This window comes from Mesorhizobium sp. WSM4308 (assembly GCF_002294905.1).
Taxonomy (GTDB): Bacteria; Pseudomonadota; Alphaproteobacteria; order Rhizobiales; family Rhizobiaceae; genus Mesorhizobium.
Genome location: NZ_NSFW01000009.1, coordinates 167238 through 279556 on the forward strand (window position 1 = coordinate 167238; position 112319 = coordinate 279556).

A 112319-nucleotide genomic window follows, 5' to 3' on the forward strand; every position below is an offset into this window, starting at 1 on the left:
AGGCGGCACTAACCCAGGCTGAGTGTCAGCTTCCGCACTGCCGCAACTGCGCTTCATAGTCCCGCGCCATCTTGTCGGTGGCCCGGGCGTAACCCTGTACGCCGGCGTCACCGCGGTTGCCGCGGCCGTAGGCGGTCCAGCCGAGATAATAGGCGAGGTAGAGATTGTAGGTATCGTTGCGGGCGACGCCGTAGCTGTCTGCCGTCTTGGAATGATACCAGCCGACGAAGTCGACGGCATCGGCGAATCTGCTGCGCCGCGCCGCCCAGTTGCCGGTTTCGCGCTGATATTGCGACCATGTGCCGTCGAGCGCCTGCGAGAAGCCGGTGGCCGACGAGACGTGCTTCCAGGGAATGAAGCCGAGAAGCTTGGTGCGCGGCGGCCGGGCATTGCTCTTGAAGCCGGATTCCTTGCGCACCGTCGCCATCAGCACGGGGACCGGCACGCCATATTTCTGCGCGGTGCGTTCGGCCGCGGACTGCCAGTTGTCGAACCAGCCGTCATTCTGGTCGAAGACGGCACAGACATTGTTGATGTGACTGGGCGCGGTCGCGCAGGCCGAAAGTGCCAGCAACACGCCAACCGCTACGATTTTACTAAAACTCGACCTACGCATCGGATGAGCAATAGGCCGAAATCATAAAAGGAATCTTGCTGCCGCCGTTAACGCCTCGCGGTCACGAGCGCTCGCGAAAAAGCCCTGTAGATATCCCGACTCTTTCTGCCGCTTTTTATAAAATGGCACTGCGTAAATGCCGCCTTGGCTAAAATCACGCCCGTAAACGGCGCATTTCTGACAGCCTGCCTGGTTTGCCAAGGCTTTGATGCCGGCATGAGCGAACCAAGACGCAAGCGCGGCGCCGAGCGCACCAGCAACCGGGGGCCGGCGCCCGTCCCGCAACTGCCGCAAAGGCGGGTAACCAATCCCTATCCGCCGATGGCGTTGCTGTCTCCAGACCAGGTCGAGGCGATCCACCAGGCCTCAATGCATATATTGGAGAATTTCGGCATCGAGGTGATGAGCCGGCGGGCGCTGTCGCTGTTCGAGCAGGCGGGCGCCAGGGTCGATCACGCCTCGGCCAATGTCCGCATCGATCGCGGCATGGTCGACGAGGCGCTCAAGACGACGCGCTCCAATTATACGCTGACGCCGCGCAACCCGGCCAACACAATTCATCTCGGCGGCAACACCATCAATTTCACGCTGGTTGCCGGCCCGCCCAACGTGCACGACATGGAGCGTGGCCGCCGCGCCGGCAATCTGCGCGACTATGCCGATCTCACCCGGCTGGCGCAGCATTTCAACTGCGTTCACATGCTCGGCAACCAGGTCTGCGCGCCGGTCGAGCTGCCGGCCAATTCGCGCCATCTCGATACCTACTTCACCAATCTGACGCTGACCGACAAGAGCTTTCATGTCTCGGCGATCGGCCGGGGCAGGGCGCTGGACGGCATCGAGATGATGGCGATCGCGCGCGGGCTGACATTGGACCAGCTGCGCGACGATCCGGGCATCGCCACCATCATCTCGGTCAATTCGCCGCGCCGCTTCGACGAGATGATGGCCGAAGGGCTGATGACCATGGCCGAGTTCGGCCAGTCGGTGGCGGTGACGCCGTTCACGCTGATGGGGGCGATGAGCCCGGTGACGCTGGCGGGTGCCTTGGCGCAGCAGAATGCCGAGGCACTGTTCGGCGTCGTGCTGACGCAATTGGTGCGGCCGGGCGCGCCTGTCATGTATGGCGCCTTCACCTCCAATGTCGACATGAAGTCCGGCGCACCGGCCTTCGGCACGCCGGAGAACACCAAGGCCAACATCGCCTCCGGGCAATTGGCGCGGCGCTACCGGCTGCCCTACCGGACGACGCCCGGCTCGGCCTCCAATGCGGCCGACGCGCAAGGCGCCTATGAGACGCTGATGGCGCTGTGGGGCGCGGTGCTCGGTCATGGCAATCTCGTCTATCACGCCGCCGGCTGGCAGGAGGGCGGGCTGACGGCGTCGTTCGAAAAGTTCATCATCGATGTCGAGATGATCCAGCACATGATGGAGTTCCTGCGGCCGATCGTGGTCGACGAGGCCGAGCTTGCCGTCGAGGCGCTGGGGGCGGTGCCGACCGGCGGCCATTTCTTCGGCGAGCCGCACACGCTGGAGCGCTACGCCACCGCCTTCTACCAGCCGATGCTGTCCAACTGGCAGAATTTTGAAGCCTGGCAGGAGGCCGGCAGCCTCGATGCAACAGCGCGCGCGACGCGGCTGTGGAAGAAGGCGCTGGAAGACTATGTCGAGCCGGCGATGGATGTCGCCGTGCGCGAGGCGCTCGAAGCCTACGTGGCCAGGCGCAAGGAAGCGATCGGGCAGGGCGAGCCGTGATGCCTCCCATCCTGAATCCATTTACCCATCCAACTCACTGATATCAGAGAAAAACCTCATGAAATCGCATGCAAAGGTCGTGGTCATTGGCGGCGGTGTCGTCGGGTGTTCCGTGCTGTTCCATCTGGCCCGCCATGGCTGGACCGACGTGGTGCTTCTGGAGCGCGACGAGCTGACATCCGGCTCGACCTGGCACGCGGCGGGCGGCATGCACACGATCAATGGCGACCCCAACGTCGCCAAGCTGCAGAAATACACGATCAGCCTCTACAAGGAGATCGAGGAGCTGTCGGGTCAGGCGACCGGCGTGCACCTGACCGGCGGCGTGCTGCTCGCCGCGACCGAAGCGCGGCTGGACTGGCTGCGCGGTGTCGTCGCCAAGGGCCGCTATCTCGGCATCGATCTGGAAGTGATCTCGGCGACAGAAGCGGCCGAGCTGATGCCGCTGCTCGACCCCAAGCAGTTCGTCGGCGCCGTCCGCAACAAGGAGGACGGCCATCTCGATCCCTCCGGCGTCACCCACGCCTATGCCAAGGCCGCGCGGAAGCTTGGGGCGGAAATAGAGCGCTTCACCAAGGTCGAGGACATTGTGCGGCGGCCCGACGGCCTATGGCGCGTCATCACCAACAAGGGCGAGGTGGTGGCCGAGCATGTCGTCAATGCCGGCGGCCTGTGGGCGCGCGAGGTCGGCCGCATGGTCGGGCTCGAATTGCCAGTGCTGGCCATGGAGCACATGTACCTGATCACCGAGGACATGCCGGAAGTCGCCGCCTGGAACGCCAAGACCGGCACCGAGATCATCCATGCGGTCGATTTCGACGGCGAGCTCTATCTGCGCCAGGAGCGCGGCGGCATGCTGATGGGCACCTATGAGAAAGCCAACAAGCCGTGGTCCGAATACCAGACCCCTTGGAATTTCGGCCATGAATTGCTGGCGCCCGACATCGACCGCATCGCACCGTCGCTGGAGGTCGGGTTCCGGCATTTCCCGGCCTTCCAGAACACGGGCATCAAGCAAATCATCAATGGGCCTTTCACCTTCGCGCCCGACGGCAACCCGCTGGTCGGGCCGGTGCGCGGCCTGCCGGGCTTCTGGGTCGCCTGCGGTGTCATGGCCGGTTTTTCGCAGGGCGGCGGCGTCGGTCTCGCGCTGTCCAACTGGATGATCGAGGGCGACCCCGGCGCCGACATCTGGGCCATGGACGTGGCGCGCTATGGCGACTGGGCGACGATGGCCTACACCAACGCCAAGGTGCGCGAGAACTATTCCAGGCGCTTTTCGATCCGCTTCCCCAATGAGGAACTGCCGGCCGGACGGCCGCTCAAGACGACGCCGGTCTACGATCTGTTGTCGGCCAAGGGCGCGCAGTTTGGCGTCGCCTATGGGCTGGAAGTGCCGCTCTGGTACGCGCCGGAAGGCGTCAAGGACGAGTTCTCCTGGCGGCGTTCCAGTGATTTCTCACATGTCGCCAGAGAGGTCGCGACGGTGCGCGACGGCGTCGGCCTGGCGGAGATCTCGAGCTTCGCCAAATACAAGGTGACGGGCGAGGGGGCGGCTGCCTGGCTCGACCGCATGCTCGCCTGTAAACTGCCCAAGCCTGGCCGCATGACGCTGGCGCCGATGCTGAAGGACGACGGCAGGCTGATCGGCGATTTCACGCTGGCCAACCTGGACCCTCCAGATCGAGATGGGGATGGCTGGTTCCTCGCCGGCTCCGGCATCGCCGAGCAATATCATATGCGCTGGTTCGAGGCGCATCTGCCTGGCGACGGCTCGGTTCATATCGAGGCGCTGGGGGCGAAACTCACCGGCCTTGCCATTGCCGGCCCGAAGGCGCGAGAGGTGCTGGCCAAGGTCAGCCGCGCCGATGTTTCGAACGTGGCCGTCCCGTTCATGGCGGTGGCCAGGATGGATATCGGCATGGCGCCGTGCCTGGTCGGCCGCGTCAGCTACACCGGCGATCTCGGCTTTGAGATCTGGGTGGCGCCGGAATATCAGCGCGCGGCTTATCATGCGCTGATGGCGGCAGGCGCGGAGTTCGGCATCGGCCTGTTCGGCTCGCGCGCGCTCAATGCGCTCAGGCTCGAGAAGAACTACGGCTCATGGGGGCGCGAATACCGGCCGATCTACGGGCCGCTCGAAGCCGGTCTCGACCGCTTCGTCGCCTATGGCAAGGAAGCCGATTTCATCGGCAAGGCGGCGGCGCTGGCCGAGCGCAAGCAAGGCGGAAAATTGCGGCTGCGTGCCTTCATTGTCGAGGCCGACGATGCCGATGTCATCGGCGACGAACCGATCTGGTTCGGCGGCGCGGTGCGCGGCTGGGTGACGTCGGGCGGCTACGCCCATCATTCGAATAAGTCCGTCGCCGTCGGCTATGTGCCGAAGGAGATCGCCGAGGAGAGCGACGGCTTCGAAATCGAGTTGCTGGGCAAGCGCCATGCGGCGCGCATCCAGGCGACACCGCTGTTCGACGCGAATTTTGAGCGCATGCGGGGGTGAAGGTTCACCCCGCATGGCGAGCGTCAAGCTTTGCGATTGTCCAGCGCGAAGGCGCCGGCACCGGCGAAGACCAGATAGAGGAAGATGAAGCAGAAGGAGATCGCCGCGTCGCCGCCATTGTTGGCCGGGAAGAAGCCGCGCGGGTAGTGCGCCATGAAATAGGCGATCGCCATTTCGCCGGCCAGCAGAAACGCGACCGGGCGAGTGAACAGGCCAAGCGCCAGCAGGATGCCGCCGGCGAATTCGAGGATGCCGGCGGCCGTCGTTAGCCCGGTGAGGACGTGAGGCTCGGCGCTGGCGGGGAAGTTGAACAGTTTCTGGCTGCCATGCTCGATGAACTGCAGCGCGGTCATGATGCGCAGCACGCCGAGCGCCTGCGGCTGGTATCTGGAGAGGCCTTCGAAAAGCTTCATCTGAAACTCCATTTTCACCCTCCCGGTCCGGCCATAGATTATGGTCCGGCGATGGACCATTCACTTCCCATGGCGCGCCATCAACAATCGGTGATTGGAAATGTTCTCCGGCATGCCCTTTCATATTGCTCTCGTCAGGGTTGCATTTATATCGCAATGGTTGTATTTGAGATGGACACTCTAAACCTGTGGGTTCCCTTGCCATGAAAAAAGTCGTCATCAGTCTATTCGCACTCCTTGCAGGCACTAGCTTCGCCATGGCCGAGGACGCCGGTTGCGAGGCCTTCAAGTGGCCTGTGACGCGGGAACAGGCGCTGTTTGCCGCGGCACCCGCAACGCCGGCTGGAGCGGAGCTGGCCGTGGGTGCTGCCGCGGACCTGGCGCTGGTTCCGGCGGAGAAAGCCGGTTTTACGTTGCCGCCCGAGCGCGCGCCGGCGGAGGGCACGTTCGGTGCCGTCGCCAGCGTGGACGTGCCGGCCGGAGGAGCCATTCAGATCAGCCTGTCGGGCGAGGCCTGGATCGATGTCATCCAGGACGGCAAGGCCATCAAGTCGGCGAGCTATAGCGGTGTGAAAACCTGCCCCGGCATCCGCAAGAGCGTACGCTTCAAGCTCACTGCCGGCCCGGCCACCGTCCAGTTCAGCGGCGCGAAAAAGGCCGAGCTGAAGGTCGCGGTGCTGACGCCGGAATAGGGCGGCACGCAGAGCAATGCGGCCTTTCATCGGTGGTGAGATGAAAGGCCGTCGCTTCGTGGTGGCGTTGTCTGTTTCCGTCAGCGCACCGGCGCCATCAGCGCGAAATGCGCGTCTTGCGGGTCCTGGCACTGCACGACGCAGCTGCCGCCGGGGACCTCCATCGGTCCCATCAGGATCTTGCCGCCATTGTCGGTGACGCGCTTTGCGGCCGCGTCAATGGCCGGAACGTTGAAATAGAACTGCCAGACCGGGACGGGGATCTGTTCAGGCTTGTTCATGATACCGCCACCGGATTCGGGGCCGGCGGTAAAGGTCTGGTAGGTGCCCATCGGGCCCATGTCGAAATCGCCGGCATCGACCCAGCCGAACTGGTCGGAATAGAAATCGAACGCCGCCTTCCAATCCGATGTGTACAGCTCGTGCCAGCCGATATGGCCGGGCGTGCTGGCCGGTACGACAGGCTGGTCGGGGCCGTTGGGCTGCAGGAACATGAAGGTCGCGCCTTGCGGGTCGGCGACGACGGCGAAGCGGCCGACGCCCGGGATGTCGTCGGGCTCGCGGTGGACGGCTCCGCCAGCCGCCTTCAAGGCTTTGGTCGACGCGTCCACATCCTTGGTGTGGATATAGCCGAGCCAGGCGGGCGGCATACCCATCTTGGCTGCGTCCTCTGGCATCGTCATCAGCCCGCCGACGCCACGCTCGCCGACATTCATGACGATGTAGCGCGGCATGCCGGGCGCTTTGTCGAAGGGCTGCGCCGTCCAGCCGACAACCTTGGTGTAGAAGGCTTCGGCGGCGTCGAGGTCTGAAGTCATCAGTTCGTACCAGAAGAAGGGCATTGGGGATTTCGGCATGGTCGGTCTCCTCACCGTTCGGCATCGATCGTTGTCCGATCCACCGCAGGACGATCCTGGCCACGCAAATCCGACAACCGCCCCGGACAATAATGCCTGCCCATGACATGCGTTCCCGGTTGCGTGCCCCTCGATTTTCGATTTCTCTACGGCAAGGGGGTTGTTCATGCGCCAGATGTCGCTCACGCCGGAGCTTGTCGCACTGTGCCACAGGGAAGAGGCCGATCCCGGCCCGGATCCGAGCTGGACGGAGCTGAAGGACGGGGATTTCCAGACGCTTGCATTGCGGCTGTCCGGCGAAGCGGACGAGGGGCCGCTGTGGGTGTTCGCCTACGGCTCGCTGATCTGGAAGCCGGAATTCGAATCGGTCGAGCAACGGCTCGCCACGGCCTTCGGCTGGCACCGCTCTTTCTGCCTCGACATGGTGCGCTGGCGCGGCAGCGCCGCGCAGCCGGGGCTGATGATGGCGCTCGAACGCGGCGGTCGCTGCAACGGCGTGATCTACCGTTTGCCGGAGGGTGAAAAGCCGGCGCAGATCGAAAGGCTGCTGCGCCGCGAGATCAGCGACCATGAGAGCGTCAGCTCGGTCAGGTGGCTGCCTGTGCATACGGCGCAAGGCGCGCTCCGCGCACTCGGTTTCTGGGTTGGCGTGAAGGGCAGGGGTACGTCGCTGGGCCAGCCGCTGGACAGAGTGGCGAGCATATTGGCCAGGGCCTGCGGCCATATCGGTTCCGGCGCCGAATATCTCTACAACACGGTCAGCCATCTCGAAGCGTTCGGCATCCATGATCGCAATCTGTGGCGGCTGCAGGAACTGGTGGCGGACGAGGTCCGGGCCCTCCACGGCCGGCCGGTCGACCAGGGCAGCGCACCCAGGCAAGAACAGCCGTCCACGGCATAACATGAGTGAAAAAATCATGTTTTTATCTAGCCTTTTCAGCAGCTTGTGCCAAAAATTGACCAATTGATAAAAAAATAAAACGTGCTAGCCTTCCCCAAAACGAAAACATGGGGAACTGACAATGCCAGAAGGCCAGTTCAAGGAAGGTATCGTCGGCGGCCGGCTTCCAGCCGAGCAGTATGCGGACAATTTTTCCGACCTGCATCCGCCGCTCGATCACCACGAGGCGCTGGTCGAATCCGACCGCTGCTATTTCTGCTACGACGCGCCGTGCATGAACGCGTGTCCGACCTCGATCGACATTCCGCTGTTCATCCGCCAGATCTCGACCGGCAATCCGATCGGCTCGGCCAAGACCATCTTCGATCAGAACATTTTGGGCGGCATGTGCGCCCGCGTCTGCCCGACCGAGACGCTGTGCGAAGAGGTCTGCGTGCGTGAGGTGGCGGAAGGCAAGCCGGTGCAGATCGGCCGCCTGCAGCGCTACGCCACCGATGTCGCGATGGCCGAGAACAAGCAGTTCTACGCGCGCCCGGAGCCGACCGGAAAGACCATTGCCGTGGTCGGCGCCGGCCCGGCCGGCCTTGCCGCTGCGCACCGGCTAGCCCGCCATGGCCATGACGTGACCATACTGGAGGCGCGGCCGAAGGCCGGCGGCCTCAACGAATACGGCATCGCCGCCTATAAGAGCGTCGACAATTTCGCCCAGGCCGAGGTCGACTATGTCACCGCGATCGGCGGCATCGACATCCAGAACGGCAAGGCGCTCGGCCGCGACTACCAGCTCTCCGACCTGATCCGCAACTACGATGCGGTGTTCCTCGGCATGGGGCTTGGCGGCGTCAACGCGCTGCGCGCCGATGGCGAGGATGCCGCCGGCATCACCAATGCGGTGGAGTTCATCGCCGAGCTGCGCCAGGCCAGCGATCTCGCCAGCCTGCCTGTCGGCCGCCGCGTCGTCGTCATCGGCGGCGGCATGACGGCGATCGACGCCGCCGTGCAGTCGAAGCTGCTCGGCGCCGAGGAGGTGACGATCTGCTACCGGCGCGGCCAGGAGCACATGAACGCCTCGGAGTTCGAGCAGGACCTGGCCGCCGCCAATGGCGTCACCATCCGCCATTGGCTGCAGCCGAAGCGGGTGATCACCGACGCCGGCCAGGTGTCGGGCATCGAACTCGAATACACGGCATTGAAGGGCGACAAGCTTGCCGGTACCGGCGAGACGCTGACGCTTGTCGCCGACCAGGTGTTCAAGGCGATCGGCCAGAGCTTTGTCCCGGCCGCGCTCAACGGCAGCGAGGCCTCGATCGAGCTCGAAGCCGGGCGTATAAAGGTCGATGGGGAAGGGCGCACCTCGCTGGCGAAAGTCTGGGCCGGCGGCGACTGCATCTTTGGCGGCGACGACCTGACCGTTTCGGCGGTCGCGCAGGGCCGTGACGCTGCCGAGTGCATGCACAGGAGTCTGACGCAGGGATAAGGATCATGGCCACGGTGGAACCGGGCATCGCCCGTCACTACGACATAGCGGGTCTCGAGCAGCGCATCCTTGCCGCGCTCGCCGATATCGGCGTGGACGTTGCCCATCTGCGCGCCGGCGATCTTGAGGCGGTCGACGAATTCCACATTGGCGGTATCGCCGCCACAAGGGAACTCATCGGGCAGATGGGTTTGAAGCCGGGAGCCGGGCTGCTCGATATCGGATCGGGGGTGGGCGGTCCCGCCCGTTTTGCCGCCAACGAAGCCGGCGCCGATGTCACCGGCATCGATCTCACGCAAAGCTATGTCGACATCGCGACCAGCCTGTCGAAGCGCGCGGGCATGGTCGACAGGACGCACTTCGTGCAAGGCAGTGCGCTGGACATGCCATTCGCCGATGCCAGCTTCGACGCGGCCATGATCCTGCATGTCGGCATGAACCTTCCCGACAAGAAAAAGCTGATGAGCGAGGCCGCGCGTGTGCTCAAGCCGGGCGGCGTCTTTGCCGTCTACGACGTGATGCGGCTCAAGGATGGCGCGCTGACCTATCCGCTGCCATGGGCATCGGATGAGAGCATGTCCTTCGTTGCCACGCCCGACGACTATCGCTCGGCTGCCACGGCTTCCGGCTTCTCCGTCGTCGCCGAGCGGCGGCGCGGTGCTTTCGCCGTCGAATTCTTCGCCGCGATACGTGCCCGGATGGCCGCCGCGCAAGCGGAAGGCAAGAAGCCGCCGCCCGGCGTCGGCCTCGTCATGGGCGAAGACGCCGGCACCAAGATCGCCAATGTCACCGCCGCGCTTGAAGGCGGCATTCTCGCACCCGTTGAACTGCTTCTTCGTCTCGGCTGAAAGGGACCTGTCATGGCAGACCTCCGCAACAATTTCGTCGGCATCAAATCGCCAAATCCGTTCTGGCTGGCCTCGGCACCGCCCACCGACAAGGCCTACAACGTCATCCGCGCCTTCAAGGCAGGCTGGGGTGGCGTGGTGTGGAAGACGCTGGGCGAGGAAGGCCCGCCGGTCGTCAACGTCAACGGCCCGCGCTATGGCGCGATCTGGGGCGCCGACCGGCGCCTGCTCGGCCTCAACAACATCGAGCTGATCACCGACCGCGACCTGCAGACCAACCTGCGCGAGATGAAGCAGGTCAAGATGGACTGGCCCGACCGCGCACTCGTCGCCTCGATCATGGTGCCTTGCGAAGAGGCAAGCTGGAAAGCCATCCTGCCGCTGGTCGAGGAGACCGGGGCCGACGGCATCGAGCTCAATTTCGGCTGCCCGCACGGCATGTCGGAACGCGGCATGGGCGCGGCCGTCGGCCAGGTGCCGGAATATATCGAAATGGTGGTGCGCTGGTGCAAGCAGTATACGCGCATGCCCGTCATCACCAAGCTGACGCCCAACATCACCGATATCCGCAAGCCCGCGCGGGCGGCACATGCCGGCGGCACCGACGCGGTGTCGCTGATCAACACCATCAATTCGATCACCGGTGTCGACCTCGACAGTTTCGCGCCGATGCCGACCATCGACGGCAAAGGCTCGCATGGCGGCTATTGCGGCCCGGCGGTGAAGCCCATCGCCATGAACATGGTGGCCGAAATCGCGCGCGATCCGGAGACACACGGCCTGCCGATCTCCGGCATTGGCGGCATCACCACCTGGCGCGACGCCGCTGAATTCATGGCGCTCGGCGCCGGCAACGTGCAGGTGTGCACAGCGGCGATGACCTACGGCTTCAAGATCGTGCAGGAGATGATCGCCGGTCTGGAAAACTGGATGGACGAGAAGGGCCACCGCTCGCTCGACGACATTATCGGCCGCGCCACGCCCAACGTCACCGATTGGCAGTATCTCAACCTCAACTATGTCGCCAAGGCGCATATCGACCAGGACGCCTGCATCAAGTGTGGCCGCTGCCACATCGCCTGCGAGGACACTTCGCACCAGGCCATCACCAGCGTGGTCAATGGCGTGAGACACTTCGAGGTGATCGAGGCCGAATGCGTCGGCTGCAATCTGTGCGTCAATGTCTGCCCGGTCGAGAACTGCATCTCCATGGAGCCGCTGGCTGCCGGCGTCATGGACCAGCGCACCGGCAAGCCGGTGTCGCCGATCTACGCCAACTGGACGACGCATCCGAACAATCCGATGGCCAAGGTGGCCGCGGAGTAGCCACAGACACGCAAAAACGGCGCCTTCGGGTGCCGTTTTTCTTTTTCCTATTGCGGATAACAATTATCCACGATAAATAGTATCCATGAATAGGAAATCGGCATCATGAAGCTGGGCGAGGGCGTTGAGGCGGCCATCCATTGCGCGGCCACGCTTGCGAGCGTCGAGGGCAACAGCACCATGCCGGGTGCTGCTCTCGCCGAGTGTTTCGGACTGTCGCCCAGCTATCTGCTGAAGCATCTCAACATGCTGGCCGCCGCCAGCATTCTTGAATCGGTGCCGGGGCCGGCTGGCGGCTACCGGCTGGCGCGGGCGGCCGAACGCATCACCCTGCTCGATATCGTGCTGGCCATAGAAGGGCGCGAACCCGCATTTCGCTGCGGCGAAATCCGCCGCAACGGGCCGGTCAAGATCGATGTCTCGGCCTATGTCAAACCCTGCGGCATCAATGCCGCGATGCTCAAGGCCGAGCGCGCCTATCGGGCCGCGCTTGCTGAAGTGAAGCTGTCCGACATCGTGGCGGACTACGCGGCGGAAGGCGATCCCAGATCCTTTGCCGCGAGCTGCGCCTTCGTGGCGCGCCACCAGCGGCCGCAGAAATCCAGTTCAACCCCGCCAAAGCAGATGTGAAAGGATATCAGATGAAACAGAGGATGCAGTTTTTCGCCAAGGCGCCGGAGATCATGAAGGCGGTATCGGCGCTCAACAAGGCGGTCGACGAATGCGGGCTGGAGGCCAGCCTGCTGCATCTGATCAAGCTCAGGGCCTCGCAGATCAATGGCTGTTCCTTCTGCGTCGAGATGCACAGCCGCGAGGCGCGGCGCGACGGCGAAACCGAGCAGCGGCTCTATCTCGTCGCGGCCTGGAAGGAATCGCCGCTGTTTTCCGAACGCGAGCGCGCCGCTTTCGCCTGGACCGAGGCGGTGACCCTGATCGCCAACAATGGTGTGTCGGATGAGCTCTATGCCCGCACGCTTGAGCATTTCTCGGAAGAGGAACTGGTCAAGCTGTCCGTCGCGCTCGGCATGATCAACACCTGGAACCGGCTGTGCATCCCGTTCCAGGCCATTCATCCGATGCCGGCCGCCAAGGCCGCCTGATCTTATCGCCATTGGAGCGCCGTCGATGAGGCGGCGCTCCGATTGTTTTCAAAGGGGGTGTTTTATGCCTGCCGATTTGCCATCGATCTTGTTGTTTCTAGGCCGCCTGTTGCTTGGCGGCGCCTTCGTCTTCGCCGGCCTGCGCAACATCCTGAACGCCGCTTTCCTGACCGGGCTGATGGCCGCGCGGGGCGTGCCGCAAGCGCGGCTGGCGCTGTGGGCCGGCATTGTGCTCCAGATCATCGCCGGTGTCCTGGTGATGGCCGGCCTGTGGACGGCACTCGCCTGCGCGGTGCTGGTGCTGTTCCTGATCGTCGCCACGCCGATGTTCCACAATTTCTGGGACCACCAGGGCCCGGATCGCGCGGCGCGCATCAACGGCTTCGTCGGCAATGTCGCGCTGGGCGGCGGTTTCCTGACGTTGATCGCGCAGACGCTCTGAGGGTCTAACTCAGGCCGCGAACCGCAACCCGCCATCGCAGGTCAGCACCTGCCCGGTCATGAAGCCGTTGGACACGAGGAAGGCAATCGCCGAGGCGACGTCCTCGGCGCGGCCGATGCGGCCCACAGGCGTCTTGCCGGCATATTCGGCAAAGACCGCCTGCCGCTGGTCGTCGGGCAAAAAGTCCCACCACGGCGTGTCGATGACGCCGGGCGCCACGACGTTGACGCGCAAGGGCTTCAGTTCGACCGCGAGGATCGGCGCCACGGTCAAGAGCATGCCGTTGATGGCGCCGATGCCGGCGACGCCAGGCATTGTGGCCTGAGCCGACACCGCGGATATGAAGGTGACCGAGCCCGATTTGTTCAGCGTCGGCAAGGCGGCCTGCAGGCAGGACAGTTGCGGCCGCACCTTCTCTTCGACGCCGCTGCCGAGATCGGCAAGGTCAAGCGTCTCGAACGGGCCAAGGCCCTTGCCGCCGCTGGCCGCCAAGACGAGGTGGTCGAACGGGCCGAGGCGCTCGAAGAACTGGCGGACCTCGTCCGGCTTCGACGCATCGAACGCGGCCTTGTCGGCGGCGCCGCCGAGGCTCTTCCAGGCGCCGATGAGCTTGTCCTGGTTGCGCCCGGTGATCGTCACCTTCATGCCTGGGCCGAGCAGTTTTCGCGCGGTCGCCAGGCCGATGCCGGATGAGCCGCCGATGATGACTGTGTGTTCGGTTCTGTTGGTCATGAGTGCTGTTCCCTGGATTTTGAGGAGGCCGGGCCGACAAGGTCGAGGCTCAGCTTTCGCAATTGTTGCCGTGCCCTGGCGTCATAGGCCTGGGCATCTGCGCGGGCTTCGCGCAGTCCGTCGAAATAGAGGCCGCTGCGGCCTTCGAGCGCGGGAGCGGCGGCGAGGTTGACGATGGCTTCGGCGCCGGTCTCTACCGAACTCCATGGCGTCACGCCGGCCTGCCGGACCATGGTGGTGTTCATGTAGCTTGCTGGGTGCAGCGCGTTGACGGTGACGCCGGTGCCTTTCAGCTCTTCCGCCAGATCGACGGTGAACAGGATTTGCGCCAGCTTGCTCTGGCAATAGGCGCGCACGCCGCTATAGCCGTGGGTGAGCATCACGTCGCCGAAATCGATCGCTTGCTGGCCGGCCGAGGCGACGTTGACGATGCGCGCCGGAGCGCTGGCCTTCAGCAGCGGCAGAAGCTCCGAGGTCAGCAGGAAACCGGCGAGATAGTTGACGGCGAAGCGCAGTTCGTAGCCATCGGCACTGACCTGCCGTTTGGCGCCTGCCGTGCCGATGCCGGCATTGTTGATGAGGATATCGAGCCGGTTCGTCCGGGCACGTACCGCCTCGGCGAGGTGGCGAATTTCGGCCAGCGAAGCAAGGTCGGCCGCGAGGAATTCGGCCTTGCCGCCGGCGACTTCGATCTCGGCGACCGCTGCCTTGCCGCGCGCCGCGTCGCGGCCATGCGCCAGCACCCGGGCGCCGGCGGCACCCAGCCGTTGCGCGACGACGCGGCCGACGCCGTCGGTCGAGCCGGTGATGAGGATTGTCTTGTCTTTCAGGTCCATGTCCAGAGCCTCCTGTCTGCTGCTCTGAACGCAAGATGGGACGTCTGGCCGATCTCAAACAGTTCAAACTTTATCCTGGTATCAATACTGCTATAATAAGAAGCATGGATGCTCCCTCCCATTCCGCTGAAGACAGCCGCCGGCGCGAGCTTGGGGCTTTCCTGCGCTCGCGGCGCGAAAGGCTGACACCCTCGGCGACCGGCATCTCGACCGGCCTCAGGCGTCGCACGCCGGGCCTGCGCCGCGAAGAGGTGGCGATGATCGCCGGCGTCGGCACCACCTGGTACACCTGGCTGGAACAGGGCAGGGACGTGCGCCCGTCCGTGGAGGTGCTGACGGCGTTAAGCGAGGCGCTGCGCCTCGACGCCGTCGAGAGGCGGCACCTGTTCATCCTTGCCGGGCGTCAGCAGCCGGAGCGCCGCATCGCCGCGCCGGAAAAGGCCGATGGTCCCTTGCTGCACATGTTGCAAAGCCTCGTCCTGCAACCCGCCTACGTCGTTGGCCGACGCTGGGACGTGCTGGCCTGGAATGACGCGGCCGTGGCGGTGTTCGGCGACTATGGCCTTCTCGAGGGTGACGCCCGCAACATCGTCCACATGGTGTTCACCAGCCCGCACCACCGCCGTTTGCTGGTCGACTGGGAAGAACTCGCCCGCGTGGTGCTCGCGTCGTTTCGCGCGGAGAGCGCCAAATATGTCGGTGATCCCGATTTCGACCGGCTGATCGCGCTTATGATGCGCTCGAGCCCCGAGTTCCGTGACTGGTGGCCCCTGAGGGACGTGGCACGAAGACTGACCGGGCTGAAGCACCTGCGGCACCCCGTTGCGGGTGCGATGACATTCGAGCATATGAGCCTGTCGATCGACGATGGTTCTGACATGAGGCTGGTCGTCTACACGCCGCTCGCCGAGCAGAACTCGATTGCCAAGCTGCAATCCTTGCTGGACGCGCTTCCGGCCGAGCGGCGTAGCGCCTGAGCCGGCGGGGGTCAGCCCTTCGGCTTCAGCCCATCCAGGAACAACTGCTCCAGGAATCTTGCCGCGTCCTCGAAGCGCCCGTCGCCGCCACGGTTCGGTCCCAGCACGGCGCGCACCTGGACGTCGAAATCGGCGTAGTGCTGCGTCGTCGCCCAGATCGAGAAGATCAGGTGCCAGGGGTCGGTGCGGGCGATCTTGCCGGCGCGCATCCAGCCCTTGATGACGGTGGCCTTCTCGTCGACCAGCGTCTTCAGATCGCCAGCCAGCAGCGGCATGATGCGCGGCGCGCCTTGCAGGATTTCGTTGGCGAACAGCCGGCTCTCGCGCGGGAAATCGCGCGCCATTTCGAGCTTTCGCCTGATGTAGCTCCTGAGCTCGGTCAGGGGATCGCCGATGTCGTCGAGTTCGCGCAGCGGCGCAAGCCAGGTGTCGAGCAGGCGCAGCATCAAGGTCTCGTGAATGTCCTCCTTGCGGCGGAAGTAATAGAGCAGGTTCGGTTTCGACATGCCGGCGGCTTCGGCGATCTGGTCGATGGTCGAGCCGCGGAAGCCATGGGTGGAGAACACTTCGAGCGCGGCCTCGAGGATGAGTTCGCGCTTTTCCTGCTGGATGCGGGTGCGGCGAGGGACTTCCGTGCCGGTGTTCACCGTTGCGAACCCTCATGTTGGCGGTCATCTGGACCAATTCTCTGGACCAGTTTTTCCCTAGGCTGTGGAACGCACTTCAGGAGCCGCATTTCCGCTAGTAATCCCTTGACCGCCGACAGGGCGGTGCTAACGTTTGTCCAATCGGTCAAAAATTTGCGTAGCATGAAAACGGCGCAAAGACCAAGCGTTGGACGCACCGAAACAGGTTACAAGGGGAAGTCTTGGTCATGTCCAACCGGCTGAAAGTCACGCCGAACGATCTCAGTGCATTCTGGATGCCGTTCACGGCAAACCGGCAGTTCAAGCAGGCGCCACGCATGTTCGTGTCCGCCAAGGACATGCACTACACGACCAGCGATGGCCGCAAGGTGCTCGACGGCACCGCCGGTCTGTGGTGCGTCAACGCCGGCCACTGCCGGCCGAAGATCACCGAAGCGATCCAGCACCAGGCCGCCGAACTCGACTACGCGCCGGCCTTCCAGATGGGCCATCCCATCGTGTTCGAGCTGGCCAACCGCCTGGTCGACATCGCGCCCAAGGGCATGGACCATGTCTTCTTCACCAATTCGGGTTCGGAATCGGTCGAGACGGCGCTGAAGATGGCGATCGCCTATCATCGCATGAAGGGCGAGGGTGCCCGTACCCGTCTGATCGGCCGCGAACGCGGCTATCACGGCGTCAATTTCGGCGGCATCTCGGTCGGCGGCATCGTCTCCAACCGCAAGATGTTCGGCACGCTGCTCGGCGGCGTCGACCATATGCCGCATACGCATCTGCCGGAAAAGAACGCCTTCTCGAAGGGTGTGCCGGAATATGGCGCGGAGCTTGCCAACGAACTGGAGCGCATCGTTACCCTGCATGACGCCTCGACCATCGCGGCGGTCATCGTCGAGCCGGTCGCCGGCTCCACCGGCGTCATCCTGCCGCCCAAGGGCTATCTGCAGAAGCTGCGTGAAATCTGCACCAAGCACGGCATCCTTTTGATCTTCGACGAGGTCATCACCGGCTTCGGCCGTCTCGGCGCGCCGTTCGCGGCCGACTATTTCGGCGTCACGCCCGACATCATGACCACGGCCAAGGGCGTCTCCAACGGCGTCATCCCGATGGGCGCGGTGTTCGTGAAGAAGGAAATCCACGACGCCTTCATGACTGGTCCCGAGCATATGATTGAGTTCTTCCACGGCTACACCTATTCGGGCAATCCGATCGCCTGCGCCGCGGCCTTGGGCACCCTCGACACCTACAAGGAAGAGGGCCTGCTCACCCGTGGCGAGGAACTGGCGCCCTATTGGGAGGACGCGCTGCACTCGCTGAAAGGCGAGCCGCATGTCATCGACATCCGCAACATCGGCCTGATCGGCGCGATCGAACTGGCGCCGATCGCCGGCAGCCCGACCAAGCGGGCCTTCTCGGCCTTCGTCAAGGCGTTCGAGCGCGGCGCGCTGATCCGCACCACCGGCGACATCATCGCGCTGTCGCCGCCGCTGATCATCACCAAGGGCCAGATCAACGAACTGATCGACCATGTGCGTGAAGTGCTAAGGTCGATCGACTAGCCTAGTCTATAGTCGGACGGCGTTGGGAACCGCCGTCCGATTTTTGAATGAAATGGAAGGACCTTGAATGGCCGCACCCGGCGAGAATCTGCGAATCAATTCAGACCGTTTGTGGGATTCGATAATGGAAATGGCGAAGATCGGCCCTGGCATTGCCGGCGGCAACAATCGCCAGACCGTGACCGACGAAGACGGCGAGGGCCGGCATCTGTTCAAGCGCTGGTGCGATGACGCCGGGCTCGAAATGGGTGTCGACGAGATGGGCACGATGTTTGCCCGCCGCGAAGGCAGCGACCCCAGCCTGCCGCCGGTCTATGTCGGCAGCCATCTCGATACGCAGCCGACCGGCGGCAAATATGATGGCGTGCTGGGCGTCCTCGGCGGCCTGGAGATCGTGCGCTCGCTCAACGATCTCGGCATCAAGACGAAACACCCGATCGTCGTCACCAACTGGACCAACGAGGAAGGCGCGCGCTTTGCCCCGGCGATGATGGCGTCGGGCGTATTCGCCGGCGTGCTCGACCAGGCAGACGTCTATGAGCACACGGACAAGAACGGCAAGAAATTCGGCGAGGAACTGGAGCGCATCGGCTGGAAGGGCACCGAGAAGGTCGGCGATCGCAAGATCCACGCCTTCTTCGAACTGCATATCGAACAGGGGCCGATCCTCGAGGACGAAGACATCGACATTGGCGTCGTCACCCATGGCCAGGGCCTGAAATGGCTGCAGGTGACGCTGACCGGCAAGGAAGCCCATACCGGCTCGACGCCGATGCCGAAGCGCCGCAATGCCGGTCTCGGCATGGCGCGCGTGATCGAACTGGTGCATGAGATCGCCATGGACTACCAGCCGGATGCCGTCGGCGCGGTCGGCCACATGGAAGCCTATCCCAATTCGCGCAACATCATCGCCGGCCGCACCGTCTTCACCATCGACATCCGCTCGCCCGAGAAGGAAGTGCTCGACGCCATGGATGCGCGCGTCCGCGAAGGCATCGACACGATCTGCGAGGCGCTCGACATCCAGTACAAGGTCGAGCAGGTCGGCCATTTCGATCCGGTCACCTTCGATGCCGGCTGCGTGAAGGCCATCCGCGATGCCGCCGATCGGCTCGGCTATACGCACCGCAACATCGTCTCCGGTGCAGGCCACGACGCCTGCTGGATCAACCGCGTCGCGCCGACCGCCATGGTGATGTGCCCGTGCGTCGACGGGTTGTCGCACAACGAGGCCGAGGAAATCACCAAGGAATGGGCCGGCGCCGGCGCCGACGTCCTGTTCCACGCGGTGGTGGAGACCGCCGTCATCGTGGAGTGAGCCTAGAGATTCCAAACGCCGCTCGCAAAGAAGCGCGAAGAGAACAAGGGAACAAGAAAATGACCAAAGTCATCAAGAACGGCACCGTCGTCACCGCCGACCGAACGTGGAAGGCGGATGTGCTAGTCAAGCACGGCAAGATCGTCGCCATAGGCTCCGACCTGCATGGCGACCATGAGTACGACGCCACCGGCTGCTATGTCATGCCGGGCGGCATCGACCCGCACACCCATCTCGAAATGCCGTTCATGGGCACCTATTCGGCCGACGATTTCGAATCCGGCACGCGGGCAGCCCTTGCCGGCGGCACCACCATGGTGGTCGATTTCTGCCTGCCGGCGCCGCAGCAGTCACTGCTCGAAGCCTTGCAGATGTGGGACAACAAGACGTCGAAAGCTGCCTGCGACTATTCCTTCCACATGGCGGTCACCTGGTGGGGCAAGCAGGTGTTCGACGAGATGGCCACCGTCGTCGACAAGGGCATCACCTCGTTCAAGCACTTCATGGCCTACAAGGGCGCGCTGATGGTGGACGACGACGAGATGTATGCGTCGTTCCAGCGCTGCGCCGACCTTGGCGCGCTGCCGCTGGTGCATGCCGAGAATGGCGACGTGGTTGCCGCACTTTCGCAGAAACTGCTCGCCGCCGGCAACAATGGCCCGGAGGGCCATGCCTATTCGCGGCCGCCGGAAGTGGAAGGCGAGGCGACAAATCGCGCCATCATGATCGCCGACATGGCCGGCGTGCCGCTCTATGTCGTGCATGTCTCCTGCGAGCAGGCGCATGAGGCCATTCGGCGGGCGCGCCAGAAAGGCATGCGCGTGTTCGGCGAGCCGCTGATCCAGCATCTGACGCTGGACGAGAGCGAGTATTTCGACAAGGACTGGGACCATGCGGCGCGCCGCGTGATGAGCCCGCCCTTCCGCAACAGACTTCACCAGGATTCGCTGTGGGCAGGCCTGCAGGCCGGGTCGCTGCAGGTGGTGGCGACCGACCATTGCGCCTTCACCACCAAGCAGAAGCGCTTCGGCGTCGGCGATTTCACCAAGATCCCCAACGGCACAGGCGGCCTCGAAGACCGTTTGCCGGTGCTGTGGACCAAGGGCGTCAACACCGGGCGGCTGACGATGAACGAGTTCGTCGCTGTGACCTCGACCAACATCGCCAAGATCCTCAACATGTATCCGAAGAAGGGCGCCATCGTCGAAGGGGCTGATGCCGACATCATCGTCTGGGATCCGAAGCGCAAGAAGACGATTTCGGCCAAGAAGCAGCAGTCGGTGATCGACTACAATGTGTTTGAGGGCGTCGAGGTGACCGGCCTGCCGCGCTTCGTCTTCTCGCGCGGCGAATTGTCGATCGAGGAGGCCGAGGTGAAGGCAAAGCCCGGCCACGGCCAGTTCGTCGGCCGCGAGCCGAACGCCGCGGTCAACCGGGCCCTGTCGACGTGGAAAGAGATCACAGCGCCGCGCAAGGTGGAACGCACGGGCATCCCGGCGACGGGGGTTTAGGCTTGGCGCGTTCGGCCGCGCTCATCGCGATGGTCTTGGCGGCGCTTGCCGGTGGCCCGGCGACCGCGGCTGGCGTGCTGGCTGGCTCCTGGGGCAATGATGTCGGCTGTGCCGGCATCAAGGCCGGTTACCAGAACAGTGATGCCTATATCCTGTTGACCGCGGAAGGCATCGAGACCTATGGCAGCGGTTGCCGGTTCGAGCAGCAATTGACCCCGGTGCCGGGTCCGCAATCGCTGCGTTCGACCTGTTCCGCCGAAGGCGAGGCGGGAACGGCGATCGAAACAATCGTGGTCACCAACGAGGGTGCGGATGGCTTCTTCGTCACCATTCCCGGTCTTGAGGAACTGGGGCCGCTGCGGTCATGTTCGTGATGTTATGAGCACTGGGATCTGGGGGATGAGCATGCGCGGTTTCGGTTTGTCTGTTGCGATGACGCTCGTGCTGGCGGCGGGACAAGCTTCCGCGGCAAGCATTGATCTGTCGGAACCCTATGGCGACAAATATGGCTGCATCAACCGCAATGGCCAGGAAGTCGCCGCCGACAAGATGCTGCTTTTGACCGACAAGGAATTGATTACCGCCGCCAGCGCCTGCACATTCACGAAGACGCAAGCGCAGGCTGACGGATCGCTGGTGGTGACGGCGACATGCGAGGCGGAAGGCGAAGAGGGACAGGAGCCGACCAATTTCACCATCAAGCGCAGCGCCAAGAACACCAGGAAGCTGACGATCACGGATGCGGACGGCAATGTGATGGGGGAAGTCTCGCGGTGCAAATGACGGCGATCCCGTCGAGCTCAGGCGACCAGCGCATCCAGTTCCGGCAGCAGGACGACACTCTCCTGTTCGTTTGGGTCGGTGCGCGCAATGACGGCCGAGGACGGGGCGTTACTCAGATTGGCCGGCAGGTGCGGCACGCCGGCCGGAATGTAGAAGAGGTCGCCGGCCTTGACGACGATGTGGTGTTCGAGCCGGTCGCCATACCAGGTATGGACCTCGCCGGAGAGCACGTAGATCGCCGTTTCATGGTTCTCGTGCAGATGCGCCTTGGCACGGGCGCCGGGCGGCATGGTGAGCACGTGCATGCAGATGCCGGAGGAGCCGACCGACTCCGTGGCGATGCCGGAGAAATAGGTCAGTCCCTGCTTGCCTTCATAAGTGCTTTCAGGGCGGATAAGATGACAAGTGGGTTTGGGCGACATCGGGGAAACTCCGGGCGTCGATTTGCGTGGAACAGGGCCAATGGGACAGGGCGAGTGGAAAACAACATCGCGATAAAAGCAATCGGATTCCGGCCGACGCCCCTTTGGCGGGAACAGGCAGGCAGCGGCCGATGACAGGGATTTCGCCAGCCGTTGTCGCGGCAAGCAAACTTGGCCTCACCTTCCAGACCAATGACGGCCCCGTCCAGGCACTGTCCAATGTCGACCTGACGATCGGCAAGGGGGAGTTCGTCTCCTTCATCGGACCGTCGGGCTGCGGCAAGACCACGCTGCTGCGCGTCATCGCCGATCTGGAGAAACCGACATCAGGCACGATCTCGGTCAACGGCATGACGGCGGAGCAGGCGCGCGGGAAACGCGCCTATGGCTATGTCTTCCAGGCAGCCGCCCTGTTTCCGTGGCGCACCATCGAGCGCAATGTCGCGCTGCCGCTGGAGATCATGGGCCTGTCGAAGGCGGAGCAGGCGGAACGCATCAAGCGCACGCTCGATCTCGTCAACCTCTCGGGCTTCGAGAAGAAATACCCCTGGCAGCTTTCCGGCGGCATGCAGCAGCGCGCCTCGATCGCCCGAGCGCTGGCCTTCGACGCCGACCTGCTGCTAATGGACGAACCGTTCGGCGCGCTGGACGAGATCGTGCGCGACCACCTCAACGAGCAATTGCTGGAGTTGTGGGGGCGGACCAACAAGACCATCTGCTTCGTCACCCACTCCATTCCGGAAGCGGTCTATCTGTCGACGCGCATCGTCGTCATGTCGCCGCGCCCGGGCCGCGTCAGCGATGTCATCGAATCGACGCTGCCCAAGGAGCGGCCGCTCGACATCCGCGAGACGCCGGAGTTTTTGGCGATAGCTGCCCGCGTGCGCGATGGGTTGAGGGCAGGGCACAGCTATGATGATTGAGCGGCCTGGCAAGCAAGCGGCCCCCTACGCTTTCGTCATCCTAGGGCGGAGCAGGCGCGAAGCAGCCTGCGTAGACCCTAGGATCCATGCCGTGACGTCGGTCGGAGAGCGCAAACGGCTGAGAATACCCGCCAAGCAGCGCGAGACGCAGGCAGCCATGTTCCGCACCGCTGCGGAGCGTCGAGGTAACGGCATGGATCCTAGGGTCTGCGCCGCGTCGCTTCGCTCCTTGCTCCGCCCTAGGATGACGAAGAGAACGAACGTCGCGGCAGCGAAAACGAAGGCACCCGGCCTTCGCTTCGCTCCGGCCACCCTCTCCCCGGCGGGGAGAGGAGAAGGGCAGTTCTAGATGGATAGCTTCCGCGACAAGCTCGTCCCCGTGACCTCCATCCTCGCCGGCGTCGTCGTGCTCTGGTATGTCTTCGCCGTCATCCTCAATGCGCCGTTCCAGCGCGATCTCGACACCCGGGCCAACGAAACGCCCGGCGCCGTCGAGTTCATCGGCAAGACGCTGGCGCAGCCGAAGCCGACGCTGCCGGCGCCGCATCAGGTGGCGGTGAACTTCTTCGAGAACACGTTTCTGCGGCCCATCACCTCGAGCCGCAGCCTCGTCTACAATGCCTGGGTGACGCTGTCGTCGACGCTGCTCGGCTTTGCCTTCGGCACCGCGCTCGGCATCATCATCGCCGTCGGCATCGTGCATGTGGCGACGCTCGACCGCAGCCTGATGCCGTGGATCATCGCCTCGCAGACCATTCCGATCCTGGCGGTGGCGCCGATGATCATTGTTGTGTTGGCGGCGATCGGCATCACCGGGCTGATCCCGAAGGCGATGATCTCGACCTATCTGTCGTTCTTCCCGGTGACGGTCGGCATGGTGAAGGGGCTGCGCTCGCCCGAGATCATGCATCTCGACCTGATGCACACCTACAATGCCAGTGCCTCGCAGACCTTCTGGAAGCTGCGCGTGCCGGCCTCGGTGCCGTTCCTGTTCACCTCGATGAAGGTGGCGGTGGCGGCAAGCCTGGTCGGTGCCATCGTCGGCGAACTGCCAACCGGTGCTGTCGCCGGCATCGGCGCCAAGCTGCTTGCCGGCGCCTATTACAGCCAGTCCATCGACATCTGGTCGGCGCTGGTCGCCGGTTCGATCGTGGCGGCACTGCTGGTCATGGTGGTCGGCATTGCCGGGCGCATCGTCGATCGCGCCATGGGCGGGAGGCCGGCATGAACTGGCTGAAACCTTCGTGGCAAGCCGTGCTGGCGATCGTGTTGTGCGTGATCGCAATCGCGCTCGGCGCGATGTCGAAGCCGGAAGCGGCAGCGCTCGCGGACCCGACCGCCAGCATCAGCTATCCCTATCTCGGAACCAAGGGCCTGATGCTCGGCCTGGTGATCGTGGCGGCGCTGGTTTCGATGCTCAGGATTCCTTCGCTTGTGGAGGCCGTCGTGTTGTTTGTCGGCGCCCATCTCGTTGCCTGGCTGCTGATCTCGGGCATTGCGGGGTTCGAGGGCACGGCATTGGCGCCGTACTTCCTGCTGCTTACCGCCGCTTGGCTCCTTGGCTGGCGCTGCGTGGCGGTGCTGTCGGGGCTTCGCCCGATGGCGAACTCGGCCCGCAACGCGCTGCGCCTGGTCATCCCCGCCATCTTCGGCGCCTGGATCCTGATCATCTGGGAAGCGGTGACGCGCGGCGCCGGCATCCCCTTCATCCTGTTGCCGCCGCCAAGCGCCATCGGCGCGCGCATCGCCGGTTCGCTTCCGGTGCTCGGCGCCGATGTGCGCCAGACCATCTTCAAGGCGGTGATCTTCGGCTATGTCGTCGGCAGCGGCGCCGGCTTCATCACCGCCATCCTCGCCGACCGCGTGCCGTTCCTGCGGCGTGGGCTTTTGCCGATCGGCAACATGGTCTCGGCGCTGCCGATCATCGGCGTGGCGCCCATCATGGTCATGTGGTTCGGCTTCGACTGGCAGTCCAAGGCGGCGGTCGTCATCATCATGACGTTCTTCCCGATGCTGGTGAACACGGTCGCCGGGCTCGCCGCATCAGGCCATATGGAGCGCGACCTGATGCGCACCTACGCGTCGGGCTATTGGCCGACACTGATCAAGCTCAGGCTGCCGGCCGCCGCTCCCTTCATCTTCAACGCGCTGAAGATCAACTCGACGCTGGCGCTGATCGGCGCCATCGTCGCCGAGTTCTTTGGCACGCCCGTCGTCGGCATGGGCTTCCGCATCTCGACCGAGGTCGGGCGGATGAACATCGACATGGTCTGGGCCGAAATCGCAGTTGCAGCACTTGCGGGTTCGGTCTTTTATGGCGTGGTCGCTCTTGTCGAAAGAGCCGTCACGTTTTGGCATCCCTCTGTCCGTGGTGGATAGGGGCGGTGGGTTTAAGGGTGCTAACTTCAGAGGGTAAAAACATGAAAAGACTTGTCATTCCAGTTCTGGCCGGCGCGATGTCGCTCGCCGCCTTCCAGGCAATGGCCGCCGACAAGGTGACGTTGCAGCTGAAATGGGTCACGCAGGCCCAGTTTGCGGGCTACTATGTCGCCAAGGCCAAGGGTTTCTATGAAGCAGAAGGCCTCGACGTCGACATCAAGCCGGGTGGCCCCGATATCGCGCCCGAGCAGGTGATCGCCGGCGGCGGCGCCGATGTCATCGTCGACTGGATGGGCGGTGCGCTCGCCGCGCGCGAAAAGGGCGTGCCGCTGGTCAACATCGCCCAGCCCTTCAAGAAGGCCGGCATGGAGCTGGTCTGCCCGAAGGACGGGCCGATCAAGACCGAGGCCGACTTCAAGGGCCATACGCTGGGCGTCTGGTTCTTCGGCAATGAATATCCGTTCTATGCCTGGATGAACAAGCTCGGCCTCAAGACCGATGGCGGCAAGGACGGCGTCACCGTCCTCAAGCAGAGCTTTGACGTGCAGCCGCTGATCCAGAAGCAGGCGGATTGCATCTCGGTCATGACCTACAACGAGTACTGGCAGCTGATCGACGCCGGCTACAAGCCGGAACAGCTGACCGTTTTCAACTATTCGGCGATGGGCAACGACCTGCTCGAGGACGGGCTCTATGCGTCGGAAGACAAGCTCAAGGATCCGGCTTTCGCAGACAAGATGGTGCGTTTCGTGCGCGCCTCGATGAAGGGCTGGAAATACGCCGTCGACAACAATGATGAGGCGGCAGGCATCGTCATGGATGGCGGCGGCCAGGACGAGAACCACCAGAAGCGCATGATGAGCGAAGTCGCCAAGCTGATCGACAATGCCGACGGCAAGCTCGATCCGGCGACCTACGAGCGCACCGCCAAGGCGCTGCTCGACCAGAAGATCATCACCAAGGAGCCGAAAGGCGCCTACACGACCGCGATCACCGACAAGGCGATCAAGTAACCCTGCAGAGCGTGATCCCGCAAAGGTCATGCTCAAATGTAAAATGGAGCGGCGCCCTCAGAGGCGCCGTTCCTTTATGGTGTTCATGACGAAGCTGGTCTCGATCGAGGCGACGCATTTCAGCCGCGCGATCTTTTCCTTGATGAAGCGCTCGTACTGTTCGAGGCTGCCGGTCACCACCTTCAGCACATAGTCGCGCGAACCGGTGACAAGGTGGCATTCCAGCACCTCTTCCCAGCCGCGGATCGCCTCTTCGAACATGACGATCTCGTCCTCGTTCTGCCGGCTGAGCCGAATTGTGGCGATGGCGACCATACTCCAGCCGAAGACGGCGGGATCGACCAGCGTGGTGTAACCCTTGATCACACCCGTCTCCTCCAGCCGCCGCACGCGCCTCAGGCAAGGCGATGGCGACAGGCCGATGCGCTCGGCGAGGTCGTTGTTGGTGATGCGGGCGTCGGCCCGCAGTTCGCGCAGAATCCTGAGGTCGAAATCATCGGCTATCTTCTGCTGCATTTTTGCTCTCTTTAGGCAGTTTGTTGCCGGCATGCAGCCATGTGAGCCCGAGAATAGCAAGGACTGGCTGATCGGGATCGCATAAATTGCGGGGCGACATCCCTCGAAAGCAGGAAAAGCCATGACCGCGCCACGCCCGTCGAAAACCCATATCGGCAACCACAAGCTCCATCCGGAGACGCTGATGCTGAGCTATGGTTTCGATCCGCAGCTGTCGGAAGGCGCGGTCAAGCCACCGGTGTTCCTGACCTCGACCTTCGTGTTCAAATCGGCGGAAGAGGGGCGCGACTTCTTCGACTACACGTCCGGCCGCAAGGAACCGCCGAGCGGCACGGCGTCGGGTCTCGTCTATTCGCGCTTCAACCATCCCAACAGCGAGATCGTCGAGGACCGGCTAGCGATCTATGAAGGGACGGACGCCTGTATCCTGTTTTCCTCCGGCATGTCGGCGATCGCGACGACACTGCTCGCCTATGCCCGTCCGGGCGATGTCATCCTGCATTCGCAGCCGCTCTATGGCGGCACCGAGACGCTTTTGACGCGCACGCTGTCCGGCTTCGGCATCGGCGCCGTCGGTTTCGCCGATGGTGTCGACGAGAAGGCGGTTCGGGCAGCCGCCGATGCCGCGGTGGCGAAAAGGCGTGTTTCAGTCATCCTGATCGAGACGCCGTCCAATCCGACCAACAGCCTGGTCGATATCGCGCTGATGCGGACGATCGCTGATGAGATTGGGGCGAGCCAAGGGTCAACACCGATCATCGTCTGCGACAACACGCTGCTCGGCCCGGTGTTTCAGCGGCCGATCGAGCATGGGGCCGATGTCTCCGTCTATTCGCTGACCAAATATGTCGGCGGCCATTCCGACCTGATCGCGGGTGCGGCCATGGGCAGCAAGGCGGTCACTAAGCCGATCAAGGCGCTGCGCGGCGCGATCGGCACGCAACTCGACCCGCATTCCTGCTGGATGCTCGGCCGTTCGCTGGAGACACTGTCGATCCGCATGGAGCGGGCCAACGACAATGCGCGCCTGGTCGCCGAATTCCTGCGCGATCATGCCAAGGTCGAGAAGGTGCATTATCTGCCGTTCCTGGGCGAGGATACGCCGGCGGGGCGCGCCTATGTGAGGCAATGCAGCGGCGCCGGCTCGACTTTCTCCTTCAACATCAAAGGTGGAGAGAAGGCGGCTTTCGCGTTTCTCAACGCCCTGCAGATCTTCAAGCTGGCGGTAAGTCTCGGCGGCACCGAGTCGCTCGCCAGCCATCCGGCCGCCATGACCCATTCCGGCATTCCCTTGGACGTGCGCCAGCGCATCGGTGTGCTGGAGAACACGGTCAGGCTGTCGATCGGTGTCGAGCATCCGGACGATCTGATCGCGGACCTGACGCAGGCGCTGGCGTCGGTCTGATTTCTCTCTCGGGACGCCGGAAGGGGCGGCCGATCGCCCTTTCTTCACAAATTCGTGTTCAGGGAAACATTGCGTCGCCCAGCCGTTGCAGTTGAGGCATGCGCGCGCCGGGGGAGCAGCGACGCATGCGGCAGCCAATCGGAGGTTCTTCATGCGCACATATTCTTTCCTGCCGGTGCTTTCGGCGCTGGCCGTTTCGACCGCGTTCCTGCTCGCTTCGCCAGCAATGGCCGAGGTGGTGAAGTACAAGGCAACGCTCGATGGCGGCCAGCAGAACCCGCCCGTCACCACCAAGGGCAAAGGCACCGCCACGCTCACCTTCGACACCACCAAGAAGAAACTCAGTTGGAACGTCAAATATTCCGGCCTTAGCGGACCGGCGACGGCAGCGCATATTCACGGCCCGGCTGCGATGGGTGCGAATGCTGATCCGGTCATCCCGTTCAAAGGCAAGCTCAAGAGCCCGATCAAGGGTTCAGCAACGCTGACGGACGCGCAGGCCGCCGACCTGGCGGCGGGCAACTATTATGTCAACGTCCACACCGCCGCCAACAAAGATGGCGAGATCCGCGGCCAGATCGAGGCGGCAAAGTAGCGGAAATCGCTTAAAAAGGGGCGGGCGACCGCCCCTTTTTTGGATCACGCCTTGTCGCGGATCTGCGTCATCGTGCGGGTTGGCGTGATCGCTTCGGGGTCGAGCCTGATTTCGACGATGGCCGGCTTGCCGCTGGCGCGGGCTCGCACGAAGGCCGGCGCGAAATCCGCCGTCTTCTCGACCGTCTCGCCATGGCCGCCATAGGCGCGTGCCAGCGACGCGAAGTCGGGATTCCTGAGATCGGTGGCGACGACGCGGCCGGGATATTCGCGTTCCTGATGCATGCGGATGGTGCCGTAAATGCCGTTGTTGACGACGATCACGATAATCGGCAGGTCATATTGCACGGCGGTGGCGAACTCCTGGCCGTTCATCAGGAAGCAGCCGTCGCCGGCAAAGGCGATAACGGTGCGATCCGGATAAAGCGCCTTGGCGGCGACCGCGGCCGGGGTGCCGTAGCCCATCGAGCCGGAGGTCGGCGCCGCCTGCGTGCCGAAACGGCGAAAGCGGTGGAAACGATGCACCCAGGTGGCGTAGTTGCCGGCGCCGTTGGCGAATATGGCGTCGTGCGGCAACTCCTGTTCCAGATAGGTCATGATCGGACCCATCTGCACGTCGCCCGGACCCGTCTGCGGCGGCGTCGACCATTCGAGATAGGCGGCATGTGCCTTGGCTGTCTCGGCTGACCAGGATGGCGTGCCGGCGGGCTTGCGCTCGGCAAAGGCCTCGACGAAGGCGGCGGGCGAGGCGTTGATCGCCAGCGTCGGCCGGTAGACGCGGCCGAGCTCGCCGGCGTCGGCGTGGACGTGCACCAGCGCCTGGTCGGGGTAGGGGCTTTTCAGCAGCGTATAGTCGGAGGAGGGCATCTCGCCCATGCGCCCGCCGATCAACAGCACGACGTCGGCCGCCTTGATCTGCGCCGCCAGTTTGGGGTTGATGCCGATGCCCACGTCGCCGGCGTAGTTCGCGTGAAGATGGTCGAACAGCATCTGGCGGCGGAAAGAGCAGCCGACGGCAAGCGACCATGTCTCCGATATGGCGCGCATGCGCGCAACCGCTTCCTCATTCCAGCGTGTGCCGCCGAGGATGACGAATGGTCGCTTGGCGCCGTTGAGCAGCATTTCCAGCGCGTCGAGTTCGGCCCCGCCGGGATAGGTCTCGACAGGCGTGTGGGGGAGCGCTTCCGGAGCCTCGACCTCGCTGGTCAGCATGTCTTCGGGCAGCGAGATGACGACCGGGCCAGGCCGGCCCGACGTCGCGACCGCGAAGGCGCGGGTGACGAATTCGGGGATGCGCGAGGCGTCATCGATCTCGATCACCCATTTGGCTATGTCGCCGAAGAACTTCTTGTAGTCCACCTCCTGGAACGCCTCGCGTTCCTTGGCATGGCTGGCAACCTGGCCGATGAACAGGATGAGCGGCACCGAATCCTGCATGGCGATGTGGATGCCGGCGGACGCGTTGGTGGCGCCGGGGCCGCGGGTGACGAAACAGATGCCGGGCTTGCCGGTCAGCCGGCCCTGGCAGTCGGCCATCATCGCGGCACCCCCCTCCTGGCGGCAGACGATGGTGCGGATCGGTGAATCGTGCAGCGCGTCGAGCACCGCCAGATAGGATTCGCCGGGCACGCAGAAGATGCGGTCGGTGCCGTTCGCTTCCAGCGCATCGACGATCAGTTGTCCACCGGTCTTCATTTCGCTGATCTCTCCAGTTCGGCAAGGATTTCGTCGGTGTGTTCGCCCAGGCGCGGCGAGGGGCGCTCATAGACGAGCGGCGTGCCGGACATCACCATCGGCGCGCGCACCGAGGGCAGAAGATTGCCATGGCCGTCGTCGAGGCCGAGCCGCATACCGCGCGCGATCGTCTGCGGGTCGGCGAACATCTGGCCGATCGTGTTGATCGGGCTCGCCGGCACGCTTGCCGCTTCCAGCCTTGCCAGCAGCGGGTCGCGATCGAGCGTGCTCAAGGCCTCGACGATGCGTTCGCGCAGCTTCACCCGGTTGGCGACCCGGGCCGGATTGGTGGCGAAGTCGGGATTGGTCGACAGTTCATCCAGCCCGACCGCTGCACAGAATTTGGCGAACTGACCGTCATTGCCGACCGCAAGGATAATGTGGCCGTCCCGGACCGGCACCACCTCGTAAGGCGCGATGTTCATATGCGCGTTGCCCATCTGCACCGGCGACTTGCCGGAGACGAGATAGTTGAGGTTCTGGTTGCCGAGCGCCGAGATCTGCGTGTCGAACAGCGCCATGTCGATATGCTGGCCTTCGCCGGTCCGCTCGGCATGGCGCAACGCGGCCTGGATGGCGATGACCGAATAGAGCCCGGTGAAGATGTCGGAGATGGCGACGCCGGCCTTTTGCGGCTCGCGGCCCACCTCGCCGGTGATCGACATCATGCCGGCCATGGCCTGGATGATGAAGTCGTAGCCGGCGCGCGGCGCATAGGGCCCGTCCTGGCCGAAGCCGGTGATCGAGCAATAGACGAGGCGCGGGTTGATCTTGCGCAGGCTGTCATGGTCGAGCCCGTATTTCTTCAGGCCGCCGAGCTTGAAATTCTCGATCAGCACATCAGAGGTCGCGACCAGCCGGCGCACGGTCTCGGCGCCCTCCGGCGTCGAGAAATCGATAGCGATGGAGCGCTTGCCGCGGTTGCAGGAATGGTAATAGGCGGCCGACAGGTTCTCGCCGTCATGGCTCATGACGAAGGGCGGGCCCCATTTGCGGGTGTCGTCGCCACCATCGGGACTTTCGACCTTGATGACGTCGGCGCCGAGATCGGCAAGCAATTGCCCGGCCCATGGCCCGGCGAGGATGCGGGCGAGTTCGACGACGCGGACGCCTTTCAGGGGTGGTTCGGCCATAAATCACCGTGATTGCCGCAATCACCATGATTGCCGCCAAAGCAGAGCCTCTATCAAGCCCGGCATCGGCTGTCACGGCCCTTGCAATAGGCCAACGGGCCGGTTCGAAAAGGATGCAGGTCGCTATTTCAGCACGTTGTCGGCCCAGGTGGCGAAATCGTTCATGATGATGTCGCGGTTCACCTCGTTCAGGCTTTCGTGGCGGGTGTCGGCGTAAACCTTTGAAACGAGATTCGAAAAGCCCATCCCACGCATGCGATTGGCAAGGTGGATGATGCCCTTGCCATGGTCCGAAGCGGGATCTTTCTCGCCGCCGACGACGGCGATGGGAAGGCCGCGCCGGACGCCGGCGAAGGCGGCATCCTTGCCGCCGTTGATCGCCATCGAGACCACGTCGCGCCACATCGACACGGAGGCATCCCAGCCGCACAGCGGATCGGCGATGTATTTCGCCACCTCGGCCTCGTCGCGCGACAGCCAGTCGAACGGCGTGCGGTGATTGGGCACCGCCTTGCCCCAGGCCTGAAAGGTGAGTTTCGGCAGCAGGCGGGACGGGACGTCGGAGCCCAGCCGCATCCGCTCCCAGGCGAGAATGCCGAGCGCTACCTGCCCAAGCCGCCCTTGTGAGAAATTGCCGTTCCAGATCGCGGCGGCATGGATGCGCGGGGAGTGCTCCAAAAGGTAGTTCAGCGCCACCGACGCGCCCATCGAATGACCGAAAAGGATGACCGGCAGGTTCGGGCATTCGCCGGCGATGAGATCGTGGATGGCATTGACATCGGCGATCACCTTGGCCGGGCCATCCTCGTCGGCGAATTTGCCGAGCGGCGCATCGGAGGCCTTGGTCGCGCCATGGCCGCGATGGTCATGGACATAGACGTGGAAGCCCCGCGCGGAGAGAAAATCGGCAAAGCGGGCATAGCGCGCGGCGTGCTCGGCCAGGCCGTGGTTGATCTGGACGACCGCGCGCGGCTTGCCTTCAGCGCGGCTGACGAGGAGATTGAGATCGGCGCCGGTCGGTGAGCGGACCATGCGTTGCTGATTGAAAGGCATGGCCGCCCGCTCTCCCCCTCGTTTTTATCGTTGTTGGCTTTGTTTGCGCCGCCGCCGGTTACGCGTCAATCCACAGCAAATGCTTTTGCGCGACGATGTTTCTTGCGTTCGACCCGCAAAATATCGCAATTCTGACATGGAGACAGCTTCAGTCTGTCGCCCACTTCTCAGCCGGGGATTTCTCATGCGCATTGGTGTCGTTTTCGGATTGGCTATGCTGGCGGTATCGCTGGCCAATGCTGCGCATGCCGAAGTCAAGATGAGCGGCACCTTCGTTGCCGATGCGGCCTGTCCGGCAACGCAAGCCATCAAGAACGGCAAGAACCCCGGCAACGTCTCGACCGATGCCGGACAGAGCTACCAGCTGCTTGCCGGCAACAAGGACGCGCCGACGCATTATTTGATCCTGGTGCCGGGCGCCGATCCGGAACGCCGCTGGGTGAAGGTCACTTGCGGCCATCTGGCGGGCAGCAGTGCCGCGACAGCGCCTGCGGCACCTGGCGGACAAGGCAAGCCGGCCGCCTCGGGGAAGCCCGAATATGTCTTCGCGCTGAGCTGGCAGCCGGCTTTTTGCGAGACCAAGTCGAGCAAGACCGAATGCAGGGCGCAGAACCCGAATGAGTTCGACGCCACCAACTTCACCTTGCATGGGCTGTGGCCGCAGCCGAACGGCAATTTCTATTGCCAGGTGGCGGCCAGCGACAAGGCCAACGACAATCCTGCTCACTGGAAGGATCTGCCGCCGGTCAATCTGGACGCCGGCACCCGTAAGGAGCTCGACCAGGTGATGCCGGGCACGGCCTCCCAGCTGGAACGGCATGAATGGATCAAGCACGGCACCTGCTACGGCAAGAACCAGCAGGAATACTTCTCCGACGCGCTCGGCCTGATGCGACAGGTGAATGCCTCGCCGGTGCGCGAGCTCTTCGCCAAGACCATTGGCGGCAAGCTGACGGCGGACCAGATCCGTGGCGCCTTCGACCAGGCCTTCGGCGCCGGGGCCGGGGATCGCGTGCGGGTGTCCTGCGTCATCGATCCGTCCAACGGCCGGCGGCTGATCGGTGAATTGACGCTCGGCCTTGCCGGCCCGATCAGCCCGAGCAGTTCGCTCAAGGACCTGTTGCTGGCTTCCGTACCGACCAACAAGGCCGGTTGCCCGATAGGCACCGTCGACGCGATCGGGTTCCAGTAGCACAGGCGGCTGGCCGGCATTGCGCGACAGAGAAATCCTCGATCAGAACTGCGCCGACTTGGTCCAGGCGATGGCGGCGTCCGGCTCATGGCCGCCGGGCTCGCCGACGACGCGGTCGCGTCCGGTCGACTTCGCCTTGTAGAGGCGCTGGTCGGCGAGGGCGAACAGATCGGCAAGACAGCGCGTCGTTTCGCTGACGGTTGAAACGCCGGCGCTGACGGTCAGCTCGAAGCGGCTGGCCACGGGCGATGCCTTGACGGCGTAACGGATGCTTTCGCCAAACAGCCTGGCGACCGGATGCGGGCGCGAACTGAGGATGGCGAACTCCTCGCCGCCGATGCGAAACACCTGGTCTTCGGCGCTCGCCACCTCGCGGAGCAGGGCCGCGATCGCTTTCAGCACCTTGTCGCCTTCGGCATGGCCGAAACGGTCGTTGATCGACTTGAAATGGTCGACATCGATGATCAGCAGGCTGAGAGGCCTCGCCGTGCGCAGGCTGAGCTCGACGGCGGCTTCACCGTCGGCGTCGAAGCGGCCGCGATGCAGCAGGCCGGTCAGGCCGTCGCGGCCGACATGCTCGACCAGCGCTTCATAGCGCTCGCGATAGGTCAGCGTTTCGAAAATGTCGGTCAGCCCGCGCGGCAGCGCAATATCGCGGGCCTCGAACCATCTGAGGTAGGCCACGAGCATGCCGCTGAAGGCCAGCGCCGCCGCCATCTTGGCGAACCAGCCGCCGAAGAAGACAGCGGTCGGCGCGCCGGCGACGAAATGAAGCGCGGTGAAGAAGCCCGCCTGGTCGAAGGTCAGCACGCAGGCGACGCAGATCAGGATGCGCGCGAACTGCGCCTTGCGCAGGGTGCGCCCAAGTCTTTCATAGAGCAGGACGATCAGGATGGCGTCGATGAACAGGAGGGTCGTGCCCCACACCATCAACCAGCCCATCTCGTCGATGAAGCCGATATCGGGCAGCTTGCCGTCGGGGAGCGGCGCTATGGCGTGCAGGCGCAAGAGCAATACCAGCCCGATCATCACCGCATTGCCGAGCAGCAGGCCATAGATGGGCTGGCGCACGGTGGCGGCGTCCTCCTTGATGTAGAGCAGGAGCAGCATCACCAGCTTGCCCGAAAACAGCACCGCCGAGCCCGGCGAGACCAAGCCGAACGGCAGTGCGACATAAAAGACGCTGGCGAGATAGGTTTCCAGGAAATGCATGACGCCGAGCGCGCAGACGAAGACGCCGAGACCAATGCGCTTGCGGAAGCGGAACAGCGTCACCATGACGCTGAAGTAGACGACCGCTTCGGCAAGGAGCAGGAAACTGTTCAGCACTGCCGTCGATCCGCTTTCTCTACTGGAATCGCGGCCAGCCAGCGATTCCACCCCGATCCTGTTTTGACGCGGAAGAGTTAACCGGAGATTTCAACGCGGTTCGTGAGCGCGGAAAACTTCGGTAGTCAGCACACACTTGCCCGTGTGTTCAGCCTGATCCGGCAAAAGCGATTGCCGTTCGCCGCCGCATCGCCTACATAGCGGCCAACCTCCATTCAAATCGACAATTCAGTCAGTTTTTCAGGGAAAGCGCGCGTGGCACGCCAGTTCATCTATCACATGTCCGGCCTGTCGAAGGCCTATGGCACCAAGAAGGTGCTCGATAATGTTCATCTGTCCTTCTATCCGGACGCCAAGATAGGCATTCTCGGACCCAACGGTTCGGGTAAGTCGACCATCCTGCGCATCATGGCCGGGCTCGACAAGGAGTTTCAGGGCGAGGCATGGCTGGCCGAGGGCGCCACGGTCGGCTACCTGGCGCAGGAGCCGCAGCTCGACAACTCAAAGACCGTGCTTGAAAACGTCATGGACGGCGTCGGCAGGAAGACCGCCATCATCGAGCGCTATAACGAGCTGATGATGAATTATTCCGACGAGACGGCGGACGAGTCGGCCAAGCTGCAGGACGAGATGGACAGGCTCAACCTGTGGGATCTCGAGCAGCAGGTCGAGATGGCGATGGACGCGCTGCAGTGTCCGCCTGGCGATTCCGAAGTGACCAACCTGTCCGGCGGCGAGCGTCGCCGCGTGGCGCTCTGCCGGCTGCTTCTGGAACAGCCCGACCTGCTTTTGCTCGACGAACCGACCAACCATCTTGATGCCGAGACCACGGCGTGGCTGGAAAAGCACCTGCGCGACTATCCCGGCTCGGTGCTGATCATCACCCACGACCGCTACTTCCTCGACAATGTCACCGGGTGGATCCTCGAGCTCGACCGTGGCCGCGGCATTCCCTATGAGGGCAACTACACCAAATATCTCGATGCCAAGGCCAAGCGCCTGATCCAGGAAGGCCGCGAGGACGACGCCCGTCAGAAGTCGATCTGGCGCGAGCGCGAATGGATCCAGTCCTCGCCGAAGGCGCGCCAGACCAAGTCGAAGGCGCGTATCAAGGCCTACGAGGAACTGCTCGAGCAGTCGCAGAGCCGCAAGCCGACCGACACGCAGATCGTTATTCCGTCGAGCGAGCGTCTCGGCAATGTCGTCATCGAGGTCGAAGGCCTCAACAAGGGTTTTGGCGACGAGCTTCTGATCGAGAACCTGTCGTTCCGGCTGCCGCCGGGCGGCATTGTCGGCGTCATCGGCCCGAACGGCGCCGGCAAGACGACGCTGTTCAAGACCTTCACCGGCCAGGAAAAGCCGGATGCGGGCACCGTGCGCATCGGCGAGACGGTCAAGCTCGGTTACGTCGACCAGAGCCGCGACGCGCTCGATGCCAACAAGACCGTGTGGGAAGAAATCTCCGGCGGCGCCGAAATCATCAAGCTCGGCAAGCACGAGATCAACAGCCGCGCCTATTGCTCGTCCTTCAACTTCCGCGGCGGCGACCAGCAGCAGAAAGTCGGCAACCTTTCGGGCGGCCAGCGCAACCGCGTGCATCTGGCCAAGATGCTGAAGGGCGGCGGCAATGTCCTGCTGCTCGACGAACCGACCAACGACCTCGACACCGAAACTCTGGGAGCACTGGAAGACGCGCTCGAAGCCTATGCCGGCTGCGCCGTCATCATCAGCCACGATCGCATGTTCCTCGACCGCATGGCGACGCACATGCTGGCCTTCGAAGGCGACGCGCATGTAGAATGGTTCGAAGGCAATTTCGAGGAATATGAGAAGGACAAGCTGCGCCGCCTCGGTGCGGAAGCGGCAGCGCCGCACCGCATGATGCACAAGCGGCTGACGCGGTAGGGGATCACTAGGGCGGTGAATTCTCAAAGCCACATGAGGAGTTCAAATGGCTGATTGGTCCGCCGCCCAATATCTGAAGTTCGAGGATGAGCGCACGCGGCCGGCGCGCGATCTGGCCGCGCAAGTGCCGGTCGACTTCCCGCGCCGGGTCGTCGACATAGGCTGCGGGCCTGGCAATTCGACCGAGCTTCTGGTCGAGCGCTGGCCGGATGCGCAGGTGAGTGGCTTCGACACCTCTCCCGACATGATCGAGAAGGCGAGGGCACGCCTGCCCAATGTCAGTTTCGACCTGGCGGACGCGTCGACATGGCAGGCGGCCGAACCGGTCAATGTGATCTTCGCCAACGCGGTGTTCCAGTGGCTGCCCACGCATCCGGCGGTGTTCCAGCGGCTGATGGGCTTTCTGGCGCCTGGTGGCGCGCTGGCCGTCCAGATGCCGGACAACCTGCTTGAGCCTTCGCATCAAGCGATGCAGGAAACCGCCGCCGAAATGCCGTTCGCCGACAAGCTCAAGGGTGCGGCGCGCGGACCGTTGCCGCCGGTGTCGTTCTATTACGACCTGCTGTCGCCGCTCTCCGACCGGCTGGATATCTGGCATACGGCCTACAACCATCCCCTGGCCGACGCCGAGGCGATCGTCGAATGGGTGAGATCGACCGGGCTGAAGCCGTTCCTCGATCCGCTGGACGCCGACGAGCGCAAGATGTTCCTGGATGGTTACACGGCCAAGGTCAAACAGGCCTATCCCAGAATGGCGAACGGCAAGGTGCTGCTGCGCTTCCCGCGTATCTTCATTGTCGCCAAGCGGGCCGGCTAGATTATCCGCTTCGCCTGCGGTCGATTGCCGTGGCTTGAGCCGGTTTCGCCGTCATGCCCGATTCACCGCGTGGGGCCATGATGGCCGCACGGCAGGGGGAATGATGAGTTTGAAAAGATTGCTTTATGGCGGCGGCGTGTGCGCGGCCGCCCTCGTGGCGTTCTCGGTTTCGGCGCAAGCCAAGCGGGCGCGCTGCTTCACGTCGGATGATGGGTATTTCCCGTGCAGCTACCGCACGATCGATGATGCCGGCAGTTTCCGGATATCGGCGCCGGGTTACCCGACCTATGTGCTGGAGATCGACGGGCCGGGCTTTGCCTATGGCTATGTCAATCTCGGTCGCCGCAACGTGCCGCTGCCGGGGCAGTTCGTGCGCAGCCGTGACGACGGCGCCTGCTGGAACAACCCGCAGACCAACACCAAGCTGTGCGCCTGGTGAAATCCCGGTTCAAGTCCGCCTCAACATTTGGTTTAAGCCGGCGTAAACCGGCCGGATGAGAAAAGTGTTGCGCCGAAGCGTTTCGGCGCCCACATGAAGCCGCAACGCCTGCGGATGGGACGGACTGAAACATGCATCGCGTCATCATCAGCGGCATCGGCGCTGAAATTCCTGAAGCTGTCATCACGAATGAAGAACTGGTCGAGAGCTTCAACAGCTGGGTCGACACGGAGAATGCGCGCCGTCAGGGCACCGGAGAGGCGCTGCTGCAGAAATCCGACAGCGACTTCATCGTCCACGCCTCGGGCGTGAAATCCCGTCATGTCATCGAGCGCGAAGGCATTCTCGACCCGACCCGCATGACGCCGCGCATTCCCGCGCGACCCGACGATGCGCTGTCGCTGGAGGCCGAGTTCGGCATCGCCTCGGCCAGGAAGGCGCTCGACCATGCCGGACTTGAACCGTCCCAGATCGACCTGATCATCTGCTCGGCCTCTCACCACCAGCGGCCCTATCCGGCGATCGCAATCGAAATGCAGGAAGCGCTGGGCACCACCGGCGCCGGCTTCGACATGGGACTCGGCTGTTCGTCAGCGGCGGCCGCGCTTCACATGGCGGTCAATCTGGTGCGCTCGGGCGCGCACAAGCGCATCCTGGTGACCACGCCGGAAATCATCACCGGACATCTCAATTTCCGCGACCGGCAGACGCATTTCATCTTCGGCGACGCCTCGGTGTCGATAGTTGTGGAGGGGCTTGCCCAGGGCGACAAACGGCCGGGGCGCTTCGAGGTGCTGGACACGCGGCTGTGGACGCAGATGTCGAACAACATCCGTACCAATCTCGGCTACCACACCCGCACCGCCCAGGATGATCCCTACATGATCAATCTGGAAGGCAATCTGATCAAACAGGTCGGCAACAAGGTGTTCAAGGAAGTCACCGTCGCCGGCCAGAAATTCATCGTCGAATTCCTGGCCGAGCACGGACTGACGCCGCAGGCGATCAGGCGCTTCTGGCTGCATCAGGCCAATGCGCGGATGAATGCGATGATCCTGAAACTGTCGTTCGGCCACGATGTCGATAACGATCGCGCGCCGATGGTACTGGAGCGGCTGGGCAACACGGCGGGCGCCGGCGCCATCGTCGCGCTGTCGGAGAACCATACCGACATGAAACCCGGCGATTTCGGCTTGATCTGCGCCTTTGGCGCGGGGTATTCGATAGGCGGCGCGCTCATCCGGATGCTTTAACGTGCGCCGATATTCAGGTGATGCCGGCCTGCAAACGAAGGCTTTCTGCGCTTCCGGCCTTCGCCGGCCGAAGCAGTCATGAGTGGTCGTGCAGTTAAGGCTGCGGCCGGCGTAGGCCGGTGCTAACGGACTTAAGTGCGCTCCGCTCCGGTTCTCGAAAACCATCTCGTTTGGTCGCTTCGCACCGTTTTCCACTGCCGTTCAGCCTGACTTGACCCTCGCACAGCCTGTGTCGGGGGTATCCGAGCTTGGATCAACGCGATCCCGTTTCCAGAAAAGGAGAGTTGCAATGGTCGATGCCCGATGCAGTTGCGGTGCCCTCATGCTGACGCTGGCAGGACCATCAAAACTGGTTGTCGCCTGCCACTGTCTCGACTGCCAGCGCCGAACCGGGGCCCCCTTCGGCGTCGGCGCCTTTTATCCGGCCGAGGCCGTTGCCATCTCCGGAACCGCGAAGGAATTCACCCGCGATGCGGCAAGCGGCGGGAAGGTGCACAACTACTTCTGCCCCAACTGCGGCTCGACGGTCTATTGGAAAGCCGACAGGCTGCCAATGATGATCGGCGTCGCCGTCGGGGCGCTGACCGACCCGAACTGTCCGCCGCCAGTCCGGTCGATCTTCGAGCAATCGAAACATGATTGGGTTCAAATCGACGGTGCCGTCGAGCATTTCCGGCAAGGCAGCGGGGCGAAAGAATCGGGCTGAGCTGTCGTACCAACGCACCTTGGCGTGTCAGGCCGGCGTAAAGGGAACCAGCATCGGCACCCGCCGCGCGTAGTCGTCATAGGCGGGGCCAAGTTCGCCGCGCAAGAAGCGCTCCTCGAGTCTTGCCTTCATGACGATGCCGATGGTGAGCAGTGCGACACCTGCAATGCCCCAGACAGTGCCTTTCGCCATCATAGTGGCGAGGAGCGCCAGCAGCAATCCTGTGTAGATCGGGTGGCGAACGAGGCCGTAGGGGCCGGTATCGACGACGCGGTGGTCTGCCTTGGCGGTGACCGAGGCCGACCACAGCCTGCCCAAATGAATACGCGCCCACCACGAGAAGATGAGACCGATGGCGATCAGGGCAATGCAGGCCCAGGCCTCGGCCAGGGTCGGAGTCCACAATCTCAACCTGCCTTCATAGCGGTGCGCCGGGACGAACAGCAGGACGGTGCCTGCCAGCCAGAAGATGCGATAGCGGACCTCTGCGCCGATGGTGGCGCGTTTTTGAGCCGGATCAGCCCACATGGCGGCCGCAATCCAGGTGACGACCCAGATCAGCCAGAGCAGCGCGATTGCCGTCGCGGGGCGCATGAGAACCTCCACAGTGTCTCGCCAACATGAAAGCGATCCGACGCGGCGGCAATGCGGCACCAATTCCATTTCCGGTAAGAAGATCGTGATCCTTCGCCTTATTGACCCGAGCAACTGAACATCCACTGCACGCCATAGGCGTCGACCAGCATGCCGAAGCTGGTTCCCCAATATTGCCGCGCCAGGGGCACGGTGATGCGGCCGCCGGCAGCCATGCGGGAGAAAAGCTCCCGCATGGCTGCCAGGTCGTCGAATTCCAGCATCATGGCAGAGCCTTTCATCGGCTCGGCATCATCATTGTCGGAGGCATGGAACAGCACGCCCGGACCTTCGAAGCGCGCATGCAGGATTTTTCCGCGCATGGTTTCTGTTCGCACCGGCATGCCGTTATCGCCCCAGCGCAGCAGGATGGTTCCCCGGCCAAGGCCGCACTGTTCGTAGAAAGCCAGTGCCGGCTCGCAGTTGGTGGTGAAGAACAGCGAAGGGGAGAGCCGCATCACATCTTCCCTGTGAAATCAGTGCGCGGCGGCGGTGGCGGCGGCAATGAGTGCGTCGCCGGTATATTGCCTGTCGCCGATGCCCCAGCCGCCGTCGGGCGCGTTGACGATGTTTATCCAGGTGTTTTCGGGCTTGTGCCCGGCCACGCAGAGTTCGGCGACGATGCCGGCGGCCGTGGTGATGAAGGCGTTGCGAGCCTCGATCGAGCCGAGGGCGATATTGGGCAATTTCAACTCCACCATCACGACAGGCCTGTTGGCGCCGCCGGCATAGATGTGGCGCGACGGCAGGATGTGGACCGTGCCACCGACGATGGCGGTGAAGAACGCATTGCCGGTGGCGCCGGAAGCTTCGATGAGGGCGGCGCTGAGGCGCGGCAGGATCTCGCGCTCTCCGGCCTCTGTCAGTACGCCTTCTGGCGCGGTCACGGTGATGGGCATTTGGTCTCTCCTTGTCCTTCGGCTGCACTGCCTTGCCGGAAGATCCTCTTCCGGCTTGCCATGTTTCGTATCAATTGTTACGTTGTGCACAACGAGCAAGTCAACAGGTTTCGTATCGATCACTATGGATAATTTGGAAAAGGCCCGGGGTGGTCGTCCCCGCGCGTTCAATCCCGTCCGCGCGCTGGATGCGGCGATGCATCTGTTCTGGGAGCATGGCTATGAGGCGACGTCGCTGGCCATGCTGCGTGAAGCGATGGGGTTGACGCCGCCGCAGATCTACAACGCCTTCACCGACAAGGAGACCTTGTTCCGCAGGGCGCTGACGCGCTACCACGAGACGGAGATCGGCTTTGCGCTGGACGCGCTGAGCGCGCCGGTGCCGACGCACGAGGCGATCCGGCTGCTGCTGCTGGGCGCGGCGGAGGCCTATTCCAGGCCCGGCAAGCCGGGCGGATGCCTTTTCGTCAGCGGTGCGCTGGCGGCCTCGCCGCAGGCGCAGGCGATTGCCGATGAACTCAAGTCCTATCGCAAGGCGAGCGAGGCGGCGATCGCGGAGCGCCTCGCCAAAGGCCAAGTGGCGGGCGACCTGCCGGAAGGCTTCTCCGTCGAGAGCTTCGCCAAATATATCGCCGGCGTCATGAACGGTATGTCGATCCAGGCGCGGGACGGCGCATCGGCCGAAGAGTTGCGCATTATGGCCCAAACCGCTCTTGCGGCCTTGCCGCCCGAAGAGCAAAAACGGGGAGCATGATTCAAGGACGGAACGCCATGCTGGATCTCTTCCCCGAAGCCGAGAAGCCGGTCGAAATCGTCCCGGCAAAGAAGCTTTCCGCCCGCGCCGCAGCGCTCTATGTCGCGCTGGCGGATCATTTCCAGACGCGGCCGGTGGAGGAATTGCGCCTTGGCTTCGACGGCATTTTGGGCGATTTCCACGCGGGCGCAACGCGGCGCTCTGGCGGGCGCGAACCCTGGTATCCGCGCGGCACCGAAATGCGCAACGAGCGGCAGCTGTCGATCGTGGCGGCGGACGAGCTGGCCATCGTCGCCGGGCGGATGGGCCTTGCCGAGATCAAGCCGGAATGGATCGGCGCCAATCTGGTGATCGAAGGCGTGCCGCATCTGTCGATGCTGCCGGCCGGCACGCTGCTGTTCTTCAAGGATGGCGTCACCCTCAAGGTCGACGCCCAGAACGGACCATGCCGCATTTCCGGGCGATCGATCGCCGAAAATGCGGGAATGGCCGACATCGAAGCCGGCGCGCTGCTGTTTCCCAAAATGGCCAAACGGCTGCGTGGCGTGGTCGCCTGGGTCGAGAAGCCCGGAACGATCAGGGCCGGCGAAGAGATTTCGGCGCGGGTGCCGGAGCAGTGGATTTATCAGGCATAGCCGCGCGGTTGCATCGTGACCGAAGGGCTACGCCGCTGATGAGCGGCGTAGCAAAATGCCGAAGCCTCAGCCCTTGCGGTTCTTGTTGGCGCCTTGCGCCATGACGGACACGTGGTCCCACTTGTCCCAGGTGGCGAGGCGGTTGGCGTATTCCTGACGGATCATCGGCAGGCCGCCGTCACCGAAGAACACCCGCAGCGGCGGCTCGGCGGCGTCGACGATGGCCAGCATCGCTGGACCGGTCGCCTCGGGATCGCCGGCGACCGAGTTGGCGCGGCGCTCGGCCATCTTGGCGCGGGCGGGCGCATAGGCGTCCATCGGCCTGGAGACCTTGGCCGAGGCGCCGGACCAGTCGGTGGAGAAGCCGCCGGGTTCGACCAGCGTGACATGGATGCCGAATTCCGCGACCTCGATGCTGAGCGACTGGCTGAAGGCTTCCAGCGCCCATTTCGAGGCATGGTAGAGCCCGAGCGAGGCAAAGGCGTTGACGCCGCCGATCGACGAGATCTGGATGATGTGGCCGGACCGCTGGGCGCGCATGATCGGCAGCGCCGCCTGCGTGACCCAGAGGGCACCGAACACATTGGTTTCGATCTGGTCGCGGGCTTCCTGCTCACTGACTTCCTCGATGGCGCCGAAATGGCCGTAGCCGGCATTGTTGATGACGACGTCGAACCGGCCAAAGCGCTTGTGCGCCTCGGCGACAGCGGCATCGACGGCTTTCTTGTCGGTGACGTCGAGCTTGATCGCGGCGATGTTGTCGCCATATTTCTTGACCAGATCGGCGAGCGTGTCGGGGTCACGGGCGGTTGCGGCGACACGGTCGCCCCGCGCCAATGCGGCCTCGGCCCAGACGCGGCCAAAACCCTTCGACGATCCGGTGATGAACCAAACCTTGTTTGTCATGATGTGGAATCCTTGCCCTTGCGGGCGCAATTTTTTCGATGAAAGCGGAGGCTTCTCCGCTTTCGGGCATATACGGCCTATCGCGTGATTTTCCAGGGGCGAGGGGAAATCTTTTTGAACAAGACGTCCCTTGATCAGCGATAACTCACCTGAGACGACCAGGCCGGATCGTCGTGCTTTTGCCAGTAGAGCGCCATCAGCCGGCCGGTAACAGGCCCGGCCTTGCCGTCGGCGATCGCCGCGCCATCGATCTCAGTCACCGGCATGATGCCGCCCGCGGTCGAGGTGATGAAGACCTCGTCGGCCGCCGTGAGTGCTGCAACGCTGACATCGGCGGCGGCGGCGACAAGACCTTCTTCGGCGCAGAGATCGAAGACGGTGCGGCGGGTGATGCCAGGCAGCACGCCGATGGCCGGCGTCGACAGCTTGCCATCCTTGACGCAGAAGACGTTGAAGCCCGGGCCCTCGGCGACATTGCCGTTGAAGTCGAGAATGAGTGCGGTCTCGGCACCGCGGTCATAGGCGTCGTAGAGGCCGCGCACCAGATCGAGCCAATGGTAGTTCTTGATCGACGGATCGACCGATGCCGGCGGGATTCGCACCTTGTCGCTGATGGCGACGCGCAGGCCGCGCTGCAATTGTTCCGCATTGGCGACCGAACCGAACGGCACGGCGAAGGCCATGAAGCGGTTGATCGCCTGGCGCGGATCGCGGCTGAAGGTTGGCGAGGCGCCGCGGGTGCACAGCATTTCGACATAGGCGGCGCGATGACGTGAAAGGGCGACGCAATTGTGCAGGATTTCGGCCACGCCATCCCTGTCGAAGGGGATGGTCATGCGCAGCTTGTCGAGCCCGCCGAAGAAGCGGTCGAGATGCAGATCGAGGCGGAAGAAGCGGCCTTTCCAGACATGCACCGTGTCATAGGTGGCGTCGGAATGCAGGAACCCCCAATCCAGCACCGACACTTTGGCCTGCGACATCGGCAGATACTGGCCGTCGAGGAAGGCGATGCCGTCGGGATAGGTGTGCGGGTCGACATGGCGGTCGCTGACCGTGGGCAGTGGTTTTGTAGCCTGTGTGGCCGTCGTCTGGTCCATCGGGGCCTCCTCGCGGGCAGGGCGGGTCATCAGCCTACCGGCCCGGGACAGGAGGCATAGAGCCAACCGCCCGGCACCGTTCGTCCTCCATGACGGTCCTAGCCGATACACCGGATTGGAATTGCCTTATGATCGGATGGCTTGGAATGGGAGGGGATATGGGCAGGCTTGGGACCATCATCGCAGCCATGATGATTTTCGCCGCCACGGGCGAGGCCAGCGCGCAGTGCGTGAAACAAGGCGACGAACTCTGCCAAAACGGCCAGACCTATCGCTGCGAGAAGACCGGCAGCGAGTTGACGCCGATCTTCCAGAACCTGCCTTGCACGGTGAATGCGCCGGCGCAGACACTGACCGGCACCTGGGTCGGCAGCGGCCACCAGAGCCCGGCGGGTGATGCCGGCGCCGACTGGTCGATCGCCATGACGATCAGGAATGACGGCGCGTCGATCGATTATCCGTCACTTGGCTGCGGCGGATCGCTGTCGCAGACGTCGAGGGACGAGACGTCGGCGGAATTCCATGAAAGCATCACCTATGGCCAGGACACGTGCATCGACGGTGGCGACATCACCGTCCGCTTCTTCAAGGGAAACCTGTCCTGGACCTGGGTCGGCCAGGCCGATGGCCAGCCTTACAATGCGATCGCCGTGCTGACGCGACAATAGCCGCTTCATTCCTCCTCGTCGTCGGCGTCGAGCAGGCGTGTCGCGCGCCAGCGGGTGAGCACGATGTTGGTCTTCTCGATGACGAAGAAGCGGGCGGAGTCGCGGTCATAACCCTCGGCCAGCAGCTTTTCATAGTCGGTGTGCATGTGGCGGATGTGGGCAATGGTTGCCAGCCACACGGCAATGCCAGGCGGCAAGGTCTTCATATGCACTGCGCCGGCATCCGCACGGATCTTCTCCATGTCGGCATAGGGCGCCAGCGGCAGAAGTGCGGTCAGCGCCTTGGCGATGGCGCGGCGGCGGCCGGTCGGTGCAGTCATCGCCCCTCACGTCCCTCGATGATCGCCTCCGGTATGGCGTCGGTCGAGGCGAAGTAAGGTTTGATGTCGATGACCGGCGTGCCGTCGAGCACGTCGATGGCGTCGAGATCGATGCGCCCGGTGGCGATGTCCAATCCGACGAGCCTTGCCACATGCAGGCCGACCGGGTTCGGCCGGGCTGGGGAACGCAGGCCGAATACGCCTTTTGCTTCAGCCGCATGGCGGGGTTTTTGCACAATCAGATTCCGCGGCGCGTGATGCAGCCAGGACAGGATGATGACATGGCTGGCGCGCTCCAGGCCCTGCAAGCCAGGGCGATAGGGCGCGTCGATGGTCAGCACCGCCGGCTGTCCGGTCTCGCGCGCCGTGCGCATGTTTTTCGGGCAGCTCTCCCTTGTCGTCCAGGGCGAGGCGATGCGGCCGATGAAGACGACGCGGCCATCCGCCGGCATCGTTGCCGGATCCAAGCCCAGCCTCTGCTCGCCTTCGCGTGCCTCGAACATTTCGCGCGGCCCCGTCATTCTGCCCATCTCCGTGCTGCTGCTGTCATTGTCCCAGGACCGCTACACATTTTTGGGCGGCGCGCACCGGAAAATCACGCATGCGGCATTTTCTTGTCCGGAAGCGACATAGCGCTTGCAAGGTTTTGAAAACCGACATAAACATATGTTTATATCTTTTTCAAAGTGAATGCGCTGAAAAGAGAATACGCTGATGCATGTTTCGCTCGACACCATGGTGGATACGCTGAAGGCGGCGGCCGAATCCAGCCGCCTGCGCATATTGGCACTGTTGTCGCGTGGCGACCTCACCGTTTCCGATCTTACCGAAATTCTCGGCCAGTCGCAGCCGCGCGTTTCGCGGCATTTGAAGCTGCTGCTCGAGGCCGGGCTGATCGACCGCTACCAGGAAGGATCATGGGCCTTCTTCCGCCTGTCGGATGCCGATTCCGCGCGCGACTTCGTCATGGGGCTGGTGTCCAGCATTCGCGGCGCCGATCCGCAGGTCGAGCGCGATCTCGAACGCCTGGCCTCGGTCAAGCGCAAGCGGCAGGACCGGGCGGCCGAGTATTTCTCGGTGAACGCCGCAAGCTGGGACCATATCCGCTCGCTGCATGTGCCGGACCGTGCGGTCGAGGCGGCGATGCTGAAGCTGGTCGGCAAGCGGCCGTTCCAGTCGATGCTGGATCTGGGCACCGGTACCGGGCGGCTCCTGGAAATCTTCTCGCCGCTCTACCGGCGCGGTGTCGGCATCGACATGTCGCGCGAGATGCTGACCGTGGCGCGTGCCAATCTCGACAAGGCCGGCGTTTCGAACGCGCAGGTGCGGCAGGGCGACATCTTCTCGCCGCCGGTCGAGCGCGACGCTTTCGATCTCGTCACCATCCACCAGGTGCTGCATTATCTCGACGATCCCGCCCGCGCCATCCACGAGGCGGCACGGCTTTTGCGGCCGTCGGGCCGGTTGGTCATCGTCGACTTCGCGCCGCACACGCTGGAATTCCTGCGCGAAGAGCACGCGCATATGCGGCTCGGCTTTTCCGACCGGCAGATCAGCGAGTGGTTTGCAGAGGCCGGCCTCGATCTCGAGGATGCCCAGGAATTCGAGCCGCGCGGCGGCAGCGAGCCCAGGCTCACCGTCAAGCTCTGGCTTGGCCGCGACCGGCGCCTGCTGATCGCCGACCCTGCCAATGACAGCCAGCAGACCAAAGTGAATTCGATAGGGGAAATCGCCTGATGAACCAGTTCCGCTTTTCCCGCCGCCCCGACATTGGCGACAAGGTCAAGGTTTCCTTCGAGTTCTTCCCGCCCAAGAATGACGAGATGGAGGCGCGGCTGTGGGACACGGTCACAAGGCTGGAACCGCTGAAGCCGAAATTCGTCTCGGTGACCTATGGCGCCGGCGGCTCGACGCGTGAGCGCACGGCGCGCACCGTCGGCCGCATCCTGAACGAGACCAGCCTGACGCCGGCCGCGCACATGACGTGCGTCGATGCCGCCCGTCATCAGGTCGACGCGGTGATCCAGGAATTCGCCGATATGGGCGTCAAGCGCTTCGTCGCCCTGCGCGGCGATCCGGCCGCGGGCGTGGGCACCGCCTACCGCCCGCATCCGGACGGCTACGCCAACGGCGCCGAACTGGTGGGCGCGCTGAAGGAAGCGGGCGATTTCGACATCTCGGTTTCGGCCTATCCGGAAAAGCATCCGGAAAGCCCGGACTTCGCCACCGATATCGACATGCTGAAGCGCAAGGTCGACAATGGCGCGACGCGGGCGATCACCCAGTTCTTCTTCGACAATGATCTCTACGAGCGCTATGTCGAGCGCGCGCGTCGCGCCGGCATCTACATCCCGATCGTTCCGGGCATTTTGCCGGTGCATAATTTCACCCAGGTCGCCAATTTCTCGGCGCGCTGCGGCGCGCTGGTGCCGGCATGGCTGGCCGAGCGTTTCGACGGCCTGCAGAACGATCCGCAGACGCATGCGCTGGTGGCATCGGCCGTCGCCGCCGAACAGGTTCTCGACCTGGTCGAGCGCGGCGTGGGCGACTTCCACTTCTACACGATGAACCGCGCCGACCTCGTCTTCGCCATCTGCCACATGATCGGCATCCGCTCGCACGAGGCGGAGGTGGCGGGCTCGGCTGCTGCGTGAGGTTTAATGCATGTCGCCCAAAAGTGGCCCCGGCTTTGGGAGAACGACATGCATAAAAACAAAGACTTAAAGTGCGCCGCATGAATCCGTTCAGACGCGACGCGCTTCAGCCTAAACAGCAAAAGGCCGGGTAAAAACCCGGCCTTTCGAATTGTTTAGACTATCTGGTGCTGGTCTTCCCCGTCTTGGCGGGTTCAGGGAAGGACGCCCATAATGAGGGCGCCGATGAAAGCAAACGCAGCACAAATCATCAATGCGTTGATTGGCCTCGTAAGTCCCATGACATAGCCTCCTCTTAAAGAGCTATGCCTGAGAGTCTAGGTCCATTTGTGCCACAGGCAAGCGGAAAATGTGCTGCATTGCGACGTGATTGTGAAATTTGCGACTCTGGTTTTGCCGTTAGCCGTTGAAACTCTTCGGCAAAAACCCGCTTCATGCCTGTGAATAAATTATGGCGGGGGCGTGTCGATGCTGTGTCATGGCAGCGCTACCGCCGCGAAAGTCGGCTTTGATTTTCGCGCTTAACGCCGTCCAAGGACACGTCCGTCGATTGTGAGAAGACCGAGGCCGATCAGCACCACGCCGCCGATCTCGAACAGTTCCAGCCGCTCGCCCAGGAAAAGAAAACCGAGCAGCATGGCGCTGGCCGGCACGATCAACGTGACCAGCGAGGCGTTGGTGGCGCCGGCCGAGGCGACGAGGTTGAAATAGAGGATGTAGGCGAAGGCGGTGGAGAGCAGCGCCAGTGCCAGCACCGCCGCCCAGACTGGCGGCGAGGCCGAAAACAGGCCGGCGGGGCCGTGCGCCAGCAGAACGACCGGTATCATGATGATGGTCGAAGCGGTCAGCTGCCCGGTGGCGATGACCGGCGAGGGCACGCCCTTGAATCGCCGGGCGACCATCAGCGCGACGGCATAGGACAGCGACGCGCCGATCAGCGCGAACTTCGCCCAGACAGGGCCGCCAAGCCCGGCGAGCAGGCCGGGACCGATCATGACGGCGGTGCCGGCGACGCCGAGCCCAATGCCGGCGAGCTTGTTCCAGGAGAGCTTTTCGTCCGATGTCAGCGCGTTGGCGAGGATCAGCGTCCAGAACGGCGTCGTCGCGTTGAGCACCGAGGCGACGCCAGCGCCAAGCTCGGTCTGGCCGGCGAAGATCAGCGAGAAGGGGACGACATTGTTGGTGAAGGCCAGCAGGAAGAACAGGCCAGCATGCGGAAAGGCAAGGCGGAACGATGGGCCGCGCAGGCCGAGATAGATCTGCAGCGCGATTGCCGCTATGGCGACGCGAAACAGCACCAGCACCAGCGGGTGAAGCTCCGCCACCGCGATGCGGGCGAAGAAGAACGAACCGCCCCAGATGGCACCAAGCAGCAGCAACTGCCCCCAGTCGGCGAGGGTCATCGGTCCGCGCGGTGCGGATGTAGCGGCAATTGCCATGTGGCTCGTCCTCCCCCGACATGCCGGCTCGAATGTCAGCCGGCCAGGCACAGGCATATCGGGTCTGCCGGCAAGCGCCACCCGAAACCTGATCGCTGGCAGACGACGCTACCAAGACTACCGCCGCAGTGTCAGGTGCACGAGACACAGAATTGTTTTCATTGCAGCGCCGCGCGTCCTCGGATGCTGCAAGACTCATATTTGGCGCATGATCCTTTCCGAAAGTCGAAATCGACTTTCGGGGTCATGCGCTAGCCGCTAGCTTGGATTAATTGTGCGCAGCCGAGATCGAGGATTCGTCAATGCAGCGATTCGAGAATGCCCGCGAGGCGGCACTGGCACTTCGTCCCGACGATCCGGTCTATTGCTTCCGCCCGCAGGTGCTGAAGGCCGATGCCAGGCAGTTCATGGGCATGTTCCCGGGCAAGACCGCCTATGCGGTCAAGACCAATGGCGAGCAGATCGTGCTGAAGACCTTGGTCGAGGCCGGCGTCACCGCCTTCGACGTCGCTTCGCCCGGCGAATTCGCTGCCGTGCGCGCCGTCTCTGCCGATGCCGAGATGCTCTACATGCACCCGGTCAAGGCGCAGTCCGACATCAAGCTGGCGCTGGAGAAATACGCCATCCGCGTCATTTCGCTCGACCATGAGGACGAGATCACCAAGCTGACGCGGGTGGTGCGGGCGCTCGACATCGACCCTGGCTCGATCAGCGTGTTCGTGCGCATCCAGACGAAAGGGTCGGCGGCCTACGAATTGTCGAAGAAGTTCGGCGCCGGGCCGGCTTATGCCGTGGAGCTGGCAGAGCGGCTGAACCGCACCGGCTACAAGGTCGGTCTGTGTTTCCATGTCGGCAGCCAGATCGAGGATCCCGACACCTATGAGCGGGCGCTGGCCTCGGCCGACTGGGTGCGCAACCGGCTGACCTTCGACATTGCCGGGCTCGATGTCGGCGGCGGCTTTCCAGCCGAATATGGCCACGATCCCAACCGCAAGCAGATCGAGATGCCCTCGCTCGGTCAGATCATGTCGCGGCTCTCCGGTGACCTGAAGGAATATCAGTTCGACCAGATGCCGCTGGTGGCCGAGCCGGGCAGGGTGATCGTGGCGCGCTGCCTGTCGCTGATCGTGCGCGTGCTGCTGCGCAAGGGCAAGCGGCTCTACATCAATGACGGCATCTGGGCATCGCTGTCGGATTCATGGACGGGCAAGATCACGCTGCCGGCGCGCTTCATCCCAGATCCGGCGATCAGGACCCGCAATGGCGCTGAAAAGAACGTCGTCCCGTTCAAGGTCTGCGGCGCGACCTGCGATTCCGTCGACATCCTGTCCAGGCCGTTCTGGCTGCCGGAAACCGTCGATACCGGCGACTGGATCGAAATCGGCCATATTGGCGCCTATTCGCTGTCGCTGAGGACCCGCTTCAACGGCTTTTACCCCGACACATTCGTCGAGGTGACGACACCGTTCGACGAGGGCGACGCGCCGCAGGGCTTCGCCAGCCTGGAGACGATGGCGGATTAAGGGGTAGGCAGTAGGGAATAGGGAATAGGGATCGTTTATTATACTGCCCGCTTTCAATGTCACCTTTGGTATTTGCCTACTGCCTACTGCCTAATTCCTATCCCTACGCCACGCCACCGCCGGCCTGGATGTTCTCGCCGGTCAGCCAGCGGGCGTCGTCGCTGGCCAGGAAGACCGCGACATCGGCAACGTCGCGCGGCGCGCCTATCCTGCCGAAGGGCGACATTCCGGCGGCCACGGCGCGATCGCGCTCTGGAAGCAGGTCCGTGTCGGTGAAGCCCGGCGACAGCGCATTCACCGTGATGCCGCGCGATCCGAGTTCTCGCGAGAGCACGCGAACGAACTGTTCGACGGCGCCCTTGGTGCCGAGATAGAGCGCCGTCTGCGTGAAGAACATCTTCGTGCCGCCGGTGGAGACGGCGATGATCCGGCCGCCATCGCGCACCCGGCGCGCTGCTTCCTGAAGCGTGAAGAAGGTGCCCTTGGCATTGGTGCCGAAGACCTGGTCGAAATCGGCTTCCGTCACCTCGGTCAGCGGCTTGATGACGGCGACGCCGACATTGGCGACGACGATGTCGATTGCGCCCAGCCTGCTCTCGGTCTCGTCAAACAGGCGGCGGACATCGGAAACGCTTGATATGTCGGCCTGGATGGCGAGCGCCTTTCCTCCCTTGCTGGCGATGCCGGCGACGACCTCATCGGCGGCTTTCCGGTTGCCGACATAGTTGACGACCACGGCGGCGCCCTGGGCGGCGAGGCCTTCGGCGATGGCCCGGCCAATGCCACGCGAACTGCCGGTGACGATTGCGGTTTTGCCGTGCAGAGACTGGGACATGATCAATTTCCTTCAAGCATTCCGGCCCGCGGCTTTGCCTGCGATGTGGCCGATGGCTGAGAGATAGCGGCATGCAATTGATCAGATAATGACCTATTATCTGATTGGCTTGTTAATCCAAGGGTACATAATGCGCGGATCCGAATTCACCGAGCTCAAGGCATTTTCCGCCATCGTCGAAGAGGGCAGTTTCGTCCGTGCCGCCGCAAGGCTGCGCGTGTCGCCACCGGCGCTCAGCCAGTCTATCCGGCAGTTGGAGACGCGCATCGGCGTCAGGCTCCTCAACCGCACGACCCGCAGTGTCTCCGCGACCGCCGCAGGCGACGCGCTTTTTTCGCGCCTTGCCGTCGCCTTTGATGAACTGGAAAGCGCCATTGCCGATGTTCATGCGGCGCGCGATCGGCCGGCGGGTTCGCTACGCATCAATGTGCCGCGTGTCGCCGCGATGCGATTCATCGCGCCGATCCTTGGGGACTTTCAGCGCAGCTATCCCGATATCGCGCTGACCGTCATCGTCGATGACACGCTGGCAGACATTGTCGAAGGCCGGTTCGATGCAGGAATCCGGCTCGGCGAGCGGCTGGAGAAGGACATGGTGGCGGTGAAACTGAGCGAGGATTTGCAGATGGCCGCGGTGGCCGCCCCCGCCTATCTCGAGAACCGGACCGTACCGCGTCATCCGCAGGAACTGCACCAGCATCAATGCATCAAATTCCAGTGGCCGGGCGGCGGCAACCTCTATCGATGGGAGTTCGCGCGCGGCAAACGGGTTCTGGAAATCGCGGTCGAAGGCAGCCTGACCGTCAACGATACCGAGCTGATGCTCAATGCCGTTCTGGATGGCGTGGGCATTGCCTACATGTTCGAATACCAGGTTCGGCCCTGGATCGAGCAAGGCAGGCTGGTCCGCTTTCTGGAAGCCTGGTCGCCCAGCTTTCCCGGCTTCTATCTATACCACCCAAGTTCGCGGCACGTGCCGCCCGCCTTGCGGGCGTTCATCGATTTCGTGCGGGCGAGGAGAGCAGGCGCTAGCCGGTAGCGAGGGCCTCAAGATTGGCGGCCCCTCACAGCTTCGCCAAAAGCTCCGATGTCGGCCAGCCGTCCACCGGCAGGCCAAGCCGCATCTGCTCCTTGCGGATCGCTTCGCGGGTGTTGGTGCCCAGAATGCCGTCGACCGTGCCGACGTCGTAGCCCCGGGCCTCGAGCTTGGTCTGCAGCGCCTTCATCTGCTCGTTGTTGAGGCCTTGTTCCGGGTTGCGCGGATCAAGCGGCGGCGCGCCGGCGAGCCGTGCGGCGAGATTGGCCGCGGTCAGCGCATAGGTGAAGGACTGGTTCCATTCGAGATAGACGTCGAAATTGTCATAGGTGAGGAAGGCCGGGCCCTTGCGGCCCATGGGCAGCGCCAGGCCTGCCTTGAGGCCCTTGTCGACAAGCGGCGAGCCGTCGGGATTGGTGATGCCCCACTGCGCCCACTGTGTCAGCGGCAATTTGTTGGTGCGCCCGGTCTGATCCCAGGGCATCTCGTCGGGCACCCGCACTTCCTGGATCCAGGGCTCGTCGCGCTTCCAGCCGCGCGACAGCACCTTGTTGGCCGTGGTCATGATCACATCGGGCACGCTGTTGCGCAGGTCGATCTTGCCGTCGCCGTCGCCGTCGACGCCCCGGCCCAGATAGTCCGAAGGCAGGATCTGCGTCTGGCCGATCTCGCCGGCCCATGCGCCCTTGACGTCGGCCGGCAGCACGCCGCGATCTATGAGCTGCAGAAGCGGCACCAGCTGCTGGCGGAACAGCTGCGGGCGCCGGCAATCATGCGAAAGCGTCACCAGGGCGCTCAGCGTATGGAAATCGCCCTGCACGGCGCCGAAATCCGTCTCCAGCGCCCAGAAGGCGGTGATGACAGGCGCCTGTACGCCAAACTGCTGGTCGGCGCGGGCGAAGACATCGGCGTATTTCTTCATGTTCGCCGCGCCTTGCTTCAGCCGGTAGGCCGAAATCATGCGGTTGGAGAACTCGATGAAGGTCTGGGTGAAGACGCCCTGGGCGCGGTCGCGCGCCAGCGCCCGCTCGTCAAAGGTGGCATCTTCCAGCGCATCGAGACCGACGGCGCCGACACCGGCCGCCTTGGCTTCCGCCGCCACGCCCTGTTTCCAGGTTTCGAAGTCGCCGCCGCATTCCTGCGCCATCGCCGGCAAGGCCGTGGCGCACAGGAATAGCGCCGCGAGGGCTTGGGAACGCAGTCGCATCAGCTTCCTTTCGAACGAAGAGGGCATTGTCGTGCTGGCTGAACGCCCAACGCCCTGAATTACCGGCGGTTGCACCCTACCGCTGGCTGTGTCGAAAAGCAGGCGGCAGGCCCGGTGTCAACGGGTCTTCTGCGGCAGCCCCTCGTTCCATGGGCTTCGCTGCCGTTGAACCGGTGTCAACGGGTGTTCTGCCGCAGCCACTTGTTCCAGGCGGCTTCCGAGCCGTTGAAGACGTTGATGTCTGATTTGCCGGTCATGCCGGGGACGATGCCGGTTCCGGTGTACTGCCAGAAGGTGAAGGGGTGGCTGCCGTATTTTTCGCGCGGGTGGCCGGCGACCGAGCGCAGCCAGTAGGGGTAGCCGCGGAAGGTCGACAACTGGTTGTCGTCGAAGAAGTCGACGGAGGTATAGATGATCGGCTTCTTGCCGTAGTGCCGTTCGACGATCTGGAGGAATGTGGTCATCTCCGCACGCACCGTGGCGGCGTCGGGACGCAGCCTGCAGGTCGGCGATTTCGGGTTCCATTCCATGTCGAGAACCGGCGGCATGGCGGAGCGGTCGACGGGAACGTTCTGGATGAACCAGCGCGCCTGCTGGGCGGCCGGGGTGCAGAAATAGAAGAAATGATAGGGCGCGCGCGGAACGCCGGCGGCTTTCGTGCGCGCCCAGTGCTCGTTGAAATACTCGTCGAAGCGGTCGCCGCCCTCGGTCGCCTTGATGAAGGCGAAGGAAATGCCGCTCGCCTTGGCTGTCGGCCAGTCGACCGAGGTCTGGTACTTGGAAACGTCGGTGCCGTGAACGGCATAGTTCCACGGCGCGCCGCTGTCCCATTCATGTGGCTTGGAATCCTCGAAGCGGGGAGCACGCACGGCGACCGTCGGGCTGCTGGACCCGGATGGCGACAGCGGCGACAGATCGTCCACGGTCGAGCAGGCGCCAAGCAGCGTCAGCATGAAAAGGGCCGCAAGACGGCGCATCACAACTTCCAAGCCGGAAACAGCCGGTCGCTGATGGGTCTGTGAACCGATGGCCGACGATTGGTCGAGCCCCCTCCGGGCGATCGCCCCACAGCATCGCCCAGTCTATCCCTTTTGTGCATGTCCCAAAACCGCAGCGCGCTTTTGGGCGACATGCATCCTGTGATCGCCGATCATGGTTGATAATCCGTTGACGGCGCTCGACAAGAGCCCTGATTTTGCGGGAGCAATGGCGGCAATTCGATGACATAAGGGTCGGGCGAAAGCCCGGGAGGAAGCAGATGCGGTTCGTCGTCAAGATCGTCAAATGGCTGCTTGGACTGATCGTTCTGGCGGTCGCCGGGCTGTTTGGCTGGCTCTACATCGCGCCGCCCGAACTGATCCGTGTCGGTTCCGGCTATTCGGCCAAGATCGTCTGCTCCAACGTCTTCATTGCCGGGCGCGATGCCAACGAAGTGCTTGCCGTCGACGTGCAGGCGCCCGGCCACCCGCTGTTGCGGCTGATGCGGGTCTCGGTCGACAAGAACCGGGGAACGGTTTCGGCGGGCCTGCTGGGCTTCCTCGGCAAGAGCGAGGCGGTTTCCCGCGATGGGCTGGGCTGCGCCTCGATCCCTGACGGCGATGTCGGCAAGGCGCGGCGCACGACGGTCCATGTCGAGCCTTCGGCAACCAGCCTGGATATGCTGTGGCCCGAAGGCGAGCGGGTCGAGGCATCGCAGGATCCGGTGATTGCCAAGCTGCTCGACGATGCGGCGCTGACCGGGGCAGGCATGCGCGCGGTGGTCGTGGTCAAGAACGGCCGCGTCGTCGCTGAGCGCTATGGCGACGGCTTTTCGGCCAAGACGCCGCTGCTCGGCTGGTCGATGACCAAGACAGTGAACGCCGCGATCGTCGGCACGCTGGTCAAGGACGGCAAAATGGCCGTCGACAACAAGGGCCTGTTCGCGCCGTGGAAGGCGGACGGCCGCGCCGCTATCAGCCTTGCCGACATGATGGCGATGTCGAGCGGGCTGGAATTCAACGAGGACTATGGCGACGTCGCCGATGTCACGCGCATGCTCTATCTCGAGCCCGACATGGCGGGCTTTGCCGAATCAAAGCCGCTGGCGGGCGAGGTCGGCAAGGTGTTCACCTATTCGAGCGGCACGGCGGTGATGCTGTCGCGGCTCTGGCAGGACGCGATCGGCGACAAGGCCAAGGCGCTGACATGGCCGCGCACGGCCCTGTTCGGGCCGCTCGGCATGCACAGCGCGGTGCTCGAAACCGACGAGCGGGGCACGTTCGTCGGCTCGTCCTATCTCTACGCCACGGCGCATGACTGGGCCCGCTTCGGCCAGTTCCTGCTGCAGGGCGGGGTGTGGAACGGCAACCAGATGCTGCCGGCCGGCTTCGTCGACTGGATGCGCGAGCCGGCGCCTGCCTCGACAGTCTACGGCAAGGGCCAGTTGTGGATCGAGGCGCCGGGCGATGAGGAAAATCCCGGCGCCGGCGTCGCGGCCGGCCTGCCCAAGGACACCTACTGGATGGAAGGGCACGACGGCCAGACCGTCGCCATCATTCCCTCGGAGCAGCTGGTGATCGTGCGGCTGGGGCTGACGCCGGCCAAGCTCGGCTATCGTCCGCAGACGATGGTGGGCGCGCTGGTGAAGGCCCTGCATTAGGACCTTTTACCCTTGATGGGGAGGTCGGCGCGCAGCGCCGGGGTGGGCTGCCTAGCGCTCCACCCCCACCCGCGCCTTCGGCGCGACCTCCTCCATCGAGGGGGAGGTGAGGTTGTGCGGTCCAATCACGCCCAGCCAGGCATAACCGCGATAAAGCGTGCGGAAACGGAAGGTTGCGCCGGCTTGCCGAGATTCCGATTCCAGGACTTCGCGCAGGGATTCACGCGGCGTGACGTGGAATTTTTTCAACCAGCCGCGCAGCAAGGTCCGGAACCAAGCCGGCAAGCCCTCCTGCTGGCCGAAATCGACGACATGCAGGGAGCCGCCGGGGGATAGTGCCGCAAGAGCCGCCGACACCGTCTTCTCCCAACCAGGAATCATCGACAGCGAATAGGAGACGAAGACACGGTCGAAGCGCTCGATGCCGTAAAGTGCGGCGGTGTCGAAATCGGTGGCGTCGCCTCGTGCCAGCGTGACGCGGCCTGACATGCCTTCGCGGTCGATCGCCTTGCCGGCCGTCTCCAGCATTTCGGCCGAAATATCGAGGCCGAAGAAGCGGGCATCGGGGTAGCGGCGGGCGGCGAGGATGATGTTGCGGCCGGTGCCGCAGCCGAGTTCCAGCACGGTGCCGCCTTGCGGCACCTCAAGCCCATCGATCAGCCGGTCGCGGCCGAGCAGGTAGTATTTGCGGGTCAGGTCGTAGATGTGGCGCTGCCAGCGGTAGACGCCATCCATCAGCTCGGCATGATTGGCCTTGAATTCGGGGCTGGCCGGCAGCTCGGTCGTGCTCATGCGGCGCGCTTCACATAGAGGTGGAAGCCGCCATAGATGGCGGAGCGGTCGCGGACCGAGAATTCGCGCGAGGCCTCGTCCTGATAGTCCCACTGGTCCAGCAGCGAGGTTGAGACGCGGCCCGGTAGCAGGCTGGGCTCGGCGGCGGTGCGGAAGATGACGCGGGCGCCAGCGGAGGCGGTGCGGCTGATTTCCGACCACAGCGCGTTGAGCTGGTCATCGGTCATCCAGTCCTGCGCATCGAGCAGGATGAAGCGATCGACGACACCCGCATCCTTGCCGGCCAGGAACTCGATCAGATTGGCATGGTGGATGGCGACGCGGTCGACATTGCCGCGGATGGTCTCGTAATTCTGCTTTTCCAGATAGGCCGGCAGGGCGGCCTCGCCGGGCTCGGGATAGCGGCGGGCAAAGGCCTGCCAGGCGAAGTAGTTGTTTTCCAGGGGAAAATCGCAGGCGAGCTTCTCCAGCCGGGCCTTCAGCACGCTGGCCATGGTGCCGTCGCCTGATGTGATCAGGGAATCATATTGCGCCGGCGGAATGCCGAGGCCGAATAGCGAAGCCTTGCGCGAGGTCGCCCATTTCAAAAGCTTCCTGTCGAAGACGGGCGCCAGTTCCTCGTTGAAGAAGCGGCGCTGCTCGCCGAGGTTCCTGGCTTCCATCATGCGGGCCGGGTTGACGCCGAAGAACTTTGCCGTGCGATGGCCCATGGCGATGAACAGGCCGAGCAGGCCGGTCTGGTAGAAATTGCGGTCGAAAACACCGATGCGACGGCGACCACGCCAGTTGCGGCGTTCCCAATAGTGGCGGCTGACCGGATCGAGATGCGGCGCGATGAAACGGTCATAGGCTTGCGAATTGTGGCTGGTGTCGGCGGCGCCGAAGAAGCGGAACAGGTCGCCCTGCGAGGGCAGGCGGCGCACCGCCTCCAGCTTCATGCGGTTCAGCGCGATGTGGGCGGCATTGAGGTCGACGGCGTCTATCCGTGCCGGCGATCGGGTGAGGTAGGCCAGGATGTTGCAGCCGCCGGAAGCGATTGTGACGATGCGATGGCCCTGGCCAAGCTGCATGGCCTCCATGTCGACATCGGGGTCTTCCCAGATCTGCGGATAGACGAGGCCGGAAAACAGGAAGGCGAACAGACGCTCGGAGATGCCGGCTTTCGAAAGCGCGCGGTTCTGGTAGACGGCTTTTCCAACTTCCTTGCCGCGGCGAAAAACCAGATCCGAGGATACGTCCGTCATGACAAAGTGATTCCCCAGTTGCTTTGCCGCAAGCGGGTAACCCAGGGTCATGACAGGCCGGTGACAGCCGGAGGCATCGATAATTCTACTGCGGCGGCCATCTGACGCGGCCTTCCGCGCTTCGGGTGCTCGCGGACTCCGACGTCCGCTCCGCTCCGGTTCTCGAAAGCCACGTCACCTGACTCGCCGCAGCGAATTCTCGAAGCTCCCTCAGGCGGGTCCAAACCCGCCCGGCGTCGGCGTGATCAAAATAACGGCATCACCGGCCTCGAGCACGGTCTGGTCGCAGGCCTTCAGCATGTCGATCGTGCCGTCCTTGCGGCGGATCTTGGTCGAGCCGACCTCGCCGTCGCCGCCACCGTCCAGCCCCTGAGGCGGGCGGTTGCGGTGCGAGGACAGGATCGCGCATTCCATCTTCTCGAGGAAGCGGATGCTGCGTTTGGTGCCGTCGCCGGCGCTCCACTTGCCCTCGCCGCCCGATCCCTTACGGATGTGGAAATCCTCCAGCACCACGGGGAAGCGCAGTTCCAGCACTTCGGGATCGGTGAGGCGCGAATTGGTCATGTGGGTGTGCACGCCGGAAGTGCCGGCAAAGCCGCGGCCGGAGTTCATATGGCCGGCCGGCGAGCCGGAGCAGATCGTCTCGTAGTACTGGTACTTCTTGTTGCCGAAGGTAAGGTTGTTCATCGTCCCCTGCGCATTGGCCATGGTGCCCATGGCGCCGAACAGCGCGTTGGTGACATGCTGCGAGGTCTCGACATTGCCGGCGACGACGGCGGCGGGGTAGGCGGGCTTCAGCATGCAGCCGTCGGGAATGACGATGTTGATGGGCCGCAGACATCCGGCATTCATCGGGATCATGTCCTCGACCATGACACGGAAGGCATAGAGGACCGCGGCGCGGGCCACCGGCTCCGGCGCGTTGAAATTGTTCTTCATGACGGGCGATGTGCCGGTGAAGTCGACCGTAGCTTCGCGCATTTGCCGGTCGACCGATATCTTCACCTTGATCACCTGGCCGGTGTCGGTGGGATATTCATAGGCCGATGTATCGGGCAGCCGCTCGATCACCCGCCGCACGCTCTCGGCCGCATTGTCCTGGACGTGGCCCATATAGGCCTCGACGACATCGAGGCCGAAATGCGCGACCATCTTGCGCAGTTCGGCGACGCCTTTCTCATTGGCGGCGATCTGCGCCTTGAGGTCGGCAATGTTCTGGTGCGGGTTGCGGGCCGGGTAACGATGGTCGGTGAGCAGCGCATGCAGCTCTTTTTCGCGGAATTTGCCGCGGTCGACGATGCGGAAATTGTCGAACAGCACGCCTTCCTCGTCGACCGTGGTGGCGAGCGGCGTCATCGAGCCGGGGGCGGTGCCGCCTATATCGGCGTGGTGGCCGCGCGAGGCCGCCCAGAACAGGATCTCTTTCTGGGCGTCGTCGAACACCGGCGTCACCACGGTAATGTCGGGCAAATGCGTGCCGCCATTGTACGGTGCGTTCAAGGCAAAGACGTCGCCTGGGTGGACGTCGCCGGAGTTCAGCCGGATGATGGTTTCGACCGAGCGGTCCATCGAGCCCAGATGCACCGGCATGTGCGGCGCATTGGCGACCAGCGCCCCTGTATGGTCGAAGACGGCGCAAGAGAAATCCAGCCTTTCCTTGATGTTGACGGAATAGGCGGTGTTCTGCAGCGTGACACCCATCTGCTCCGCGATCGACATGAACAGGTTGTTGAAGACTTCGAGCATCACCGGATCGGCGTCGGTGCCGAGGGCGGCGGCGCGCGCCTTCTTTTCCGTGCGGCGGATCACGACATGGTTGAGGTTGGTGATTTCGGCCCGCCAGCCCGGTTCGACGACAATGGTTTGGTTCGGTTCGATGATAAGAGCGGGGCCGGCGACCAGATTGGATGGGCGCAGGTTCTCGCGACGATGGATGCCGGCTTCATGCCACCGGCCTTCGGTGTAGATGCGCCGCGTTCCGGAAGCGCCGGCTTCAATCCGTGCGGGCCCGGCGGGCGCATAGGCCTCGGCGCTGCTCTCGCCGATTTCGCTGCCCTCGACGCCAACCGTCTCGACGATCATCGGCTTGTCGTCATAGACGAAACCGAATTGCGCCTTGTGGGCGATTTCGAAGTCGCGCCTTGCCTGGAAAATCGAGTCGCTTTCGAAATTCACCGGCAGCGTCGTGTCGGTGCCGTCATAGCGGATGTGCAGCACGGGCTTGGCGGCCACCGCGTCCTCGGCGATGCCTTGCACGGCCAATTCGGCGATCACCGTCTTTTTCAAGGTGGCGATGAGGCTGGCGATCTCGGTTCGGGACTCCTCGGCAAGCGGTTTGAGCAATGCCTGCTGGCGCGAGGCAAAGACCGACGCCAGGCCGATCCCATAGGCCGAAAGCAGGCCGGAGAAGGGGTGGATCAGCACCGCTTCCATGCCGAGCGCATCGGCGACCAGGCATGCGTGCTGGCCGCCGGCGCCGCCGAAGCAGTTCAAGAGATATTCGGTGACGTCGTAGCCGCGCTGGACGGAAATCTTCTTGATGGCGTTGGCCATGTTCTCGACGGCGATGGTGACGAAGCCCTCGGCAACCGCTTCCGGCGAGCGGCGGTCACCGATCTGGTCGGCCAGGGCCGCGAATTTTGCGCGCACGGTCTCGACGTCGAGCGGCTGGTCCTGGCCGGGGCCGAAGATCGCAGGGAAAAAGTCCGGCTGCAATTTGCCGAGCATGACATTGGCGTCGGTGACGGCGAGCGGACCGCCGCGCCGGTAGGCGGCGGGTCCGGGATTGGCGCCCGCTGAATCGGGCCCGGCGCGAAAACGGCCAGCCTCGTAATGCAGGACCGACCCGCCGCCGGCGGCGACGGTGTGGATACGCATCATCGGCGCGCGGACACGCACGCCGGCGACTTCGGTATCGAAAGCGCGCTCGTACTCGCCATCGTAATGGGCAACGTCAGTGGAGGTGCCGCCCATGTCGAAGCCGATGACTTTTTCGAAGCCGGCGAGCTTGGCCGTCTCGACCATGCCGACGACGCCGCCGGCCGGACCCGACAGCAGTGCGTCCTTGCCCTGGAACATGTCGGCGGCGGTGAGGCCGCCCGACGACATCATGAACATCAGGCGAGGGGACTGGTCGCCATCTCTCGCCGCGCCCAGTTCTCCCGCCACCCTTTGCACATAGCGTGACAGAATGGGCGAGAGATAGGCGTCGACCACGGTGGTGTCGCCGCGGCCGACCAGCTTGATCAGCGGCGAGACCTCATGGCTGACCGAGACTTGGGCGAAGCCGATCTTGCGGCAGACCTTTGCCACCGCCTTCTCGTGATCGGGGTATTTCCAGGCATGCATGAAGACGATGGCGACGGCATCGATGCCGTCGGCCTTCGCCTGCTCGATCGCGGGCCGGCAAGCGGCGATGTCGAGCAGTTGTTCGACGCGGCCATCGGCGAGCACGCGCTCGTCGATCTCGATGACGCGCTCATAGAGCTGCTCGGGAAGGATGATCTCCTTGGCAAAGATGTCGGGCCGCGCCTGGTAGGCGATCCTCAGCGCATCGCGAAAGCCCTTGGTGATGAGCAGGAGCACGCGGTCGCCCTTGCGCTCCAGGAGCGCGTTGGTGGCGACCGTGGTGCCCATCTTGATGTCGCCGATAAGCCCGGACGGGATCGCGGCGCCCGGGTCAACGCCGAGCAGGTCGCGGATGCCCTGGATGGCCGCATCGGCATAGGCTTCGGGATTCTCCGACAGAAGCTTGCGCGGATGCAGCCCCGCTTGCGGATCGCGGCCGATGACATCCGTGAAGGTGCCGCCCCGGTCGATCCAGAAATCCCATTTCGCGGTCATGGCGGCTGTCTCCGGCATTTTTCGTTGTCAGCTTTCGTTGTTAATGCGCCAATGCATCGGCGGCAACGCATCCCGTTGATGTTACACGCGGAAACGCAACGTTACGAAACTCATGACCGTGTCGCGCATTTCCTCTGCGACCGTTCACCGCAACGTGAGCGTGTGTTGAAGGAGAGATATTATGAAAAAGCTCATTCTGGCTTCCGTGTCCGCCCTTGCCCTGCTGGGCGTCGCGGCCTGCAGCGACAGCGGCAAGGGCACTGACACCACCACCACGCAGAGCACCAATCCGCCTGCTGCTGAGCAGCCGATGAAGCCCGCGGCTCCGGCCGACAATTCGACCAAGCCCGCCGAGCCGGCTCCGGCAACGCCTGCTCCTGCGCCTGCGCAGTAGCTTGTAGTGAGTAAGCAGTAAGCGTGTCTTGGGAGAAAGGCCGGCATGATGCCGGCCTTTTTCGCGGGCCGATCCATCGATCTGTCGGGGCGGCTGTCGTTCACAACCCCGTTATTGGCTTGATAGCATGGACCGGTTCGCTCTAAGAAGCGGCCATGTCGATTTGGGACCGCCTCGGCGACTTCATCACGCGGGTATCGTCTTCAGCCTCGTCGGGCGTTGCCGATGTGGTGGAGGCCGTGCGCACGGTTTTTTCCGGCGATGCGGACCTGCGCCGCCGCGTAGCCTTTTCCGTGGCGATGATCGCGCTCTCGGCCAAGATGGCCAAGGCAGACGGCATCGTCACCCAGGACGAGGTTCGCGCCTTCCAGGAAATATTCGAAGTGCCGCCCAAGGAGACGCGCAACGTCGCGCGGCTGTTCGATCTCGCCCAGCGGGACGTGGCTGGTTTCGAAACCTATGCCGAGCGCATGGCGCAATTGTGCGGTTCGGGACATTCCAATTGCGTGATGCTGGAAGACATACTCGACGGCCTGTTCCACATCGCCAAGGCCGATGGGCTGGTGCATGAACGCGAAGGCATCTTCCTGCACCGTATCGCCGAGATCTTCCGCATCGAAGAGGCGCATTACGAGTCGATCCTCGCCCGGCACGTCAATCTTGGCGCCGGCGATCCCTATGTCGTGCTCGGCATCGAGCGCGGCCGGCCGTTCGAGGAGGTCAGGAAGCGCTACCGCAAGCTGGTCTCAGACAACCATCCCGACCGGCTGATCGCGCGTGGCCTGCCGCAGGAATTCATCAAGATCGCCACCACCAGGGTCGCGGCTATCAACGCCGCCTATGAAATGATTGAGCGGGGCCTGCGGCACGCATGAGTGGCTTCCTGCCCGACGAGCCGAGCGCCGAGGTCAGGGTATCGCCAAATTTTGGGCCAAGGCGTGATGCGCTGAAACCCGACATGATCGTGCTGCACTACACCGGCATGGCGACCGGCGCCGGGGCGGAAGCCTGGCTATGCGATCCGGCGAGCGAGGTTTCATCGCACTATCTCGTGCATGAGAACGGCCACATCGTGCAGATGGTCCGGGAAAGCGACCGCGCCTGGCACGCCGGCAAGAGTTCCTGGTTCGGACGCACCGATATCAATTCCTGCTCGGTGGGCATCGAGATCGTCAATCCTGGCCATTCGTTGGGCTATGCCGGGTTTCCCCGGCGCCAGATCGAGGCGGTGATCGGCCTGTGCAAGGGAATTACCGCGCGGCATGCGATCCCCGCCATGCGGGTGCTGGCGCATTCCGACGTGGCACCGGGCCGTAAGATCGATCCGGGCGAGAAGTTCCCGTGGGCCGCCCTGTTCATGGCCGGTGTCGGCCACCTCGTGCCGGCCGCACCCATCAGGCGCGGGACCGCGCTGAAACCCGGCGACAGCGGTACCGATGTCGAGGCGTTGCAGTCCATGCTGACGCTCTATGGCTATGGCGTCGAGATATCGGGTGTTTTCGACCATCAGACGCGGATTGTCGTCGAGGCGTTCCAACGGCATTTTCGGCCCCGTCTGGTCGACGGGCTGGCTGATGGCTCGACCATGCGCACGCTGCAGAAGTTGCTTGCCTCGGTGAGCGGATAACGCGGGGGCAAGGCGCCGCCCAAGTAATCTTTTTCCCTGTCGGGTTACAAACTGTCACTCAAAGTGACTTGCCCCGCCTTCATTGGCGCCAATTCGGGCCTCAAAGGGCAATTCGTACAGTTTGTCGGATCTCCAGCCCCCGGATGTTCCGCTATTAATCAAGCAGCGCCACGCGAATATCTTCGCGTGGTCCAGACAGAACAGGATCACATGCAGAAATTGACCGTTGTAACGGCAGCTCTTGCTGCCGGCGTAGTGACTTTTGCCTTCAGCGCGGCTGATGCCGCGACATGGAGCCCCCGGGCCGATCAGCGGCTCGTCGCGGTGACCAAGGGCAAGGCCACTTCAGCCAAAAGCAGCAGCAGCCTGAAGGCAACGGCGAAGCAGGCTTCCGCCAAGGTGGAAAAAGCCAGCTCGATCAAGGCGAAGAAATCCTCCGCCAAAAGACGGACGAAGCGTGGCCGCAAGACCGTCGACATGACGACAACGGCATCGATCGGTCTCAGGAACGTCGCTGCGTCGACGGCAGCGGTGGCCAGCAGCGGCCAGTATTCCGCGATCGTTGCCCGCTATGCGGCAAGCTACGGCGTTCCGGTGTCGCTGGCCAACGCCGTCATCACGATCGAGAGCAACTACCGGCCGAACATGGTCGGCAGCGCCGGCGAGATCGGCCTGATGCAGATCAAGCCGGCGACGGCGCGGATGATGGGCTACAACGGTTCGGCCAAGGGCCTGTTCGATCCCGACACCAACATCAAATACGGCATGAAGTATCTCGCTCTGGCGCAGAACCTTGGCGGTGGCACGACCTGTGGCACGATCCTGAAATACAATGCCGGCCATGCCGCGACGCGGATGAACCCGATCTCGGCCGCCTATTGCAGCAAGGTCAAGGTTCAGATGGCCGCGCTCTGATAGCAAGTTGCGAGAGCCGGCGGACAAGCCGGCTTTTTCATTTGCGTTTTCCCGGCTGAACCCCTTTATACGCCTTGCCAGCTGGCTGGGCGGCCGCACTCGCAAACGCCGAAAGGCCGCGAGTGAGGAAAGTCCGGGCTCCATGGAGACACGGTGCCGGTTAATGGCCGGCGGGGGCGACCCCAGGGAAAGTGCCACAGAAAGCAAACCGCCACGACTTTGTCGGGGTAAGGGTGAAAGGGTGGGGTAAGAGCCCACCGCGCGACTGGCAACAGGAGCGGCACGGTAAACCCCACCGGGAGCAAAACCGAATAGGGGCGGTGCGAGGGGAAACCCTCGAGGGCTGTTTCCGGCTCACCGTCCGGGTAGGTTGCGTGAGGCGCATGGCAACATGCGCCCAAGATGAATGGTCGCCACGTTCTCGTCCCGCAAGGGGCGAGGGCCATACAGAACCCGGCTTACAGGCCAGCTGGCAGTTTCGTCCTCGAAGAGAAGTCCTTTGAGATCAGCAGGTTGCGCCCTCGGGCGCGCCTGTCGATTCAAGTCTTTTCGGCTATTCGCCTACAAGAACCCAGCTCGGCCTCACTTGAAGCTGGTGCGATTAAATCCTACTGTGGTCCGAGAACGATATCGGGAGCCCTATCATGGGACAGGTCGACAAGCGCAGCATCACGCTCTCGCCGGAACTGGCGCAAGCGGTGGACGACGTGGTCGCCGCCGGCGAATATGCCTCGGCGAGCGAGGTCATCCGCGATGCGCTGCGGCAGTGGAAGGACCGTCGCGATCTCTTTGGCTATACGATCGAGGAACTACGCAAGTTGGTGCAGGAAGGGATCGACAGCGGGCCGGGACGATTTGCATCGATGGATGAAATCAAGGCCGAGGCACGGAGACGCTTGCGATCTGACGACGCGGCATGAATTTTCTGCCCATCGTCCAGAACGCACGGAAGACGATCTGATCGCGATCTGGCTTCATGTTGCGCGCGACAACGAGGCCGCAGCCGATCGGCTGCTCGACCGCTTCGAGGCGTGGTGGCAGCAACTGGCTTCCTTTCCCTCCTCAGGCGCGCCACGTGACGACATTGGGCCTGGCATCCGTCATCTGGTCGTCGGCGAGTATCTCACTCTGTATCGCGTCGGCGACGACGCGATCGAAATTCTTCGCGTGCTGCACGGCCATCGCAACATCGAGGCCGACGACCTCGGTTCGTGATCGGCCTGTCAGGCGCTGATCCCGTCCAGCGACGTCTCGATGGCCTTCCAGAGTTCTTCCACCGGTTCACAGCCGATCGAGAGGCGCACAAAGCCGGGCGGCACCGCATCACCTCGCTTCGAGCGCCGCTCGGCCGAAGTGTGGACGCCGCCGAAGGAGGTCGCGGCCTCTATCAATGGGCAATTGTTGATGAAATCCTCGGCCTTGTTCTCGGACGCGAGCTCGAAGGAGATGAGGAAGCCGAAGCGCTCCATCTGGGCGCGGGCGAGGTTGTGCGAGGGGTCGCCGTTCAGGCCGGGAAAACGCAGGTCACGCACCGCGCGATGTTCTCTCAGCCGCTGCGCGATCGTTTCGGCGGACGAGCACATGCGGTCGAAGCGCACTTCCAGTGTTTCGAGGCCGCGATGCACCAGCCATGCCTCGAACGGCCCGGGAATGCCGCCGGCCATTGCCCGCCAGTCCGTCACCTTGGTGATGATGTCGGCGTCGCGGCTGGCGACGTGGCCGAACAGCACGTCCGAATGGCCGTTGACCGCCTTGGTGTCGGCGGAGACGACGACATCGGCGCCGAAGTCGAGCGGACGCTGGCCGAATGGCGTCATCGTCGTGTTGTCGATGACAAGGAGCCCGCGTTGTTCGTGGACAGCCTTGGCAATCGCCGAGATATCGCAGATGTCCAGCCGCGGATTGGACGGGGTTTCCACGAAGACCAGCGAATAGCCTTTGAAGCCGCCGTCAAGGAAGGTTGGCGTCGGCCTGGTATCGCAGGTGATGCCGAGCGGCTTCAGGAAGTGTTCGGCCATCGCGCGCGTCGCATGATAGCCGTCCGCCGGCAGGAGCACGCGATCGCCTGATTTCAGGAGCGCGAAAAACACCGACGAAATCGCGCCCATTCCAGAGGGAAAACTCACGCATTGCGCATCTTCCAAATGGCCGAGCACATGTTCCACGGCGCGCCAGGTTGGATTGTCGTAGCGGCCATATTGATCGACCCCGGTCTCTACGCCCGGCGTGTGAAAGATCGAAGCCATGGTCAGCGGCAAGGGGATCGGATCGCCACTGGCGAAATCGCGGCTGCGCAAATGGGAAAGTTCGGCGGCGCGTGACTTTGCCGTCTCGGACATGAGCTCGATCCTTGTTTTTTGGGCGGAAGACGCCGCACGACGCTATGCGCGCGGGTGATCGGCGGCAAGCCAGGTCTTTTGGGCCAGCGGGCTCTAAACGCTTCGTTAGGCTTAATGGATCATAAAGACGGGACGTGCCGTAACGGCTGCTCGGATTGGTCGCGATGCGCGTGTTTATGAAGCCTATTCCCGTTGACGCCCATAGTGCCCCATGATATCCCATCGAGACATCACAGCCTTCGTTCCGCGTCAGGGTAAAGCGTACGCCAGTCGGGCAGCCGCGGCGGCTGCGCGTTTGCCGGTTTTTGCCCGTGCGCGCGAGGCTGATACGGGGCAGGGAACGCGCAGCGGCGGCGCGTGCGAGACGATGAAGAGGGGTGCGGCGGCGCAAGCGGCTGTAGCGTTTAATGGACCGGTTTCTGTCGAACACGGTGAGCAGGATCGATGCGAAGGGGCGGGTGTCCGTTCCGGCGCATTTCCGCGCCGTCGTGCAGAAGCGCGGCTATTCGGAACTCTATGCATTGCGCTGCCTGGATCTGCCGGCGATGGATGTCGGCGGGCTGGATCTGCTCGACCGTTACGAGCAGCGTATCGCGCAGGAAGATCCCTTTCTGCAGGCGGCGGACGACATGTCGTTCTTCTGCCATGGCGACGGAGCGTTCCTGAAACTCGACCAGGACGGCCGCATCACGATGAGCGATTTCATTCGCGAGCATACCGGCATCTCGGCGGAAGTGGCCTTTGTCGGGCGCGGCAATTTCTTTCAGATCTGGGAGCCGGGACGACTTGCGGCCTATGGGGCGCAGGCGCGGGCCAGGCTTTTGCAGCTTCGGCAGGGGACGAAGCCTGGGGAGCGACCGGAATGACGGCGGGCCACGGCGATGACGTCCACGCCGTTGGCGGATCAGTCCGCCACATTCCGGTCCTCCTTGGCGAAGTGCTCAAGGCACTGGCGCCGGCGGAGGGCGACATCATCATCGACGGCACGTTCGGCGCCGGCGGCTACACCAAGGCCATTCTGGCGACCGGCGCTTCCGTCGTCGCCATCGACCGCGATCCCGACGCGATCGCCGCCGGGCGCGATATCGAGGCACAATCGGGCGGCAGGCTGAGGCTGGTGCAGGCGCCGTTCTCGACGCTGGACGAGCATGTCGAAAGCGCCGACGGCGTCGTGCTCGACATTGGCGTGTCCTCCATGCAGCTCGACCAGGCCGAGCGCGGCTTTTCCTTCCGCCTCGACGGGCCGCTCGACATGCGCATGGCGCAGGCGGGCCTGAGTGCGGCCGATGTCGTCAACAGCTTCAAGCCGGGCGACCTTGCCCGCATCTTCGGCTTCCTCGGCGAGGAGCGTCACGCCGGCCGCATCGCCCGCATGATCGAGGCGCGCCGCGAAAAGAAGCCATTCGAGCGCACGCTGGAACTGGCCGACGCCATCGAAACGCATATCGGCCGCGCGCCGAAGGACAAGATCCACCCGGCGACCCGCGTCTTCCAGGCGCTGCGCATCTTCGTCAATGACGAACTCGGTGAACTGGCCAAGGCGTTATTCGCGGCCGAACGCGCATTGAAGCCCGGCGGGCGTCTGGCCGTGGTGACGTTCCATTCGCTGGAAGACCGCATCGTCAAGCGCTTCATCGCCGACCGTGCCGACGTCGCCACGGGATCACGTCACCTGCCCGAGGCGCATGCGCGCACGGCGACCTTCCGCAAGGCCGGTGGCGGCGTGACGGCTGATGATGCCGAGGTCGCTGCCAATCCGCGCGCCCGCTCGGCCAGGCTGCGCGCGGCGATCCGCACCGAGGCGCCGGCACGCGCCGGCGATTTTTCGATTTTCGGCCTTCCAAAGCTTCCCGGCATCGACCGGCCGGGGGAGAGGTAAGCACGTGTTCCGTACCAGCGACATTGTCCTGATCGCCGTCATGGTTTCGGCGGCGGCCCTGACCTACAAGACCAAGCGCGAGGCCGAGGACCAGTTGGCGGCGGTGCAGAAGATCCACAACCAGATACGCTATGAGGAGGAGACGATCGACCTGCTCAAGGCGGACTGGAGCCTGCTCACGCAGCCGTCGCGGCTGCAGAAGCTCGCCGAACTCTACAAGTCACAGCTCGCGCTCGAGCCGGTCAGCGCCCGCCAGATCGTCGGCTTGGGCGACCTGCCGGCCAAGGCGCTGGACATCCAGGACATTCTGAACGGACGCCAGGGCAGCATGGCCGACAATTCCGACAAGGCGCCTGCGGACGGCAAGGATCCCGTCGTGACCGGAGGCATAGCCCAATGATCGGCAAACTGCTGAAGCGTCGCGCAAGGACGGGTGAAGACGGATCGATCGTCGTCGAGGGCGCACGCAAGGCGACCGGCGGCATGGGCAAGGCGCGCATCGTGATGACGATGGCGGTGTTCTTCGGCATCTTCTCGACCATTTCAGGGCGGCTGGTCTATCTCGGCTTCCAGACGCCTGACCTGTCGGGGGGGCCGCAGAGCCGGATCACCGCCTCGCGGCCCGACATCGTCGACCGCAATGGCGAAGTGCTGGCGACCGACATCAAGACGGCGTCGCTGTTCGCCGAGCCGCGCCGCATCGTCGACGCCGACGAAGCCATCGAGAAGCTGTCGACGGTGCTGCCCGAGATCGATTACGAGCAGACCTACCACAAGCTCAAGAGCGGCGCCGGCTTCGTCTGGCTGCAGCGGCAGCTGACGCCCAAGCAGCAGGCCGACATCATGCAGCTCGGCATTCCCGGTTTCGGCTTCCGCACGGAGAAGCGCCGTTTCTATCCGAGCGGCGAAACCTCGTCCTACATTGTCGGCCTGACCAACATCGACAACCAGGGCATCTCCGGCATGGAGAAATATATCGACGAGCAGGGCCTGAGCGACCTGCAGGCGTCGGGCCTGGCGGTGGCCAAGGATCTCAAGCCGGTGAAGCTGTCGATCGATCTGCGCGTCCAGCATGTGGTGCGCGACGAGATTGCCGCCGGCCTGGAGCGCTATCGCGCGCTCGGCGCCGGCGCCGTCGTGCTCAACGTCAAGACCGGCGAAGTGGTGGCCATGGCCTCGGTGCCGGATTTCGATCCGAACAATCCTTACAATGCACAGGAAAAGGATCGGCTGAACCGGATGTCGGCGGGCCTCTATGAGATGGGCTCGACCTTCAAGAGCTTCACCTCGGCCATGGCGCTCGATTCCGGCAAGGCGACGATGAACAGTCGTTTCGACGCTTCGCATCCGATCCGGGTCGGCCATCAGGCCATTCACGATTTCCATGGCAAGAATCGTGTGCTGTCCTTGCCGGAGGTGTTCCTCTATTCGTCCAACATCGGGTCGGCCAGGGAGGCCGAACTGGTGGGCATCGAAGGTCACCGGGAATTCCTGCATCGTCTTGGCATCCTGGAAAGGATGCAGACCGAACTGCCGGAAGTCGCCCGCCCGACCGAACCGAAGGTCTGGAAACAGGTCAATTCGTTCACCATCGCCTTCGGCCATGGCGTATCGACGACCCCGCTCCAGGCGGCTGTCGGCTGCGCGGCACTGATGAATGGCGGCTATTTGATGAATCCGACCTTCCTGGTGCGCACGCAGCAGGAAGCGATGGCGATTGCCAAGAAAGTCGTCAACGAAAAGACGGTCGAGGGCATGCGCTACCTCTATTCGCTCAATGCCGAGAAGGGCTCGGCCAGAAACGCCAGAGTCCCCGGCTACCGCGTTGGTGGCAAGACCGGAACGGCCGAGAAGGTCATCAACGGCCGCTACTCCAAAGACCTGAATTTCAATACCTTTGTCGCCGCATTTCCAATGGACGATCCGCAATATCTGGTGTTCACGATTGCCGACGCCCCGCACCCGGAAAAGCCTGGGATGACCGACGTCGCGGCCGCGAATGCGGGGGTCATAGCGGGTAATATCATCAGGCGGTCGGCGGCCATGCTTGGCGTGAAACCAGATTTCAGCCATGAAAATGGTGCAACGTTGGTTTCCTACGAGTGATTCTTAGGGCGCGCCGGCGACTGCGCGCTATTTTATTGCGGTGAACGGAACTCGATGAAGCTCAGAGATCTAGCCGGTGTCCTGCCAGTCGAAGGAACAGCTTCCGCCGATCTGGAGGTTACCGGGATTTCGTCCGATTCCCGCCAGGTAAAACCGGGCGTCGTCTTTTTTGCGCTCGCCGGCACCAAGGCGGACGGCGCGGCCTATGCCGCCGACGCGGCCAGGCGCGGCGCGCTGGCGATCGTGACAGTCAAGGGCAGTTCCGTTGCCGAACTGCCGGTTCCTGTGCTGGCGGTCGACGATCCGCGCCTGGCGTTGGCATTGAGTGCTTCCCGCTTTTTCGGCAAGCAGCCGCAGACCATGGTGGCGGTGACCGGCACCAGCGGCAAGACCTCGGTCGCCGCCTTCACCAGGCAGATCTGGGAGCAGGCGGGCTACGCCGCGGCTTCGATCGGCACCACCGGCGTGGTGGCGCCAGGCCGCAACGAGTATGGCTCGCTGACTACGCCAGATCCCGTCGCCCTGCACCAATTGCTGCGGGAATTGGCCGATGCCGGCGTCACCCATGCTTCGATGGAAGCCTCCAGCCATGGGCTCGACCAGCGCCGTCTCGACGGCGTGAAGCTCGCCGCCGGCGGCTTCACCAACCTTGGCCGCGACCACATGGATTACCATCCGACGGTCGAGGATTATCATCGCGCCAAACTGCGCCTGTTCGACACGCTGCTGCCGAAGGGCGCGCCGGCGGTCATCTTCGCCGACGATCCGTGGTCGGCACCGACGATCCAGGCGGCGAAGGCCGCCGGGCTCAATGTGCTGACGGTTGGCCGCCATGGCGATTTCCTCACGCTGAAGCGGGTCGAGCACGAACGCCATCGCCAGCGCGCCGAGGTGGAGGCCGAGGGCGTGCTTTACGAAATCGACTTGCCGCTGGCCGGCGATTTCCAGATTTCGAACGCGCTGGTTTCTGCAGGGCTTGCCATTTCCACCGGAACACCCGTCGCCAAGGCCTTGGCCGCATTGGAAAAATTGAAGGGCGCGCCGGGGCGGCTCGACCTGGTCGGCACCACCGCCAGCGGTGCGCCGGTCTATGTCGACTACGCCCACAAGCCCGATGCGCTGGAAAACGTGCTGGCTTCGGTGCGTCCGTTCACCACCGGCCGCGTCATGGTCGTGTTCGGCTGCGGCGGCGACCGCGACCGGGGCAAAAGGCCGATCATGGGCGAAATCGCCACCCGGCTTGCGGATGTCGTCATCGTCACCGACGACAATCCACGCTCGGAAGTGCCCGAGACGATCCGCGCCGCCATTCTGGCCGCTGCCCCCGGCGCCATCGAAATCGGCGACCGGCGCAAGGCGATCCACGAGGCTGTCGGCATGCTTCATGCCGGCGACACGCTGATCGTCGCCGGCAAGGGTCATGAGGAAGGCCAGATGATCGGCTCCGAAACCCTGCATTTCTCCGACCACGAGGAAGTCCGCGCGGCGCTGCGGGAGCGTGCCGCATGAGTTTGCTGTGGACCTCCGACGCGCTGGTTGCCGCCATGGACGGGCGGCCGCTCGGGCCTATGCCCGAGGGCATATCGGGCATTTCGATCGACAGCCGCAGCCTACAGCCGGGTGACGCCTTCTTCGCCATCAAGGGCGAGGCGATGGATGGCCACGACTTCGCCACCGCGGCCATCAAGGCCGGCGCCGGCGTGCTGGTGGTGGCGGAAGGCAAGCTGCCGTCGCTCGGCCGGCTGACGGCGCCGATCATCGTCGTCGAGGATGTGCTGGTCGCGTTGGAAAAGCTTGGTGTCGCGGCGCGCGCCCGTTCCCAGGCCAAGATCATCGCGGTGACCGGTTCGGCCGGCAAGACCACCACCAAGGAAGCGCTGCGCCATGTGCTGTCGGCGGTCGGCAAGGTGCATGCCTCGGCACAGTCCTTCAACAATCATTGGGGGGTGCCGCTGACGCTGGCGCGCATGCCCGATGATTGCGACTATGCCGTGTTCGAGATCGGCATGAACCATCCCGACGAGATCCGGCCGTTGGTGAAGATGGTGCGGCCGCATGTCGCCATCGTCACCATGATCGCTGCGGCGCATCTCGGCTTCTTCCGCAATCTGGACGAGATCGCCAAGGCCAAGGCCGAGATTTTCGAAGGGCTGGAGCCCGAGGGTGCGGCCGTCCTCAACCGCGACGATGCGCGCTTCAAGCTGCTCGACAAGATGGCGCATGCCGCCGGCGTCGAGCATGTATACGGCTTCGGCGAGAATGCGCGCTCGACCTTCAAGCTCACCAAATGCGAGTTGCATGCCGACCATTCCGACATCGCCGCCCGGATCGGCGGCCATGACATGATCGCCCGCATCGGTGTGCCCGGCCGGCACATGGTGCAGAACGTGCTGGCGGTGCTGGGCGCGGCGCAACTGGTCGGCGCCGATCTCGACAAGGTGGCCCTGGCCCTGGCCGATCTCTCGGCAGAGCGTGGTCGTGGAAAACGTCATGTGTTGCGGCATCCCGGTGGCTCGACTTCGAGCCACCCCGGTGGCCCGATCACGCTGATCGACGAGAGCTACAATGCCAATCCGGCCTCGATGGCGGCGGCCATGGCGCTGCTCAACGCGACGCCGGTGACGGGTGAGGGGCGCCGCATCGCCGTGCTCGGCGACATGCTGGAACTCGGCGAGCATTCGGCCAAGCTGCATGCCGCCCTTGCCGATCTCATCGTTGGCACCGGCACGCAGACAGTGTTTCTCGGCGGCCCCCAAATGCGGGCACTGGCGGAAGCGCTACCGGGCGACATCAAGACGGAATACCGCGCCGGCGTCGAGGAATTGAAGCCGGTGCTGCTTGCCGCGCTGAAGCCTGGCGACGTGGTGATGATCAAATCGTCGAAGGGCATCGGTTTTGCAAAACTGGTCGATGCGCTGCTGGGCAAGTACCCGGCTGAAACGACAACCAGCAAACTGACCTAGGTCAAGTCGGGGGACGAAAGCGCATGTTTACACTGCTGGTCGATTTCGCGGACAAGATCTCGGTCTTCAATGTCTTCCGCTACATCACGTTCCGCACCGGCGGGGCGCTGATCACCTCAGCGCTGATCGTCTTCATCTTCGGGCCGACCATCATCAATTCGCTGCGGCTACGGCAAGGCAAGGGCCAGCCGATCCGCGCCGATGGGCCGCAGACGCATTTCAAGAAGGCGGGTACGCCGACCATGGGCGGGCTGATGATCCTGTCGGGCATCATCGGCTCTTCGCTCCTGTGGGCGAACCTGTCGAGCATCTATGTCTGGGTGGTGCTGCTGGTGACGCTGGGCTTCGGCTCGATCGGCTTCTATGACGACTATCTGAAGGTGACCAAGCAGTCGCATCTCGGCTTCTCCGGCAAGGCGCGGCTGGGGCTCGAATTCATCATCGCCGGCATCGCCGCCTGGGTGATCATGCATAACGGCCAGGCGCCGTTCTCCTCGTCGCTGACATTTCCCTTCGCCAAGGAATTCATCATCAACCTCGGCTGGTTCTTCATCCCGTTCTCGTGCTTCGTCATCGTCGGCGCCGGCAACGCGGTGAACCTGACCGACGGCCTCGACGGACTGGCGATCGTGCCGATCATGATCGCGGCGGCGTCGTTCGGCGTCATCGCCTATCTCTCAGGCAATGCGGTGTTCGCCGAATATCTACAGATCCATTTCGTTCCCGGCACTGGTGAACTGGCGGTCGTGCTGGGCGCCGTCATCGGCGCCGGCCTCGGCTTCCTCTGGTTTAACGCGCCGCCGGCGGCGATCTTCATGGGCGACACCGGCTCGCTGGCCATGGGAGGCCTGATCGGCACGGTCGCCGTCGCCACCAAGCACGAGATCGTGCTCGTCATCGTCGGTGGCCTGTTCGTGGTCGAGATTTTGTCGGTCATCATCCAGGTCGGCTACTTCAAGATGACCGGCAAGCGCGTGTTCCTGATGGCGCCGATCCACCATCATTTCGAAAAGCTCGGCTGGACCGAGAGCCAGGTGGTGATCCGGTTCTGGATCATCGCCGTCATCCTGGCGCTGGTCGGCCTCTCCACCCTGAAGCTCAGATAGGAAGCCCTCCCTTGATCCCCGCCGCATCCTTCGCAGGCAAGCACGTTGCGCTCTTCGGGCTCGGTGGCTCGGGGATCGCGACCGCACGCGCATTGATCGAGGGTGGGGCGCAGGTGCTGGCCTGGGACGACAATCCCGACAGTGTCGCCAAGGCGGCCACCACCGGTATCGCAACCGCCGATTTGCGCGGCGCCGACTGGGCGAAATTCTCGGCCTTCGTGCTGTCGCCGGGCGTGCCGCTGACGCATCCCAAGCCGCATTGGACGGTGGAACTGGCGAGGGGCGCCGGCGTCGAGATCATCGGCGACATCGAGCTTTTCTGCCGCGAGCGGACGCTCAGCGCGCCAACGGCGCCTTTCATCGCCATCACCGGCACCAACGGCAAGTCGACGACGACCGCGCTGACGGCGCATATCCTCAAATCGGCCGGCCGCGACACCCAGATGGGCGGCAATATCGGCCGCGCGGTGATGACGCTCGATCCGCCGAAGACCAATCGACACTATGTCGTCGAGTGTTCGTCCTATCAGATCGACCTTGCTCCCTCGATCAACCCGACCGCCGGCATCCTGCTCAACCTGACGCCCGACCATCTCGATCGCCACGGCACCATGCAGCACTACGCCTCGATCAAGGAGCGGCTCGTGGCGGGCAGCGAGACGGCGATCATCGGCATCGACGATTCCTGGTGCGCGCAGATCGCTGAGCGGCTGGAGCGGGCAGGGCGGCAGGTCATCCGCATTTCCAAGCGGCTGCCGCTGACCGACGGCTATTTCGCCGACGGCACCAATCTGATGGAGGCCGTGCACGGCCGCTACAGCAAGGTCGCCTTCCTCGAAGGCATCGGTTCGCTGCGTGGCCAGCACAATGCGCAGAACGCGCTTGCCGCGGTCGCCGCTTGCCTGAAGGTCGGGCTCGACCTCGGCGAAATCCAGTCGGGGCTCGAGAGCTTCCCCGGCCTCGCGCACCGCATGGAGCAGGTCGGCCGCAAGGGCCATGTGCTGTTCGTCAACGATTCCAAGGCGACCAATGCCGACGCGGCGGCGCCGGCGCTGTCGAGCTTTCCGCGCATCTACTGGATCGCCGGCGGCCTGCCCAAGGAGGGCGGCATCGAGCCGCTGCGCGGTTTCTTCCCGCGCATCGCCAAGGCCTATCTGATCGGCGAGGCCGCACCGGCCTTTTCGGCGACGCTGGGCGAGGCGGTGCCTTACGAGATATCTGGCACGCTGGCCGCCGCGGTCGAGCACGCCGCCCATGATGCGGCCAAGGACGGCAGTGGCGAGGTGGTGGTGCTGTTGTCGCCGGCCTGCGCCAGTTTCGACCAGTTCAAGAATTTCGAAGTTCGCGGCGAAGCCTTCAGGCAAGCTGCGAGCGCTATAGATGGCGTCAAACCCATCGGAGGGGCACGATAATGCAGAGCCGTCTCGATAAAAGTCCTGTCGCAACCTGGTGGTGGACGATCGATCGCTGGTTCCTGGCGGCGTTCCTGTCGCTGATGGGGCTGGGCATCGTCTTGTCCTTCGCCGCCAGCCCCGCGGTCGCCGAGCGCATCGGCCTCGACAGTTTCCACTTCGCCACCAGGCAGATCATCTTCACCGTGCCGGCGCTCGGCGTGATGCTGGCCGTCTCCTTCCTCGATTCCAGGGAGATCCGGCGCATGTCGCTGATCATGCTGTGCCTCATGCTGGTGCTGATGGTGGCGGTGCTCTATATCGGCGTCGAGGTGAAGGGTGCGCGGCGCTGGGTGTCGCTCGCCGGCCTGTCGATCCAGCCCTCGGAATTCCTGAAGCCGGCCTTCGTCATCATGTGCGCCTGGCTGTTCGCCGAGCACAAGCGCCAGCCCGACATTCCCGGCAATTTGTTCGCCATGCTGCTGCTGGTGCTGGTCGTGTCGCTGCTGGTGGCGCAGCCGGACCTCGGCCAGACCATGCTGACGACCGGCACCTGGGGCATCATGTTCTTCATGGCCGGGCTGCCCTGGCTGTGGATCATCGTGCTGGGTGCTGCCGGCGTCGGCGGCGTCTTTGCCGCCTATACGGTGTTTCCGCACGTTGCCTTGCGCATCGACAAGTTCCTCACCGGCGAAGGCGACACGTTCCAGGTCGACATGGGACGCGACGCGCTGATCAATGGCGGCTGGTTCGGCGTCGGCCCGGGCGAGGGCACGGTCAAGCGGGTCATCCCCGACAGCCACGCCGACTTCGTCTTCTCGGTCGCGGGCGAAGAATTCGGGCTGATGATGTGCTTCTTCATCATGTCGATCTTCGCATTCATCGTGCTGCGCGGCCTAAACACGGCGCTCAAGGAACATGACGACTTCACCCGCTATGCGGTCGGCGGCCTCGTCACCGTGTTCGGCCTGCAGGCCGTAATCAACATGTGCGTCAACCTGCAACTGGTGCCCGCCAAGGGCATGACGCTGCCCTTCATCTCCTATGGCGGCTCCTCGCAGATCGCCATCGCCATTTCGATGGGCATGGTGCTGGCGCTGACGCGCAAGCGGCCGGAGAAGCGCAAGCAGATGGGTTTTGCGCTGCCGCAGCGCGCTTTGCCGGCGGAGTGACATGGCGAGGGGCGTCATCCTACTCGCGGCGGGCGGAACCGGCGGACATCTGTTTCCGGCCGAGGCGCTGGCGCATGAGCTGAACGAGCGCGGCTGGACGGTGCATCTGGCGACCGACGATCGCGCCGAGCGGTTTGCCGGCCACTTCCCGGCTGCAGCCGTCCATCCGATCCAGTCGGCGACGATGGGCTCGAAAAATCCGATTGCCGTGCTTGGCGCATTCTGGAAAATCTGGCGCGGCGTGCGCCAGGCCTCCGCCATTATCGGCAGGATCAAGCCGGACGCGGTGGTCGGTTTTGGCGGCTATCCGACCCTGCCGCCGCTCTACGCGGCGACGCGGCGCAAGGTGCCGACGCTGATCCATGAGCAGAACGCGGTGATGGGGCGCGCCAACAGGGCGCTGGCCGGCCGTGTCGATGCCATAGCCGGCGGCTTCCTGCCGCAGGATACGAGCGCCACCGGCGAAAAGACGGTAACGACAGGCAATCCGGTTCGGCCGGCGGTGCTGGAAGCGGCCAAGACGGCTTATGCGGCATCGACAGGGGAGGAGCCTTTCCGCCTGCTGGTGTTCGGCGGCAGCCAGGGTGCGCAGTTCTTTTCCGATGCCATGCCGGGTGCCATCGCGTTGCTTTCGGATGCACAGCGCAAGCGTCTCGTGATCACGCAGCAGGCGCGCGCGGATGACGTGGCGCGGGTGAAGACGGCCTATGCCGCGCTTGGCGTCGCCGTCGAGGTCTCGCCCTTCTTCACCGACATGGCGGCGCGCATGGCGGCGGCGCATCTGGTGATCTCGCGCTCCGGCGCCTCGACCGTCTCGGAGATCGCCGTCATCGGCCGGCCCGCGCTGCTGGTGCCCTATCCCTATGCGCTCGACCACGACCAGGCGGCGAACGCGGCGGCCCTTGCCGCTGCCGGCGGCGGCGAGGTGCACCCGCAATCGACGCTGTCGCCCGAGCGCATCGCGGCCCTCATTGGCGGGCTGATGGACAATCCCGAGCAACTGGCGGCGATGGCCGCGGGCGCGAAATCGGCCGGCAGGCCGGACGCGGCACGGTTGCTCGCCGATCTCACAGAGGCTATTGCGTCCCAAAAAACCGTTTCGGATTTCAAGAAAGGGACGCAAGCATGAAGATGCCGCAGACCATCGGCCTTGTGCATTTCATCGGCATTGGCGGCATCGGCATGAGCGGCATCGCCGAGGTGCTGCACAATCTCGGCTACAAGGTACAAGGGTCCGACCAGGCCGACAGTGCCAATGTGCAGCGGCTGCGCGACAAGGGCATCGAATGCTACGTCGGCCACAAGGCCGAGAATCTCGGCCATGCCGAGGTGGTGGTCGTCTCGACGGCGATCAAGAAGACCAATCCGGAACTGAAAGCCGCGCGCGAAAAGCTGCTGCCGATCGTGCGCCGCGCCGAGATGCTGGCCGAGCTGATGCGCTTCCGTCAGGCGGTGGCGATCGGCGGCACGCATGGCAAGACGACGACGACCTCGATGGTGGCGACCTTGCTGGAAGCCGGCGGGCTCGATCCGACCGTCATCAATGGCGGCATCATCAACGCCTATGGTACCAATGCCCGCATGGGCGACGGCGAGTGGATGGTGGTCGAGGCCGACGAGAGCGACGGCACCTTCCTCAAATTGCCGGCCGACATCGCCGTCGTCACCAACATCGATCCCGAACATCTCGACCATTACGGCAGCTTCGACAAGGTGCGCGAGGCGTTCCGCCAGTTCGTCGAGAACGTGCCGTTCTACGGCTTCGGCGTGATGTGCACCGACCATCCTGAAGTGCAGGCGCTGGTCGGCCGCATCGAGGATCGCCGGGTCATCACCTATGGCGAGAACGCGCAGGCCGATGTGCGCTTCACCAACCACCGCATGGCGGGGGCCACCTCCGAGTTCGACGTGGTGATCCGCGACCGCAAGACCGGCAGCCAGAGCACGATTTCAGGTCTGCGCCTGCCGATGCCCGGCCGCCACAATGTCTCCAACGCCACCGCCGCCATCGCCGTCGCGCATGAGCTCGGCCTGTCCGGCGAGGCGATCAAGAAGGGCCTGTCGTCCTTCGCCGGCGTCAAGCGCCGCTTCACCCATACCGGATCCTGGAACGGCGTCGATGTGTTCGACGATTACGGTCACCATCCGGTCGAGATCTCGGCGGTGCTGAAGGCGGCGCGCAGCGCCACCAAGGGGCGCGTGATCGCCATTGCCCAGCCGCACCGCTTCACCCGGCTGCATGATCTGTTCAACGAGTTTTCAACCTGCTTCAACGATGCCGACACGGTGATTGTGGCGCCGGTCTACGCGGCCGGCGAAGAGCCTATCGAAGGCGTGACTTCCGAAGCGCTGGTGTCGCGCATCCGCGCCGGCGGCCATCGCGACGCGCGATACATAGAGGGTCCGGCAGCGATCGCGCCGATCATTCGCGACCTGGCCAAGCCCGGCGACTTCGTCGTCTTCCTCGGCGCCGGCAACATCACCCAATGGGCCTATGCTCTGCCAAAGGAGCTTGCCGCCTCATGATGCACGGCCAGGCCCTGATCGACAGACTCGGCGACCGGCTTGCCGGCCTGCGCGGCCGGCTCACGCCGAATGCCGAGATGGACAAGATCACCTGGTTCCGCGCCGGCGGCCTGGCGGAGGTGCTGTTCCAGCCGGCCGACGAAGAAGACCTTGCCGCGTTCCTGCGCGCGGTTCCCGAAGAGATACCTCTTACCGTCGTTGGTGTCGGCTCGAACTTGCTGGTCAGGGACGGCGGCATTCCAGGCTTCGTCATCCGGCTCTCGGCCAAGGGCTTTGGCGAGGCCGAGATCGTTTCGCCGATCAGGATCAAGGCGGGTGCCGCCACGCCCGACAAGCGTGTCGCGGCCCTGGCGCTGGAAGCGGGCATTGGCGGCTTCCATTTCTATCACGGCATTCCGGGCGCCGTCGGCGGGGCGCTGAGGATGAATGCCGGCGCCAATGGCGTCGAGACGCGCGAGCGCGTCGTCGAGGTGCGCGCTCTCGACCGCAAGGGCAATGTCCAGACGCTGAGCAATGCCGAGATGGGCTATGCCTATCGCCATTCGTCCGCCCCTGCCGGACTGATCTTCACCTCGGCCGTGTTCGAAGGCTTTGCCGAGGACAAGGCCACTATCAAGGCGGCGATGGACGCGGTGCAGAACCACCGCGAGACTGTGCAGCCGATCCGCGAGAAGACCGGCGGCTCGACCTTCAAGAATCCGGAAGGCACGTCGGCCTGGAAGGAGATCGACAAGGCGGGCTGCCGTGGCCTGATGATCGGTGGCGCGCAGATGTCGCCCATGCACTGCAATTTCATGATCAACACCGGCACCGCGACCGGCTACGACCTCGAATATCTCGGTGAGACGGTGCGCGCCCGCGTGCTCGAACACTCAGGCATCCGGCTGCAGTGGGAGATCAAGCGCATCGGCGATTTCCGGCCCGGGCATGCCGTCCAGGAGTTTCTGGGTCAGCTTCTCTAGGTACGCTGATATTCAGGTGATGCCGGCCTGCAAACGACGGCCTTCTCCGCTTCCGGTGCTCACGGACCCGAATGTCCGCTCCGTTCCGGTTCTCGAAGGCCATCGTTTTCGACTCGGCCTGACCTGAACCTCAACGTACCCTCGCTGTCTATGAAGTTCATGTGATGCATGAACGTCAATGCGCTCGCAGAACGCGCAAAACCGTTGCTCCGGGGACTCAGCGACACGGTTTTCGCAGCCATTTTCTCAGAAAGTGAATCTCTCGGAATCATAAGCACTTGCCAGTGAATCAACTCTCTGATTCTCTGCTGGAAAGCGTTTCCTGATTTGAGTCGTTCGACGCGTTACCCGCGTTTTCCGTCTGGGGGGGCAACCTGCCGGGAGACTCGGACTCAATGTTGCGGAAATCTTGGTTTTTGGTCCGCCGTGAGAGGGGATGACGGGGAATGAAAAGCAAGCATGTGGCCGTCCTGCTGGGAGGTTTTTCGTCCGAGCGGCCCGTGTCCCTGTCCTCCGGAAAGGCCTGTGCCGATGCGCTGGAGAGTGAGGGCTATCAGGTCACCCGCGTCGATGTCGGGCGCGATGTCGGCTCGGTGCTCGCCGAGCTCAAGCCTGACGTCGCCTTCAATGCGCTGCACGGCCCGTTCGGGGAGGACGGCACCATTCAGGGCATCCTTGAATATCTCGCCATTCCCTACACCCATTCCGGCGTGCTCGCCTCGGCGCTCGCCATGAACAAGGAGCAGGCGAAGAAGATCGTCAAATCGGTCGGCGTTCCCGTCGCCGAATCGAAGGTCGCCAATCGCTTTGCCATCCAGAACAAGCATCCGATGAAGCCGCCCTATGTGATCAAGCCGGTCAATGAAGGATCGAGCTTTGGCGTCGTCATCGTGTCGGAGGGGCAGTCGCATCCGCCGCAGGTCGTCGGCTCGTCCGAGTGGAAATATGGCGATACCGTCATGGTCGAGCGCTACATCCACGGGCGCGAGCTGACCTGCGCCGTCATGGGCGATGTGGCGCTCGGCGTCTGCGAGATCATCCCGACCGGTCATTCCTTCTACGATTACGATTCAAAATATGTCGCGGGCGGATCAAAACACGAATGCCCCGCAAAAGTTTCACCGAATATTTACCAAAAAATACAGACACTGGCGCTCAAGGCTCACCAAGCTGTCGGCTGTCGGGGCGTTTCCCGGTCGGACTTCCGTTATGACGATCGTCACTCCGAAAATGGCGAAGTTGTATGGCTCGAGGTCAACACTCAGCCGGGCATGACGCCGACGTCTCTGGTGCCTGAAATCGCGGCCCATGCCGGGCATTCGTTTGGTGAGTTGTTGAGTTGGATGGTGGAGGACGCTTCGTGTCTGCGTTGAAATGGGGGCAAGGCAAGGGGAAGGGCGCGGCCGGGCCGTCGCTGTTCGGCTTGTCGTTGTCATCAGGCCATTTCGTGCTGCCGCGCGTGCTTCGCCGCCCGGTGCGCATCCTGGCGCGCCTGGGCGATGGTGAATTCGAGGCGCCGCGCTTCTCCGCCGCGATGATGTCGGCGGTGCTGCTCGCTTCGAGCGGCGCCTATGGCGCCTATCTCGGCGGCCATGCCGACGGCATCATCCAGAGCATCACCGCCCGTACCGGCTTTGCCGTCGATCAGGTCAAGGTGGTCGGCAATCGCCAGACCTCGGAGATCGACATTCTCGACAGGCTGGAGCTCGACGGCTGGACCTCGCTGATCGGCTTCGACGCCGAGGCTGCGCGCGAGCGCATCTCCGGCCTGCCGTGGATCGAAATGGCGGCGGTGCGCAAGGTCTATCCGCACACGCTGGAAGTGCGCGTCGAGGAGCGCGAAGCCTTCGCGCTCTGGCAGCAGGGCAATGATCTCTCGGTCATCGAGAAGGATGGCGCGGTCATCGCTCCGTTCTCCGGCGGCAAGCAGGTGCTGCTGCCGCTGCTGATCGGCGAGGGCGCGCCGGCCAAGGCGCCTGACTTCCTGGCCAAGGTCGAAAAATATCCGGACCTCGCGAGCCGGGTCAAAGGCTATGTCCGCGTTGGCGATCGCCGCTGGGACCTGAAGCTCGACAACGGCATTACCGTCAAGCTGCCCGAGGACGAGGAAGGCCAGGCGCTCGCCGATCTGGTCAAGATGGACAAGGACAAGGGGCTTTTGTCGCGCGACATCGCTGCCGTCGACATGCGCCTGACAGATAGGCTGGTCGTGGAGCTGACGCCCGAAGCGGCGACGCAACGCGAGGCCGCGCTCAACGAGAAGCCGAAGACCCTCAAGCGCAAGTCGGAGACGAAGATATGAGCTGGCTTGGCGGTTCGGGCGATGCCGCGTCGCGCCGGTCCGGCACTCTGACGGTGCTGGATGTCGGCTCGAACAAGGTCTGCTGCATGGTGGCCAAGCTCAAGCCGAACGATGACGGCAAACTGTTGCGCGGCCGCTCGCACCGGATCCAGGTGATCGGCATCGGTCATCAGAAGTCGCAAGGCGTGAAGTCGGGCGTGGTCGTCGATCTCGACCGCGCCGAGCATGCCATCCGCCTGTCCGTCGACGCCGCCGAGCGCATGGCGGGGCTGACGGTCGATTCGCTCATCGTCAACATGACCGCCGGCCGGCTGAAGAGCGAAAGCTTCTCGGCGACCATCAATCTTGGCGGCCACGAGGCCGACGAAGCCGACATCAAGCGCGTGCTCGGCGCCGGCGCCAAGCAGGCGCTCAAGGCCGAGCGTGAGGTGATCCATTCGCTGCCCGTCGGCTTCTCGCTCGATGCCGAGCGCGGCGTGCGCGATCCGCGCGGCATGGTCGGCGACGCGCTTGGCGTCGACATGCATGTGCTGACGGGTGATGCGGCACCGATGCGCAATCTGGAGCTTTCCATCAACCGCTCGCACCTGTCGGTCGAGCGCATGGTGGCGACGCCCTATGCCAGCGGGCTCGCCGCGCTTGTCGATGACGAGCTGGAGCTGGGTGCCGCCTGCATCGACATGGGCGGCGGCACGACGACCATATCGGTGTTTTCGGAAGGCAAGTTCGTCCATGGCGACGCGATCGCCATTGGCGGCAATCACGTCACGCTCGACATGGCCAAGGGGCTTTCGACCTCGCTCGATGCCGCCGAACGGCTGAAGGTCATGCATGGTTCGGCGCTGCCGGGCAGTGCCGACGACCGCGACCTGGTGTCGATCCAGCCGATCGGCGACGACGGCGACGTGCCGCTGCAGATCCCGCGTTCGGTGATGACGCGCATCGTGCGCGCCCGCATCGACGAGACGCTCGAATTGCTGCGCGACCGGCTGAATAAGTCCGGCTACGGCAATGCGGTCGGCAAGCGCGTCGTTCTGACCGGCGGCGCCAGCCAGCTGGCCGGCCTGCCGGAAGCGGCGCGCCGCATCCTGGGGCGCAATGTGCGCATCGGTCGCCCGCTCGGCGTGGCGGGCCTGCCCGAAGCGGCGAAGGGGCCGGCTTTCTCGGCCGCCGTCGGGCTTCTGATCTATCCGCAGATGGCGAATTTCGAGAGCCATCCTGCAAAAGGCATTTCCGGTCTCAGGATGACCGGAACGGGTGGAAAACTGCATCGCATGAGTCAGTGGTTGAGAGACAGTTTCTAATTGACGGGGACAGCCCCATAGGCGGCCGCGGCGGCGAAGCGGCGTGAAAGGCAAAGGACGGAGACAATGACCATCAATCTGCAGAAGCCGGACATCACCGAGCTTAAGCCGCGCATCACCGTATTCGGTGTCGGCGGCGGCGGCGGCAATGCCGTGAACAACATGATCACCGCGGGCTTGCGCGGTGTCGAGTTCGTCGTGGCCAACACCGACGCGCAGGCGCTGACAATGTCGAAGGCCGACCGGCTGATCCAGCTCGGCGCGCATGTCACCGAAGGCCTCGGCGCCGGCTCGCAGCCGGAAGTCGGCCGCGCGGCTGCTGAGGAGTGCATCGACGAGATCATCGATCACCTGTCCAACACCCATATGTGCTTCGTCACCGCCGGCATGGGCGGCGGCACCGGCACCGGTGCTGCTCCGGTCGTTGCCCGCGCCGCGCGCGAGAAGGGCATCCTCACCGTCGGCGTCGTCACCAAGCCGTTCCACTTCGAAGGCCAGCGCCGCATGAAGACGGCCGATTTGGGCATCGAGGAACTGCAGAAATGCGTCGACACCCTCATCGTCATCCCCAACCAGAACCTGTTCCGGCTGGCCAATGACAAGACCACCTTCGCCGACGCCTTTGCCATGGCCGACCAGGTGCTCTATTCCGGTGTCGCCTGCATCACCGACCTGATGGTCAAGGAAGGCCTGATCAACCTCGACTTCGCCGACGTGCGTTCGGTGATGCGCGAGATGGGCAAGGCGATGATGGGCACTGGCGAAGCTTCGGGCGAGGGCCGCGCGATGGCCGCCGCCGAGGCCGCGATCGCCAATCCGCTGCTCGACGAGACCTCGATGAAGGGCGCCAAGGGCCTGCTGATCTCGATCACCGGCGGCCGCGACCTGACCCTGTTCGAGGTTGACGAAGCAGCGACCCGTATCCGCGAGGAGGTCGACCAGGACGCCAACATCATCCTCGGCGCCACCTTCGACGAGGAACTCGAAGGCGTCATCCGTGTCTCGGTGGTCGCCACCGGCATCGACAAGTCGGCGGCTGAAATCGCCGCGGCGCCGATCTCGATCCGTACGGCCCCGCCGAAGCCGGCCGCCCGTCCGGCCGTGGCCGCCGTGGAGAGCCGCCCGGCACCGGTCCAGCAGCCTGTCTATGAACCGCGCGCCGCGGACCCGGTCGCCGAGGCTATCCAACTCGCCGAGTCGAACGCCGCCGCCATGGCGCAGGCCCGCCCGGCTCCTGTCACCCATGCGGACGATTTCCGCCCGCAGAGCAAGATCTTCCAGGCGCCGCCGCAGCAGCCAATGCCGCAGCCGGTCGTCCAGCAGATACAGCCGGCCCCGCAGCCGCGCGAAATGCTGCGTGAGGTCCAGCAGCCGGTGGCGATGGCACCGCAGCGCATGCCGCGCGTCGAGGACTTTCCGCCGGTGGTGAAGGCCGAGGTCGACGCCAAGAGCCGTCCAGTGGACCACGAGAACAGCAGCGGACCGATGGGCCTGTTGAAGCGCCTTACCAACGGCTTGACCCGCCGCGAGGAGGAACCTGCAAGGCTGCAGCCGGCGCAACCGCGCGAGCCGAAGCTGCGCCAGGCCGCCCCCGAAGTGCGCCGTCTCGCCAGCCAGGACGCCCAGCTCTATGCGCCGCGCCGTGGCCAGCTGGACGACCAGGGCCGCCTGACGCCGCAGACCAGGGCGACTCAGGACGACGATCAGCTGGAGATTCCGGCGTTCCTGCGCCGCCAGGCTAACTGAGCGGTTAACGGACCGTAACAATTGTTAACAGGCAAGCAAGGAATTGCTTGCCTGTTAACGTTTTAAGTGCTGTAGAATCAAACAGTTACGATATGGGGCTTGCTCCGGCTCGCGGTTACAGAGGGTAAGAAACCGTGATTTGGAGTCTCCCTGGCGGGACATTATCTTCGCTGCCTACCATAGTCGGTCTGCCGGGATTTCGGGGAAGTGACCCTGCCTGCCGATTTAACAAGAGCCGCGCCCTTGGGCTGGAGAAGCGGACTTAGGCATATCGGGCTTATGGGGATTGTCTTGCACGACTACCAGACGACAGTGAAGACGCGCGCGTCGCTTACGGGCACCGGCGTCCACAGCGGCAAAGAAGTTTCCATCAGTTTCCTGCCGGCGGATGCCGACACCGGCATCGTGTTCCAGCTCATCAATGGCGAAGGGCAGGGCCGCGAGTTCCGTGCCCTGTTTTCCGAGATCGGCGCCACCGATCTGTGCACCATGCTTGGCGATCCCTCGGGCGAGCATATCGCCACCGTCGAGCACATCATGGCCGCGCTGTTCGGGCTCGGCATCGACAATGTTCTCATCGAGATCGACGGCCACGAGGTTCCCATCCTCGACGGCAGCGCCATGGCCTTCGTGGAAGCCATCGACCAGGCGGGCATCGAGACGCTGCCGGTCAAGCGGCGTTATATCAGGGTCGTCAAGCCGGTTCGCATCGAGAACGGTGCTTCCTGGGCGGAGTTCAGGCCCTATGACGGCACCCGCTTCGAGGTCGAGATCGATTTCGAAAGCCCGGCCATCGGCCGTCAGCTCTTTGCGTCGGACATCAATGCCGACATTTTTCGCCGCGATATTGCGCGCGCCCGCACCTTCGGCTTCATGAAGGATGTCGAGCGGCTGTGGGCGGCCGGCTACGCGCTTGGCTCCTCGCTCGAGAACTCGCTGGTGATCGGTGACGACAATCGCGTCATCAACATGGGCGGCCTGCGCTATCCCAACGAATTCGTGCGCCACAAGACGCTCGACGCCATGGGCGACCTGGCTCTGGCCGGAGCCCGCTTCATCGGCTGTTTCCGCTCCTATCGCGGCGGCCACAGGCTGAACGCCGCGGCGCTGCGGCGCCTGCTGTCGGACCGCACGGCCTTCGAGATCGTCGAGACGACACGCCGCGAGCGTGGCCGCGCGGCAGAGATGAGCGCCGTCAATGCGCCGCTCTACGCGCCTTGGATGATCTAGGTTTCGCACCGTTTTCACGCTTTGTGGCGGGATGCTGGGTGTTGCAGGAATGCATCATCGACCGGCGAAATCATAGGGATGCCCTAGCGCCGCCTTGCCGCCACAAAAATGCGCCATTGCCCGGAGATAGCGTTGCCGGGCAAGGCGGTTATGGTTTATGGCTGCTGCCGTCGATTAGTGCATGTCGCTCAAAAGTGGGGACCAGTTTTGGGACAACAGCATGCAAGAGGCATTAAAATAACGCCGAAAGGGCGCAATCCAATCATGTTCTTCAAGCGAGTCGGTCAATCGAAAGCGCCAAAGCGGTCTGTTCTCCTGGCGCTTTCGCTGGTTGTTCCATCGCTCTTTCTGTCGGCCTGCATGTCGTCGGAGAAAGACATCGATCTGTCGAAATACGTCGACCAGACCGAGCCGGCCGACGTTCTCTACAATCAGGGCCTCGCCAATTTGAATGCCGGCCGCCTCGACGAGGCGAGCAAGAAGTTCGACGCCGTCGACCGCCAGCACCCCTATTCGGAATGGGCTCGCAAGTCGATGGTGATGGGCGCTTTCGCCGACTACCGAAAGGGCAGCTACGACGAGGCGATCTCGTCGGCCAAGCGCTATCTGGCGCTTTATCCGTCCACCGATGACGCGCCCTATGCACAGTACATTATCGGCCTGAGCTACTATCGCCAGATCAAGGACGTGACGCAGGATCAGAAGGAAGCGCGCCAGACGCTGCAGACGATGCAGGATCTGGTCACGCGCTGGCCGACGTCGGAATATGTCGACGACGCCAAGGAGAAGATCCGCTTCGCCAACGACCAGCTCGCCGGCAAGGAAATGCAGATCGGCCGCTATTATCTGGAGCGCCGCGAGTACATCGCCGCCGTCAAGCGCTTCCGCACCGTGGTGGAAAACTATTCCAACACGCGTCATGTCGAGGAAGCGTTGGCCCGCCTTACCGAAAGCTATTACGCGATGGGGCTGACCTCGGAGGCCCAGACGGCCGCCGCGGTGCTCGGCACCAACTATCCCGACAGCCCGTGGTACAAGGATTCCTACAAGCTCCTGCAGAGCAACGGGCTTTCGCCGCGCGAGAATGCCGGATCGTGGATTTCCAAGGCCGGGAAGCTGATCACCGGCGCCTGATCTGTCAGGCGCAAGCGTGCGAGCGCGCTTTTCGGATTGATCCGATGCTGAAACAAAAAGATAGTGCGGCGCTGCGACTCCAATCGGTCGCGCACCGCTCCACGGCGGTTCAGTGGTTTGATTGAAGCGCTGAGCCGTCCCAACTTTTTGTTCTACGCAATTCCGATGGCAAAAACGCTGCGCACCTTTCCTGGAATTGCCTGAGGTTCGGGTTCTGATGCTTTCCAGACTGTCGATCCGCGATATCGTCCTGATCGAGAAGCTGGATATCGACTTCCAGCCGGGCCTTTCCGTGCTGACGGGTGAAACCGGCGCCGGCAAATCCATCCTGCTCGATGCCCTGTCACTGGCGCTCGGCGCGCGCGGTGACGCCTCTCTGGTGCGCCATGGCGCACCACAGGGCCAGGTCATTGCCGTGTTCGATGTGGCCCGCAACCATCCGGTACGCGCGCTGCTCGTCGAGAACGCCATCGAGGATGATGGCGACATCATCCTGCGCCGCGTGCAGACGGCGGACGGCCGCACCCGCGTCTTCGTCAACGACCAGCCGTCCAGCGTGACGCTGATGCGCGATGTCGGGCGCGCTCTGGTCGAGATCCACGGCCAGCACGACGAGCGCGCCTTGGTCGATCCGGGCGCCCACCGCAACGTGCTCGACGCTTTCGGCGGCCATCTCGGCGCTGTCCGATCGACCGGCGAGGCCTGGCGCCACTGGCGCGCCTGCGAGCAGGAGCTCACGCGCCACCGCGCCAAGGTGGCGGCAGCGGCGCGCGAGGCCGATTACCTGCGTGCGGCGGTGGCGGAGCTGACCAAGCTCGATCCGCAGCCCGGCGAGGAAACGGAACTTGCCGAACTGCGCGCCCACATGATGCGCGCCGAAAAGATCGCTTCCGAAATCCATGACGCCCAGGATGTGCTGTCCGGCCCGTCTTCGCCCTTGCCGCAGCTCGCCAGTCTGCTGAGACGGCTGCAGCGCAAGGCAACGGAGGCGCCCGGCCTGCTCGAGGACGTGGTCAAGTCGCTGGACGAAGCGATGCTGTCGCTCGACGCGGCGCAATCCGGTGTCGAAGCGGCCCTTCGCGCAACGGAGTATGACCCGCAGCGGCTGGAGAAGGCGGAGGAGCGGCTGTTTTCGCTGCGCGCGGCCTCACGCAAGCATAGTGTCGCCGTCGACGATCTGGCGCAACTGCGCGACACGATGGTTGCCGACCTCGCCGATCTCGATGCCGGCGAGGAGCGCCTGCACGGGTTGGAAAAGCAGGCCGCGGCGGCACGCAAGGCTTATGACATCGCCGCGGCGCAGCTTTCCTCGCTTCGCCACGCGGCGGCCGTCGGCCTGACCAAGGCCGTGATGGCCGAATTGCCGGCGCTGAAGCTCGAACGCGCCGCCTTCATCGTCGAGATGAAGAGCGAAGCCGAGACCCGCATGGAAGAGGGCATCGACCAGATCGAGTTCTGGGTGCGCACCAATCCCGGCACACGGCCCGGGCCGATGATGAAGGTGGCATCCGGCGGCGAGCTGTCGCGCTTCCTTTTAGCGCTGAAAGTGGCGCTGGCCGACCGTGGCTCGGCGCCGACGCTGGTTTTCGACGAAATCGACACCGGTGTGGGTGGCGCCGTGGCGGATGCCATCGGCCAAAGGCTGGCGCGGCTGTCGAAGCGCGTGCAGGTGCTGTCGGTCACCCATGCGCCGCAAGTGGCGGCGCGCGCGGCGACGCATTTCCTGATCTCAAAATCGGGCAGCACGGACCGTGTGGCGACCGGCATTGCCGAGATGGACCGGCCGGCGCGGCAGGAAGAGATCGCCCGCATGCTGGCCGGCGCCACGATCACCGACGAGGCGCGCGCCGCCGCCGAACGGCTGCTGCGCGAGAATACAAACGCGGCGTAAGGCCATCCGGCGTCATTGACGGGGCAGGATATGGCAGCGAGTCAGGATATGGCTCCATCCTGCTGTTCAGGAATGATCTTTTCCGAAAACCGGTTCCCACTTTTCGGGATCATGCTCTATTGTGGCGCGCCACCGTTCGGGGAAGAAAAGCATGGCCGAAAAACCTGTCGATTCGCTCAGCGAAAGCGAGGCTGAAGCCGAGCTGAAGCGCCTGGCGGAGGAGATCGCCGAGCATGACCGGCGCTACCATGCCGAGGACGCGCCCACGATCACCGACGCCGAATATGATGCGCTGCGCCGGCGCAACCTTGCCATCGAGGAGCGTTTTCCCGACCAGGTGCGCGAGGATTCGCCGTCGCGCAGGGTCGGCGCGCCGCCGGCCGAAGGTTTCGCCAAGGTGCGCCATGCCGTGCCGATGCTCAGCCTCGCCAAGGCCTATACCGACGAGGACGTCGCCGATTTCATCGAGCGCGGCCGGCGTTTCTTCGACCGCGACAAGGACCTCGATATCGCCTTCACCGCCGAACCGAAGATCGACGGGCTGTCGGCGTCGCTGCGCTATGAGAATGGCGTGTTCGTGCAGGGCGCGACGCGCGGCGACGGAACCGTGGGTGAGGACATCACCGCCAATCTCAGGACCATCGCCGATATTCCCGCGAGGCTGAAAGGCTCCGGCTGGCCTGATGTCATCGAGATACGCGGCGAGGTCTACATGACCTATGCGGAATTCGAGGCGCTGAAGGCGCGCTCGGCGGCGGCCGGCGGCCAGGATTACGTCAATCCGCGCAACACGGCGGCAGGATCGCTGCGCCAGAAAGATCCATCGGTCACCGCCAGCCGCAACCTGAAATTCTTCGCCTATGCCTGGGGCTACACGACGGCGGACCCCGCGCCGACGCAGTTCGATTCGGTGCAGAAGTTCAAGGAATGGGGGTTCAAGGTCAGCCCGCTGATGGTGCGGGCGAAGTCGATCGACGACCTCATAGCGCACTATCATCGCATCGAGGAGCAGCGCTCCTCGCTCGGCTACGACATCGACGGCGTCGTCTACAAGGTCGACCAGCTGGAACTGCAGCGCCGCTGGGGTTTCGTCACCGGCGAGCCGCGCTGGGCGGTTGCCCACAAATTCCCGGCCGAGCAGGCGATGACGACCGTGCAGAAGATCGACATCCAGGTCGGCCGCACCGGCACGCTGGCGCCGGTCGCAAGGCTCGCGCCCGTCACCGTCGGCGGCGTCGTGGTCGAGAACGTCACGCTGCACAATGAGGATTACATCAAGGGTTTCGACAGCAACGGCCTGCCGATCCGCGACGGCATCGATGTGCGCATCGGCGACACGGTGGTGATCCAGCGGGCAGGCGACGTCATTCCGCAGATCGTCAGCGTCGTCATCGACAAGCGCCCGGCCGATGCCGTGCCTTACGAATTCCCGCATACCTGTCCGGTCTGCGGCTCGCCGGCGACGCGCGAGATCAACGAGAAGACCGGCAAGGAGGATTCCCGCCGGCGCTGCACCGGCGAGCTGATCTGCGCAGCACAGGCCGTGGAAAGATTGCGCCATTTCGTTTCGCGCGGGGCGCTCGATATAGAGGGCCTGGGCGCCGAAAACATCGACACCTTCTTCAATGCCGGACTGATCAAGACGGCCGCCGATATTTTTACGCTCAGGGATCGACGTCCCGCCGTCACCAAGGCGCTGGCCGAGCGGCGCGAGGAGCAGGCCAGGCAGCGTGAGGCGGCGTCCGGAAAGACGCGCAAGAATGTGCGCAATGTCGAGGACCGCAACTATGAAGGCCTCGACAAGCTGTTCGCGGCCATCGACTCGCGCCGCGAGCCGGAACTCGATCGCTTCATCTTCGCGCTCGGCATCCGCCATATCGGCGAGACGACGGCCGCCGTGCTCGCCAAGACCTTTTCCACCATCGAGGAACTGATCCGCGTCGGCAAGGAAACGGCGGCAGCGCAGGATCCGCACACCGTCTTCCCTTCGGTCAACGGCATCGGTGACACGGTGATCGATGCGCTGCGCGATTTCTTCGGCAATGAACGCAATGACGACGTGCTCGACAAGCTGCTCGAGCAGGTCAGGCCCAAGCCCTATATCGTCACCGTCTCGGCCGACAGCGAGGTTGCCGGCAAGACCATCGTCTTCACCGGCACGCTGGAGAAGATGACGCGCTCGGAAGCCAAGGCGATGGCCGAACGCCTGGGCGCCAAGGTGGCCGGCTCGGTTTCGGCCAAGACCGATCTGCTGGTCGCCGGACCCGGCGCCGGCTCCAAGCTCAAGCTTGCCAGCGAACTTGGCGTCGAAGTCATCGACGAAGACACCTGGCTGCAACGGGTCGGCAAGGCGTGATGGCGTTCAAAGGCTTCGGCCCAAAGGCCCTTCCGTTCCTGAAGGCGCTGGATTTCCACCAGAGCCGGGAGTGGTTTTTGGAAAACCGCGACCTGTTCGAACAGGAACTGCGCGATCCGCTTGGCGATCTCGTCGACACGCTGACCCAACGCTTTGCGGAAGCGCGGCTCGGCTTGCGCGGCGACCGCAAGAAGTCGCTGTTCCGCATCAATCGTGACGTGCGCTTTGCCAAGGACAAGCGGCCCTACAACCGGCATGTCTCGGCGATCCTGTCGCCCGATGGCAGCAAGGCCGTGCAGGGCGTGTTCTACATTCATATCGGGCTTGAGGGCTGCTTTGCCGGCGTCGCCTGGTGGCAGCCGGAGGCTGCGCTGCTGCTGGCGATGCGGCGCGCCATCGAGACGTGGCCGGACAGGTTTCGCGCCATGGTTAAGGCGTTGAAGAAGAACGGCCTCGAGCTTAGCGCCGAAGACGCCATGAAACGCACGCCGCGAGGCTTCGAGCACGTTACGGACAAGGATCTCGTCGCTGCGATCCGCAACCGGCATTTTGCCGTCCGCCACGTCATCGATCCGGCGGGCATCCACGGGCCGGAACTGGTCGAGGAACTCGTCGATTTCACCATGCGCGCCAAGCCTCTGCTCGACTGGGGCAGGGCGATCGAGGGCAAAATCGCGAAGGACTAAGTTCCATCTCGAGCCCGGCGATGATCATTTCCGCTGATCGTTTGGCTCAAGCGAATTCGTGTGACAAGGCGGGCTGCACTACCTACATCGACGGTTTCGACCCTGGAGCGATCGATGGCGACGGACGTGATTTCCGAGAGCGGCGGCAGAAGCGACTTCTGGCAAGGCGTGCGGCTCTCCATGCCTGTCGTCGTGGCGTCGGCGCCGTTCGCGGTGCTGTTCGGGGCGCTTGCCGTCGACAATGGTTTCTCGGTCCTCGAAGCCTTTATGATGAGCGCGCTGGTCTATGGCGGCGCCAGCCAGATGGTCGGCATCCAGCTGTTCGGCCAGCATGTCGCGCCATGGCTGATCGTGCTGTCGATCTTCGCCGTCAACTTCCGCCATGTGCTCTACTCCGCCGGCATCGGCCGGCGCATCGCGCATTGGCCTGTGATCCAGCAGGCGCTCGGCTATTTCATCCTCACCGATCCGCAGTTCGCGGTGGCCGAGGCGAGGGCGGCGTCGGGCCAGACGGTCGGCTTCGCCTGGTATCTGGGGCTTGGCCTGCCGGTCTATGTGTTCTGGGTAACCGAAAGCGCGCTGGGTGCTGTGTTCGGCAAGCTCATCCCCGACACGCATGCGCTGGGCATCGATTTCCTGTTGCCGATCTATTTCCTCGGCCTGGTGATGGGCTTCCGCAAGCGGCCGCTGTGGCTGCCGGTGGTGGTCGCCAGTGCCTGCGCCTCGATCATTGCCTACAAGACTGTCGGCTCGCCTTGGCACGTCTCGATCGGCGCCATTGCCGGCGTGCTGCTCGCCGTCATCTTGCCACCGCACCATAGCGGCGTGGAGACAAGGCCATGAGCACGACGTTCTGGATCATCATCGCCGGCGCGGTCGCCACCTATCTCACGCGCGTCGGCGGGCATCTGGTCATCTCCCGCTTCGAGAACATCCATCCGCGCGTCGAGGCCGGCCTCAACGCCGTGCCTGCGGCGGTGCTGACGACGCTGGTGGCGCCGGAGCTGTTGAATGCCGGACTGGCGGAATGGGCGGCATTGGTCGTCACCGCCGTGGTCTCGCTGCGCGGCGGGCTGATGTCGATGTTTTTGGCTGGCGCGGCAGTGCTCATCCTGGCGCGGCAGTTCGCAGCGTAGTTTGGCCCGCGATCTTTCCGAGCGTTGGCACCGCCCCTCATTGCCCTGCCGGGCGTTCGTCACTCGAAAAGCCAAGCAATTGGCTTTTCGTCCGCTTCGCGGACCGCTTCTCAACTCCCCGTATAGTGACTTGGAGAAAGAGGCTCGCCTCAAATCTTCGCGTCGTGCGGCAGCGGCGCTGTCGCCTTTTCCAGCCAGGCCAGCGTTTCGCCGTCAAGCATCGGTCCGATCTCGGCCAGCACGCGGGCATGGTAGGCGTCTAGCCAATGCAGTTCCTCGCGAGTCAGCAGCTCTGACCGCACCAGCCTGATGTCGATCGGTGCCAGCGTCAGCGTCTCGAAGCCATGCACGGCGATGTCGCCGCCTTCGATCTGTTCGGCCGGCGTCACCAGGATGAGGTTCTCGATGCGGATGCCGTAGGCGCCTTCCTTGTAATAGCCGGGTTCGTTGGACAGCATCATGCCTTCGAGCAGCTTTTCGGTGCCGGTGCGGGCAATGCGCTGCGGACCTTCATGCACGGCCAGATAAGAGCCGACGCCATGGCCGGTGCCATGGGCGAAGTCGCAACCATGCTTCCACAGCGCCATGCGGGCGACGGCGTCGATTTCCGAGCCGCGCGTGCCGGCGGGGAAGCGCAGCGTGGAAATGCCGATCATGCCTTTCAGCACCAGCGTAAAGCGTTCGCGCATTTCCTCGGTCGGCTGGCCGATCGGCACGGTGCGGGTGATGTCGGTGGTGCCGTCCTGATACTGCGCGCCGGAATCGAGCAGGAACAACTCGCCGGCCTGCAGCTTGCGGCTGGTGGCGCGCGACACGCGGTAATGCATGATGGCGCCGTTCGGGCCGGCGCCGGAAATGGTGTCGAAGGACACGTCGCGCAGCGGCATTTGCGTTTCCTCGCCGGTCTGCCGGCGGCTCTCCTCCAGCCTTGTGACGACCGCGATCTCGTCGAGCGAGCCGGGTTTTTGCCGCTCCAGCCAGCACAGCAGCTTGGCCACCGCCGCGCCGTCACGACGGTGCGCGGCGCGCGAGCCGTTGATCTCGGCCTGGTTCTTGGTGGCTCGCGGGATGCGGGCAGGATCGGGCGCGGCAACCACCGTACCGCCATTGTCCTCGACCAGCATGCGCAGCCGGTCGGCCGCCAGCACCGGGTCGAGCGCGATTTTGGCGCCGCCCTTGGCAAGCGCTGCGATCGCCGCTTCGAATTCGCCGGGCTCGTGCGGATCGGCGAGCTGGGTGAGATAGGCCGCGACCTGGCGCGAGAATTTGCGCTTGTCCATGAACAGCTGGTGCGATCCATCCGCCGCGAGGATGGCGAAGCCGAGTGCCAGCGGCGTGTGCGGTACGTCGCCGCCTCGGATGTTGAAGGCCCAGGCGATGGAGGAGGGGTCGGTCAGCACCGCATGGGTGGCACCGTCCTTGCCGATCGCTGTTGCCAGCCGCGCCAGCTTGTCCTTGGCGAGTTCGCCGGCAAAGCCAATCGGGTGCAGCTCGACCGGCGTCACCGGCGCGGCGGGCTGGTCGTTCCAGATGATGTCGATCGGGTTTCTCTCGAGCGGCACGAGCGCCGCGCCGGTCTTGTCGGCCGAGGCCTGCAACGCCTTGACCTCGCCAATCGTGTGCAGCCATGGGTCGAAGCCCAGCCGCGCGCCCTTGCCTATATTGTCCTTGAGCCAGACGGCGGGCGGGTTGTCGACCAGGCTTTCGACCGCAAAGATGTCGAGATCGACCTCGCTGCGCACCTGCAGCGTGTAGCGCCCGTCGACGAAGATGAAGGCGCGGTCGCGCAGCACGATGGCGACGCCGGCCGAGCCGCTGAAGCCGGTCAACCATTTCAGCCGTGCCGATCGATCGGCGACATATTCGCCCTGGTGCTCGTCCGCGCGCGGAACGATAAAACCGTCGAGGCCATTGGCGGCCAGCCATTGGCGCAGCAGCGCCACGCGCGGCTTGCCAACCGAAGGGTCGCCCGCGGAATCGAAGGTCTGGAACATGATGGGCCTCCTGATGTCAGCGTGACCGTAGCCTATGGGTCCGGAAATCGGAATCGATTTCCGGTTGGCGCAAACTGCTACAGCGCCGGCTGGCTGACAACCAAATGGGGCTGGTCCAGCCGCGGCACGATCAGCTTTCCGGCGAAATCCATGCCACGGCCCATCAAGTTCTAAGTTGCGACTGTCGAGGATCGGCAGTTGCGTTGCCGATCTCAGCGCTTGAGGTGGATCGTCACCCAGCCTTCGCGGCGCAAGGTGCTGATGTGCCGGAAATTCTGGCCGACATAGGCCGAGATGACGGCGTCGCGCTGGCGCTCGAGAATGCCCGACAGGACGATCGAGCCGCCAAGCGCGATGTGTCCGGCCATTTGCGGCGCCAGCCGCATCAACGGCCGCGCCAATATGTTGGCGACGATCAGGTCGAAAGGGGCACGCTTGCCGAAGATCGGATGGTGAAAGCCCGGTGCGGTGACCGTTTCGATGAGCGCCTTGACGTGATTGAGCCGCGCATTGGCGGCGGCGACCTTCACCGCCACCGGGTCGATGTCGGTGGCGAGCACCGAAATATGCGCCAGCTTGGCGACGGCGATGGCCAGCACGGCGCTGCCGGTGCCGAGGTCGAGCGCATTGCGCGGGTGCTCGCGCCGCACCACTTTCTCCAGCATTTCCAGGCAGCCGGCGGTGGTACCGTGATGGCCGGTGCCGAAGGCAAGGCCGGCCTCGATCTCGATGGCGAGTTCGCCGCTGTGGCGCTTCCTGCGGTCATGCGCGCCGTGGACGAAGAAACGGCCGGCGCGCACCGGCTTCAGGCCCTCCAGCGAACGCGCCACCCAGTCGATGTCGGGCAGCACTTCGCGCTCGACCGGCTTCGACTGAGCAAGCCCGGCGAGAATGTCCTTCACCCGCGCTTCAATCGCATCGACGTCGCCATCGGCGTAGAGCGAAACCTCGTGGATGTCCTGGTCTTCGTCGACCTCGAGCACGGCGATCGGCAGGCCTTCATCCTCGAAGGCCAGCTCAAGCGCCGCGAAGACGCGCTCTGCCTCGATCTTGCCGGTGGTGAAATGAAGCCGCGTCTGGGTCATATGGATACTTATCAACCCTTGGCCGCGAGGCGCTTCAGCTTCTCCACGGCCGTGCTGGCGCTTTCGCCATAGGCGATCGTGCCGGCAAAGTCGCCCCTGGAGTTGAGCAGCAGCACCGAGGCGGTGTGGTCCATCGTATAGTCGCCGTCGCCTGTATCGACCTTCTTCCAGTAGATGCCGAACGACTTGGCCATGGCATGGACCTTGTCAGGGTCGCCGGTGATGCCGGTAATGCGGTCCGAGAAATTGCTGACATAGGCGTTCATCACCGCCGGCGTGTCACGCTCCGGGTCGACCGAGACGAAATAGGCATGCAAGGTCTTGCCGTCATCGCCGAGCGTCTTCAGCCAGCCGGAGAGTTCGAACAGCGTCGTCGGGCAGACTTCGGGGCAATGGGTGAAGCCGAAGAAGACGACGCTGGGCTGCCCTCGGAATGCGGCTTCGGTGATCGGCGCGCCCTTCTGGTCGACGAGGGTGAAGGGCGCGCCGAACGGTTCGCCGCCATAATGGCCGCGATACCAGTCGAAGGTCAGCCAGCCGATGCCGGCCGCCATCAGGACGAGAATGCCGACCAGGATAGAACGCATCATCACAAAAGTCCGTCCGCAGAAATCATCGCGCCGGCTCAATGCCGCGCCGGTGCGACAGTCTTAGCGGTTTGGCCCTGCGCAGGCAAAGTGCCGCGATGCCGCAACCGTGGTGGTGTTGACGCATCCGCTTGCAAAGCCGCACGCCGCGTCCCACCTGATACCGGCAACTCGAACCGCAGGAGGCTCCTTTGCTCGAACTGGTTGGGCGCGAACGGATTGGGCGAAAACTGATCGGCGGCGCCTTGGCCGCGTGCGTCGTGCTTGGCGCCGGTGGCGCCGTCGCCGAGGAAGTCGGCAAGGTCGGCGTCGACTGGGTCGGCAATGACATCATCGTCGAAGCGATCAAGGATCCCAAGGTGGACGGCGTGACCTGCCATGTCTCCTATTTCGACCGCAGCATCATCGACCGCCTGCACAAGGGCAACTGGTTCGAGGATCCCTCCGATTCGTCGATCTCCTGCCGTCAGACCGGCCCGATCACCATCGGCGACATCGACATGAGCGAGGGCGGCGAGGAGGTGTTCAAGCAGGGCCTCAGCTTGATCTGGAAGAAGCAGGTGGTGAACCGCATCTACGACAAGACCAACGAGACGCTGATCTATCTCTCGCATTCGCGCCAGGTGCAGAACGGCTCGGCCAAAATGTCGGTGACCACGGTGCCGCTCTATGGCCAGAACGTGGTGTGGAGCAAGGGCAAGCCGAAATAGGTGGATGGGCGTCTTTTTGTGCTGATTGGCGCCACGGACCATTGCTCCTGCCTTGCAGGAGCAATTGCTCGGGCGTAAAGCCGCGCGCATGGACCGCACCGAAAACCTCGTCCTGAAAGATCCCGAGCCGCGCATCCATCCGACCGCGGAGTTGAAGGCTTGCAAGCTCGGCCGTTACGCTTCGATCGGCGAGAGGGTGGTGCTGCGCGAGGTGAGCGTCGGGGATTTCTCCTATTTCGAGCGCCATGCCGAGGCGATCTATACGAGCATCGGCAAATTCTGCTCGATTGCCGCCAACAGCCGCATCAACGCGCTTGAACATCCGATCGAGCGGTTGACCCAGCACAAGGTCAGCTATCGGCCGAACGAATATTTCCGCTGGCTGGGTGTCGATGCGGCGTTCCGCGAGCGGCGGCAGGCGAAGGCCGTGACCATCGGCCACGACGTCTGGATCGGCCACGGCGCGGTGATCATGCCCGGCGTCACGATCGGCAATGGCGCGGTCATCGGCGCCAATGCGGTGGTGACGCAGGACGTGCCGTCCTACACGATCGCCGCCGGCGTGCCGGCAAAGCCGCTCCGGGCGCGCTTTGCTCCCGACATAGCGGCGCGGATCGAAGCGCTCGCCTGGTGGGACTGGCCGGTCGAGAAACTCGCCAGGGCGGTTCCCGATATCCAGTCCATGCCGATCGAGGCCTTCCTTGATCGTTGGGAAAACGACGCCGTTTAGGCTTCCGCTGACAACGGTTTGGCCCTGGCCGTCACCGCCGCAGGCCATCAGCAGACCGAGAGCGGCGCTGGCAAGCGGGCTGCGGGAAAGTGAAGCGACCGTCTGTCCGTATGCCGGTCGGCGCTTTCGGGAACCATCCCTCCGCGCTCCGGACTGAAACCCCTTCCGCCATGCGGGGGTGGCGCGGCGGAAGGGGCCGGAGGTAAACCGCTGTGGAGCGGAAGGAACAGGCACTTTTGCCTGCACGGTTACTATGACATTAGACCGATAAGGTGTGTTTTCCGCCGCATGCGCGCCTTGCGTGTGTCCAATTGCACCTGATGTATTTGTTGCCGACTGGAACCCGAGCGGGTCTCCGGTTGTTTCTCATCGCCGCAGCCATTGAGAGATCTCGACAGATGGAAAAGGTCTTTACCAAGATTGCCAATTGGGTAGCCCACATGACGGGGCTGCCGCTGACATTCGCCGTCTGCTGTATGATTATCGTTGTCTGGGCGGTGAGCGGGCCATTCTTTGGCTTCTCGGACACCTGGCAATTGGTGATCAACACCGGCACGACAATCATCACGTTCCTAATGGTGTTCCTGATCCAGAACACCCAGAATCGCGATAGTGCCGCGATCCAGGCCAAGCTCGATGAACTGATCCGGGTCGGCAGGGGCCACAACCATTTCATCGGCATCGAGCACCTGACGGAATCCGAGGTCGAGGAAATCCGCGACAAGTGCGAGCGGGCGGCGCGGCGGCATGACGAAAAGATCGCCGCCATGGCCGCCAAGAAGGCCGTCGCGCAAAAGCGAGGCCCGAAAAAGCACGCGGCTTGAGAGCTTGCTGATCAGCCTTTGATGAAGGCCGCGAACGCATCCCTGTGATCGGGGTGCCAGCGCGACAGGGCGGGGCGGTTTTCGATGATGTCGCCGATGGCCCAGGCCATGCGCTTTTCATCCAGCGGGCGCGCTGCTTCATTGTCCGGGCACAGGATGTAGAAGTCGCCCCTGACCAGAGATTCCAGCATGAAATCAATGACCTGTTCGCCGGTCCAGGCGCCGGCGGGCTTTTCCGTCGCCCCTTCGGTGAGGCCGGTATAGGTGAAGCCGGGAATGAGCAGATGCGCCGACAGGCGGGCGCCGGGTTCGTTGCGCAATGCGTGCGCCAGGCCTTCGGTGAATGTCTTCACGCCGGCCTTGGAGACATTGTAGGCGAGGTTGCCGGGCGGCGTGGTGATGCCTTGCTTGGAACCGGTGTTGACGATCAGGCCCGGCTTGGCCGACGCCAGCATGCGCGGCGCGAAGGCTTCGACGCCATGCACGACGCCCCAGAAATTGATGTCGAGCAGCCGTTTCCAGCCATCGCGGTTTTCCCAGGGTTTTCCCGGATTGTCGCCGACGCCGGCATTGTTCATCAGCAGCGAGACCTCGCCGAAGGCGCCGAATGCGCGGTCGGCGAGACGATCGACCTCATCGGCCTTCGAAACATCAGCGGCGACGGCAAGCACGGCATCATCGCCGGCAATGGCCGAGACGGCGCGGGAGGCATCGTCAAGGCGCGCGCTGCCAATGTCGGCGAGCACGATCTTCATGCCCATCAGCGCAAGCCGCTTGGCGGCTGCCAGGCCTATGCCGCTGGCCGCGCCAGTGATGACGGCGGCGTTGCCGGGGCCAAGCGCGGGCAGGGCGATCTGGATTTCAGCGTCGGTGATCATGAGCAACAGCATCCTTTTCTCGATGGCGCCGAACTTAGCGCCGGGACGGGCTTGCGCAAGCCTTCGTCAGCACGTGTTCGGGTTGACCAGTCGGGCCGCGACTGCGCATGCTGCCCACAAATGGAGATTTTCGATTGACGGACTGGATCGCAATTCTGAAAGAGCAGACCGCCACCGGTGACCAGATGGGGCGCGAGGTGCCGCAGATGCTGGCCAACCCTGATATCAGCGAAGCCCAAGTGAAGACACTGTTCTCCGCGCTGGAAAAACAGGCCGAGTTCGTTGAGAAGCTGCGCATGGCGCTGGAGAAATTCGGCCATGATTTCTCGATCATCAAGGCAGCCGAACGGCTGGAGGAGCGCTACGCCGATCTTGCGGCGTCGGTCGCCGAAAAGCTGAAAGCGATGCGCAAATAGAGCGGCTTTTTGGAGCTATTTTTCGAGAACGCGGGAAAAACGCGTGTCCGGTATAAGCCACACCAGGGCGACGGCAACATAGAGGCCCACACCGATCCACCGGTTGAGGAAGGCAAGCGCAACGGCCGCTATATAGACGGCAAGCGAAATCCTTCCCTTGCGGTCAGTGCCGATTGCCTTGGCGAAGGCGGTGCCCTGACCATGCAGCCGGCGCAGTGCCAGGACCAGGATGGCATAGGCGGTCGCGCACATTGCGAGATCGAAGCCGTAGACCGCGACGGGAACCGTGGCGAAATGGTTCTCGCCCATGAAGGCGGTCGTTACAGGCATCAGGGACAGCCAGAACAACAGATGCAGGTTTGCCCACAAGACCCCGCCGTCGACGCGCTGCACGGTGTGGAACATGTTGTGCAGATTGTTCCAGTAGATGCCGACATTGATGAATGACAGCACGTAGCACAGGAAGACCGGCAATTGCGGCACCAGGGCCGCGAAGTTCTCGCCCTCCGGCACCTTCAGCTCCAGAACCATGATGGTGATGATGATGGCCACCACGCCGTCGGTGAATGCCTCGACCCTGCCTTTGCCCATGATTCTCCCTCTCGAACAGGCGAACGTTACGAGAGGATGTGGTGCCGCGCCATACTGACAATCTTGTCAGGAGCTTTGGACGGAAACGGGAACCGCCGTCGCCAGGTAGACGTTGGGCAAGAGTTTCCCAAAAGAAGATGCCGGCATGACCATCAACGCTCAGACCATGACTCGCGACAACGAACTCGGTGGCCGTGCGGCGACGGCCGCCGTCGCCGCCATGATTGCAGCCCTTTTCGCCGGCAGCACGGCGTTGACGCCACTCTATGTCATCTACAAGCAGGCCTTCGGTTTCTCGCAGATCACGCTGACACTGGTCTACGCCGTCTACGTCATCGGCAATCTGGGCGCGCTTATCCTCTTCGGACGTCTCTCTGATGTGGTCGGCCGCCGTCCAGCCGCGATGGCGGCGATGGCCGTTGCCGTGGTCAGTGCGCTGATTTTCCTGTTTGCGGAAAACGTGGCTTGGCTCGACCTTGCGCGGATACTCAGCGGTCTTGGGATCGGAGTGGGCGCGGGAACCGGAACCGCCTGGCTGGCCGAGCTGATCGAAGGCGAGGACAAATCGCGCGCGGCCATCATCGCCACCAGCATCAATTTCGTCGGGCTCGGGCTTGGCGCGCTTGTGGCGGGACTGCTGGCGCAATACGCGCCCTGGCCACTTCGGCTGACATTCGCTGTCTATCTGGCTTTGCTTGCCCTCGTCACGCTGCTGATTTGGCGCACGCGGGAAACCGTGTCGCGGCCGGGGCGGCTGACCGATGTCTCGATGCGGCCACGCCTCTCGGTTCCCGTCAGCATCCGAACGCGCTTCGTTGCACCCGCGGTGACGGGCTTCGGCGCCATGGCGCTGGTCGGCTTCTACGCTGCGCTGGCGCCAAGCATCCTGGCGCAGCAGCTGCACGCGACCAACCATGCCGAAGCCGGCGCGCTGTTTTTCGAATTGTCGCTGGTGGCTGCCGCGACTATCGTGGTGACGGCGAGCCTGTCCAGCCGTTTCACCATGCTGGCGGCCCTGGTGCTGATGATCCCGACGGCGGCGCTGATCGTGGCCGCGCAATTCTTCGCGTCCGTGGCCACCATGATTATGGCCACCGCCTTCTGCGGGGTGGCGGCGGCGCTCGGCTATCGCGGCGGCCTGCAGGTAGTGAACCAGCTTGCGCCGGCGGACCGCCGGGCCGAGGTGGTGTCGGCCTTCTTCATCTGCTGCTTCTGCGGCAATGCACTGCCGGTCATCGGCATCGGCATCCTGTCGAGCTGGGCGAGCGCCACGGTGGCGAGCCTGGCTTTCGCCGGCATGATTATCGTCTTCTCCCTGGTGGCGGTGGGGTTCGGCGCGAAATTCACCCGCTGAGCTTCAACCATTCGGCGTCTCGGGCGCCATGTTGGCGCGGCCGCGCGGCACGCCGAGCCCGGTGTCCGGCGGCTCGCCGGCCGCCGGCCTGTTCTCGATCATGTGCAAGCTGCGCCAGCCGCCGAAGCGGTAATAGGCCGCGGCCAGCACAAGCGAGGTGATCGAGCCGGCCGGGAAACTCCACCACAACGCTTCCTCGCCGATCACGCCGCGCATGAAATAGGCGAAGCCGGTGCGCACGATGAGCACCGAAATCACCAGGATGATCAGCGGCGGCATCACCGCGCCGGTGGCGCGCACGGTGGCGAACAGCACGATGGTGATGCCGAACAGGATGAACGACCAGGACGCGGCCGTGTTGATGTGGGCGGCGATGTCGATCGCCGCGCTGTCGCTGCTCAGGAACAGGCCGAGGATCGGGCGGTCGAAGAGCCACAGCATCGCGACCAGGGCGCCGGTCAGGACGAGGTTGAAGCCGACGCCGGAGGCGGCGACGCGGCCGATCCGGTCCCAACGGCCGGCGCCGACATTCTGTGCAGCCATCGAGGAGACCGCGGCACCGATGGCCAGCGCCGGCATCTGGATGTAGGTCCACAGCTGCGCGGCGATGCCATAGGCGGCGGCGACCTGCGAACCGTAGGAATTGACGATGCCCATCACCGTCAGGGCCGCCGCCGAAATGACGATCATCTGCAGGCCCATCGGCACGCCCTTGAAGACGACGATGCGCAGCAAGGCGGGGTCGGGCCGCAGCAGGGTGAGATTGGCGCCGGCCAGCCGCAGCGGGTGCTTGCGCGCGTAGAGCACGACGAGGATGGCGATGACGCTCACCGTCTGGCCGATCAGCGTCGCGGTGGCGGAGCCGGCGATGCCAAGCTCGGGGAAGGGGCCGATGCCGCGGATCAGCAGCGGGTTGAGCACGATGTCGAGGACGACCGCCAGCGCCATGAAGATGAAGGGCGTGCGTGAATCGCCCGCACCGCGCAGTACCGTCATGACGAAGGACAGGAGGTTCATCATCGGCACGGCGACGAAGATGATGCGCAGATAGGAACGCGCCAGCGCCAAGGCGTCGGCCGGCGTGCCAAGCGTGCCCAGGACGGCGTCGACCCAGATCCAGCCGCAGACGGCGAAGACCACCGAAACGAAGAAGAAGAAGGTGGCGCTGGTGCCGACGATCCGGCGCGCCTCGGGCAGGTCGCGGGCGCCGACCGACTGCGCCACCAGGATGGTCGCCGCCATGCCGATGCCGAACACGGTGCCCAGGATCAGGAACAGGACGAGGTTGGCGTTGGAGGTGGCGGTCAGCGCCGATTCACCGAGAAAACGGCCGACCCAGACGGCATTGATCGACCCGTTGAGCGACTGCAGCACGTTGGAACCCAGCACCGGCAGGGCAAACAGCAGCAGCGTGCGCGGGATCGGGCCGCTGGTCAGGTCGCCGGTGCGCCGGCGCGCGGGCATTTTTTCGTCCATGGCTGGCGACTCGACAAATGTGAATCTGGCCCGCGACGATATCGGAGGCCCGATCGAGATGCACCCTGCGCCGTGGAGCAGTAGTCCACGGGGCGGCTATCGCGGACGGGCGCGGAACGTGCCCGCCAGGATTGTGATGGACCTTGATCCAATCATGTTCTCAAAGCTCACGGAATGGGATATTGATCCCGGGGGCGTGGGGCCCGCATTCCTTACTAGATCTTATGGATAAGCCGGGGGGATCATGTCCGATATTCCGCTTTTTTCCGAGCGCCTGAACCGGCGCTCTTTTCTCGGGGCATCCGCTTTGAGCGCGGCCTCGGTGGTTGTTTCGGCGTGCACCACAACTGATATGGCGCCGCCGCCGCCAGTGGCGCCGGCGCCAAGCGAGCCGGCACTCGGCGACGCCGCAACCATGTACGCGGCGCGCACCGACGAGGGCTATCAACTGCCGGCGATCCCGGTGGCCAAGCTCGATCCGAAGTTCGTCCGCCAGATCGTGGCCGACCCGACCGGAGAAAAGCCCGGCACCATCGTCGTCGATGTCGCGGAGCACTTCCTCTATCTGGTGCGCGACGGCGGCAAGGCCATCCGCTATGGCGTCAGCCTTGGCAAGGCCGGCTTCGGCTGGACCGGCAGCGCCGTGGTCCAGGCGCGGAAGAAGTGGCCGGTGTGGACGCCGCCGCCGGAAATGATCCAGCGCCGGCCGGAACTGGCGAAATTCAAGGACGGCATGCCGCCAGGCCCGCAGAGCCCGCTCGGCGCCCGCGCGCTCTATCTGTTCCGCGACGGCAAGGACACGATGTACCGGCTGCATGGCACGCCAGAATGGGATTCCATCGGCAAGAATGCCTCGTCGGGCTGTGTGCGCTTCATGAACCAGGACATCATCGACCTCTACAGCCGCGTCAACGGTCCCGCGCAGGTCTTCGTGCGGCCCCACCTGTCGGCCGCCGGCAAGATCATGGCGGTGTCGAGCAGGACGGCTGAGCCGATCGATGCCGGCGTGCCGAAGGACGCGGAGTTCTTGAAGTAAGTACCTTCACGATCGACGGTTCGACCGGAATACTCAGGCGGACGCGCCATGCGCGTCCGCCTGGATCGTACTGATTATTTCCTGGCGAGGCCGGGAAGCGTGACCTGATAGACCAGGAACATGGTGTCGACATTGGCGCCGTCATCGGCCTTGTAGGGGGCGCCGACCTGGAAACCGTCCTGGGCGAGGAAGTCGTTGTCATTGGCGACGAACAGGAAATAGTCGTCGGGCAGCTGTGGATCGAGCACGCTGGCCAGCGACATTGCTTCCCACTTCTCGGACAGGTTGTTGTGGTCGTTCGGCGCGCCATTGTGCAGGCCGAAGCGGTTGAGCTGCGCATTGTCGTTGATGTCGATGAACGGCGTCAGCCTGGCCGGCGTCACCGACGGATCGAGCACGCCCTTGGGCGCGACCGGCTTGTCGGCGGCGTCGAAAGGGCTGCCCGCGATGTCGGTTGCGGCCGAAACGTCGACGACAAAGATCTGGCGCAGAAGCGAGCTGTCGCCCTTGACGCCCTGGCCGTTGCCGCTGTCGCGCGTCAGCATCAGGAAGGACGTGTCCGACAGCGCCACGATCTCGCTTTGCGCGGCGACCTTGGTCTTGCCCTTGGCGTCCTTGAACACCGGCAGCGGAACGACATATTCATGCGCCAGCTTGAGATGGGCGAGGTCGGAAGCGTCATAGACCAGCGCCCTGGTGTTTTGCCGGGTCGAACCTGAATCGCCGCCATCCTCCCGGGTCGCCGACTGCAGCACGGCGATCAGGAACTTGCCGTCCGGCGTCATCGCCATGCCTTCGAGACCCTGGTTGTTCTGGCGGCCGGTCTCGGGATCCTTCGGATCGGGCTCGGCGGCACCTGGACCCGGATTGTCCGAGGAGAAGTTCGGCGCGCCCTTGCGCATCGGCACCAGGGCCGCCGGCGGCTGGGTCGCCGACAGCAGGCGGCCCTGCGCCGAGAAGCGGTAGATGTTGGGGCCATATTCGTCGGAGATGAACATCGAGCCGTCCGGCAGGCGCACGATCGCCTCGTTGTCGAGGGCGAGCTTGCCATTGGTGGCGGCGGGCAGCATCGGCATGTCGCCTGCGGCGGCACGCACATCCGACAGCGGATCGAGCCCGGTGGCATCGGCGCCCTTGTCGTCGGTGAGAAGCATGGTGTCGGTGAGCGTCGCCTTGACTTCGGTCTGTTCCTGGCCAGCGGCGCCTGCTGCTGCCGGCGTGAACTCGATGCCGATCGTGTTGAGGCGCGGCCGGTAGTCGGTGGTGCCGGCGACATTGTAGCCGCGATCCGGCAGCAGCCAGAGCGAACCCTGGTAGGTGCCCGCATCACGCCTCCAGCTCGATGTGTCGATCGCCATGCCGGAACCCGAGCCGAACGTCTCGCCGAATTTGTCGCGCTGTGCGGCCGGGATGCGGCCGACGCCGACCAGGCCCTTGTTGACCGGGCCGCCGACTGTCGCGGTGCTGTCGGCAAGCGCCGGCGTGAGCGCGGTGAACAAGGCCAGAGCGACGCCGATCCAGGCGGTTCGGTGCAGATGTTTCATGGATGATCCTCTTTGTGACAGATGCGCCGGAGCGGCCGAAGAGCGAAAAAGCTGAAAGAGGCGGTACATCGATGCTGCCGCGCGCCGCCCCCGAAAAGCGGTCTACGGCGCGAACATGATGCTTGCGTGACAGTGCGGCATGCCTGAACGCCGGCGTGTTCACAGGCCGAGAAAAACACGCGCTCTGGCGGAAGAATGGATGATCCCCACGCATCGTTCGGGTGCGCAAGCGCAGTACTGGACACTTATGTCTAGTGTGCATATGGTGTGCTTCTGACAGACCGGGAGGGAGGCCTTCAAGTCGCACAACCGCGCAGTCGTCATCGGGCCGACGCCGGCGGCTTCGAGCCGGTCTGGCGCGATGGCCGGCGCGTCGGCTTCGTCACGTCGGGCGGCTTTGGCTACACGATCGGCAGGAGCGTCGCGCTGGCGTTGGTCGACGCCGATTTTACCGAGGAGGGGACGGCGCTTTCGGTGCACATTGTCGGCGTCGAACGGCCGGCTCGCGTCGTCGCGCCGGCGCCCTACGATCCCTCGGGCAAGGCGATGCGGCAATGAGGAGGATTTCGATGATCGAGGCACGAGACAGCAGGCGCGAGCGCCGGCGTGGACGCACGGGCGAAGCCGGCAGCGAAAGCAGCCGCCGGCCCAACTACCGGTCGCTGAAGAACCCGTTCCTGCCGCAGCCGATCTTTTCGGATGACCAGGTGGCTTCCATCCACGACACGGCGCTGCGCGTGCTGGAGGAACTCGGCATCAAGGTGCTCTTGCCACAGGCGCGGGAGATTTTCGCCCGCGCCGGTGCGCTTGTGGAGCCGGACACCGACATGGTGCGCATCGGCCGCGACATCGTGGCCGCGGCATTGGCCTCGGCGCCAAAATCAATTCCAGCGCTGGCGGGCGACCGCAGCCGCGATCTTTTGCTCGAACTCGGCTCGATGACGTTCCTCGCCGGCGCTGGCGCGCCGAACGTCACCGATCTCGAACGCGGCCGCCGGCCGGGAACGCTCGGCGCCTTCGAGGAATTGACCAAGCTCATCCAGCATTTCGACGTACTGCACATGCTTTGCCCCTGCATCGAGCCGCAGGATGTCGACAACCGTTTTCGCCACTATGCCGTCAACCGCGCGCAGTTGACGCTGTCCGACAAGTTCCCCTTTGTCTTCGCGCGCGGCACGCCGCAGGTCGAGGATGGCTTCGAGATGATCCGGCTGACGCGCGGGCTGTCGGAGGATGAATTCCGCGCTGGCGCCCATTGCTACACCATCATCAACACCAATTCACCGCGCCAGCTCGACATTCCGATGGCGCAAGGCATCATCGACTTCGCCCGCGCCGGGCAGGTCCTGGTCATCACGCCGTTCTGCCTGGCAGGCGCGATGGCGCCGATCACGGTCGCCGGCGCGCTGACGCTGCAGCATGCCGAGGCGCTGGCCGGTCTGGCACTGGCGCAGATCGTGCGTCCCGGCGCACCCGTGCTCTACGGTTCCTTCTCCTCCAATGTCGACATGAAGTCGGGCGCTCCGGCGTTCGGCACGCCCGAGCACGTCAAGGCGACACTGGGGGCCGGCCAATTGGCACGCTTCATCGGCCTTCCCTGGCGTTCGGGCGCCGGCAGTGCCGCCAACATTTCCGATGCGCAGGCCGCCCATGAGTCGCAGTTCGCCCTTTGGGGCTCGGTGCTTGCCGGCGCCACCGTCTGCGTCCACGCCGCGGGCTGGCTGGAGGGCGGCCTGAGCGTCTCCTTCGAGAAGCTGATCACCGACATCGAGGCTGTGCAGTCGATTGCCGAGCTTTGCGCGGCAACGCCTGGCGACGACGACGCGATCGGTTTCGATGCCATCGCCGAAGTGCAGCCGGGCGGCCATTTTTTCTCGGCCGGCCACACGATGGCGCGCTACCGCACGGCATTCTATGAGCCACTGGTGGCCGACTGGTCGAATTTCGGCAACTGGACGCAAAGCGGATCAAAGACCGCCAGCGAGCGCGCCACCGGTATCTGGAAACGCATCCTAGCCGATTTCGAGCCGCCCGCTTCGGCTGCGGCCACCGCCGGAGTGCTCGACGAGTTCATCGCGCGCCGCACGCAAGAGGGCGGCGCGGCGCCGGTTTCGTGAGCGGCGAGCTTTCGCGCGAGACACCTGGCCTTTGCCGCGACTTTCGCCGCGTGATCGGTGCCGGGGTCATTGGCAAGCGGTGCCGTTCTCCGGACCCATCCAGATTTCGCCGGCGCCGCTGGAGCGGGCGCTGGCGGAATTGCAGCGGTGATGCGGAACCGGCGGCATTCCCGGGCATTCATGGGAATGAACCACGGAGGACGACATGGGTTTCGACCAGTATCACGAACCGCCTGAAGAACTGTCGCAGAAGGTGCGGACCTTTGCCCGCATGATCACCTCGCTGATCGAGGAGGCGGAAGCGATCGGCTGGTACGAACAGCGCATCTCGGTGGAGAAGGATGCGCAAGCGCGGGCCATCATGCAGAACGCGCAAGGCGAGGAGTTCAAGCATTTCGGCATGGACCTGGAATTCCTGCTGCGCCAGAAGAAGGACTGGCGGGCGGAGTTGAAGGAAATCCTGTTCACCACTGGCGACATCGTCAAGGCCGGCGAGCGGGGCGAGAAGAAGGTGGATTGATAGGCTTTACGAGCGCCATCAATCGCTGTCGCGCGCGACCAATTCCAGCGGCCAGACTTCGTGAATGAT

At 64.0% G+C, this 112319-nt stretch carries 109 protein-coding genes, 1 other RNA gene and 1 pseudogene (2 of these 111 cut by a window edge); 76 read left to right on the forward strand and 35 right to left on the reverse strand.

All coding sequences use genetic code 11. From position 1 onward, the window contains the following. Window positions 1–12: the 3' portion of an ABC transporter ATP-binding protein gene (locus tag CK227_RS18370; RefSeq protein WP_095773875.1), read on the forward strand. Its footprint begins 2310 nt before the window's first position; 12 of the gene's 2322 nt are visible here — the last part of the coding sequence; its start codon lies off the left edge, out of view; the stop codon is at window positions 10–12. A gap of 13 nt (window positions 13–25) precedes the next feature. On the opposite strand, the gene CK227_RS18375 is transcribed toward CK227_RS18370, so the two are convergent. Further along, window positions 26–616, reverse strand: coding sequence for a transglycosylase SLT domain-containing protein (locus CK227_RS18375; RefSeq protein WP_095773876.1), 591 nt, complete (start codon window positions 614–616; stop codon window positions 26–28). Window positions 617–832: 216 nt separating this feature from the next. Here CK227_RS18375 and CK227_RS18380 point away from each other — a divergent pair, with 216 nt between their 5' ends. Together CK227_RS18380 and CK227_RS18385 are read left to right on the forward strand one after the other, a co-directional pair. After that, the gene (locus tag CK227_RS18380) at window positions 833–2371 is read left to right on the forward strand and encodes a trimethylamine methyltransferase family protein (protein ID WP_095773877.1); all 1539 of its coding nucleotides are present in this window, start codon (window positions 833–835) and stop codon (window positions 2369–2371) included. A gap of 58 nt (window positions 2372–2429) precedes the next feature. Next, window positions 2430–4871 carry an FAD-dependent oxidoreductase gene (locus CK227_RS18385; protein ID WP_095773878.1) on the forward strand — a complete coding sequence of 814 codons (2442 nt, stop codon included), beginning with the start codon at window positions 2430–2432 and terminating at the stop codon, window positions 4869–4871. A 23-nt stretch (window positions 4872–4894) separates the two neighbouring features. Here CK227_RS18385 and CK227_RS18390 read toward each other — a convergent pair whose 3' ends face one another. Beyond that, entirely contained in the window at window positions 4895–5284 is a 390-nt protein-coding gene (locus CK227_RS18390; protein WP_095774028.1) for a DoxX family protein, read from the reverse strand. A gap of 188 nt (window positions 5285–5472) precedes the next feature. On the opposite strand from CK227_RS18390, the gene CK227_RS18395 reads away from it, so the two are divergent. Then, window positions 5473–5976, forward strand: coding sequence for a hypothetical protein (locus tag CK227_RS18395; RefSeq protein ID WP_142877799.1), 504 nt, complete (start codon window positions 5473–5475; stop codon window positions 5974–5976). A gap of 80 nt (window positions 5977–6056) precedes the next feature. Here CK227_RS18395 and CK227_RS18400 read toward each other — a convergent pair whose 3' ends face one another. Beyond that, window positions 6057–6833: a VOC family protein gene (locus CK227_RS18400; RefSeq protein WP_095773880.1), complete on the reverse strand. Its 777-nt coding sequence runs from the start codon at window positions 6831–6833 to the stop codon at window positions 6057–6059. 166 nt (window positions 6834–6999) lie between these two features. On the opposite strand from CK227_RS18400, the gene CK227_RS18405 reads away from it, so the two are divergent. The 7 genes from CK227_RS18405 to CK227_RS18435 all read left to right on the forward strand — a co-directional run bounded on the left by CK227_RS18405 (window position 7000) and on the right by CK227_RS18435 (window position 12927). Beyond that, entirely contained in the window at window positions 7000–7734 is a 735-nt protein-coding gene (locus CK227_RS18405) for a gamma-glutamylcyclotransferase (protein WP_095774029.1), read from the forward strand. 121 nt (window positions 7735–7855) lie between these two features. Further along, the gene (locus tag CK227_RS18410; RefSeq protein ID WP_095773881.1) at window positions 7856–9211 is read left to right on the forward strand and encodes an NAD(P)-dependent oxidoreductase; all 1356 of its coding nucleotides are present in this window, start codon (window positions 7856–7858) and stop codon (window positions 9209–9211) included. Window positions 9212–9216: 5 nt separating this feature from the next. Next, window positions 9217–10059 (forward strand): methyltransferase domain-containing protein, encoded by an 843-nt coding sequence (locus CK227_RS18415; protein ID WP_095773882.1) that lies wholly within the window; start codon window positions 9217–9219, stop codon window positions 10057–10059. Between the two features lie 12 nt (window positions 10060–10071). Next, window positions 10072–11385 carry an NAD-dependent dihydropyrimidine dehydrogenase subunit PreA gene (preA, locus tag CK227_RS18420; RefSeq protein ID WP_095773883.1) on the forward strand — a complete coding sequence of 438 codons (1314 nt, stop codon included), beginning with the start codon at window positions 10072–10074 and terminating at the stop codon, window positions 11383–11385. A gap of 105 nt (window positions 11386–11490) precedes the next feature. Then, window positions 11491–12015, forward strand: a complete 525-nt coding sequence (locus CK227_RS18425) for an Rrf2 family transcriptional regulator (protein ID WP_095773884.1) — start codon at window positions 11491–11493, stop codon at window positions 12013–12015. A gap of 11 nt (window positions 12016–12026) precedes the next feature. Then, window positions 12027–12485: a carboxymuconolactone decarboxylase family protein gene (locus CK227_RS18430; RefSeq protein WP_095773885.1), complete on the forward strand. Its 459-nt coding sequence runs from the start codon at window positions 12027–12029 to the stop codon at window positions 12483–12485. Between the two features lie 64 nt (window positions 12486–12549). Next, window positions 12550–12927, forward strand: a complete 378-nt coding sequence (locus tag CK227_RS18435) for a DoxX family protein (RefSeq protein ID WP_095773886.1) — start codon at window positions 12550–12552, stop codon at window positions 12925–12927. Window positions 12928–12936: 9 nt separating this feature from the next. Here CK227_RS18435 and CK227_RS18440 read toward each other — a convergent pair whose 3' ends face one another. Both CK227_RS18440 and CK227_RS18445 read right to left on the reverse strand, forming a co-directional pair. Next, the gene (locus CK227_RS18440; RefSeq protein WP_095773887.1) at window positions 12937–13659 is read right to left on the reverse strand and encodes an SDR family oxidoreductase; all 723 of its coding nucleotides are present in this window, start codon (window positions 13657–13659) and stop codon (window positions 12937–12939) included. After that, window positions 13656–14495, reverse strand: a complete 840-nt coding sequence (locus CK227_RS18445) for an SDR family oxidoreductase (RefSeq protein ID WP_095773888.1) — start codon at window positions 14493–14495, stop codon at window positions 13656–13658. Before CK227_RS18445 ends, CK227_RS18440 begins: the two co-directional genes overlap by 4 nt. Window positions 14496–14599: 104 nt before the next feature. Between CK227_RS18445 and CK227_RS18450 the strand changes: the two genes are divergently transcribed. Then, on the forward strand, window positions 14600–15472 hold the full coding sequence (locus CK227_RS18450; protein WP_095773889.1) for a helix-turn-helix transcriptional regulator: 873 nt from the start codon (window positions 14600–14602) through the stop codon (window positions 15470–15472). Window positions 15473–15483: 11 nt separating this feature from the next. On the opposite strand, the gene CK227_RS18455 is transcribed toward CK227_RS18450, so the two are convergent. Next, window positions 15484–16119: a TetR family transcriptional regulator C-terminal domain-containing protein gene (locus tag CK227_RS18455; RefSeq protein WP_095773890.1), complete on the reverse strand. Its 636-nt coding sequence runs from the start codon at window positions 16117–16119 to the stop codon at window positions 15484–15486. A 227-nt stretch (window positions 16120–16346) separates the two neighbouring features. On the opposite strand from CK227_RS18455, the gene CK227_RS18460 reads away from it, so the two are divergent. From CK227_RS18460 to CK227_RS18480, 5 genes are all read left to right on the forward strand, one after another. Then, on the forward strand, window positions 16347–17675 hold the full coding sequence (locus CK227_RS18460; RefSeq protein WP_095773891.1) for an aspartate aminotransferase family protein: 1329 nt from the start codon (window positions 16347–16349) through the stop codon (window positions 17673–17675). A 67-nt stretch (window positions 17676–17742) separates the two neighbouring features. After that, complete coding sequence (locus tag CK227_RS18465) at window positions 17743–18993, forward strand: Zn-dependent hydrolase (RefSeq protein WP_095773892.1); 1251 nt, start codon at window positions 17743–17745, stop codon at window positions 18991–18993. A 59-nt stretch (window positions 18994–19052) separates the two neighbouring features. Continuing rightward, window positions 19053–20504, forward strand: a complete 1452-nt coding sequence (hydA, locus tag CK227_RS18470) for a dihydropyrimidinase (protein ID WP_095773893.1) — start codon at window positions 19053–19055, stop codon at window positions 20502–20504. A 2-nt stretch (window positions 20505–20506) separates the two neighbouring features. Then, the gene (locus CK227_RS18475; RefSeq protein ID WP_095773894.1) at window positions 20507–20878 is read left to right on the forward strand and encodes a hypothetical protein; all 372 of its coding nucleotides are present in this window, start codon (window positions 20507–20509) and stop codon (window positions 20876–20878) included. A gap of 31 nt (window positions 20879–20909) precedes the next feature. Then, on the forward strand, window positions 20910–21287 hold the full coding sequence (locus CK227_RS18480) for a hypothetical protein (protein ID WP_245318176.1): 378 nt from the start codon (window positions 20910–20912) through the stop codon (window positions 21285–21287). A 17-nt stretch (window positions 21288–21304) separates the two neighbouring features. On the opposite strand, the gene CK227_RS18485 is transcribed toward CK227_RS18480, so the two are convergent. Further along, window positions 21305–21709, reverse strand: coding sequence for a cupin domain-containing protein (locus CK227_RS18485; RefSeq protein ID WP_095773896.1), 405 nt, complete (start codon window positions 21707–21709; stop codon window positions 21305–21307). Window positions 21710–21840: 131 nt separating this feature from the next. On the opposite strand from CK227_RS18485, the gene CK227_RS18490 reads away from it, so the two are divergent. The 4 genes from CK227_RS18490 (at window position 21841) to CK227_RS18510 (ending at window position 26024) form a co-directional block, all read left to right on the forward strand. Then, complete coding sequence (locus CK227_RS18490; RefSeq protein ID WP_095773897.1) at window positions 21841–22632, forward strand: ABC transporter ATP-binding protein; 792 nt, start codon at window positions 21841–21843, stop codon at window positions 22630–22632. 349 nt (window positions 22633–22981) lie between these two features. Beyond that, window positions 22982–23860: an ABC transporter permease gene (locus CK227_RS18500; protein ID WP_095773899.1), complete on the forward strand. Its 879-nt coding sequence runs from the start codon at window positions 22982–22984 to the stop codon at window positions 23858–23860. Further along, complete coding sequence (locus CK227_RS18505; protein WP_095773900.1) at window positions 23857–25011, forward strand: ABC transporter permease; 1155 nt, start codon at window positions 23857–23859, stop codon at window positions 25009–25011. The genes CK227_RS18500 and CK227_RS18505 overlap by 4 nt, the downstream gene beginning before the upstream one ends. Window positions 25012–25052: 41 nt before the next feature. Beyond that, window positions 25053–26024, forward strand: coding sequence for an ABC transporter substrate-binding protein (locus CK227_RS18510; RefSeq protein ID WP_019859152.1), 972 nt, complete (start codon window positions 25053–25055; stop codon window positions 26022–26024). Window positions 26025–26081: 57 nt separating this feature from the next. Here the strand turns inward: CK227_RS18510 and CK227_RS18515 are convergent, their stop codons facing one another. Continuing rightward, complete coding sequence (locus tag CK227_RS18515) at window positions 26082–26540, reverse strand: Lrp/AsnC family transcriptional regulator (RefSeq protein ID WP_095773901.1); 459 nt, start codon at window positions 26538–26540, stop codon at window positions 26082–26084. Between the two features lie 121 nt (window positions 26541–26661). On the opposite strand from CK227_RS18515, the gene CK227_RS18520 reads away from it, so the two are divergent. After that, on the forward strand, window positions 26662–27945 hold the full coding sequence (locus CK227_RS18520) for a cystathionine gamma-synthase family protein (RefSeq protein ID WP_095773902.1): 1284 nt from the start codon (window positions 26662–26664) through the stop codon (window positions 27943–27945). 151 nt (window positions 27946–28096) lie between these two features. Continuing rightward, a complete protein-coding gene (locus CK227_RS18525; protein WP_095773903.1) occupies window positions 28097–28540 on the forward strand; it encodes a CHRD domain-containing protein in 444 nt (147 codons plus the stop codon). A gap of 44 nt (window positions 28541–28584) precedes the next feature. Here the strand turns inward: CK227_RS18525 and CK227_RS18530 are convergent, their stop codons facing one another. The 3 genes from CK227_RS18530 to CK227_RS18540 form a co-directional block, all read right to left on the reverse strand. Beyond that, window positions 28585–30234, reverse strand: coding sequence for a thiamine pyrophosphate-binding protein (locus CK227_RS18530; protein WP_095773904.1), 1650 nt, complete (start codon window positions 30232–30234; stop codon window positions 28585–28587). Continuing rightward, window positions 30231–31406: a CaiB/BaiF CoA-transferase family protein gene (locus CK227_RS18535; protein WP_095773905.1), complete on the reverse strand. Its 1176-nt coding sequence runs from the start codon at window positions 31404–31406 to the stop codon at window positions 30231–30233. Before CK227_RS18535 ends, CK227_RS18530 begins: the two co-directional genes overlap by 4 nt. 123 nt (window positions 31407–31529) lie before the next feature. Continuing rightward, entirely contained in the window at window positions 31530–32459 is a 930-nt protein-coding gene (locus CK227_RS18540) for an alpha/beta hydrolase (RefSeq protein ID WP_095773906.1), read from the reverse strand. Between the two features lie 184 nt (window positions 32460–32643). Between CK227_RS18540 and CK227_RS18545 the strand changes: the two genes are divergently transcribed. Further along, window positions 32644–33651 (forward strand): ribonuclease, encoded by a 1008-nt coding sequence (locus CK227_RS18545; protein WP_095773907.1) that lies wholly within the window; start codon window positions 32644–32646, stop codon window positions 33649–33651. 42 nt (window positions 33652–33693) lie between these two features. On the opposite strand, the gene CK227_RS18550 is transcribed toward CK227_RS18545, so the two are convergent. Continuing rightward, window positions 33694–34980, reverse strand: coding sequence for a GGDEF domain-containing protein (locus CK227_RS18550; RefSeq protein WP_095773908.1), 1287 nt, complete (start codon window positions 34978–34980; stop codon window positions 33694–33696). A 255-nt stretch (window positions 34981–35235) separates the two neighbouring features. Between CK227_RS18550 and ettA the strand changes: the two genes are divergently transcribed. From ettA to CK227_RS18575, 5 genes are all read left to right on the forward strand, one after another. Next, window positions 35236–36885, forward strand: coding sequence for an energy-dependent translational throttle protein EttA (gene ettA / locus CK227_RS18555; RefSeq protein ID WP_095773909.1), 1650 nt, complete (start codon window positions 35236–35238; stop codon window positions 36883–36885). Between the two features lie 46 nt (window positions 36886–36931). Continuing rightward, window positions 36932–37702: a trans-aconitate 2-methyltransferase gene (tam, locus tag CK227_RS18560; RefSeq protein WP_095773910.1), complete on the forward strand. Its 771-nt coding sequence runs from the start codon at window positions 36932–36934 to the stop codon at window positions 37700–37702. Window positions 37703–37805: 103 nt separating this feature from the next. Next, the gene (locus CK227_RS18565) at window positions 37806–38141 is read left to right on the forward strand and encodes a hypothetical protein (protein WP_095774030.1); all 336 of its coding nucleotides are present in this window, start codon (window positions 37806–37808) and stop codon (window positions 38139–38141) included. A 131-nt stretch (window positions 38142–38272) separates the two neighbouring features. After that, complete coding sequence (locus tag CK227_RS18570; RefSeq protein WP_095773911.1) at window positions 38273–39394, forward strand: beta-ketoacyl-ACP synthase III; 1122 nt, start codon at window positions 38273–38275, stop codon at window positions 39392–39394. A gap of 289 nt (window positions 39395–39683) precedes the next feature. Continuing rightward, window positions 39684–40100, forward strand: coding sequence for a GFA family protein (locus tag CK227_RS18575; RefSeq protein WP_095773912.1), 417 nt, complete (start codon window positions 39684–39686; stop codon window positions 40098–40100). Window positions 40101–40127: 27 nt separating this feature from the next. Here CK227_RS18575 and CK227_RS18580 read toward each other — a convergent pair whose 3' ends face one another. The 3 genes from CK227_RS18580 to CK227_RS18590 all read right to left on the reverse strand — a co-directional run bounded on the left by CK227_RS18580 (window position 40128) and on the right by CK227_RS18590 (window position 41632). Beyond that, window positions 40128–40694 (reverse strand): isoprenylcysteine carboxylmethyltransferase family protein, encoded by a 567-nt coding sequence (locus CK227_RS18580; RefSeq protein ID WP_095773913.1) that lies wholly within the window; start codon window positions 40692–40694, stop codon window positions 40128–40130. A 98-nt stretch (window positions 40695–40792) separates the two neighbouring features. Then, window positions 40793–41191, reverse strand: a complete 399-nt coding sequence (locus tag CK227_RS18585; protein WP_095773914.1) for a glyoxalase/bleomycin resistance/extradiol dioxygenase family protein — start codon at window positions 41189–41191, stop codon at window positions 40793–40795. 18 nt (window positions 41192–41209) lie between these two features. Continuing rightward, complete coding sequence (locus CK227_RS18590) at window positions 41210–41632, reverse strand: hypothetical protein (protein ID WP_095773915.1); 423 nt, start codon at window positions 41630–41632, stop codon at window positions 41210–41212. Between the two features lie 196 nt (window positions 41633–41828). Here CK227_RS18590 and CK227_RS18595 point away from each other — a divergent pair, with 196 nt between their 5' ends. Then, complete coding sequence (locus CK227_RS18595; protein ID WP_245433483.1) at window positions 41829–42386, forward strand: TetR/AcrR family transcriptional regulator; 558 nt, start codon at window positions 41829–41831, stop codon at window positions 42384–42386. Window positions 42387–42403: 17 nt separating this feature from the next. Then, complete coding sequence (locus CK227_RS18600) at window positions 42404–43021, forward strand: MOSC domain-containing protein (RefSeq protein WP_095773917.1); 618 nt, start codon at window positions 42404–42406, stop codon at window positions 43019–43021. 66 nt (window positions 43022–43087) lie between these two features. On the opposite strand, the gene CK227_RS18605 is transcribed toward CK227_RS18600, so the two are convergent. Beyond that, window positions 43088–43927, reverse strand: coding sequence for an SDR family oxidoreductase (locus CK227_RS18605; protein WP_095773918.1), 840 nt, complete (start codon window positions 43925–43927; stop codon window positions 43088–43090). Window positions 43928–44061: 134 nt separating this feature from the next. After that, window positions 44062–45024, reverse strand: a complete 963-nt coding sequence (locus tag CK227_RS18610) for a D-amino acid aminotransferase (protein ID WP_095774031.1) — start codon at window positions 45022–45024, stop codon at window positions 44062–44064. A 158-nt stretch (window positions 45025–45182) separates the two neighbouring features. Here CK227_RS18610 and CK227_RS18615 point away from each other — a divergent pair, with 158 nt between their 5' ends. Then, window positions 45183–45692, forward strand: a complete 510-nt coding sequence (locus CK227_RS18615; RefSeq protein ID WP_095773919.1) for a hypothetical protein — start codon at window positions 45183–45185, stop codon at window positions 45690–45692. A gap of 5 nt (window positions 45693–45697) precedes the next feature. Here the strand turns inward: CK227_RS18615 and CK227_RS18620 are convergent, their stop codons facing one another. Together CK227_RS18620 and tsaA are read right to left on the reverse strand one after the other, a co-directional pair. Then, a complete protein-coding gene (locus CK227_RS18620; protein WP_095773920.1) occupies window positions 45698–46012 on the reverse strand; it encodes a DUF2293 domain-containing protein in 315 nt (104 codons plus the stop codon). Further along, window positions 46009–46533 carry a tRNA (N6-threonylcarbamoyladenosine(37)-N6)-methyltransferase TrmO gene (tsaA, locus tag CK227_RS18625; protein WP_095773921.1) on the reverse strand — a complete coding sequence of 175 codons (525 nt, stop codon included), beginning with the start codon at window positions 46531–46533 and terminating at the stop codon, window positions 46009–46011. The genes CK227_RS18620 and tsaA overlap by 4 nt, the downstream gene beginning before the upstream one ends. Before the next feature lie 193 nt (window positions 46534–46726). Here tsaA and CK227_RS18630 point away from each other — a divergent pair, with 193 nt between their 5' ends. Next, entirely contained in the window at window positions 46727–47749 is a 1023-nt protein-coding gene (locus tag CK227_RS18630) for a metalloregulator ArsR/SmtB family transcription factor (protein WP_095773922.1), read from the forward strand. After that, window positions 47749–48666 (forward strand): methylenetetrahydrofolate reductase [NAD(P)H], encoded by a 918-nt coding sequence (metF, locus tag CK227_RS18635; protein WP_095773923.1) that lies wholly within the window; start codon window positions 47749–47751, stop codon window positions 48664–48666. The genes CK227_RS18630 and metF overlap by 1 nt, the downstream gene beginning before the upstream one ends. 521 nt (window positions 48667–49187) lie before the next feature. Here the strand turns inward: metF and CK227_RS18640 are convergent. Further along, window positions 49188–50105 carry a DMT family transporter gene (locus tag CK227_RS18640; protein WP_095773924.1) on the reverse strand — a complete coding sequence of 306 codons (918 nt, stop codon included), beginning with the start codon at window positions 50103–50105 and terminating at the stop codon, window positions 49188–49190. A gap of 302 nt (window positions 50106–50407) precedes the next feature. On the opposite strand from CK227_RS18640, the gene CK227_RS18645 reads away from it, so the two are divergent. Next, complete coding sequence (locus CK227_RS18645; RefSeq protein WP_095774032.1) at window positions 50408–51628, forward strand: alanine racemase; 1221 nt, start codon at window positions 50408–50410, stop codon at window positions 51626–51628. 103 nt (window positions 51629–51731) lie between these two features. On the opposite strand, the gene CK227_RS18650 is transcribed toward CK227_RS18645, so the two are convergent. Beyond that, window positions 51732–52463 carry an SDR family oxidoreductase gene (locus CK227_RS18650; RefSeq protein WP_095773925.1) on the reverse strand — a complete coding sequence of 244 codons (732 nt, stop codon included), beginning with the start codon at window positions 52461–52463 and terminating at the stop codon, window positions 51732–51734. Window positions 52464–52593: 130 nt separating this feature from the next. Between CK227_RS18650 and CK227_RS18655 the strand changes: the two genes are divergently transcribed. Beyond that, a complete protein-coding gene (locus CK227_RS18655) occupies window positions 52594–53502 on the forward strand; it encodes a LysR family transcriptional regulator (protein ID WP_095773926.1) in 909 nt (302 codons plus the stop codon). A gap of 25 nt (window positions 53503–53527) precedes the next feature. On the opposite strand, the gene CK227_RS18660 is transcribed toward CK227_RS18655, so the two are convergent. After that, a complete protein-coding gene (locus tag CK227_RS18660; protein WP_095774033.1) occupies window positions 53528–54706 on the reverse strand; it encodes a lytic murein transglycosylase in 1179 nt (392 codons plus the stop codon). Between the two features lie 176 nt (window positions 54707–54882). Further along, entirely contained in the window at window positions 54883–55683 is an 801-nt protein-coding gene (locus tag CK227_RS18665) for a GH25 family lysozyme (protein WP_095773927.1), read from the reverse strand. Window positions 55684–55964: 281 nt separating this feature from the next. Between CK227_RS18665 and CK227_RS18670 the strand changes: the two genes are divergently transcribed. Beyond that, window positions 55965–57344, forward strand: a complete 1380-nt coding sequence (locus CK227_RS18670) for a serine hydrolase (RefSeq protein ID WP_095773928.1) — start codon at window positions 55965–55967, stop codon at window positions 57342–57344. A 51-nt stretch (window positions 57345–57395) separates the two neighbouring features. Here CK227_RS18670 and CK227_RS18675 read toward each other — a convergent pair whose 3' ends face one another. From CK227_RS18675 to CK227_RS18685, 3 genes are all read right to left on the reverse strand, one after another. Then, complete coding sequence (locus CK227_RS18675) at window positions 57396–58136, reverse strand: class I SAM-dependent methyltransferase (RefSeq protein ID WP_095773929.1); 741 nt, start codon at window positions 58134–58136, stop codon at window positions 57396–57398. Continuing rightward, window positions 58133–59431, reverse strand: coding sequence for a DUF3419 family protein (locus CK227_RS18680; protein WP_095773930.1), 1299 nt, complete (start codon window positions 59429–59431; stop codon window positions 58133–58135). Before CK227_RS18680 ends, CK227_RS18675 begins: the two co-directional genes overlap by 4 nt. Window positions 59432–59590: 159 nt before the next feature. Next, window positions 59591–63223, reverse strand: a complete 3633-nt coding sequence (locus tag CK227_RS18685) for a hydantoinase B/oxoprolinase family protein (RefSeq protein WP_095774034.1) — start codon at window positions 63221–63223, stop codon at window positions 59591–59593. A gap of 181 nt (window positions 63224–63404) precedes the next feature. Here CK227_RS18685 and CK227_RS18690 point away from each other — a divergent pair, with 181 nt between their 5' ends. The 7 genes from CK227_RS18690 (at window position 63405) to CK227_RS18720 (ending at window position 67374) form a co-directional block, all read left to right on the forward strand. After that, window positions 63405–63617 carry a hypothetical protein gene (locus CK227_RS18690; protein ID WP_019859105.1) on the forward strand — a complete coding sequence of 71 codons (213 nt, stop codon included), beginning with the start codon at window positions 63405–63407 and terminating at the stop codon, window positions 63615–63617. A gap of 155 nt (window positions 63618–63772) precedes the next feature. Then, window positions 63773–64492, forward strand: a complete 720-nt coding sequence (locus CK227_RS18695; RefSeq protein ID WP_095773931.1) for a DnaJ family molecular chaperone — start codon at window positions 63773–63775, stop codon at window positions 64490–64492. Next, window positions 64489–65244 (forward strand): N-acetylmuramoyl-L-alanine amidase, encoded by a 756-nt coding sequence (locus CK227_RS18700; protein WP_095773932.1) that lies wholly within the window; start codon window positions 64489–64491, stop codon window positions 65242–65244. The genes CK227_RS18695 and CK227_RS18700 overlap by 4 nt, the downstream gene beginning before the upstream one ends. A 210-nt stretch (window positions 65245–65454) precedes the next feature. After that, entirely contained in the window at window positions 65455–66159 is a 705-nt protein-coding gene (locus tag CK227_RS18705; protein ID WP_095773933.1) for a transglycosylase SLT domain-containing protein, read from the forward strand. Window positions 66160–66236: 77 nt separating this feature from the next. After that, an RNA gene (gene rnpB, locus CK227_RS18710) (RNase P RNA component class A) lies at window positions 66237–66636 on the forward strand. 167 nt (window positions 66637–66803) lie between these two features. Beyond that, window positions 66804–67079, forward strand: a complete 276-nt coding sequence (locus CK227_RS18715; protein WP_095773934.1) for a type II toxin-antitoxin system ParD family antitoxin — start codon at window positions 66804–66806, stop codon at window positions 67077–67079. Then, on the forward strand, window positions 67027–67374 hold the full coding sequence (locus tag CK227_RS18720; RefSeq protein ID WP_095773935.1) for a type II toxin-antitoxin system RelE/ParE family toxin: 348 nt from the start codon (window positions 67027–67029) through the stop codon (window positions 67372–67374). The genes CK227_RS18715 and CK227_RS18720 overlap by 53 nt, the downstream gene beginning before the upstream one ends. Window positions 67375–67382: 8 nt before the next feature. Here the strand turns inward: CK227_RS18720 and CK227_RS18725 are convergent, their stop codons facing one another. After that, a complete protein-coding gene (locus CK227_RS18725; protein ID WP_095773936.1) occupies window positions 67383–68498 on the reverse strand; it encodes a cystathionine gamma-lyase in 1116 nt (371 codons plus the stop codon). Window positions 68499–68905: 407 nt separating this feature from the next. Here CK227_RS18725 and mraZ point away from each other — a divergent pair, with 407 nt between their 5' ends. The 23 genes from mraZ to CK227_RS18840 all read left to right on the forward strand — a co-directional run bounded on the left by mraZ (window position 68906) and on the right by CK227_RS18840 (window position 96388). Next, window positions 68906–69364 carry a division/cell wall cluster transcriptional repressor MraZ gene (gene mraZ, locus CK227_RS18730; RefSeq protein ID WP_095773937.1) on the forward strand — a complete coding sequence of 153 codons (459 nt, stop codon included), beginning with the start codon at window positions 68906–68908 and terminating at the stop codon, window positions 69362–69364. After that, window positions 69361–70377 carry a 16S rRNA (cytosine(1402)-N(4))-methyltransferase RsmH gene (gene rsmH / locus CK227_RS18735; protein ID WP_095773938.1) on the forward strand — a complete coding sequence of 339 codons (1017 nt, stop codon included), beginning with the start codon at window positions 69361–69363 and terminating at the stop codon, window positions 70375–70377. Before mraZ ends, rsmH begins: the two co-directional genes overlap by 4 nt. 4 nt (window positions 70378–70381) lie before the next feature. Further along, window positions 70382–70777 carry a hypothetical protein gene (locus CK227_RS18740; RefSeq protein ID WP_095773939.1) on the forward strand — a complete coding sequence of 132 codons (396 nt, stop codon included), beginning with the start codon at window positions 70382–70384 and terminating at the stop codon, window positions 70775–70777. After that, complete coding sequence (locus tag CK227_RS18745) at window positions 70774–72483, forward strand: penicillin-binding protein 2 (RefSeq protein WP_095773940.1); 1710 nt, start codon at window positions 70774–70776, stop codon at window positions 72481–72483. Before CK227_RS18740 ends, CK227_RS18745 begins: the two co-directional genes overlap by 4 nt. 54 nt (window positions 72484–72537) lie before the next feature. Then, window positions 72538–73992: a UDP-N-acetylmuramoyl-L-alanyl-D-glutamate--2,6-diaminopimelate ligase gene (locus CK227_RS18750; protein ID WP_095773941.1), complete on the forward strand. Its 1455-nt coding sequence runs from the start codon at window positions 72538–72540 to the stop codon at window positions 73990–73992. After that, window positions 73989–75446, forward strand: coding sequence for a UDP-N-acetylmuramoylalanyl-D-glutamyl-2,6-diaminopimelate--D-alanyl-D-alanine ligase (locus tag CK227_RS18755; protein WP_095773942.1), 1458 nt, complete (start codon window positions 73989–73991; stop codon window positions 75444–75446). The genes CK227_RS18750 and CK227_RS18755 overlap by 4 nt, the downstream gene beginning before the upstream one ends. Before the next feature lie 23 nt (window positions 75447–75469). Beyond that, entirely contained in the window at window positions 75470–76552 is a 1083-nt protein-coding gene (gene mraY / locus CK227_RS18760) for a phospho-N-acetylmuramoyl-pentapeptide-transferase (RefSeq protein ID WP_010910257.1), read from the forward strand. Window positions 76553–76563: 11 nt separating this feature from the next. After that, window positions 76564–77964, forward strand: coding sequence for a UDP-N-acetylmuramoyl-L-alanine--D-glutamate ligase (murD, locus tag CK227_RS18765; RefSeq protein WP_095773943.1), 1401 nt, complete (start codon window positions 76564–76566; stop codon window positions 77962–77964). Further along, window positions 77964–79115: a putative lipid II flippase FtsW gene (gene ftsW / locus CK227_RS18770; RefSeq protein ID WP_095773944.1), complete on the forward strand. Its 1152-nt coding sequence runs from the start codon at window positions 77964–77966 to the stop codon at window positions 79113–79115. The genes murD and ftsW overlap by 1 nt, the downstream gene beginning before the upstream one ends. A 1-nt stretch (window position 79116) precedes the next feature. Continuing rightward, complete coding sequence (gene murG / locus CK227_RS18775; protein ID WP_095773945.1) at window positions 79117–80244, forward strand: undecaprenyldiphospho-muramoylpentapeptide beta-N-acetylglucosaminyltransferase; 1128 nt, start codon at window positions 79117–79119, stop codon at window positions 80242–80244. After that, window positions 80241–81641 carry a UDP-N-acetylmuramate--L-alanine ligase gene (gene murC, locus CK227_RS18780; protein WP_095773946.1) on the forward strand — a complete coding sequence of 467 codons (1401 nt, stop codon included), beginning with the start codon at window positions 80241–80243 and terminating at the stop codon, window positions 81639–81641. Before murG ends, murC begins: the two co-directional genes overlap by 4 nt. Further along, a complete protein-coding gene (gene murB, locus CK227_RS18785; RefSeq protein WP_095773947.1) occupies window positions 81638–82603 on the forward strand; it encodes a UDP-N-acetylmuramate dehydrogenase in 966 nt (321 codons plus the stop codon). Before murC ends, murB begins: the two co-directional genes overlap by 4 nt. A gap of 446 nt (window positions 82604–83049) precedes the next feature. After that, window positions 83050–83976: a D-alanine--D-alanine ligase gene (locus CK227_RS18790; RefSeq protein WP_095773948.1), complete on the forward strand. Its 927-nt coding sequence runs from the start codon at window positions 83050–83052 to the stop codon at window positions 83974–83976. Beyond that, window positions 83964–84905 (forward strand): cell division protein FtsQ/DivIB, encoded by a 942-nt coding sequence (locus tag CK227_RS18795; protein ID WP_095773949.1) that lies wholly within the window; start codon window positions 83964–83966, stop codon window positions 84903–84905. The genes CK227_RS18790 and CK227_RS18795 overlap by 13 nt, the downstream gene beginning before the upstream one ends. Beyond that, window positions 84902–86209 carry a cell division protein FtsA gene (gene ftsA, locus CK227_RS18800; protein ID WP_095773950.1) on the forward strand — a complete coding sequence of 436 codons (1308 nt, stop codon included), beginning with the start codon at window positions 84902–84904 and terminating at the stop codon, window positions 86207–86209. Before CK227_RS18795 ends, ftsA begins: the two co-directional genes overlap by 4 nt. Before the next feature lie 66 nt (window positions 86210–86275). Further along, window positions 86276–87955, forward strand: a complete 1680-nt coding sequence (ftsZ, locus tag CK227_RS18805; RefSeq protein ID WP_095773951.1) for a cell division protein FtsZ — start codon at window positions 86276–86278, stop codon at window positions 87953–87955. A gap of 279 nt (window positions 87956–88234) precedes the next feature. Next, window positions 88235–89185 carry a UDP-3-O-acyl-N-acetylglucosamine deacetylase gene (gene lpxC / locus CK227_RS18810; protein WP_095773952.1) on the forward strand — a complete coding sequence of 317 codons (951 nt, stop codon included), beginning with the start codon at window positions 88235–88237 and terminating at the stop codon, window positions 89183–89185. Between the two features lie 264 nt (window positions 89186–89449). Continuing rightward, window positions 89450–90319 carry an outer membrane protein assembly factor BamD gene (locus CK227_RS18815; protein WP_095773953.1) on the forward strand — a complete coding sequence of 290 codons (870 nt, stop codon included), beginning with the start codon at window positions 89450–89452 and terminating at the stop codon, window positions 90317–90319. A 217-nt stretch (window positions 90320–90536) separates the two neighbouring features. Further along, window positions 90537–92210 carry a DNA repair protein RecN gene (gene recN / locus CK227_RS18820; RefSeq protein ID WP_095773954.1) on the forward strand — a complete coding sequence of 558 codons (1674 nt, stop codon included), beginning with the start codon at window positions 90537–90539 and terminating at the stop codon, window positions 92208–92210. Between the two features lie 151 nt (window positions 92211–92361). After that, entirely contained in the window at window positions 92362–94566 is a 2205-nt protein-coding gene (gene ligA / locus CK227_RS18825; protein WP_095773955.1) for an NAD-dependent DNA ligase LigA, read from the forward strand. Further along, the gene (locus CK227_RS18830) at window positions 94563–95252 is read left to right on the forward strand and encodes a DUF2461 domain-containing protein (RefSeq protein ID WP_179296480.1); all 690 of its coding nucleotides are present in this window, start codon (window positions 94563–94565) and stop codon (window positions 95250–95252) included. Before ligA ends, CK227_RS18830 begins: the two co-directional genes overlap by 4 nt. Window positions 95253–95366: 114 nt before the next feature. After that, entirely contained in the window at window positions 95367–96095 is a 729-nt protein-coding gene (locus tag CK227_RS18835; RefSeq protein ID WP_095773957.1) for an AzlC family ABC transporter permease, read from the forward strand. Continuing rightward, complete coding sequence (locus CK227_RS18840; protein ID WP_095773958.1) at window positions 96092–96388, forward strand: AzlD family protein; 297 nt, start codon at window positions 96092–96094, stop codon at window positions 96386–96388. Before CK227_RS18835 ends, CK227_RS18840 begins: the two co-directional genes overlap by 4 nt. A 149-nt stretch (window positions 96389–96537) precedes the next feature. Here the strand turns inward: CK227_RS18840 and CK227_RS18845 are convergent, their stop codons facing one another. From CK227_RS18845 to CK227_RS18855, 3 genes are all read right to left on the reverse strand, one after another. Next, entirely contained in the window at window positions 96538–98382 is a 1845-nt protein-coding gene (locus tag CK227_RS18845; RefSeq protein ID WP_095773959.1) for an aminopeptidase P family protein, read from the reverse strand. A gap of 212 nt (window positions 98383–98594) precedes the next feature. Beyond that, window positions 98595–99467 (reverse strand): 50S ribosomal protein L11 methyltransferase, encoded by an 873-nt coding sequence (locus CK227_RS18850; RefSeq protein ID WP_095773960.1) that lies wholly within the window; start codon window positions 99465–99467, stop codon window positions 98595–98597. A gap of 11 nt (window positions 99468–99478) precedes the next feature. Next, window positions 99479–100057, reverse strand: a complete 579-nt coding sequence (locus CK227_RS18855) for an SCO family protein (RefSeq protein ID WP_095773961.1) — start codon at window positions 100055–100057, stop codon at window positions 99479–99481. Window positions 100058–100245: 188 nt separating this feature from the next. Between CK227_RS18855 and CK227_RS18860 the strand changes: the two genes are divergently transcribed. From CK227_RS18860 to CK227_RS18875, 3 genes are all read left to right on the forward strand, one after another. Beyond that, the gene (locus CK227_RS18860; protein ID WP_095773962.1) at window positions 100246–100764 is read left to right on the forward strand and encodes a CreA family protein; all 519 of its coding nucleotides are present in this window, start codon (window positions 100246–100248) and stop codon (window positions 100762–100764) included. An 88-nt stretch (window positions 100765–100852) separates the two neighbouring features. After that, window positions 100853–101494 (forward strand): DapH/DapD/GlmU-related protein, encoded by a 642-nt coding sequence (locus tag CK227_RS18865; RefSeq protein ID WP_095773963.1) that lies wholly within the window; start codon window positions 100853–100855, stop codon window positions 101492–101494. Between the two features lie 398 nt (window positions 101495–101892). After that, entirely contained in the window at window positions 101893–102318 is a 426-nt protein-coding gene (locus CK227_RS18875) for a low affinity iron permease family protein (protein WP_095773964.1), read from the forward strand. A gap of 11 nt (window positions 102319–102329) precedes the next feature. Here CK227_RS18875 and CK227_RS18880 read toward each other — a convergent pair whose 3' ends face one another. Beyond that, the gene (locus CK227_RS18880; RefSeq protein WP_095774035.1) at window positions 102330–103196 is read right to left on the reverse strand and encodes an SDR family NAD(P)-dependent oxidoreductase; all 867 of its coding nucleotides are present in this window, start codon (window positions 103194–103196) and stop codon (window positions 102330–102332) included. A 134-nt stretch (window positions 103197–103330) separates the two neighbouring features. On the opposite strand from CK227_RS18880, the gene CK227_RS18885 reads away from it, so the two are divergent. Next, entirely contained in the window at window positions 103331–103612 is a 282-nt protein-coding gene (locus tag CK227_RS18885; protein WP_095773965.1) for a hypothetical protein, read from the forward strand. Between the two features lie 15 nt (window positions 103613–103627). Here the strand turns inward: CK227_RS18885 and CK227_RS18890 are convergent, their stop codons facing one another. Then, window positions 103628–104203 carry a TMEM175 family protein gene (locus tag CK227_RS18890; protein ID WP_095773966.1) on the reverse strand — a complete coding sequence of 192 codons (576 nt, stop codon included), beginning with the start codon at window positions 104201–104203 and terminating at the stop codon, window positions 103628–103630. Between the two features lie 145 nt (window positions 104204–104348). Here CK227_RS18890 and CK227_RS18895 point away from each other — a divergent pair, with 145 nt between their 5' ends. After that, window positions 104349–105557 (forward strand): MFS transporter, encoded by a 1209-nt coding sequence (locus tag CK227_RS18895; protein ID WP_095774036.1) that lies wholly within the window; start codon window positions 104349–104351, stop codon window positions 105555–105557. 3 nt (window positions 105558–105560) lie between these two features. On the opposite strand, the gene CK227_RS18900 is transcribed toward CK227_RS18895, so the two are convergent. Next, complete coding sequence (locus CK227_RS18900) at window positions 105561–107033, reverse strand: MATE family efflux transporter (protein WP_095773967.1); 1473 nt, start codon at window positions 107031–107033, stop codon at window positions 105561–105563. A gap of 244 nt (window positions 107034–107277) precedes the next feature. Here CK227_RS18900 and CK227_RS18905 point away from each other — a divergent pair, with 244 nt between their 5' ends. Next, window positions 107278–108069 (forward strand): L,D-transpeptidase, encoded by a 792-nt coding sequence (locus CK227_RS18905; RefSeq protein WP_095773968.1) that lies wholly within the window; start codon window positions 107278–107280, stop codon window positions 108067–108069. Window positions 108070–108143: 74 nt separating this feature from the next. Here the strand turns inward: CK227_RS18905 and CK227_RS18910 are convergent, their stop codons facing one another. Further along, window positions 108144–109613: an esterase-like activity of phytase family protein gene (locus tag CK227_RS18910; RefSeq protein ID WP_095773969.1), complete on the reverse strand. Its 1470-nt coding sequence runs from the start codon at window positions 109611–109613 to the stop codon at window positions 108144–108146. A gap of 327 nt (window positions 109614–109940) precedes the next feature. Here CK227_RS18910 and CK227_RS18915 point away from each other — a divergent pair. The 3 genes and pseudogenes from CK227_RS18915 to CK227_RS18925 all read left to right on the forward strand — a co-directional run. After that, a pseudogene (locus CK227_RS18915) lies at window positions 109941–110171 on the forward strand (glycine cleavage T C-terminal barrel domain-containing protein); the annotation flags it as partial. An 11-nt stretch (window positions 110172–110182) separates the two neighbouring features. After that, window positions 110183–111730 (forward strand): trimethylamine methyltransferase family protein, encoded by a 1548-nt coding sequence (locus CK227_RS18920; RefSeq protein ID WP_095773970.1) that lies wholly within the window; start codon window positions 110183–110185, stop codon window positions 111728–111730. A 205-nt stretch (window positions 111731–111935) separates the two neighbouring features. Next, a complete protein-coding gene (locus tag CK227_RS18925; protein WP_095773971.1) occupies window positions 111936–112250 on the forward strand; it encodes a hypothetical protein in 315 nt (104 codons plus the stop codon). An 18-nt stretch (window positions 112251–112268) separates the two neighbouring features. Here CK227_RS18925 and CK227_RS18930 read toward each other — a convergent pair whose 3' ends face one another. After that, window positions 112269–112319, reverse strand: the 3' portion of a protein-coding gene (locus tag CK227_RS18930) for a LacI family DNA-binding transcriptional regulator (RefSeq protein WP_095773972.1). Its footprint extends 975 nt past the window's final position; 51 of the gene's 1026 nt are visible here — the last part of the coding sequence; its start codon lies off the right edge, out of view — the gene reads right to left on this strand; its stop codon occupies window positions 112269–112271.

Bases quoted from the DNA above. Each gene is read 5' to 3' on its own strand.
- CK227_RS18375 (WP_095773876.1), bottom strand. From the start codon at position 616: ATGCGTAGGTCGAGTTTTAGTAAAATCGTAGCGGTTGGCGTGTTGCTG.
- CK227_RS18380 (WP_095773877.1), top strand. From the start codon at position 833: ATGAGCGAACCAAGACGCAAGCGCGGCGCCGAGCGCACCAGCAACCGG.
- CK227_RS18385 (WP_095773878.1), top strand. From the start codon at position 2,430: ATGAAATCGCATGCAAAGGTCGTGGTCATTGGCGGCGGTGTCGTCGGG.
- CK227_RS18390 (WP_095774028.1), bottom strand. From the start codon at position 5,284: ATGAAGCTTTTCGAAGGCCTCTCCAGATACCAGCCGCAGGCGCTCGGC.
- CK227_RS18400 (WP_095773880.1), bottom strand. From the start codon at position 6,833: ATGCCGAAATCCCCAATGCCCTTCTTCTGGTACGAACTGATGACTTCA.
- CK227_RS18405 (WP_095774029.1), top strand. From the start codon at position 7,000: ATGCGCCAGATGTCGCTCACGCCGGAGCTTGTCGCACTGTGCCACAGG.
- CK227_RS18410 (WP_095773881.1), top strand. From the start codon at position 7,856: ATGCCAGAAGGCCAGTTCAAGGAAGGTATCGTCGGCGGCCGGCTTCCA.
- CK227_RS18415 (WP_095773882.1), top strand. From the start codon at position 9,217: ATGGCCACGGTGGAACCGGGCATCGCCCGTCACTACGACATAGCGGGT.
- preA (WP_095773883.1), top strand. From the start codon at position 10,072: ATGGCAGACCTCCGCAACAATTTCGTCGGCATCAAATCGCCAAATCCG.
- CK227_RS18425 (WP_095773884.1), top strand. From the start codon at position 11,491: ATGAAGCTGGGCGAGGGCGTTGAGGCGGCCATCCATTGCGCGGCCACG.
- CK227_RS18430 (WP_095773885.1), top strand. From the start codon at position 12,027: ATGAAACAGAGGATGCAGTTTTTCGCCAAGGCGCCGGAGATCATGAAG.
- CK227_RS18435 (WP_095773886.1), top strand. From the start codon at position 12,550: ATGCCTGCCGATTTGCCATCGATCTTGTTGTTTCTAGGCCGCCTGTTG.
- CK227_RS18440 (WP_095773887.1), bottom strand. From the start codon at position 13,659: ATGACCAACAGAACCGAACACACAGTCATCATCGGCGGCTCATCCGGC.
- CK227_RS18445 (WP_095773888.1), bottom strand. From the start codon at position 14,495: ATGGACCTGAAAGACAAGACAATCCTCATCACCGGCTCGACCGACGGC.
- CK227_RS18450 (WP_095773889.1), top strand. From the start codon at position 14,600: ATGGATGCTCCCTCCCATTCCGCTGAAGACAGCCGCCGGCGCGAGCTT.
- CK227_RS18460 (WP_095773891.1), top strand. From the start codon at position 16,347: ATGTCCAACCGGCTGAAAGTCACGCCGAACGATCTCAGTGCATTCTGG.
- CK227_RS18465 (WP_095773892.1), top strand. From the start codon at position 17,743: ATGGCCGCACCCGGCGAGAATCTGCGAATCAATTCAGACCGTTTGTGG.
- hydA (WP_095773893.1), top strand. From the start codon at position 19,053: ATGACCAAAGTCATCAAGAACGGCACCGTCGTCACCGCCGACCGAACG.
- CK227_RS18480 (WP_245318176.1), top strand. From the start codon at position 20,910: ATGCGCGGTTTCGGTTTGTCTGTTGCGATGACGCTCGTGCTGGCGGCG.
- CK227_RS18485 (WP_095773896.1), bottom strand. From the start codon at position 21,709: ATGTCGCCCAAACCCACTTGTCATCTTATCCGCCCTGAAAGCACTTAT.
- CK227_RS18490 (WP_095773897.1), top strand. From the start codon at position 21,841: ATGACAGGGATTTCGCCAGCCGTTGTCGCGGCAAGCAAACTTGGCCTC.
- CK227_RS18500 (WP_095773899.1), top strand. From the start codon at position 22,982: ATGGATAGCTTCCGCGACAAGCTCGTCCCCGTGACCTCCATCCTCGCC.
- CK227_RS18505 (WP_095773900.1), top strand. From the start codon at position 23,857: ATGAACTGGCTGAAACCTTCGTGGCAAGCCGTGCTGGCGATCGTGTTG.
- CK227_RS18510 (WP_019859152.1), top strand. From the start codon at position 25,053: ATGAAAAGACTTGTCATTCCAGTTCTGGCCGGCGCGATGTCGCTCGCC.
- CK227_RS18515 (WP_095773901.1), bottom strand. From the start codon at position 26,540: ATGCAGCAGAAGATAGCCGATGATTTCGACCTCAGGATTCTGCGCGAA.
- CK227_RS18520 (WP_095773902.1), top strand. From the start codon at position 26,662: ATGACCGCGCCACGCCCGTCGAAAACCCATATCGGCAACCACAAGCTC.
- CK227_RS18525 (WP_095773903.1), top strand. From the start codon at position 28,097: ATGCGCACATATTCTTTCCTGCCGGTGCTTTCGGCGCTGGCCGTTTCG.
- CK227_RS18530 (WP_095773904.1), bottom strand. From the start codon at position 30,234: ATGAAGACCGGTGGACAACTGATCGTCGATGCGCTGGAAGCGAACGGC.
- CK227_RS18535 (WP_095773905.1), bottom strand. From the start codon at position 31,406: ATGGCCGAACCACCCCTGAAAGGCGTCCGCGTCGTCGAACTCGCCCGC.
- CK227_RS18540 (WP_095773906.1), bottom strand. From the start codon at position 32,459: ATGCCTTTCAATCAGCAACGCATGGTCCGCTCACCGACCGGCGCCGAT.
- CK227_RS18545 (WP_095773907.1), top strand. From the start codon at position 32,644: ATGCGCATTGGTGTCGTTTTCGGATTGGCTATGCTGGCGGTATCGCTG.
- tam (WP_095773910.1), top strand. From the start codon at position 36,932: ATGGCTGATTGGTCCGCCGCCCAATATCTGAAGTTCGAGGATGAGCGC.
- CK227_RS18565 (WP_095774030.1), top strand. From the start codon at position 37,806: ATGAGTTTGAAAAGATTGCTTTATGGCGGCGGCGTGTGCGCGGCCGCC.
- CK227_RS18570 (WP_095773911.1), top strand. From the start codon at position 38,273: ATGCATCGCGTCATCATCAGCGGCATCGGCGCTGAAATTCCTGAAGCT.
- CK227_RS18575 (WP_095773912.1), top strand. From the start codon at position 39,684: ATGGTCGATGCCCGATGCAGTTGCGGTGCCCTCATGCTGACGCTGGCA.
- CK227_RS18580 (WP_095773913.1), bottom strand. From the start codon at position 40,694: ATGCGCCCCGCGACGGCAATCGCGCTGCTCTGGCTGATCTGGGTCGTC.
- CK227_RS18585 (WP_095773914.1), bottom strand. From the start codon at position 41,191: ATGCGGCTCTCCCCTTCGCTGTTCTTCACCACCAACTGCGAGCCGGCA.
- CK227_RS18590 (WP_095773915.1), bottom strand. From the start codon at position 41,632: ATGCCCATCACCGTGACCGCGCCAGAAGGCGTACTGACAGAGGCCGGA.
- CK227_RS18595 (WP_245433483.1), top strand. From the start codon at position 41,829: ATGCATCTGTTCTGGGAGCATGGCTATGAGGCGACGTCGCTGGCCATG.
- CK227_RS18600 (WP_095773917.1), top strand. From the start codon at position 42,404: ATGCTGGATCTCTTCCCCGAAGCCGAGAAGCCGGTCGAAATCGTCCCG.
- CK227_RS18605 (WP_095773918.1), bottom strand. From the start codon at position 43,927: ATGACAAACAAGGTTTGGTTCATCACCGGATCGTCGAAGGGTTTTGGC.
- CK227_RS18610 (WP_095774031.1), bottom strand. From the start codon at position 45,024: ATGGACCAGACGACGGCCACACAGGCTACAAAACCACTGCCCACGGTC.
- CK227_RS18615 (WP_095773919.1), top strand. From the start codon at position 45,183: ATGGGCAGGCTTGGGACCATCATCGCAGCCATGATGATTTTCGCCGCC.
- CK227_RS18620 (WP_095773920.1), bottom strand. From the start codon at position 46,012: ATGACTGCACCGACCGGCCGCCGCCGCGCCATCGCCAAGGCGCTGACC.
- tsaA (WP_095773921.1), bottom strand. From the start codon at position 46,533: ATGACGGGGCCGCGCGAAATGTTCGAGGCACGCGAAGGCGAGCAGAGG.
- CK227_RS18630 (WP_095773922.1), top strand. From the start codon at position 46,727: ATGCATGTTTCGCTCGACACCATGGTGGATACGCTGAAGGCGGCGGCC.
- metF (WP_095773923.1), top strand. From the start codon at position 47,749: ATGAACCAGTTCCGCTTTTCCCGCCGCCCCGACATTGGCGACAAGGTC.
- CK227_RS18640 (WP_095773924.1), bottom strand. From the start codon at position 50,105: ATGGCAATTGCCGCTACATCCGCACCGCGCGGACCGATGACCCTCGCC.
- CK227_RS18645 (WP_095774032.1), top strand. From the start codon at position 50,408: ATGCAGCGATTCGAGAATGCCCGCGAGGCGGCACTGGCACTTCGTCCC.
- CK227_RS18650 (WP_095773925.1), bottom strand. From the start codon at position 52,463: ATGTCCCAGTCTCTGCACGGCAAAACCGCAATCGTCACCGGCAGTTCG.
- CK227_RS18655 (WP_095773926.1), top strand. From the start codon at position 52,594: ATGCGCGGATCCGAATTCACCGAGCTCAAGGCATTTTCCGCCATCGTC.
- CK227_RS18660 (WP_095774033.1), bottom strand. From the start codon at position 54,706: ATGCGACTGCGTTCCCAAGCCCTCGCGGCGCTATTCCTGTGCGCCACG.
- CK227_RS18665 (WP_095773927.1), bottom strand. From the start codon at position 55,683: ATGCGCCGTCTTGCGGCCCTTTTCATGCTGACGCTGCTTGGCGCCTGC.
- CK227_RS18670 (WP_095773928.1), top strand. From the start codon at position 55,965: ATGCGGTTCGTCGTCAAGATCGTCAAATGGCTGCTTGGACTGATCGTT.
- CK227_RS18675 (WP_095773929.1), bottom strand. From the start codon at position 58,136: ATGAGCACGACCGAGCTGCCGGCCAGCCCCGAATTCAAGGCCAATCAT.
- CK227_RS18680 (WP_095773930.1), bottom strand. From the start codon at position 59,431: ATGACCCTGGGTTACCCGCTTGCGGCAAAGCAACTGGGGAATCACTTT.
- CK227_RS18685 (WP_095774034.1), bottom strand. From the start codon at position 63,223: ATGACCGCGAAATGGGATTTCTGGATCGACCGGGGCGGCACCTTCACG.
- CK227_RS18690 (WP_019859105.1), top strand. From the start codon at position 63,405: ATGAAAAAGCTCATTCTGGCTTCCGTGTCCGCCCTTGCCCTGCTGGGC.
- CK227_RS18695 (WP_095773931.1), top strand. From the start codon at position 63,773: ATGTCGATTTGGGACCGCCTCGGCGACTTCATCACGCGGGTATCGTCT.
- CK227_RS18700 (WP_095773932.1), top strand. From the start codon at position 64,489: ATGAGTGGCTTCCTGCCCGACGAGCCGAGCGCCGAGGTCAGGGTATCG.
- CK227_RS18705 (WP_095773933.1), top strand. From the start codon at position 65,455: ATGCAGAAATTGACCGTTGTAACGGCAGCTCTTGCTGCCGGCGTAGTG.
- CK227_RS18715 (WP_095773934.1), top strand. From the start codon at position 66,804: ATGGGACAGGTCGACAAGCGCAGCATCACGCTCTCGCCGGAACTGGCG.
- CK227_RS18720 (WP_095773935.1), top strand. From the start codon at position 67,027: ATGAAATCAAGGCCGAGGCACGGAGACGCTTGCGATCTGACGACGCGG.
- CK227_RS18725 (WP_095773936.1), bottom strand. From the start codon at position 68,498: ATGTCCGAGACGGCAAAGTCACGCGCCGCCGAACTTTCCCATTTGCGC.
- mraZ (WP_095773937.1), top strand. From the start codon at position 68,906: ATGGACCGGTTTCTGTCGAACACGGTGAGCAGGATCGATGCGAAGGGG.
- rsmH (WP_095773938.1), top strand. From the start codon at position 69,361: ATGACGGCGGGCCACGGCGATGACGTCCACGCCGTTGGCGGATCAGTC.
- CK227_RS18745 (WP_095773940.1), top strand. From the start codon at position 70,774: ATGATCGGCAAACTGCTGAAGCGTCGCGCAAGGACGGGTGAAGACGGA.
- CK227_RS18750 (WP_095773941.1), top strand. From the start codon at position 72,538: ATGAAGCTCAGAGATCTAGCCGGTGTCCTGCCAGTCGAAGGAACAGCT.
- CK227_RS18755 (WP_095773942.1), top strand. From the start codon at position 73,989: ATGAGTTTGCTGTGGACCTCCGACGCGCTGGTTGCCGCCATGGACGGG.
- mraY (WP_010910257.1), top strand. From the start codon at position 75,470: ATGTTTACACTGCTGGTCGATTTCGCGGACAAGATCTCGGTCTTCAAT.
- ftsW (WP_095773944.1), top strand. From the start codon at position 77,964: ATGCAGAGCCGTCTCGATAAAAGTCCTGTCGCAACCTGGTGGTGGACG.
- murG (WP_095773945.1), top strand. From the start codon at position 79,117: ATGGCGAGGGGCGTCATCCTACTCGCGGCGGGCGGAACCGGCGGACAT.
- murC (WP_095773946.1), top strand. From the start codon at position 80,241: ATGAAGATGCCGCAGACCATCGGCCTTGTGCATTTCATCGGCATTGGC.
- murB (WP_095773947.1), top strand. From the start codon at position 81,638: ATGATGCACGGCCAGGCCCTGATCGACAGACTCGGCGACCGGCTTGCC.
- CK227_RS18790 (WP_095773948.1), top strand. From the start codon at position 83,050: ATGAAAAGCAAGCATGTGGCCGTCCTGCTGGGAGGTTTTTCGTCCGAG.
- ftsA (WP_095773950.1), top strand. From the start codon at position 84,902: ATGAGCTGGCTTGGCGGTTCGGGCGATGCCGCGTCGCGCCGGTCCGGC.
- ftsZ (WP_095773951.1), top strand. From the start codon at position 86,276: ATGACCATCAATCTGCAGAAGCCGGACATCACCGAGCTTAAGCCGCGC.
- lpxC (WP_095773952.1), top strand. From the start codon at position 88,235: ATGGGGATTGTCTTGCACGACTACCAGACGACAGTGAAGACGCGCGCG.
- CK227_RS18815 (WP_095773953.1), top strand. From the start codon at position 89,450: ATGTTCTTCAAGCGAGTCGGTCAATCGAAAGCGCCAAAGCGGTCTGTT.
- recN (WP_095773954.1), top strand. From the start codon at position 90,537: ATGCTTTCCAGACTGTCGATCCGCGATATCGTCCTGATCGAGAAGCTG.
- ligA (WP_095773955.1), top strand. From the start codon at position 92,362: ATGGCCGAAAAACCTGTCGATTCGCTCAGCGAAAGCGAGGCTGAAGCC.
- CK227_RS18835 (WP_095773957.1), top strand. From the start codon at position 95,367: ATGGCGACGGACGTGATTTCCGAGAGCGGCGGCAGAAGCGACTTCTGG.
- CK227_RS18840 (WP_095773958.1), top strand. From the start codon at position 96,092: ATGAGCACGACGTTCTGGATCATCATCGCCGGCGCGGTCGCCACCTAT.
- CK227_RS18845 (WP_095773959.1), bottom strand. From the start codon at position 98,382: ATGTTCCAGACCTTCGATTCCGCGGGCGACCCTTCGGTTGGCAAGCCG.
- CK227_RS18850 (WP_095773960.1), bottom strand. From the start codon at position 99,467: ATGACCCAGACGCGGCTTCATTTCACCACCGGCAAGATCGAGGCAGAG.
- CK227_RS18855 (WP_095773961.1), bottom strand. From the start codon at position 100,057: ATGATGCGTTCTATCCTGGTCGGCATTCTCGTCCTGATGGCGGCCGGC.
- CK227_RS18865 (WP_095773963.1), top strand. From the start codon at position 100,853: ATGGACCGCACCGAAAACCTCGTCCTGAAAGATCCCGAGCCGCGCATC.
- CK227_RS18875 (WP_095773964.1), top strand. From the start codon at position 101,893: ATGGAAAAGGTCTTTACCAAGATTGCCAATTGGGTAGCCCACATGACG.
- CK227_RS18880 (WP_095774035.1), bottom strand. From the start codon at position 103,196: ATGATCACCGACGCTGAAATCCAGATCGCCCTGCCCGCGCTTGGCCCC.
- CK227_RS18890 (WP_095773966.1), bottom strand. From the start codon at position 104,203: ATGGGCAAAGGCAGGGTCGAGGCATTCACCGACGGCGTGGTGGCCATC.
- CK227_RS18895 (WP_095774036.1), top strand. From the start codon at position 104,349: ATGACCATCAACGCTCAGACCATGACTCGCGACAACGAACTCGGTGGC.
- CK227_RS18900 (WP_095773967.1), bottom strand. From the start codon at position 107,033: ATGGACGAAAAAATGCCCGCGCGCCGGCGCACCGGCGACCTGACCAGC.
- CK227_RS18905 (WP_095773968.1), top strand. From the start codon at position 107,278: ATGTCCGATATTCCGCTTTTTTCCGAGCGCCTGAACCGGCGCTCTTTT.
- CK227_RS18910 (WP_095773969.1), bottom strand. From the start codon at position 109,613: ATGAAACATCTGCACCGAACCGCCTGGATCGGCGTCGCTCTGGCCTTG.
- CK227_RS18920 (WP_095773970.1), top strand. From the start codon at position 110,183: ATGATCGAGGCACGAGACAGCAGGCGCGAGCGCCGGCGTGGACGCACG.
- CK227_RS18925 (WP_095773971.1), top strand. From the start codon at position 111,936: ATGGGTTTCGACCAGTATCACGAACCGCCTGAAGAACTGTCGCAGAAG.